At 71.0% G+C, this 115,343-nt stretch carries 97 protein-coding genes, 1 tRNA gene and 3 pseudogenes (2 of these 101 running past the window's edge); 48 read left to right on the forward strand and 53 right to left on the reverse strand.

The window, feature by feature from the left end; genetic code table 11:
- The 5 genes from KK483_RS24310 to KK483_RS24330 all read left to right on the forward strand — a co-directional run.
- Positions 1-520: the 3' end of a family 2 encapsulin nanocompartment cargo protein polyprenyl transferase gene (locus tag KK483_RS24310; RefSeq protein WP_262009672.1), read on the forward strand. It extends 521 nt beyond the left edge of the window; the window shows 520 of its 1,041 coding nt (coding positions 522-1,041); its start codon lies off the left edge, out of view; it ends in the stop codon at positions 518-520.
- Between the two features lie 93 nt (positions 521-613).
- Positions 614-1,222 carry an N-acetyltransferase gene (locus KK483_RS24315; protein WP_262007355.1) on the forward strand — a complete coding sequence of 203 codons (609 nt, stop codon included), beginning with the start codon at positions 614-616 and terminating at the stop codon, positions 1,220-1,222.
- Between the two features lie 109 nt (positions 1,223-1,331).
- Entirely contained in the window at positions 1,332-1,916 is a 585-nt protein-coding gene (locus KK483_RS24320; protein WP_262007356.1) for a dihydrofolate reductase family protein, read from the forward strand.
- A gap of 88 nt (positions 1,917-2,004) precedes the next feature.
- The gene (locus tag KK483_RS24325) at positions 2,005-2,268 is read left to right on the forward strand and encodes a hypothetical protein (RefSeq protein WP_262007357.1); all 264 of its coding nucleotides are present in this window, start codon (positions 2,005-2,007) and stop codon (positions 2,266-2,268) included.
- 95 nt (positions 2,269-2,363) lie between these two features.
- Positions 2,364-2,816 (forward strand): DUF6304 family protein, encoded by a 453-nt coding sequence (locus KK483_RS24330; RefSeq protein WP_262007358.1) that lies wholly within the window; start codon positions 2,364-2,366, stop codon positions 2,814-2,816.
- Positions 2,817-2,944: 128 nt separating this feature from the next.
- Here KK483_RS24330 and snpA read toward each other — a convergent pair whose 3' ends face one another.
- Positions 2,945-3,616: a snapalysin gene (gene snpA / locus KK483_RS24335; RefSeq protein WP_262007359.1), complete on the reverse strand. Its 672-nt coding sequence runs from the start codon at positions 3,614-3,616 to the stop codon at positions 2,945-2,947.
- Between the two features lie 198 nt (positions 3,617-3,814).
- Here snpA and KK483_RS24340 point away from each other — a divergent pair, with 198 nt between their 5' ends.
- Positions 3,815-4,780, forward strand: a complete 966-nt coding sequence (locus tag KK483_RS24340) for a LysR family transcriptional regulator (protein ID WP_262007360.1) — start codon at positions 3,815-3,817, stop codon at positions 4,778-4,780.
- A gap of 406 nt (positions 4,781-5,186) precedes the next feature.
- Positions 5,187-10,289 (forward strand): hypothetical protein, encoded by a 5,103-nt coding sequence (locus KK483_RS24345; RefSeq protein ID WP_262007361.1) that lies wholly within the window; start codon positions 5,187-5,189, stop codon positions 10,287-10,289.
- Positions 10,290-10,974: 685 nt separating this feature from the next.
- Here the strand turns inward: KK483_RS24345 and KK483_RS24350 are convergent.
- From KK483_RS24350 to KK483_RS24365, 4 genes are read right to left on the reverse strand one after another with little or no spacing between them, the layout of a single operon-like run.
- The gene (locus KK483_RS24350) at positions 10,975-12,576 is read right to left on the reverse strand and encodes a hypothetical protein (protein WP_262007362.1); all 1,602 of its coding nucleotides are present in this window, start codon (positions 12,574-12,576) and stop codon (positions 10,975-10,977) included.
- A 40-nt stretch (positions 12,577-12,616) separates the two neighbouring features.
- Positions 12,617-13,012: an ASCH domain-containing protein gene (locus KK483_RS24355; RefSeq protein ID WP_262007363.1), complete on the reverse strand. Its 396-nt coding sequence runs from the start codon at positions 13,010-13,012 to the stop codon at positions 12,617-12,619.
- Positions 13,009-14,124 carry a hypothetical protein gene (locus KK483_RS24360; protein WP_262007364.1) on the reverse strand — a complete coding sequence of 372 codons (1,116 nt, stop codon included), beginning with the start codon at positions 14,122-14,124 and terminating at the stop codon, positions 13,009-13,011. Before KK483_RS24360 ends, KK483_RS24355 begins: the two co-directional genes overlap by 4 nt.
- Positions 14,121-14,621, reverse strand: coding sequence for an ATP-binding protein (locus KK483_RS24365; protein WP_262007365.1), 501 nt, complete (start codon positions 14,619-14,621; stop codon positions 14,121-14,123). The genes KK483_RS24360 and KK483_RS24365 overlap by 4 nt, the downstream gene beginning before the upstream one ends.
- Before the next feature lie 104 nt (positions 14,622-14,725).
- Here KK483_RS24365 and KK483_RS24370 point away from each other — a divergent pair, with 104 nt between their 5' ends.
- Both KK483_RS24370 and KK483_RS24375 read left to right on the forward strand, forming a co-directional pair.
- Positions 14,726-16,063 carry a helix-turn-helix domain-containing protein gene (locus KK483_RS24370; RefSeq protein WP_262007366.1) on the forward strand — a complete coding sequence of 446 codons (1,338 nt, stop codon included), beginning with the start codon at positions 14,726-14,728 and terminating at the stop codon, positions 16,061-16,063.
- Positions 16,060-16,878, forward strand: coding sequence for a class I SAM-dependent methyltransferase (locus KK483_RS24375; RefSeq protein ID WP_262007367.1), 819 nt, complete (start codon positions 16,060-16,062; stop codon positions 16,876-16,878). Before KK483_RS24370 ends, KK483_RS24375 begins: the two co-directional genes overlap by 4 nt.
- A gap of 237 nt (positions 16,879-17,115) precedes the next feature.
- Here the strand turns inward: KK483_RS24375 and KK483_RS24380 are convergent, their stop codons facing one another.
- Positions 17,116-17,634, reverse strand: coding sequence for a DUF2716 domain-containing protein (locus tag KK483_RS24380; RefSeq protein WP_262007368.1), 519 nt, complete (start codon positions 17,632-17,634; stop codon positions 17,116-17,118).
- Between the two features lie 209 nt (positions 17,635-17,843).
- Entirely contained in the window at positions 17,844-18,383 is a 540-nt protein-coding gene (locus KK483_RS24385; protein WP_262007369.1) for a hypothetical protein, read from the reverse strand.
- A 291-nt stretch (positions 18,384-18,674) separates the two neighbouring features.
- On the opposite strand from KK483_RS24385, the gene KK483_RS24390 reads away from it, so the two are divergent.
- Both KK483_RS24390 and KK483_RS24395 read left to right on the forward strand, forming a co-directional pair.
- The gene (locus KK483_RS24390; protein ID WP_262007370.1) at positions 18,675-19,340 is read left to right on the forward strand and encodes a hypothetical protein; all 666 of its coding nucleotides are present in this window, start codon (positions 18,675-18,677) and stop codon (positions 19,338-19,340) included.
- Between the two features lie 86 nt (positions 19,341-19,426).
- Positions 19,427-19,960, forward strand: coding sequence for an SMI1/KNR4 family protein (locus tag KK483_RS24395; RefSeq protein ID WP_262007371.1), 534 nt, complete (start codon positions 19,427-19,429; stop codon positions 19,958-19,960).
- A gap of 50 nt (positions 19,961-20,010) precedes the next feature.
- Here the strand turns inward: KK483_RS24395 and KK483_RS24400 are convergent.
- Positions 20,011-20,661: pseudogene (locus KK483_RS24400) on the reverse strand (mobilization protein); the annotation flags it as partial.
- Here KK483_RS24400 and KK483_RS35355 point away from each other — a divergent pair.
- A pseudogene (locus KK483_RS35355) lies at positions 20,654-21,411 on the forward strand (tyrosine-type recombinase/integrase); the annotation flags it as partial. The pseudogenes KK483_RS24400 and KK483_RS35355 sit on opposite strands and share 8 nt — an antisense overlap.
- Before the next feature lie 7 nt (positions 21,412-21,418).
- Here KK483_RS35355 and sodN read toward each other — a convergent pair.
- Complete coding sequence (gene sodN, locus KK483_RS24415) at positions 21,419-21,814, reverse strand: superoxide dismutase, Ni (RefSeq protein ID WP_242329810.1); 396 nt, start codon at positions 21,812-21,814, stop codon at positions 21,419-21,421.
- Positions 21,815-21,982: 168 nt separating this feature from the next.
- Here sodN and sodX point away from each other — a divergent pair, with 168 nt between their 5' ends.
- Positions 21,983-22,408, forward strand: a complete 426-nt coding sequence (gene sodX / locus KK483_RS24420; RefSeq protein ID WP_262007372.1) for a nickel-type superoxide dismutase maturation protease — start codon at positions 21,983-21,985, stop codon at positions 22,406-22,408.
- On the opposite strand, the gene KK483_RS24425 is transcribed toward sodX, so the two are convergent.
- On the reverse strand, positions 22,312-22,941 hold the full coding sequence (locus KK483_RS24425) for an ABATE domain-containing protein (RefSeq protein ID WP_262007373.1): 630 nt from the start codon (positions 22,939-22,941) through the stop codon (positions 22,312-22,314). The two genes, sodX and KK483_RS24425, sit on opposite strands and share 97 nt — an antisense overlap.
- Before the next feature lie 92 nt (positions 22,942-23,033).
- Here KK483_RS24425 and KK483_RS24430 point away from each other — a divergent pair, with 92 nt between their 5' ends.
- Positions 23,034-23,810, forward strand: a complete 777-nt coding sequence (locus tag KK483_RS24430; RefSeq protein WP_262007374.1) for a class I SAM-dependent methyltransferase — start codon at positions 23,034-23,036, stop codon at positions 23,808-23,810.
- 90 nt (positions 23,811-23,900) lie between these two features.
- Here the strand turns inward: KK483_RS24430 and KK483_RS24435 are convergent, their stop codons facing one another.
- From KK483_RS24435 to KK483_RS24445, 3 genes are read right to left on the reverse strand one after another with little or no spacing between them, the layout of a single operon-like run.
- Positions 23,901-24,668 carry an amino acid ABC transporter ATP-binding protein gene (locus KK483_RS24435; RefSeq protein ID WP_313877800.1) on the reverse strand — a complete coding sequence of 256 codons (768 nt, stop codon included), beginning with the start codon at positions 24,666-24,668 and terminating at the stop codon, positions 23,901-23,903.
- Positions 24,665-25,609 (reverse strand): amino acid ABC transporter permease, encoded by a 945-nt coding sequence (locus KK483_RS24440; RefSeq protein ID WP_262007375.1) that lies wholly within the window; start codon positions 25,607-25,609, stop codon positions 24,665-24,667. The genes KK483_RS24435 and KK483_RS24440 overlap by 4 nt, the downstream gene beginning before the upstream one ends.
- Positions 25,610-25,652: 43 nt before the next feature.
- Positions 25,653-26,642 (reverse strand): ABC transporter substrate-binding protein, encoded by a 990-nt coding sequence (locus KK483_RS24445; RefSeq protein ID WP_262007376.1) that lies wholly within the window; start codon positions 26,640-26,642, stop codon positions 25,653-25,655.
- 611 nt (positions 26,643-27,253) lie between these two features.
- On the opposite strand from KK483_RS24445, the gene KK483_RS24450 reads away from it, so the two are divergent.
- From KK483_RS24450 to KK483_RS24480, 7 genes and pseudogenes are all read left to right on the forward strand, one after another.
- Positions 27,254-28,480: an NADP-dependent malic enzyme gene (locus KK483_RS24450; protein WP_262007377.1), complete on the forward strand. Its 1,227-nt coding sequence runs from the start codon at positions 27,254-27,256 to the stop codon at positions 28,478-28,480.
- 290 nt (positions 28,481-28,770) lie between these two features.
- Positions 28,771-29,349: a phosphoesterase gene (locus tag KK483_RS24455; RefSeq protein ID WP_313879479.1), complete on the forward strand. Its 579-nt coding sequence runs from the start codon at positions 28,771-28,773 to the stop codon at positions 29,347-29,349.
- Complete coding sequence (locus tag KK483_RS24460) at positions 29,346-30,923, forward strand: alkaline phosphatase (protein ID WP_262007379.1); 1,578 nt, start codon at positions 29,346-29,348, stop codon at positions 30,921-30,923. Before KK483_RS24455 ends, KK483_RS24460 begins: the two co-directional genes overlap by 4 nt.
- Positions 30,924-30,993: 70 nt before the next feature.
- Complete coding sequence (locus KK483_RS24465; protein WP_262007380.1) at positions 30,994-31,959, forward strand: zinc-binding dehydrogenase; 966 nt, start codon at positions 30,994-30,996, stop codon at positions 31,957-31,959.
- 62 nt (positions 31,960-32,021) lie between these two features.
- Entirely contained in the window at positions 32,022-32,231 is a 210-nt protein-coding gene (locus KK483_RS24470) for a helix-turn-helix domain-containing protein (protein ID WP_018571396.1), read from the forward strand.
- Positions 32,231-32,797, forward strand: coding sequence for a Clp protease N-terminal domain-containing protein (locus KK483_RS24475; RefSeq protein ID WP_262007381.1), 567 nt, complete (start codon positions 32,231-32,233; stop codon positions 32,795-32,797). The genes KK483_RS24470 and KK483_RS24475 overlap by 1 nt, the downstream gene beginning before the upstream one ends.
- A gap of 36 nt (positions 32,798-32,833) precedes the next feature.
- A pseudogene (locus KK483_RS24480) lies at positions 32,834-33,001 on the forward strand (PadR family transcriptional regulator); the annotation flags it as partial.
- A 754-nt stretch (positions 33,002-33,755) separates the two neighbouring features.
- On the opposite strand, the gene KK483_RS24485 reads toward KK483_RS24480, so the two are convergent.
- On the reverse strand, positions 33,756-34,712 hold the full coding sequence (locus KK483_RS24485; protein WP_262007382.1) for a PadR family transcriptional regulator: 957 nt from the start codon (positions 34,710-34,712) through the stop codon (positions 33,756-33,758).
- 1 nt (position 34,713) lies between these two features.
- Positions 34,714-35,607: a DUF4097 family beta strand repeat-containing protein gene (locus KK483_RS24490; protein WP_262007383.1), complete on the reverse strand. Its 894-nt coding sequence runs from the start codon at positions 35,605-35,607 to the stop codon at positions 34,714-34,716.
- 141 nt (positions 35,608-35,748) lie between these two features.
- On the opposite strand from KK483_RS24490, the gene KK483_RS24495 reads away from it, so the two are divergent.
- The gene (locus KK483_RS24495; protein ID WP_262007384.1) at positions 35,749-36,630 is read left to right on the forward strand and encodes a hypothetical protein; all 882 of its coding nucleotides are present in this window, start codon (positions 35,749-35,751) and stop codon (positions 36,628-36,630) included.
- A 39-nt stretch (positions 36,631-36,669) separates the two neighbouring features.
- Here KK483_RS24495 and KK483_RS24500 read toward each other — a convergent pair whose 3' ends face one another.
- Positions 36,670-36,855 carry a DUF6104 family protein gene (locus KK483_RS24500; RefSeq protein WP_262009675.1) on the reverse strand — a complete coding sequence of 62 codons (186 nt, stop codon included), beginning with the start codon at positions 36,853-36,855 and terminating at the stop codon, positions 36,670-36,672.
- A gap of 118 nt (positions 36,856-36,973) precedes the next feature.
- Here KK483_RS24500 and KK483_RS24505 point away from each other — a divergent pair, with 118 nt between their 5' ends.
- The 8 genes from KK483_RS24505 (at position 36,974) to fxsT (ending at position 50,457) form a co-directional block, all read left to right on the forward strand.
- The gene (locus KK483_RS24505; protein ID WP_262007385.1) at positions 36,974-37,549 is read left to right on the forward strand and encodes a CU044_2847 family protein; all 576 of its coding nucleotides are present in this window, start codon (positions 36,974-36,976) and stop codon (positions 37,547-37,549) included.
- 44 nt (positions 37,550-37,593) lie between these two features.
- Entirely contained in the window at positions 37,594-39,597 is a 2,004-nt protein-coding gene (locus KK483_RS24510; RefSeq protein WP_262007386.1) for a serine protease, read from the forward strand.
- 169 nt (positions 39,598-39,766) lie between these two features.
- Complete coding sequence (locus KK483_RS24515) at positions 39,767-40,819, forward strand: MoxR family ATPase (protein WP_262007387.1); 1,053 nt, start codon at positions 39,767-39,769, stop codon at positions 40,817-40,819.
- Positions 40,820-40,824: 5 nt separating this feature from the next.
- Complete coding sequence (locus KK483_RS24520) at positions 40,825-44,214, forward strand: SAV_2336 N-terminal domain-related protein (RefSeq protein WP_262007388.1); 3,390 nt, start codon at positions 40,825-40,827, stop codon at positions 44,212-44,214.
- 116 nt (positions 44,215-44,330) lie between these two features.
- A complete protein-coding gene (fxsA, locus tag KK483_RS24525; protein WP_399014768.1) occupies positions 44,331-44,546 on the forward strand; it encodes an FxSxx-COOH cyclophane-containing RiPP peptide in 216 nt (71 codons plus the stop codon).
- Between the two features lie 212 nt (positions 44,547-44,758).
- Positions 44,759-45,949 carry an FxsB family cyclophane-forming radical SAM/SPASM peptide maturase gene (locus KK483_RS24530; RefSeq protein ID WP_262007389.1) on the forward strand — a complete coding sequence of 397 codons (1,191 nt, stop codon included), beginning with the start codon at positions 44,759-44,761 and terminating at the stop codon, positions 45,947-45,949.
- Complete coding sequence (locus KK483_RS24535) at positions 45,946-47,355, forward strand: aKG-HExxH-type peptide beta-hydroxylase (protein ID WP_262007390.1); 1,410 nt, start codon at positions 45,946-45,948, stop codon at positions 47,353-47,355. Before KK483_RS24530 ends, KK483_RS24535 begins: the two co-directional genes overlap by 4 nt.
- 66 nt (positions 47,356-47,421) lie before the next feature.
- Positions 47,422-50,457, forward strand: a complete 3,036-nt coding sequence (gene fxsT / locus KK483_RS24540) for an FxSxx-COOH system tetratricopeptide repeat protein (protein WP_399014773.1) — start codon at positions 47,422-47,424, stop codon at positions 50,455-50,457.
- 87 nt (positions 50,458-50,544) lie between these two features.
- Here the strand turns inward: fxsT and KK483_RS24545 are convergent, their stop codons facing one another.
- The 5 genes from KK483_RS24545 to KK483_RS24565 form a co-directional block, all read right to left on the reverse strand.
- Complete coding sequence (locus KK483_RS24545; RefSeq protein WP_262007392.1) at positions 50,545-54,405, reverse strand: multifunctional oxoglutarate decarboxylase/oxoglutarate dehydrogenase thiamine pyrophosphate-binding subunit/dihydrolipoyllysine-residue succinyltransferase subunit; 3,861 nt, start codon at positions 54,403-54,405, stop codon at positions 50,545-50,547.
- Between the two features lie 259 nt (positions 54,406-54,664).
- On the reverse strand, positions 54,665-55,756 hold the full coding sequence (locus tag KK483_RS24550; RefSeq protein ID WP_262007393.1) for a HAMP domain-containing sensor histidine kinase: 1,092 nt from the start codon (positions 55,754-55,756) through the stop codon (positions 54,665-54,667).
- Positions 55,753-56,496, reverse strand: coding sequence for a response regulator transcription factor (locus KK483_RS24555; RefSeq protein WP_242329833.1), 744 nt, complete (start codon positions 56,494-56,496; stop codon positions 55,753-55,755). Before KK483_RS24555 ends, KK483_RS24550 begins: the two co-directional genes overlap by 4 nt.
- A 103-nt stretch (positions 56,497-56,599) precedes the next feature.
- Positions 56,600-57,310, reverse strand: a complete 711-nt coding sequence (locus KK483_RS24560) for a spermidine synthase (RefSeq protein WP_262007394.1) — start codon at positions 57,308-57,310, stop codon at positions 56,600-56,602.
- A 42-nt stretch (positions 57,311-57,352) separates the two neighbouring features.
- Complete coding sequence (locus KK483_RS24565; RefSeq protein WP_262007395.1) at positions 57,353-58,024, reverse strand: GNAT family N-acetyltransferase; 672 nt, start codon at positions 58,022-58,024, stop codon at positions 57,353-57,355.
- 140 nt (positions 58,025-58,164) lie between these two features.
- Here KK483_RS24565 and lon point away from each other — a divergent pair, with 140 nt between their 5' ends.
- Positions 58,165-60,579: an endopeptidase La gene (gene lon, locus KK483_RS24570; protein ID WP_262007396.1), complete on the forward strand. Its 2,415-nt coding sequence runs from the start codon at positions 58,165-58,167 to the stop codon at positions 60,577-60,579.
- A gap of 317 nt (positions 60,580-60,896) precedes the next feature.
- Here lon and KK483_RS24575 read toward each other — a convergent pair whose 3' ends face one another.
- Positions 60,897-61,736 carry a lysozyme gene (locus KK483_RS24575; protein WP_262007397.1) on the reverse strand — a complete coding sequence of 280 codons (840 nt, stop codon included), beginning with the start codon at positions 61,734-61,736 and terminating at the stop codon, positions 60,897-60,899.
- Between the two features lie 284 nt (positions 61,737-62,020).
- Between KK483_RS24575 and KK483_RS24580 the strand changes: the two genes are divergently transcribed.
- A complete protein-coding gene (locus tag KK483_RS24580; protein WP_262007398.1) occupies positions 62,021-62,518 on the forward strand; it encodes a MarR family winged helix-turn-helix transcriptional regulator in 498 nt (165 codons plus the stop codon).
- A gap of 91 nt (positions 62,519-62,609) precedes the next feature.
- Here the strand turns inward: KK483_RS24580 and KK483_RS24585 are convergent, their stop codons facing one another.
- Positions 62,610-63,392 (reverse strand): protein phosphatase 2C domain-containing protein, encoded by a 783-nt coding sequence (locus KK483_RS24585; protein ID WP_262007399.1) that lies wholly within the window; start codon positions 63,390-63,392, stop codon positions 62,610-62,612.
- 365 nt (positions 63,393-63,757) lie between these two features.
- Between KK483_RS24585 and KK483_RS24590 the strand changes: the two genes are divergently transcribed.
- From KK483_RS24590 to KK483_RS24610, 5 genes are read left to right on the forward strand one after another with little or no spacing between them, the layout of a single operon-like run.
- Entirely contained in the window at positions 63,758-66,697 is a 2,940-nt protein-coding gene (locus KK483_RS24590) for a nitrate- and nitrite sensing domain-containing protein (RefSeq protein WP_262007400.1), read from the forward strand.
- Positions 66,694-67,185: a roadblock/LC7 domain-containing protein gene (locus KK483_RS24595; protein ID WP_262007401.1), complete on the forward strand. Its 492-nt coding sequence runs from the start codon at positions 66,694-66,696 to the stop codon at positions 67,183-67,185. The genes KK483_RS24590 and KK483_RS24595 overlap by 4 nt, the downstream gene beginning before the upstream one ends.
- A complete protein-coding gene (locus KK483_RS24600) occupies positions 67,185-67,595 on the forward strand; it encodes a DUF742 domain-containing protein (RefSeq protein WP_262007402.1) in 411 nt (136 codons plus the stop codon). The genes KK483_RS24595 and KK483_RS24600 overlap by 1 nt, the downstream gene beginning before the upstream one ends.
- Positions 67,576-68,199: an ATP/GTP-binding protein gene (locus KK483_RS24605; protein ID WP_262007403.1), complete on the forward strand. Its 624-nt coding sequence runs from the start codon at positions 67,576-67,578 to the stop codon at positions 68,197-68,199. The genes KK483_RS24600 and KK483_RS24605 overlap by 20 nt, the downstream gene beginning before the upstream one ends.
- A 22-nt stretch (positions 68,200-68,221) precedes the next feature.
- Positions 68,222-69,481, forward strand: a complete 1,260-nt coding sequence (locus KK483_RS24610; protein WP_262007404.1) for a styrene monooxygenase/indole monooxygenase family protein — start codon at positions 68,222-68,224, stop codon at positions 69,479-69,481.
- On the opposite strand, the gene KK483_RS24615 is transcribed toward KK483_RS24610, so the two are convergent.
- The 5 genes from KK483_RS24615 to KK483_RS24635 form a co-directional block, all read right to left on the reverse strand.
- The gene (locus KK483_RS24615) at positions 69,478-70,353 is read right to left on the reverse strand and encodes a hypothetical protein (protein WP_262007405.1); all 876 of its coding nucleotides are present in this window, start codon (positions 70,351-70,353) and stop codon (positions 69,478-69,480) included. The genes KK483_RS24610 and KK483_RS24615 overlap by 4 nt on opposite strands.
- Before the next feature lie 156 nt (positions 70,354-70,509).
- Positions 70,510-73,005, reverse strand: a complete 2,496-nt coding sequence (locus KK483_RS24620; protein ID WP_262007406.1) for a PQQ-binding-like beta-propeller repeat protein — start codon at positions 73,003-73,005, stop codon at positions 70,510-70,512.
- Between the two features lie 33 nt (positions 73,006-73,038).
- A complete protein-coding gene (locus tag KK483_RS24625) occupies positions 73,039-73,314 on the reverse strand; it encodes a hypothetical protein (RefSeq protein WP_262007407.1) in 276 nt (91 codons plus the stop codon).
- Between the two features lie 92 nt (positions 73,315-73,406).
- The gene (locus KK483_RS24630; RefSeq protein ID WP_262007408.1) at positions 73,407-74,162 is read right to left on the reverse strand and encodes a TetR/AcrR family transcriptional regulator; all 756 of its coding nucleotides are present in this window, start codon (positions 74,160-74,162) and stop codon (positions 73,407-73,409) included.
- Positions 74,163-74,293: 131 nt separating this feature from the next.
- Positions 74,294-75,229 (reverse strand): diiron oxygenase, encoded by a 936-nt coding sequence (locus tag KK483_RS24635; RefSeq protein ID WP_262007409.1) that lies wholly within the window; start codon positions 75,227-75,229, stop codon positions 74,294-74,296.
- 128 nt (positions 75,230-75,357) lie between these two features.
- On the opposite strand from KK483_RS24635, the gene KK483_RS24640 reads away from it, so the two are divergent.
- On the forward strand, positions 75,358-76,461 hold the full coding sequence (locus tag KK483_RS24640; protein WP_262007410.1) for a ferritin-like domain-containing protein: 1,104 nt from the start codon (positions 75,358-75,360) through the stop codon (positions 76,459-76,461).
- A gap of 1 nt (position 76,462) precedes the next feature.
- On the opposite strand, the gene KK483_RS24645 is transcribed toward KK483_RS24640, so the two are convergent.
- The 5 genes from KK483_RS24645 to KK483_RS24665 form a co-directional block, all read right to left on the reverse strand.
- Positions 76,463-77,926 carry a penicillin-binding transpeptidase domain-containing protein gene (locus tag KK483_RS24645; RefSeq protein ID WP_262007411.1) on the reverse strand — a complete coding sequence of 488 codons (1,464 nt, stop codon included), beginning with the start codon at positions 77,924-77,926 and terminating at the stop codon, positions 76,463-76,465.
- Positions 77,923-79,323, reverse strand: a complete 1,401-nt coding sequence (locus KK483_RS24650) for an FtsW/RodA/SpoVE family cell cycle protein (RefSeq protein ID WP_262007412.1) — start codon at positions 79,321-79,323, stop codon at positions 77,923-77,925. The genes KK483_RS24645 and KK483_RS24650 overlap by 4 nt, the downstream gene beginning before the upstream one ends.
- 26 nt (positions 79,324-79,349) lie before the next feature.
- Entirely contained in the window at positions 79,350-80,756 is a 1,407-nt protein-coding gene (locus tag KK483_RS24655; protein ID WP_262007413.1) for a HAMP domain-containing sensor histidine kinase, read from the reverse strand.
- On the reverse strand, positions 80,753-81,550 hold the full coding sequence (locus KK483_RS24660) for a hypothetical protein (RefSeq protein WP_399014786.1): 798 nt from the start codon (positions 81,548-81,550) through the stop codon (positions 80,753-80,755). The genes KK483_RS24655 and KK483_RS24660 overlap by 4 nt, the downstream gene beginning before the upstream one ends.
- Positions 81,551-81,787: 237 nt before the next feature.
- On the reverse strand, positions 81,788-83,749 hold the full coding sequence (locus KK483_RS24665; RefSeq protein WP_262007414.1) for a HEAT repeat domain-containing protein: 1,962 nt from the start codon (positions 83,747-83,749) through the stop codon (positions 81,788-81,790).
- A gap of 175 nt (positions 83,750-83,924) precedes the next feature.
- Here KK483_RS24665 and KK483_RS24670 point away from each other — a divergent pair, with 175 nt between their 5' ends.
- Complete coding sequence (locus KK483_RS24670; protein WP_262007415.1) at positions 83,925-84,731, forward strand: nuclease-related domain-containing protein; 807 nt, start codon at positions 83,925-83,927, stop codon at positions 84,729-84,731.
- A 14-nt stretch (positions 84,732-84,745) separates the two neighbouring features.
- Here KK483_RS24670 and KK483_RS24675 read toward each other — a convergent pair whose 3' ends face one another.
- The 3 genes from KK483_RS24675 to ligD all read right to left on the reverse strand — a co-directional run bounded on the left by KK483_RS24675 (position 84,746) and on the right by ligD (position 87,072).
- Positions 84,746-85,183, reverse strand: a complete 438-nt coding sequence (locus KK483_RS24675) for a nuclear transport factor 2 family protein (protein WP_262007416.1) — start codon at positions 85,181-85,183, stop codon at positions 84,746-84,748.
- Between the two features lie 61 nt (positions 85,184-85,244).
- Complete coding sequence (locus KK483_RS24680; protein WP_262009678.1) at positions 85,245-86,135, reverse strand: ATP-dependent DNA ligase; 891 nt, start codon at positions 86,133-86,135, stop codon at positions 85,245-85,247.
- Positions 86,136-86,187: 52 nt separating this feature from the next.
- On the reverse strand, positions 86,188-87,072 hold the full coding sequence (gene ligD / locus KK483_RS24685; protein ID WP_262007417.1) for a non-homologous end-joining DNA ligase: 885 nt from the start codon (positions 87,070-87,072) through the stop codon (positions 86,188-86,190).
- 50 nt (positions 87,073-87,122) lie between these two features.
- On the opposite strand from ligD, the gene KK483_RS24690 reads away from it, so the two are divergent.
- The gene (locus KK483_RS24690; RefSeq protein ID WP_262007418.1) at positions 87,123-88,172 is read left to right on the forward strand and encodes a Ku protein; all 1,050 of its coding nucleotides are present in this window, start codon (positions 87,123-87,125) and stop codon (positions 88,170-88,172) included.
- Between the two features lie 191 nt (positions 88,173-88,363).
- Here the strand turns inward: KK483_RS24690 and KK483_RS24695 are convergent, their stop codons facing one another.
- Positions 88,364-89,239 carry a hypothetical protein gene (locus KK483_RS24695; RefSeq protein ID WP_262007419.1) on the reverse strand — a complete coding sequence of 292 codons (876 nt, stop codon included), beginning with the start codon at positions 89,237-89,239 and terminating at the stop codon, positions 88,364-88,366.
- A 109-nt stretch (positions 89,240-89,348) separates the two neighbouring features.
- Between KK483_RS24695 and KK483_RS24700 the strand changes: the two genes are divergently transcribed.
- Positions 89,349-90,308 (forward strand): D-2-hydroxyacid dehydrogenase family protein, encoded by a 960-nt coding sequence (locus KK483_RS24700; protein WP_262007420.1) that lies wholly within the window; start codon positions 89,349-89,351, stop codon positions 90,306-90,308.
- A 47-nt stretch (positions 90,309-90,355) separates the two neighbouring features.
- Here KK483_RS24700 and sbnA read toward each other — a convergent pair whose 3' ends face one another.
- The 10 genes from sbnA to KK483_RS24750 all read right to left on the reverse strand — a co-directional run bounded on the left by sbnA (position 90,356) and on the right by KK483_RS24750 (position 106,893).
- Positions 90,356-91,531, reverse strand: a complete 1,176-nt coding sequence (gene sbnA, locus KK483_RS24705) for a 2,3-diaminopropionate biosynthesis protein SbnA (protein ID WP_262007421.1) — start codon at positions 91,529-91,531, stop codon at positions 90,356-90,358.
- A 108-nt stretch (positions 91,532-91,639) separates the two neighbouring features.
- On the reverse strand, positions 91,640-92,704 hold the full coding sequence (sbnB, locus tag KK483_RS24710; RefSeq protein WP_262007422.1) for a 2,3-diaminopropionate biosynthesis protein SbnB: 1,065 nt from the start codon (positions 92,702-92,704) through the stop codon (positions 91,640-91,642).
- Entirely contained in the window at positions 92,701-93,705 is a 1,005-nt protein-coding gene (locus KK483_RS24715) for a TauD/TfdA family dioxygenase (protein WP_262007423.1), read from the reverse strand. The genes sbnB and KK483_RS24715 overlap by 4 nt, the downstream gene beginning before the upstream one ends.
- A 38-nt stretch (positions 93,706-93,743) precedes the next feature.
- A complete protein-coding gene (locus tag KK483_RS24720) occupies positions 93,744-97,157 on the reverse strand; it encodes an amino acid adenylation domain-containing protein (RefSeq protein WP_262007424.1) in 3,414 nt (1,137 codons plus the stop codon).
- An 18-nt stretch (positions 97,158-97,175) separates the two neighbouring features.
- The gene (locus tag KK483_RS24725; protein WP_262007425.1) at positions 97,176-99,704 is read right to left on the reverse strand and encodes a Pls/PosA family non-ribosomal peptide synthetase; all 2,529 of its coding nucleotides are present in this window, start codon (positions 99,702-99,704) and stop codon (positions 97,176-97,178) included.
- 642 nt (positions 99,705-100,346) lie between these two features.
- Positions 100,347-102,890 carry a Pls/PosA family non-ribosomal peptide synthetase gene (locus tag KK483_RS24730; RefSeq protein ID WP_262007426.1) on the reverse strand — a complete coding sequence of 848 codons (2,544 nt, stop codon included), beginning with the start codon at positions 102,888-102,890 and terminating at the stop codon, positions 100,347-100,349.
- Between the two features lie 221 nt (positions 102,891-103,111).
- Complete coding sequence (locus tag KK483_RS24735; protein ID WP_262007427.1) at positions 103,112-104,944, reverse strand: bifunctional serine/threonine-protein kinase/ABC transporter substrate-binding protein; 1,833 nt, start codon at positions 104,942-104,944, stop codon at positions 103,112-103,114.
- A 15-nt stretch (positions 104,945-104,959) separates the two neighbouring features.
- Positions 104,960-105,226, reverse strand: coding sequence for a hypothetical protein (locus KK483_RS24740; protein WP_262007428.1), 267 nt, complete (start codon positions 105,224-105,226; stop codon positions 104,960-104,962).
- 153 nt (positions 105,227-105,379) lie between these two features.
- Positions 105,380-106,168: a hypothetical protein gene (locus KK483_RS24745; RefSeq protein ID WP_262007429.1), complete on the reverse strand. Its 789-nt coding sequence runs from the start codon at positions 106,166-106,168 to the stop codon at positions 105,380-105,382.
- A 233-nt stretch (positions 106,169-106,401) separates the two neighbouring features.
- Positions 106,402-106,893, reverse strand: a complete 492-nt coding sequence (locus KK483_RS24750) for a hypothetical protein (protein WP_262007430.1) — start codon at positions 106,891-106,893, stop codon at positions 106,402-106,404.
- A gap of 216 nt (positions 106,894-107,109) precedes the next feature.
- Between KK483_RS24750 and KK483_RS24755 the strand changes: the two genes are divergently transcribed.
- Entirely contained in the window at positions 107,110-108,180 is a 1,071-nt protein-coding gene (locus tag KK483_RS24755; protein ID WP_262007431.1) for a zinc-dependent alcohol dehydrogenase family protein, read from the forward strand.
- 129 nt (positions 108,181-108,309) lie between these two features.
- Here KK483_RS24755 and KK483_RS24760 read toward each other — a convergent pair whose 3' ends face one another.
- A complete protein-coding gene (locus KK483_RS24760; protein ID WP_262007432.1) occupies positions 108,310-108,501 on the reverse strand; it encodes a hypothetical protein in 192 nt (63 codons plus the stop codon).
- Between the two features lie 228 nt (positions 108,502-108,729).
- Between KK483_RS24760 and KK483_RS24765 the strand changes: the two genes are divergently transcribed.
- The 3 genes from KK483_RS24765 (at position 108,730) to KK483_RS24775 (ending at position 111,854) form a co-directional block, all read left to right on the forward strand.
- The gene (locus tag KK483_RS24765) at positions 108,730-110,769 is read left to right on the forward strand and encodes a TerD family protein (RefSeq protein WP_262009679.1); all 2,040 of its coding nucleotides are present in this window, start codon (positions 108,730-108,732) and stop codon (positions 110,767-110,769) included.
- A 301-nt stretch (positions 110,770-111,070) separates the two neighbouring features.
- Positions 111,071-111,352 carry a hypothetical protein gene (locus tag KK483_RS24770; RefSeq protein WP_262007433.1) on the forward strand — a complete coding sequence of 94 codons (282 nt, stop codon included), beginning with the start codon at positions 111,071-111,073 and terminating at the stop codon, positions 111,350-111,352.
- Between the two features lie 136 nt (positions 111,353-111,488).
- Positions 111,489-111,854, forward strand: coding sequence for a hypothetical protein (locus KK483_RS24775; RefSeq protein ID WP_262007434.1), 366 nt, complete (start codon positions 111,489-111,491; stop codon positions 111,852-111,854).
- A 107-nt stretch (positions 111,855-111,961) separates the two neighbouring features.
- On the opposite strand, the gene KK483_RS24780 is transcribed toward KK483_RS24775, so the two are convergent.
- Complete coding sequence (locus KK483_RS24780) at positions 111,962-112,162, reverse strand: dehydrogenase (protein ID WP_262007435.1); 201 nt, start codon at positions 112,160-112,162, stop codon at positions 111,962-111,964.
- Between the two features lie 167 nt (positions 112,163-112,329).
- Positions 112,330-112,509, reverse strand: a complete 180-nt coding sequence (locus KK483_RS24785; protein WP_262007436.1) for a hypothetical protein — start codon at positions 112,507-112,509, stop codon at positions 112,330-112,332.
- 16 nt (positions 112,510-112,525) lie between these two features.
- On the opposite strand from KK483_RS24785, the gene KK483_RS35360 reads away from it, so the two are divergent.
- Both KK483_RS35360 and KK483_RS35365 read left to right on the forward strand, forming a co-directional pair.
- A complete protein-coding gene (locus tag KK483_RS35360; protein WP_313879480.1) occupies positions 112,526-112,888 on the forward strand; it encodes a hypothetical protein in 363 nt (120 codons plus the stop codon).
- A gap of 214 nt (positions 112,889-113,102) precedes the next feature.
- The gene (locus tag KK483_RS35365; RefSeq protein WP_313879481.1) at positions 113,103-113,411 is read left to right on the forward strand and encodes a hypothetical protein; all 309 of its coding nucleotides are present in this window, start codon (positions 113,103-113,105) and stop codon (positions 113,409-113,411) included.
- Between the two features lie 79 nt (positions 113,412-113,490).
- Here KK483_RS35365 and KK483_RS24795 read toward each other — a convergent pair whose 3' ends face one another.
- The 3 genes from KK483_RS24795 to KK483_RS24805 form a co-directional block, all read right to left on the reverse strand.
- Positions 113,491-113,829, reverse strand: coding sequence for a type II toxin-antitoxin system PemK/MazF family toxin (locus KK483_RS24795; RefSeq protein ID WP_262007437.1), 339 nt, complete (start codon positions 113,827-113,829; stop codon positions 113,491-113,493).
- On the reverse strand, positions 113,823-114,254 hold the full coding sequence (locus KK483_RS24800) for a hypothetical protein (RefSeq protein WP_262007438.1): 432 nt from the start codon (positions 114,252-114,254) through the stop codon (positions 113,823-113,825). The genes KK483_RS24795 and KK483_RS24800 overlap by 7 nt, the downstream gene beginning before the upstream one ends.
- Before the next feature lie 262 nt (positions 114,255-114,516).
- A tRNA-Arg gene (locus KK483_RS24805) sits at positions 114,517-114,588 on the reverse strand.
- A gap of 221 nt (positions 114,589-114,809) precedes the next feature.
- Here KK483_RS24805 and KK483_RS24810 point away from each other — a divergent pair.
- Positions 114,810-115,343, forward strand: partial view of a response regulator gene (locus KK483_RS24810; protein ID WP_262007439.1) — the 5' portion only. Its footprint extends 6 nt past the window's final position; the window shows 534 of its 540 coding nt (coding positions 1-534); the start codon lies at positions 114,810-114,812; its stop codon lies off the right edge, out of view.

Below are 115,343 nucleotides of genomic sequence, written 5' to 3' on the forward strand. Positions count from 1 at the left end.
GCAGCGCGGACCGCACGAGGTCACGCTCGACGAGTGCCTCGCCATGGCCACCGCGAAGACCGGGGCGCTGCTGGGCTGCGCCTGCGCCCTCGGCGCGCTGTACGCGGGAGCGGGCGAGGAGACGGCCGCCGCGATGGACGCCTTCGGACGGGAGGCGGGGCTGGCCTTCCAGCTCATCGACGACCTGATCGGCATCTGGGGCGATCCGGAGCGCACGGGCAAACCGGCCGGCTCCGATCTGGCCGCGTACAAGAAGTCCCTTCCGGTGGTCGCGGCGCTGCGCTCGGGCACCGCGGCGGGCGCGGAGCTGGCCGAGCTGTACCGGCGGCCCATGGACCCGCAGGCGGTCCGGCGCGCCGCCGACGCCGTGGACCGAGCGGGCGGCCGGGACTGGGCGCAGCTCCAGGCCGCGGACCGGATGTCCCGGGCGGTCCAGCAGCTGTCCCGGGCCGTGCCGGACCTGGCGGCCGCCGGGGACCTGCTGTCCCTTGCGGAGTTCGTCACACGCCGCACCCGCTGACGCTGAGCAGGCCGCCTGCCCGCGCCCGGCCCGCCAACTCTAGGATCACTGCGACCTGTTGCTGATCACAGAGATCCGAGAGAGGGGCCGGGCATGGGCGTACGCATACGGCAGGCGGGGCAGGCGGACCGGGAGACGGTGACGCGGCTGCTCGACGAGGTGTTCCGGCACGACCCGGTGAGCAGCTGGGTCTTCCCCGACGAGGACCACCGGCGCCGGGTGCACGGCGTCTTCATGGGCGTCTTCGCCGACATCGCGCTCGCCGAGGGCCGGATCGACATGACCGAGGACGGGACGGCCGTGGCGCTCTGGCTCGACGTGCCCGCCGGGCTGCCGGACGAGGAGGACGACACCCCCGCCCGGATGCGGGAGATCGCCGACCCGGACAACGAACGGGCCGAGCTCGTCGGGCGGCTGACCGGCGCGGTCCATCCGCACGACCGCGCGCATGCCTATCTGCTGCTCATCGCCGTCTCCCCGGAGCACCAGGGCCAGGGCCTCGGCTCCGCGCTCATCGCCCCGGTGCTGGAGCGCTGCGACCGCGAGGGCGTGCCGGCCTATCTGGAGGCCAGCAACGTCCGCAGCCGCGGGCTGTACGAGCGGCTCGGTTTCGCCTTCACGGGCCGTACGGTCGACCTTCCCGACGGTCCGCACATGTGGCCGATGTGGCGCGAGCCCGCGGGCCCGGGGGACGGCTCCTGACTCCCGGGCCTCCCCGAATCCCCGGTCTCCGAGCGCCCTGGACCAGCACGCTCCACCGCCGGCCGGCATCACCGGAGAACACCGGCATCAGCAGAAACAGAGGACCGCAGTGCGTCAGCTCACCTACTTCATCGCCTGCTCGATCGACGGCTTCATCGGCGACCCGAACGGCGACGCGTCGTCCATGTTCGGCTTCGCCGCCGCGGAGTACCTGGAGTTCCTGAAGGCCGAGTACCCCGAGACCCTCCCCGTCCAGGCGCGCGGTGCGCTGGGACTCCAGGACGCCGCGAACAAGCACTTCGACACGCTGATCCAGGGCCGGGCCAGCTACCAGCTGGCGCTGGACGCCGGCATCACCAGCCCGTACGGACAGCTGCGCGAGTACGTCGCCTCGCGCACCCTGGAGAAGTCGCCCGATCCGAACGTCGAGATCATCTCCGACGACTTGGTCGGCAGGGTCCGCGCGCTCAAGGCGGAGGACAGCGGCCTCGGCATCTACCTCTGCGGGGGCTCGCAGCTCGCCGGTGAGCTCATCGACGAGATCGACGAGCTGGTGATCAAGACCTACCCGCAGGTGTACGGCGCCGGCATGCCGATGTTCGGCACGGACTTCGCGGTCACGGACTTCACACTGGACTGGGTGCGCACGTTCGACAGCGGCGTGCTCGTGCGGAAGTACACCCGGAAGCGTTAGCCGTGCCGGGAGGCTGACGCGAGAGGGCTCCTCGTGCGCTGTTCCTCGTGCGCTGTTCGTCCTGAGCATGCCGCCCTATCCTTGAGCCATGGGCAGCGAAGGACGTCGGACCGTCCGCCGCCCGCAGGACGAGCAGGTGTGCCCGGCCTGTGGACAGCCTCTCGGTACCGTCATCAAACGACGCAAGGTGCTCGGGGCTTTCGTCCCCGAGTGGGTCCGCGACGCCTGTCACAACCCCGACTGCGGGCTCGGCACCGAGCCCACCGAGGGGCCGGACGCCGCAGACAGGGGCACGGGCGGGCGCGGGGACGGGGAGGCCACGACGGGCTCGGCCGCGGGGCCGTCCACCTAGGCCGGCGGCGCCGGTGAGGGCCGTTCGGGCGTTCGACGCGTCGAAGGGGTGACCGGCTGTACAGCGGAGCCAGTCATACCGCTACAGTCCGCGCCATGTCATCGGAGTCGACGGAAGTCTGGACCGGCTGGTACCGGGACCGCCGGGGTGCGGAATCGATCGCCATCACGGTCTCGGTCACCACGCAGGGGCGGGAAGTGCGCACCCGCATCAGGGGAAACGAGTACGAGGGGCCGGGATTCGCCGCACTGTGCGCGGTGGACTCGGGCGAGGCCCTCTCCGGCTGCGTACTGGAATGGGATCTGCCGCTGCCCGTCGCCCTCGACGGGGTGGAGCACCGGGCGACGCTCAGCTGCCTGTTGTCCGTCGGCGAGCACGGCACGGGGGACCGCCGCGACCGCGTCGATCTGAGCCTGACCCTGCACTTCGGCGGGGCGGCGTACGAGTCCGGGATCGCCGGCGGTGACTTCGACGAGGCCCTCGGCCGTATCCGGCGCCAGCTGCCGGAGGGCGCGGAATTCGGACGGAGGCTGCTGGCGAGCGCCTGACCCCCCGCCCGGTGCTGCCGCGGACCACACGGAAACGCCCCGCGCCCAGGTGAGGACACCTGGGCGCGGGGCGCCATGGGGGTGGGGGGTGGCTGCCGAGGGCCGGGCCCGCAGGCCCGGCCGACGGGTCAGGAGACCTTCGCGAGGGCGGCGGCGAGGCCGTTCGCCCACAGCTGGTCGACGCGGGCCCGCTCGGCCGCGTCCGGGTAGGCGTTCTGGCAGGACGTTCCGGGCCCGCCGCCCGACATCAGCTCGCTGCACGGACCCGAGTAGTGGTCGGGCAGCCCGAGCACGTGGCCGGTCTCGTGGGCGGTGACGCGGGTGGAGTTGTACTGCTGGTTCTGCCGGTAGTCGAGGAAGATGTAACCGCGGCCGTGTCCGTCGGTGCTGGCGTACGAGCCGCGCGGGTCGTTGCCCTCGTAGTACTGGAAGTCCGGGCTGCTGCCCTCCGTCAGGCGGACGTTGGCGACCGAGCCGTTCCATATCTGGGTGCTGGCCGCTATCTGGGAACGGAAGCTGGGCGCGTTGCTCGTGCTGTAGACGACGGTGACGGCCTGGGCACCGGGGTTCTTGGCGCGCTTCTCGGCGACCGACTTCACGACCGCGTCGAAGAAGGCCCTCGTCGCCTGCGCGTCCTCCGCCGAGCCGGCGTAGGCCACGGCCGAAGCAGGCGCCGATGACGAGGGACTGGCGTTGGGGATCGCGGCCGCGGGGACGGCTGCGGCGGGTACGGTGGCGGTCAGGGCCGCGGCGAGGCCGAGACCGAGGGCGGCGGAAACTAACGCCTTGGGATGTTGCATGGGGGGTTCTCCTGCTCATCCGAGTGGGGGTTCGGTAGAGCAGAGTTTCGGGGAGCACTGGCCGTCCGCGGATGATGCCAACAGGCGATAGCACCACCGCATCACGCCAACGAGCAGCCCCAACCACCTTGCAGACGCGGCAAATTACTGCGACTCCGGTGTCTGGTGTGACGGAACACACCGTCCTACGCTCGACGCATGGAGCTGGAGGTGAGGCACCTGCGCGCGCTGTGCGCGATCGCCGACACGGGCAGCCTGCACAAGGCCGCCCGGCAGCTGGGAATGAGCCAGCCCTCCCTGACGACCCAGCTGCGCCGCATCGAGAACGCCCTCGGCGCCGAGCTGTTCCAGCGCGGGCGCACGGGCTGCCGGCCGACCCCGCTGGGCCACGCGGTGCTGAGCCGCGCCCGTCCGCTCGTCGCCGAGATGTCCGCGCTGGTACGGGAGGCCAGGGCCACCGTCGCCCGGGCCGACGACCGCCGTCTGCGCATCGGCTCCACCGCGAGCCGCGCCCTGGTCGGCTGGCTCCGCCGCCTCCGGCAGCGGCTGCCCGACGGCACGGAGCTCTCCCTCCACATGAACGTCTCGGCCAACGCCCTGCTCCGCATGGTCGCCGCGGGCCATCTCGACGTCGCCTTCGTCCACGAGGTGGAGGGCTGCCCGCTGCGGATGCCGGACGGGCTGGAGCAGCGCGTACTCGTCGAGCGCGAGCCCCAGTTCATCTCCATGGCCCGTGACCACCCGGCCGCCGCGGCCCCCGTCGTCGACCTGACCGACCTCGCGGAGGACCACTGGATGGTCGACCCCACGGTCGACGGCGAATGGGACGGGCTGCGCCGCGTCCTCGCCGCGGCCGGAATCGACCCCCCGGTCCTGCACGCGGACTACCACACGGCCGCGTCCCTCATCGTGGTCGGCGAGGCCGTCGCCCCCTGCCAGCCCACCTCGGGCCCGCGCGACGACATGGCCATCCGCCCCTTACGGAACGACCCGCTCGCCGTCCGTCTGCTGCTCTGCCGCCACCCGGGCGGCAGCGAGGAGACGTACGCCCTCGTCTACGCCGAACTCGCCGCGGCCTACCGCGAGGCAGCGCTGCGCGCCTCCACGTACCGCCAGTGGCTCCTCCGCAACAAGAGCCCGCTGCTGCACGCCCCTGCGGCATGAGCAGCACCCGCCGCCCCCGACCGGCCGGGGCTCGGGACGGGCCCGCTCATCGGGTCCGGGCATACCGATGGCCGCCTCGGCCAGTCCGGGTGAACGCGACCGCACCCGGCCCGTCATGGCCGCCCTGTCGGGCGGTCTGCGGACCGGGTGCGGAAGAGGGGAGAGCAGGAAGGCCGGATCAGGCCTTCTTCGTCTCCCAGTAATGGGCTGGGTCGGTGACCTGCAGCGACGAGTGCCGCAGGTCGCTGACCTGGCCTTTTGGTGATGGCTGGCGATGGGGTGCGACGGTCTCGATCGGGTGTCCTGCGGACTGTGTGCGGACTGGCGCCATATCACTTCACGGCTCTCGGCGCACCGCTACGGTGAGCAGTGCGGCCACTGACAGCACGATGCCACTGAGGAACGCATGAACGAGTCTGTTGCACCGGATGCTGCTGCTCGGTCCGAGGGCGAGACGACATCCAGATCCGCCACTGTTCCCCAGGATGCGAACGGCGTGGGCGTCACCGCCGCGACCGGCAAGACTGAGCGAGGATCGAGCACCTACGCCACCGGAGGTGGAGGCGTTTCGTTCGCGCACCGCGTCGCGGCCGTCTATCTCGCCGGCATGTTGACCAGCGCACGACGGGGGGAGACATCTGAGCTGCCGGTTCGGAGGGTCTCATTCCAAACTGGTCCGGCGCATCCGGTGGATGACCTTCTTGTGGAGTGTGGCGATGAGTCGGGCGAGGTCACCCTCGCCGTGGCATGCCGCGCGACGCCGGATTTTGTCCCAAGCCATGACGAGACGGTGAAGCTCGTCGGGTCGCTGCTTTCCGAAGTCGAAAGGTTTGACACAGACATTCACCAGGTCGCTGTCGCAACCGCCGGCCGGTCCAATCAGTGGGACCATCTCGCAACGCTCTGCGATATCGCGCGGGCTCATGCCGACCAGGAGTCGTTCCAAGCGTCCATGGCCGTCGACGGCCGATGGTCGAAGCCGGTGCGTGAGCGGCAGAGGCATTTTCTGAAGATGGTCGAGAAGGTCGTCGAAAACGGCACAGTACCGAAAGAGATCCTGCGGCTGGCATGGCGGCTGCTCGGCCGGCTGCACATCCTCGGTTTTGCTGTCCAAAGCCCGGACGAAGGTGACCGCGCGGCAGTCGCAACGTCGCTGGACGGCGTGGCCTCAGCTGCCACCGACGGAGTGGGGGTCCGGAACCGGCTCGAGGTCGAGGCAACCCGCTACGACGCGGCGGGCGCCGTGGTGGACCTCAAGGTGCTTCGCCGTGACATTCACGTGCTCCTGGACTCGGCCGCGACGCGAAGCCGGCACGCGTGGTCGGTGCTCGCCGAACAACGCAAGCTGGCTGTTGCCCGTGTGCGGACCACGATCGGTGATGAGGCATCTGGAGGACCGGTCGAGATCTCGTTCGACGACCGCCGCGAGCAACTCACCGGGGCCCTACGCGAGGCAGGTGCTCGTGTTTCGGTTCTGCTGGTGTCTGGCGAGTCGGGCATTGGCAAGAGCGCACTGACGCTGTCGGCCGTCGAAGGGTTGGAAGCCGCAGACCCCGTTGGGTTCCAGGGGGTGGTGGTGAACTTCCGCGGCTTGCCGCAGTCGAGCTTGGAGTTGCGGGATGCGCTCGGGATGTCGCTGGAGGATGTGCTCGCGGAGACATCGGCACCCTCTCGGGTCCTGGTCATCGATGCGGCTGATGCTGCCCTGGAGCGATCTTCCGGCCTGTTGAGTGACCTGGTGTCGGCAGCGGCTGCGGCGGGTGTGGGCATCGTCGCGGTGACCTCTGACGTGGCAATGGGTTTCGTACGAGAACAGGTGGAGTCGGGGTTCGCGAAGTCCATTTCATCCTTCGAGATGCGGCCGTTGGACGATGAGGGCATCTCTGTCGTCTCGGACCACTTCCCGCTCTTGCGTAAGGTCCTGCGGGACCTGCCTGTGAACTCGTTGCTGAGAAGGCCCGTTGTGCTCGACCTTCTGGCTCGGACCGGGGCGGAGCCAGAAAGTTCACTGGGTGAGTGGGAATGTCTTGATCTGGTGTGGAGCCGGATTGTTCGCGGCGATGGGCGGCCCGGCGTCGGCTCGGCGGAGGCACGTGAACAGACGTTGCTCGCAGTAGCCGCAGAGACCATGAAGCTGCCCGAGGACCGTCGACCTCGCGCAAGCATCGATGCTGCAGCGGTCGACGCGCTGCGTCGGGATCATTTGCTCGCACCACCGAGCCGGTATCGGAATCAGCCGGAATTTGCACATGACGAAGTCCGGCGGTACGCAACCGCCATCCTTCTCGTCCGTGGTCCAAGCCCCACCGATTTGCTGCAGGCGGCAGGAGCGCCTCGGTGGGCGCTGTCGGCCGCCATTCTTGCGTGCGAGGGGCTACTGCAAGCACCGGACGCTCGGCCTGTCCGAAAGTTCATCGAACTGAGCTCGCAATTCCAGATATTCGCGGCAGCACGCGGTCCCCGGTGGGCCGACGTTCCGGTAGAGGCGGTACTAGAGACATCATTCGGGTATAAATGCCTCAAGTCGGCGTGCGCGGACCAGTCGGTCGGTTTGGTGCTCGGCGAGGTAGTTCGAGTCGCTCAGCAGCGGCATAAGGTCAATGGGCTGGTCGACCGTCTGGTCGCGAAGCCCGTTGTGCAGCTCCTCCTCGATCACAAAGAGCCGTGGAACGTGTCGAAGGAGTCGTTTGAACTGCTCGCGGACTGGCTTCAATCCCTGTCCCTGGCGGACGTTCCGGCCGGCAACGAACTAAGAATCAGGCTTCGGGACCGTCTCCTTGCCTACTGGAACTCGTTCCCTCCCCGTAAAATCGACGGAGAGGCATTGCTCGGTGGGATGCCACAGCGTCGACGTCGCCGACGCGAGCTGGATTACCACCTGACGAAGAAAGAGTTCGTCGAAACGTTGGCCCTGCTCGGTCCGGACATCGATGACGCCGCCGAAGAGTGCCTTCGGGCTATCGCGGACGACGCGCCAGCGTCCCTGGCTCCGGCCGCGGACTCGCCGCTGAGCGCCCGAGCCTTGGCGCAGAAGACCCCAGAGCTACTAGCGACGTTGATGTCGGCCTACTACATCGACGACGAGCCGAGCTGGCACCGAGATGAGGGTGTCCGGGGGCATCAGGGCCGGTGGACAGGCTTCGGACCACCGTTCTTCCAGTACTACTTCGGTGGATTCTGGCAGCTGTTTCAGGCAGCTCCGTTGCCGACATCGGTGCGGGTACTGAACGACATCCTGAACAGCGGTGCGCGGGCGCGCGTAGCGACGCTGTCGCGGCTTAGTTCACCTGACGCATTTGCTGGGCCCGTCCGCGCCCGGAACGAAAGCGTAGATGTCGATCCAGAAAGCAGAGAAGGAGAAGACCGCGGTGCGGTCCTAAACCTTGACGGCACCGCCCGCCTGTATGTCGGCGACAGTCATGTGTGGAGCTGGTATCGGGGGACGTCAGTTGGCCCATACTCGGCTATGAGCGCACTCCAGGCGATGGAGCGTCTTGCCGACACGTGGTTGAGTCAGGGTGTGTCACCGAGGTTGGTTGTCGAGAAACTCTTGAAGGGCTGTGAGAACCTGGCTATTCCGGGGATGCTATTCGGTCTGCTGGTGCGTCACATTGAGAAAGTCGATACCGAGCTCGACCTTTTCCTCGCCGAACCTATTGTATGGGAGTTGGAGTTTGGCCGCAGGACGAGTGAATACGTAGGGCTGCGTGCGGCAACCGAAGGGCTCGCAAACCTTGAACGCCGCCAGTGGACACCGCGTGAGGTAGCCGTGTGGCTGATGGTGAACGGCGGACAGAAGCGGGCCCAGGCTTTGAAGCAGGTCGCCGACAAGCTTGTCGAGAACGGCGACCGACTGAGCATTAGCCAGGAGCGCACGAAGAACTGGGCCGCAAGCCTGGACCCGGAGCAGTATCGAGTTAAGCGGCATGGGGATGAGGTCTACATCGAGGTTGAACCACCGCTTGAGCTGCAAGCAGCGCAGGAAGCGCACGAGGCTCACCAGGAAGTCGTGCAGACTAGCCTGCGCCTTCAGAATCGGTACTGGGGCTCGGCCAAGCACGACGCGGAGTACGGTCCGCCCTCGTCGGAAGAGATCGCCGCGGACCTGGCGGCAGGACGTGCCTTGATCGAAGTCGATGAAGACCTGATGCCGAACCGGCCTGCGGACGCAGTTGCCCACGTCGTCCGAGCAGCGGTCGAACGAGCCGCCGCCGGCGATCTGGAGGCGCTGGGCTGCGAAGCGCAGTTCGCGGCCGAGTTCGTCCTCGGCATCGCGTCATTGTTCCAAGACGCCGAGAACCAGGTCCATGAGGACCAGTACTTCGACCTCAGTGCCGACCGAGCTGTGGCTCGAGCCCTGCCGGCGTTCCTTACACCCGCACTGGCTGCACCGCTGGAAGCGGCCGGCAGCTCGGCCGAAGATGTTGCCCAGGCCGGCCTTGCGATGGCAGACAAGGCGTCCTTGGAGACTCGGCTGTACCTGGCGCGTGGATGCGATGTCGTCTGGGACTCTCCTTGCCACGTCGACCCCTGCATCCACCGGACCGCCTTGCACTGGATGCTCGAGACCGCTCGTGGCGCAGAAATCGGTCCCTGGGACCAGGACGGCCAGAGTCGGTCGAAGGCCCGGATCACCGGCGACGTTGTTCAGCGCCTCCAGGAACTGCCCGGCGACTCGGTGGACATCGCGGTTCTCGACGCGGCCGTTCGCGGGCTCGGCGCAGCCTCGTCGGCAGAGCACTGTTGCACCGACGACGCGATGACGCTCCTCGCCGCGTTTCTCGACGTCGAGCGACGGGCCATGGTCACGCAGGAGAAAGAGGGCTGGTCCGCGGACGACCGCGGCATGCACACCCTTGTCGCCGCACGGGCTCTGCTCGAAGGATTCGCGAAGAACCGCGACGCAGGGCCGCTGCTCGACCACCTCGATGTTCTTCGCGCAGATGCACAGCTGATGTCGCATTTCCTTCACGGCCTCGCTGCGGCAGGTGCAGAGAACGAACGCTTGGCCGAAGCTGCCCGAGGCGTCTGGCCGTCGCTGCTGCGCCACGCCCTCGGCTACCTGAGTGACACCCCGAGCTCCTACCGCGACCACCACTGGGGGGACTGGGCCGCCGCCGCTCTGCTGCCGAGCCCGCTTTCGTGGACACAAGGCATGTACAACGAGGTCGCCGGTGAGCCCATCGACTGGGTGCGCGCTGAGGACTTCGTCGAGTTGATTGACGACTGGCTGCCAGCCGCTCGCGGAGAGGCCATGCCCCTCGACGCGCTCATCCGCATCCTTCGGAAGCTGCCGAAGGAAACGCAAGCGACTCGTGGCGTGTACTGGGTGTCCGACCTATGCATCCAAGAGGGGCGTGTCACGGTCAAGTGGTCCCGACTTTCGGACGACTGGCTCAAGGAGATCCGGAGAACGGCTGAGGAAATCGACGAGCTGGACAGCTGGCAGATGCTCGTCGATTCCTTGGTGGTCGCCGGAAATAAGCGCCTGGCGCCGTACAGCAGGTGACGCCGCAGGGGCCCTGTCCGGCAGTGACAGTGACAAGACCGAACTCGATGACTTCTGGCAGCGGCTCGCCGGTGACGTCTTTGGCATCGGGCGCGGCGCGGCGCGGGTCTCGCCCAGCGCTCGTTTCTCCGTGGAGAAGGCCCTGCCTTCCTTGGCGAGGGGTCGGCCGGGAGATCGTCGAACTGCCGGGAACCGTGGCTATCCGCGATCCCGGGCTCGTCATCGCCCACATGGCTTCGTACCGGGCTGGGCGGATCAGCACCATGTGCCCTTCGACGCGACCGCCGACCGTGAGCGCGTCCTCGTCGCCGGTCGCATCGCCCGTCACGGCGCGTACGAGATCACTTGCCTCGGTGGCGTCCTCCTCCGCAGCAGGTGAGGGGATCCGGCATCTTCCTCTTCCTCTCCCGTGGGCCCCGGGACGGCGGCGGCCCGCGCCGGGGGGCGGGCTGCTCCATTCGATCTCTGGCCTGCGACGGGCCAGGAGGGCGGGAGTAGCCTGGGTCTGGCCTTCCTGGTCTCCGTAACGGGACGGTTCGGTGACCTTCGGTGATGATGGCCGAAGATAGCCGAACTGCCCTTGCTGCTAACTGGCGATGGGCGCGACGGTCTTGATCGGTGTCTTGCGGACTGTGTGCGACTGGCAGGCAGCGCCCCGGCCCGGCGATTGCCCATCAGGGCGGCCTTACTCTTGCGGGGGCTTGGGTTCGCTCGCCCATTCGCTCAGACCGGTCAGCATGGACAGAGCTGATGTGAAGAAAGTCTTGACGGCTGCCGGTCCCCGCAAGTCGCCGAAGACCCTGGTGAGTGTCTTCTCGTAATCGCTGCTCTTACGGTGAGCCGTCGCCTTCGAACGGATCTCCTGGAGGTTTCGCAAGAACTGGGTGTCCCGTTCGGCATGCGGGTAACCCTGCTGTTCCATCCAGCGCTTGAACTTTGAGATACCCTTCTCGTTATCAATGCGGTCCGGCAGGCGCTTCTGGATCTCCCGTTCATTGAGGGCGTCAACGAAAAGCTGGGTCATAATTCGAATGCTGGACTCGAATTCTGCCTGTGAATCATTCAAGGGTAGGCGTAGGCGCTGTAGAAGCCCTGCATCGGCTTCCTCAGGCTTCCGGAAGAGCTCCCACCCGTAGACGTCCTCCCATGTGCGTCTGAAGGTCAGGTAATTGGAGCGAACTAGTAGGTCCTCGGCGGTGGGCTCGGCGGGCTGCCCCAGGAATGCTCGACGAATCAGAGTCTCGCTAGGTGGGCCGTCTTCTGTGACGTTGAAGCTGCGCCAATAGTCCCGCTCCTGCCTGGGTAGATCACGACCAAGGTCTCCAAGGAAGACGACGACGTAATCCTGGGCGCTGTTATCGAGTCGCAGGCCCCATAGTGATGCGCAACTGAGATATCCGTCCGATACGGTGTAGAGTTCAGGCTTCTCGTAGTACTTCTGCAGCACTTCCCGGAGAAAATATACGGGCGTGAGATAGTGTGGAGCATCGGGGTTCGCTCCGAAGTAGTTACTGAGAGAATCGAGATTGCAGCTGTATCGAATCTCATCGCCATCGGAGTCCGTCGCAATAATGAACTCCGGAAAGTGGGAGTCTTCCTCCTCGAACGGCCAGATCCCTCTCTTCTCGAACGATGGCGGTGGAACTACGCGGGTGCCGAGGAGGCGGGTAAACTTTCCGGTTCCGACTCGGTCTCCGGGGTGAAGGGAGATTCGTGCGGTGTCCGTGGTCAGATCAAAGGCTTCGGGAAGTGCGTCCTCTTTCTCGCCCATGCAGACGGAATCCAGATAGAGGATCAGGTCGTACCCTTGGGCGGCCTGGAACTGGCGCAGCAGTTTTGTGCGGACTGCGATCTTGTTGGCGGTCAGCTTGACGGCGGCCAATGAGGTGCCGTCATCCAGGGGCTGCGTGAATTGTGCGCTGAGCTCATCCCAGTAGAGATTGTGGTATAGCCGAAAGTGTTCGGCTAGCTCTCGGGTTGACGGTACTGCGCCATGGTATTCCCGGCACAGGACCAGCGGCTCGATGCCGTCTTCGGTGCTGCTGCGGAAGTACCTGGTTACGATCTCGCCGTTCTCTCGGTGCTGCGAGAAGCCGGGGCGAAAATCGCTCATGCTCACATCCCAGGACGGAGATTTGAGGATTCTCGTGCGCATCGCAGTCGGAGCGAAAGCGCAATAGATTCCGCCATTTCCGTTCTGCTCATGCCAATCTTCGTACACGGTTGTCCACGAGCCCTGCTCCATCGAGGTGAAGCGCCCAAGCATCTCTTCTTGCCGCAGATCCATTGGCGCATATTAGGTGTGCCCGCCGATTGCGGCAATAGGTTTACCTGGTGTTCGTTCTTGCGCTCCAGGGTCGAGAGTTTGGTGTCGAGATCCGTCGGACCTGAATGGCGAGTGCGCCGAGGGCTTCCTTCTCGGGCCCGTAGATGGTGCGGATGTTGGCCAGCTGCTGGTCGCGGGTGGCGGTCGGGTTGACGTTGGACGGGCCTTCGCCGTCGAGGAGGGCTTCGAAGCCGGGGTACTCGGCGACACGGAGGACGTTCACGTCGCAGGTCTCGTCGGTGTCCTTGATGCGGAAGCGGATGGTGTCGCCGGCGGCGAGGTCGGCGAGGTGCGGGTACTTGACCCGCACCTCGATGGTCTTGGTGCCCGCGGCGACGAGCTCGAAGTACTGGCGGTAGAGGTTGAGCTCGCGGACGCGGGCGGTGCGGTCGGTCATCGGGAGGGAACGCTCCTGGGGGACGGTGCGGTGATCAGGCGGCCGATCTCGGCAGCCGAATACGAGCGGAAGAAGTGGCGGGGGTTGGACAGCAGGGTCTCGGCCATGGCGAGCAGCTGGTCGGCGTACTCGGTGACGGTGCCGGGCCACTGCCGGGTGTCGAGCATCCAGGGGGCGGCTCCCTCGGGCAAGGGGGCACGGCCTTCTCGTATGAGGGATTTCGAGAGCTTGGCGCCGGTGTCGGTGACGACCTGGGGGCAGAACAGGCGGGCCGGGAGCTGGGCGCGCGCGAGGCCCACGGCCTGGAGGGCCTCGTCGATGAGGTGGGAGCCGAAGACCCAGTCGCCGCCCTTGACCATGACGTGCAGGGTGCCCTGGGGGCTGGTCAGGGCGAGTTCCTTGACCAGGTTGCGGTAGAGGGTGGCCAGGTCAAGGTAGCCGCCGGCGGTGGGCGTGATGGTGGCCTCGTACGGGCCGTGGTGGAGGCAGATGGCGGAGACTTTCGCCGATTCGGGGTCGGTGAGGTGGACCCGTGTGCGTTCGGCGTGCTTCTCGGCCCAGCCGCAGTCGGGGTGCGGGCAGGGGACGCGGAGGTGTGGGGTCCCGGTGGAAGGGGCCAGCCACCAGCGGGCTGCGTCGATGCGCGGGAGGAGCCGGAGCCAAGTGCGGCGGTAGTGCTCGCCGGCCTGCTGCTGGCTGTACGTCTCGATGCGGTGAGGGATGCCCAGGCGCCTGGACAGGGCGGTGAAGAGCGGTTGGTGGAGGGCGGTGACGAGGTCGAGCAGGGCCTGCTCGCCGAGGGCCTGGGAGTAGGCGCGCTGGTAGTGGTGGCCGTTGGCCGGGTCGGTCGCCAGCTCGTACGGGGCGTTGTCGAGGGCGCTGAAGAGCACCTCGGTGGGGAGACCGAAGCGGTCGCGCAGCCGGGCGGCCATGGCGAAGGCCAGGGACTGTACGAGCGAGGTGCCGATGTGCGGGGCGCCGTTGATCTGGGTGCCGACGACCAGAACGATCCGCTCGGGCGGGCTGGCGAGGATGCGTGGGGTCAGGACGTCCTCGGCGTGGTGGAGGGCGTTGGCGAGAACGGTGTTCGGTGAGACGGGATGGGTGGTCACGAGGTGTCTCCCTGGGGGCCGGTGGTGTGGGGCGGCAGGGGCGCGGCCCCGTTCTTGGCACGGTCGAATGCGGCCCAGACGCACTTTCCGGGGCCCGTCCGGTCCTTTACGCCCCAGCTGTCGGCGGTCGCGGCGACGATCAGCAAACCGCGGCCGTCGACGGCGGACTCCTCGGGAACGCGCTGCGTCGGCCTGTTCTCGCCGCTGTCGTGGACCTCGATCCGCAGCCCCTCATCGAGGGACTCGACGCGTACGAGGACCAGCCGGCCCACGGGCACCCCGTGAAGCACGGCGTTGGTGACAAGCTCCGAGGTGCACAGCCGCATGTCGTCGAGACGGGCGGTCTCGCCCCATTCGGTCAGGGTGGCGGCGACGAAGTCGCGAGCGGTACGCGGCGTGGTCCGGCGGCGGGGGAACAGCGTGGTGCGGTGCCGACCTGTGCCCGGAAGGAGATCTGGGGCGGCGTCGGTCGCCTCGTTGGTGAGTCTGCTTGCCATGGTCAACAGCAAAGCGACTTAACTCATTTGGGTCGGGAGCCAGCACGGGGGCCAAGACGGGGGCGACTATGGGGGCCAGAGGTCACGTGTTCCTGGGGGACGGCATGGGCGACACCGGGATCGGAGCCTTGCTCGTCCGGCTGCGCACCGCGCGCGGCTGGAGCCAGCAGAGGGTTGCCGACGAGTACAACGCCCTGGAGGGGCGCTCCGCCAAGACCGGCAAGGAGATCGGGCGGTACGAGCGCGAAGCGCGAGTTCCCGTTCCCTACGCCCGGAAGTACCTGGCGCAGCTCTTCGGTGTCGATGTTGCCGTGCTCGACCATGCTGTTGCCGTCAGCAAGGGGCAGCGGGACGGCTCCGATGCCGCCGAGGTGGAGATCGTGCCGCCGGTGCTGCCGCCCGAGAACACCCATGTCCGTGGAGACCCACTCTCCGAGGACGCGGTGCGGTCGGCGGACTTCGCCCGCTTCATCGCGCAGCGGAACGCCGACGAGTTCGTCGTGGAGCAGCTGGAGGCAGACGTCGGCCGGCTCGCCCGTACGTACGTCAGCCACCCGTTGATGGAGCAGTACGTCGAGATCAGGCGGTTACGGGATGGGGCCTTCGAGCTGCTGCGCGGGCGCCAGCACCCCCGGCAGACCACTGACCTCTACCTCTCCGCTGCTCGCCTCTGCGGCCTGTCCGCGCACGTCTGCCTTGACCTTGGCGCCTACGACTCCGCCGCCACCCACGCCCGCACCGCACGGGCCTGTGCCGAGGCGGCGGGGCACGAGGGGATGCTGGCCTGGGTACGGGCCGTGGAGTCGTTAATCGCGTACTGGACAGGGCGGTACGAGCAGGCGGCCCGGCTGGCGCAGGCCGGTCGGCGGCACAGGGCGAACGGCAGCATCGGTGCACGGCTGGCGAGTCTGGAGGCGCGGGCATTGGCGATAGTCGGCGACTCGGCAGGTGCGCTCGCTGCCCTGTCGGATGCCGAAAGATCGCGCGAGGCGATCTCGGGTCGGGACGAGGTACTGGGAGTCTTCGACTTCCCTGCGGCCAAGCAGTTTGCGTACGCCGGAACGACCCTTCTGGCCGTGGGCGGGCAGGAACACGTCCAGCGGGCCATCGTCAGCGCGGAGACAGCGATCCGCCTCTATCGCAGCGCGGACGGAGACGACCAGTCGGTTGGTGACCTGTTCGCCGCGCACCTCGATCTCGCCCGCGGGCACATGCTCCTGGGCGACCTGGATGGCACGGAGGAGATGCTCGGCTTCGTGCTCCAGTCCTCGCCGGAGCGCATGTCGGCCAGCATCGTGCGCCGGCTCACCGTTCTCGGGCGGGAGTTGGAAGGGGCGCAGTACGGTGGAGCCGCGCAGGCAGTGCACCTGCGCGAACGACTCCAGCACACGGCCGTCCGTGCGTCCCTGCCCGCCGCCCACCCTCCGGAGTTGCCGCCGTGACCGATCTGTCCGCTGCCCACGATGCCGCCGTCACCGACCGGACCCGCCTGGCGGGTAGCGCTTACAACGGAGACCAGGACCTGGCCGCTCGGCAGTCGCTCTACCAGTGGCAGACACCCCGGTACGACCTTCCCGGCCTCATCGCCGCGCGGCTGGGCGACGTGCGCGGGCGCATCGTCGATATCGGCTGCGGCAACGGCAAGTTCATCCAGCGGCTCCGCCAGGACCGCCCGGACCTGTCCCTGCTCGGCCTCGACGTCGCTCCCGGCATCCTTGCCGGCGTCTCCGGCCCGGTCGCCGTGGCGGATGCCACGAGGCTTCCGCTGGCGGCGGGGAGCGTCGACGCGGCTCTCGCGCTCCACATGCTGTACCACGTGCCCGACATTCCCCAGGCGGTCAGGGAGCTGGCTCGGGTCGTGGCGAGCGACGGGCTGGTGGTCGCCTCCACCAACAGCGACCGCGACAAGGCCGAACTAGACGACCTCTGGCAGCGGGCCGCCGGCGACGTCCTCGGCATCGAGCGCGGTCCGGCCAGGATTTCGCTCAGTGCCCGCTTCTCCCTGGAGAAGGCTCCGGCTTTCCTCGGTGAGGAGTTCAGCCAGGTGGAGGACGTCGAACTGCCGGGGACCATCACGGTCCACGACCCCGAGCCTGTCATCGCCCACATGGCTTCGTACCGCGCCTGGGCGGATCAGCACGACGTGCCCTTCGACGCGACCATCGATCGCGCCCGCACACTCGTTGCCGACCACATCGTCCGCTACGGCGCGTACGAGATCACCTGCCTTGGAGGGATCCTCGTCTGCCGCCGCTGAGATCAGTCCAGCGGCGGCCAAGGCCCGTCCAGCAGGCCGCCCGCCTCCTCGACGATCTGTTCCGCCAGGTGTTCCCGGTCTCCCTGTCGGATCGCCGTCCAGTCGTTGTAGGCGTCGGCTTTTTCGACCAGTGGCTTGAGCAGTCATCCTCTGCGATCTCGGCACCGGAACGCGTAGGACCCATGACCTCGCCGAAATGCAGCAGGCCGTCGGTTCCATCCTGAGCCCGGTCCAAGCTCAGGCCGGGCCTACCGCCTTGCCTGACCTGCGGATCGGCGGGCCAAGAACGTTGTCGACCTCCGTGGCCGCGACGTCGAGAAGTTCCTCGCCGAACAGGCAGAGAGACCCTTCCCAGGGATGTCCGAAGCTGCCCAAGCGGAAGTCCTCCGCAAGGATGATGAAGTAGTCCCCGTCGGGATACGGGCTCAGCGGCCAGGCCGGTTGCCCAGGACCGCCCACATCTTGCGGTGCGAAGCGGTACGACGGGTGCTGCCAGTCGAGGGCGAACAGAGTGCCTGACGGGCCAGCGCAGGAGGACAGTCCTTGCTCGACGACGGCGACCAGGCGGTCCAGACGCTCGTCATCCGGATCGTTGTCAAGCGCAGCGAGGCTCCAGGTCACCGACGCGACGGGCTCCTCGATGGCCGGCCACTTGAGCGGACTCACACTTGGCTGGAAGTTGAAATCCTCGTAGAAACGGTCCCATACGCGTCGGTGCTCAGCCTCTGGCAGTGTGACCACGGGATCTCCCATCATGCCGCGATCCTATCGATCCGCCTGACGGCCTCTGAGAGATCGTTCACGGAACTGCGGACAGAACCACTTTCAGGGAGCGTCGTCAGCGGCAGTCCACTGCTTCATGGGGCATCAGCTGCGGCGGACCGCGACGACCTCGGCGCCGTTCGGACTCCCTGCAGCGTCCGCCCAGAGGGGAGCGATTGGCGGGTCCGCCGGCGTGGTGGCGCCTACCCGAGGGCGGCGGCAGCGGCCTTGTAGTCGGCGGCTTGGGTCGGGGTGAGGTAGTGGCTGACGCGGATGAGTACGGTGCCGCTGACAAAGTCGTACTCGGCGAGCATGGGCATGCCCTTGGTGACTTTCTGGATGTAGTCGGCGCGGGCTTGGGAGTCGGCTGCGGTCGCGAAGACCTCGATCGCTCCGCCGAGTCCGACGCTGCCGGGCTCAGCGCCGACGACGTCGTCGACCTTGATGCGGGAGTCCGTGAACGTGACCTTGCTGGTGTACTGGTTGGGGCGGCCGAGGAGACGGTTCGGGTCGTCGTCCTCGGTGACGACGCCCGAGAGCTTGGCGGACGCGACCTTGCCGGAAAGGACCTTGAAGGCGTCGCTGGCGGTGAGCTCCTTCGCTGCCGGCTTGGTCGGGACGCCAGCGGTTGCAGTGGGGGTGTGTTTCGGTTGGTCGTTCTTCTGATCACTCCCTGACCCGCACGCCGTCACGGCTGTGAAGGCGATGACGACTGCGGCAGCGGACAAGGCGGGCTTACGCATGATGGCTCCGAAGTGTGGCGGGTTTGGGTGTGTTGATCAGGTCGCAGAACTATTGCACTGCGATGTTGCAATGCGTGCGGATACCGGAAGACCGGCTGGTGTCAGTGCCCGGCCGGGCAGGTGGCGGTGGGTCGACCGCAGAGGAGCACGGGGGCATGTCCGCTGGCGTCTATCGGCAGTCTCGGATGTTCAGACGGGCGGGATAGGGCGTGGACCGGGGGAGAGCCGCTTCTGGGTACGGAGGCTGGCCCGGGCATGGTCTCCCCACGGCTACTGGGTAGCGTCCCTCGGGTGAATCTTCACCTCATCAACGATGTGCCCGACGGCCTGACCCGACGAGCGCGATCCTTTGTCGGCACGCATGGCGTCAAGGTCGACGTTCGCCCCGTCGAGGGGCACAGGCAGTGGTGGCTTGAGCGGGACATCCCGGCAGCGGTGATTGATCGCATGGCGGCCTACCAAGAGCGATGGGGCGGTTTGCTCTTGCCACCCGCACCGCAGTACGACGGAGGCCCCAAGTACCTCGATCCGGACTCGCCCGAAGCAGACTCCGCAGGGTGGTGGTTCGAAGCCGGGATGCAGCGGACCGCAGTCCCCTACTCATTCATGATCAGTCCGTCTGGCGAGTTCGGTATCCAGGCAGATGGATGGGCACCTCTTCATGCAACCATCGAGGGCTGGGTGGAATCGCTCGCCTTGGCTCACCACGCATCTATGTGGGCAAAACAGGTCACCAAGCTCGTCGGTGATGACGTCGATGGCATCGACCTGAACGGTTATGCGCCGGTGCGCGAGGTGATGGGTCTGGCCGACTCTTGGTGGAGAGGGCCCGACTCCCTGGTAGCCCTCTATAACGGCGAGGCCACGTCGCTCGACTTCCCCAGGGGCCGCATCGCAGTGATCTACTCCGGGCTTGATGAGTGGGGACTGCGAGGAGGCGTGGACGACGATGGCTGATCTTGACGTTTAACCTCGTCTCAGCTGGGGGTGGATACGGAGCAGGCGGTGCTGCCAAGCCCAAAACCGATCGCTACTGTCTTCGCATGACCGCGAACGGAGATCGTCAGTTCCCCGCCGCGCTTGCCGCTGCCATGACAGTCCGGCTTGAGTGCATTGGCGAGGATGGTGTCGACTTCGAACCCTACGAGTCCTTCCTGACTGCCGATGAGACCACCGAGTGGTTCCGTGCATGGACAGGCAACAGCGAGTTGAACGGCGACGACTTCTGCGTATTCGGCCAGGACGGCACCGGCGGGAACGCAGCGTTCTGGCTGGTTCGTCCAGGTCGGGAACTGGTAGAGCAGCCCGTTGTCTTTCTGGGCTCCGAAGGGGAGACAGGCGTCGTCGCTCGCGACCTGGGTGCCTTCCTGTGGCTGCTGGCTGACGGCTTCGGCCCGTGGGAAGCAGCCACCTCGTATGAGCCCGAGCCTGATTGGGCTCCCCAGGCCAATCGGGACCTGGCGGCTATCGCGGAGCAATTCGCTCCGGACCGCCGCGCGTCGGCAGCCGCGATCATCGCGCAGGCCACACAGGAGTTTCCTGACTTCGACGACACCATCATGAAGCTCTGCCGTTGAGCCGGGGCCCGATGCCCCGCCACGAGGCGTGGCGGGGCATCGGGCCGGGGTCAGCGGTGCCGACTGTGTTCTTCGGGCCTCATGGCCACTGGTGTGGCCGGAGGGTGCGGCGTGGCGGACATAACCGAGGTGCCGCTGACGGTGCTTCGGCTGCGAGCCGCTTGCGTCCGCCGGTTCGGCTGAGCGGTGATGCGCCAGTTGAGGACCTCGGCGGGGTGCTCGGCGCTGTCGAGTTCCCGCTGGGCGCCCATCTCCGCCATGAGGCGTCGGGGGTTGTGGCCGGCGGTTTCGGCTTGGGCGAGGGTTGTGGTCAGGGCGGTCCAAGTAGGGTCGGCGAGGATTCGGTCGGCGTGGTCGGGGAGGGTCGCGCGAACGTCCTGCTCGTAGCGGCGGGCGGTTGCGGCTCGTGGTGCGCGGTGGGTCAAGTCCGCCAGGACGGGTGCGACGGCCTGCTGGTAGGCCGCCTGGAGGTGGCGGAGGGCTTCTTCGGCCGCAGCGGCCTGCTGTTCGTGGCCGCGCTGTTCGTGCCACTTGGCGGCGGCGCGGGTCAGGTGCACGGTGGCGAAGAGCAGGGCGATGGCGAGTCCGCCGGGCTCGTTGGAGGCGTAGGCGAGTTCCTTCGCGGCCTTGCGCAGGGCGGTGGCGGCCTGGTGGTCGGCGCGGGTGGCGGAGCGGCGGGCGCGGTTGAACGCCACCGCTGCCGTGGAGGACAAGGTCATTGTGTCCAGCCCGTGTCGCCGGATCACCCTCCCGCCCACGTCGGACGAGGAGGTCACCCCGCCCACGGTCGCCCAGGTCGAGGCCATGGCCCGGGTGATGCTGCCGTACATCCGCGCGGCGATCGTCACGCTGACCGAATCAGGATTGCGAATAGGCGAGTTGCTCGGCCTCAAGGTGTCGGACGTCGACTTCAAGGCGGGCGCTATCCGCGTCGACCGTCAGCGCGCCTCCAGTCGGGGAAGATCGGCCCGCCGAAGACCGCTAAGTCCCGGCGCACCGTCCCGGTCGGCGAGGTCGTCACGGACACTCTCCTCACGCACCTCGCGGCACGCCCCTCCAAGGAGTGGCTGTTCACGATGGAGGAGGGAGAGCCCCTCAACTACCGCCGCTGGAAGACGGAGTGGAACTGCGCTCGCAGGACGCTCCAGGCGGCGGAGAGCGAGGCGGCCGAGCGCGAGGGCCGCAAGCCCGTCGAGCTGCCGCACATGGTCACCCATGACCTGCGGCACTTCTACGCCTCCGCCCTCATCGCCGGCGGAGCGAGCGTCAAGCAGGTCCAGTTGGTCCCCGGCCACGTGTCCGCCGTCATCACGCTGCGGATCTATGCGCACTTGTGGCCAGGGAAAGAGGACCGCACCCGGGCCGTCATGGTCGCCGTGCTCGGCGGCCTGCGGACCGGGTGCGGACTCGGAGACGCTGCAACCAAGGAAATCGCAGGTCAAAAGGCATGATCGAAGATCAGGCCTTCTTCGTCTCCCAGAAGATCTTGTCGATCTGCGCGATGTAGTCCAGCGCCTTCTGGCCCGTCGCTGGGTCCTTCGACGCCTTCGCGGCCGAGAGGGCCTTCAGCGCGTCGTTGACCAGCTGGTGCAGCTCCGGGTACTTCTCGAAGTGCGGGGGCTTGAAGTAGTCGCTCCACAGCACCGACACGTGGTGCTTGGCGAGCTCCGCGCGCTGCTCCTTGATGACCGTGGCGCGGGCCTGGAAGTGCGGGTCGTCGTTGGCGGCCATCTTCTCCTGGACGGCCTTGACCGACTCGGCCTCGATGCGGGCCTGAGCCGGGTCGTAGACGCCGCAGGGCAGGTCGCAGTGGGCGCTGACCTTCACCTTGGGGGCAAACAGGCGGGAGAGCATTGAGCTGTCCTTCCTCGTGATCGTCTTCTCAGGTGGGACATTACTCCGTGAGTGGCTTCTTTTCGCGAGTGCCCCCAGGGGCTTAGGCCAAAAGTCCAGGGCGGCCGTGGGCCCGCCGTCGGAACGTACCGTGGGACCGGGACCGGAGCGAGGAAGGGGAGGCGGACGATGACGGAGCCGGGGCGGGAGCCGGGGTCGCCCTTCGGGATCGCGGAGGTGACGGGGCCCTCCATGCACCCCACGCTGGCGCACGGGGACCGGCTGCTCGTGCACTACGGCGCCGCGGTCAGGGCCGGGGACGTCGCCGTGCTGCGCCATCCGCTGCAGCAGGACCTGCTCATCGTGAAGCGGCTCGTCGAGCGGCGCGACGGCGGCTGGTGGGTGCTGGGGGACAACCCGTACGCGGAGGGGGACAGCCGGGTGTTCGGCACCGTCCCGGACGAGCTGCTGCTGGGGCGCGTACGGGGCAGGTACCGGCCGCGCCCGCGCGGCGCGCGTCAGCCGTCGGTGCGTTCCGCCGTGGCCTGGGCGGTCTCGGCGCTGCGGCCGGTGCTCTCCGACCGCTCGGTCTCCAGGCGCTTGCGGGCCCGGTAGGCCGCGACGTTCGCGCGTGTGGCGCAGCGGTCGGAGCAGTAGCGGCGCGAGCGGTTGGTCGAGGTGTCGAGATAGGCGTTGCGGCAGGGCGCGGCCTGGCAGAGGCCGAGCCGGTCGACGCCGAACTCCGTGAGGTGGAAGGCGAGCCCCATCGCGGCGATCGCCGCGTAGCCGGCGGTCGCGTTGGACGGATGGTCGGCGAGGTGCATGTGCCAGCGCGGCCGGCCCTCGTCGTCGAGGTAGTCGTGGCCGGAGATCTGGGGGCTGACGGGGAACTCAAGGAGCAGCGAGTTGAGCAGGTCGACGGCGTGGGTCTGGTCGCCGGAGTCGGCGGCGTCGAAGACCGCGCGGAGCCTGGCCCGTACCGAACGGAAACGGGTCACGTCCGCGTCCGTGGCGCGGCGGGCGGCCTGGGAGGACGGGCCGAAGAGCTCGCGGACCGCCTCGACCGAGGTGAGACCGTCCTTGTTGCGAGCAGGCTCCTCGGTGTTGACGAGGCGCACGGCGTAGTCCGAGTAATAGGCCAGTTCCACTTGTAGTCCTTACGGATGAGGTCTAGTGTCAGGCGATGGACGAGGTAAGTGATGCTCTGACTTCGAGGGTATTACGGAGTGGAGGGAAACCCATGACGGAGACCGCCGCCCGGGCGAACGTGGCCGGAACCGACTGGCGCGCCTGGCAGGAGAGCTGGGACCGCCAGCAGGAGTGGTACATGCCCGACCGCGAGGAGCGCTTCCGCGTGATGCTCGACATGGTCGAGGCCGTCGTCGGCCCCGAACCGAGGGTCCTGGACCTCGCGTGCGGTACGGGAAGTATCACGGACCGGCTCCTCAAGCGGTTCCCCAAGGCCGTCAGCGTCGGCGTGGATCTCGACCCCGCCCTGCTCGCCATCGCCGAGGGGTACTTCGCCGGGGACGAGCGCGTCACCTTCGTCACCGCCGACCTCGCCGACCCCGAGTGGCCCGCGGCCCTCCCGCACGGCTCGTACGACGCCGTCCTCACCGCCACCGCCCTGCACTGGCTGCGCACCGGGCCGCTCGCCACCCTCTACGGGCAGATCGCCGGACTCGTCGCGGACGGCGGCGTCTTCATGAACGCCGACCACATGAAGGACGACACCACCCCCCGCATCAACGCCGCCGAGCGCGCCCACCGCCACACCGGAATGGACCGCGCCAAGGCCGCCGGGGCGCTCGACTGGGCCGACTGGTGGGCCCTGGCCGCCAAGGACCCGGTCCTCGCGGCGCCCACCGCCCGCCGCTTCGAGATCTACGGGGAGCACGCCGAGGGCGACACCCCGTCTCTCGACTGGCACGCCTCGACCCTGCGCGCCGCGGGCTTCGCCGAGGCCCGCGCCGTGTGGGCGTCGCCGTCCGACTCGCTCGTACTCGCCGTGAAGTAGCCGAAGCAGCCTGAAACGGGTGGGCGGGGTGCGGGCGCTGTGTGCGCTCGTACCCCGCCCTTTGGCGTGTGTGTGGTTCTGCGGGTGTGGTCAGAGGACCTTGGAGAGGAAGGCTTTGGTGCGGTCGTGTTGGGGGTTGGTGAGGACGTCGCGGGGGTTGCCGGATTCGACGACGACGCCGCCGTCCATGAAGACGAGGGAGTCTCCGACTTCGCGGGCGAAGCCCATTTCGTGGGTGACGACGATCATGGTCATGCCGTCTTCGGCGAGGCCGCGCATGACGTCGAGGACGTCGCCGACGAGTTCGGGGTCGAGGGCGGAGGTGGGCTCGTCGAAGAGCATGAGTTTGGGTTCCATCGCCAGGGCGCGGGCGATGGCGACGCGTTGTTGCTGGCCGCCGGAGAGTTGGGAGGGGTAGTTGCCGGCTTTGTCGGCGAGGCCGACGCGGTCCAGGAGGCGGGCGGCGCGTTCTCTGGCGACGGATTTGGTTTCGCCCTTGACCTGGACGGGGGCTTCCATGACGTTCTCGATGGCGGTCATGTGGGGGAAGAGGTTGAAGCGCTGGAAGACCATGCCGATGTCGCGGCGTTTGAGGGCGACTTCGCTGTCCTTGAGTTCGTGGAGCTTGTCGCCTTTTTGCCGGTAGCCGACGAGTTCGCCGTCGACGTAGAGGCGGCCTGCGTTGACTTTTTCGAGGTGGTTGATGCAGCGCAGGAAGGTGGATTTGCCGGAGCCGGAGGGGCCGATGAGGCAGAAGACTTCGCGGGGGGCGACTTCGAGGTCGATGCCTTTGAGGACTTCGATGTGTCCGAAGGACTTGTGGACGCCTTCGGCTTTGACCATGGGTGTGGTGGTCATGCGGCGGCTCCCTTCGGGCGGCGCATGGTGAAGACGCTGGTCTTGATCTTCTGCCAGGGGGTGGGGGGGAGGGTGCGGCTGGAGCCGCGGGCGTAGTGGCGTTCGAGGTAGTACTGGCCGACGCTGAGGATGGAGGTGAGGACGAGGTACCAGGCGGCGGCGAGGAAGTACATCTCGACGGGGGCGCCGGAGGTCTGGCCGATGTCCTGGGCCTGGCGGAAGAGTTCGGAGAATTGGACCACGGAGACGAGGGAGGTGGTCTTGAGCATGTTGATGACTTCGTTGCCGGTGGGCGGCACGATGACGCGCATGGCTTGGGGGATGACGATGCGGCGCAGGGTTTTGCTGTGGCTCATGCCCAGGGCGTGGGAGGCCTCGGTTTGTCCTTCGTCGACGGAGAGGAGGCCGGCTCGGCAGATTTCGGCCATGTAGGCGGCTTCGTTGAGGCCCAGGCCGAGGAGTGCGGTGAGCAGGGGGGTCATGAAGTCGGACCACTCGTCGCGGTAGACGGGGCCGAGGTTGATGTATTCGAAGACGAGGCCGAGGTTGAACCAGACGACGAGTTGGACCAGGACGGGGGTGCCGCGGAAGAACCAGATGTAGAACCAGGCGATGGAGGAGGTCACCGGGTTTTTCGACAGGCGCATGACGGCGAGGAGGATGCCGCCGAGGATGCCGATCGCCATGGAGGCGACGGTGAGCAGGAGTGTTTTGAGGACGCCTTCGATGATGCGGTTGTCGAAGAAGTACTCGGGGATCGCGTTCCAGTTGATCTTGCCTTGGGAGAAGGCGTAGATGATCAGCCCGAACAGGGCGATCGCCACGACGGCGGCGACGTAGCGGCCGTAATGCCGGACCGGAACGGCCTTGATGGCCTCCGGCCCCGCGGCGGGCGGCGGCGGTGCGTCCTCCGGACCCGTCTTTTCGATGTCGACAGTCACAATGAGCCTTTCTGTGCCCGAGTCGCGATCCGGACCGTGCAGGTCAGGAGCCGCTGTTGATCTTGGCCTCGGTCACAGCACCGGATTCGGCCTTCCACTTGGCCAGGATCTTCTGGTACTCACCGGTCTTGACGATCGCGTCGAGCGCGGCCTGGATCGCGTCGCGCAGCTGGGCGTTCTGCTTGGCGATGGCGATGCCGTACGGGGCCGCCTCGACCTGCTCGCCGACGATCTGGAAGTCCTTGCCGCCGCCCGACGTCAGCTGCGCGTGCAGCGCGACCGGGAAGTCGGCGGAACCGGCGTCGGCACCGCCGGCGCGCAGCCGGGTCTGGGCCTGCTGGTCGTTGTCGAAGGCCTCGATCGTGATCTTGCCCTTCTTGGCCTTCACGCACTTGGCGGTCTCGGCCTTGGCGAGGTCCTCGGAGACCGTGCCGCGCTGCACGACGAGCTTCTTGCCGCACAGGTCGGCCCAGGTCTTGATGCCCTTGTCGTCGCCCTTCTTGGTGTAGATCGAGACACCGGCGGTGAAGTAGTCGACGAAGTCGACGCCCTCGCCGACCTTCTTGCCGGTCTCGGAGTCGATACCGTTCTGGCGGTCCTTGGTGTCGGTCATGGCCGACATCGCGATGTCGTAGCGCTTCGAGCGCAGACCCGTGAGCAGCGAGTCGAAGGTGCCGTTCTCGAACTCGAACCTCACGCCGAGCTGCTTGCCGAGCGCCTCCGCGATGTCCGGGTCGATGCCGACGACCTTGCCGGAGGCGTCCTTGAACTCGACCGGCGGGTAGGCGATGTCCGAACCGACCTTGATGACGCCCTTGTCGCGGATCGTCTGGGGCAGCTTGTCGGCGAGCGGCGCGGCGGGGGCGGCGGGGGCGGAAGGGGCGTCGCCCTTCTCCTTCTGCTTCGCCCCCTCGGTCTGGTCGCCGCAGCCGGTGAGCATCAGTGCGCCGGCGACCGCGATCGCGCCGACCGCGGTAAGCCGGGAGGTCCGGGTCCTCGCGGTGAACGGGCGGCGGGTGGTGCTTGCGGTCATTTTCGGGTTCCTCCGGCGGGTGTGGGAGCTGCCAGCAGGGTCGGAGCACGCACCATCGGGTGTCGCGACCTTGTGTGGTTTACGGCATCTTGCCATTCGGACTGGCCCATTCAGGGGGCCTGCCATGTCAAAATCACATAACGGGTCACCCCCGAACACCGTCGGGCCGGTACATCAGGACCGGACCTTCTGCGGAGTAGCCTTCACCGGGCCGGAAAATCTCCGGCGGATCTCGATATGTGGACCAGTTTCATTTCGCAAACAGGCGGGGAACGCAGTCCTGCGGACTTGTCCCCATATTCGGTCATGAGTCACTTCACTGCGCGGATCACCGCGCGTCACGGCCTGGCCACGGTCTATTCACCGTGCGTCGATGGCGTGGTAGTGAGCCGCATATCGACTCGTCGGCGGTGCCTTCCGTCGGGTAAGAAGGATCCTTACACCCCTCATCCGGGGCTCAGGGCGCGTTGTGCGGCGCGCCCGCGCGTACGTACCACCCCTGACCGGCGGGCCAACCGGCCGGCTCAGGGCACGGACGCGGTGCCCGCCCACCCCTCCTCAACCAGGAGTGGACACCCTCAACTGATGAAGACTTAAGGGGTCAAATCACCATGGCAGCAGAGATCGTCAACCCCCACAGCGGGAGCGGCACGGAGGTGGAGAGCGTCGCCGGTGACTCCGGCGAACCCTTCGATCCGGCCTTCGCCCTGCACCGCGGCGGCAAGATGGCCGTTCAGGCCACGGTGCCGGTGCGAAACAAGGACGACCTGTCCCTCGCGTACACGCCCGGCGTCGCCAAGGTGTGCACCGCGATCGCCGAGCAGCCCGAGCTCGTTCATGACTACACCTGGAAATCGCAGGTCGTGGCCGTCGTCACGGACGGTACGGCCGTCCTCGGCCTCGGCGACATCGGCCCGGAGGCCTCGCTCCCCGTGATGGAGGGCAAGGCGATCCTGTTCAAGCAGTTCGGCGGCGTCGACGCGGTGCCGATCGCGCTCGCCACCACGGACGCCGACGAGATCGTCGAGACCGTCGTCCGGCTCGCTCCCTCGTTCGGCGGAGTGAACCTGGAGGACATCTCGGCGCCGCGGTGCTTCGAGATCGAGCGCAAGCTGCAGGAGCGGCTCGACATCCCCGTCTTCCACGACGACCAGCACGGCACGGCGGTCGTGACGCTGGCGGCGCTGCGGAACGCGGCGAAGCTGACCGGGCGCGGTCTGGGCGATCTGCGCGCCGTCATCTCGGGCGCGGGAGCGGCGGGCGTCGCCATCGCGAAGTTCCTGCTGGAGGCCGGCATCGGCGATGTCGCGGTCGCCGACCGCAAGGGCATCGTGAGCCGCGACCGCGAGGACCTCACCCCGGTCAAGCGTGAGCTCGCCGAGATCACCAACCGGGCCGGCCTCTCCGGTTCCCTGGAGACCGCGCTGGCCGGCGCGGACGTCTTCATCGGCGTCTCCGGCGGTACGGTGCCGGAGCCGGCGGTCGCCTCGATGGCGGAGGGCTCCTTCGTCTTCGCCATGGCCAACCCGAACCCCGAGGTCCACCCGGACGTGGCGCACAAGTACGCCGCGGTCGTGGCGACGGGGCGCAGCGACTACCCGAACCAGATCAACAACGTGCTCGCCTTCCCGGGCATCTTCGCGGGCGCCCTGCAGGTGCGGGCGTCCCGGATCACCGAGGGCATGAAGATCGCGGCGGCGAACGCGCTGGCGGACGTGGTGGGCGAGGGGCTCGCCGCGGACTACGTGATCCCCTCGCCGTTCGACGAGCGGGTGGCTCCCGCGGTCACCGCGGCCGTCGCCGCAGCCGCGCGGGCCGAGGGCGTGGCGCGCCGCTGATCCCGTGTCCGGGGGCTGTCGCTCCCGGACCCCACGCCTGCCCCGGGACGGGGGCGACCCCTGCCGGGTCGGCTGCCGTCCGGGTGCCACTTCCGGGGGCGTGTTCTGGACGGACGGTCCGGAACACGCCCCCTGTGCTTTGCCCTCGCGCGGTGTCCAGGGCGGCGGCCCTCGACGGTTACTCCGGAGTTGTCTATACAGGTTTTGGCATACCGTAACCTCCGGCACCTTCCCCGCTTCAGGCTCCAACTGCTGGTATGCGCACGCCGATTTCGAATCCGGAGGCGTGAGTGAACCTCGTAGTGAACGGTGACGCCGAGAGCGGGCCCGGAGGGTCCGCGGAGCCCGTCACATCAGTGACCGGGTGGGAAATGCGAGAGGGCGCGCCCGCGCTCATCGCGTACAGCTACGGCGGCGGGTATCCGACCGCCGCCGATCCCGGGCCCGCCGCCCGGGGCAGCCGGTTCTTCTCCGGCGGGAACAGCCCCCTCACCGCGCTCGTGCAGGACATCGCCCTGCCCGCACAGGGCACCACCGGGCATGCGGCCATCGACACCGGGCGGGTGCGCTACACGCTCGCCGGGTGGCTCGGCGGATACGCCACGCAGGAGGACGGCGTCCGGCTGTCCGTCGAGTTCAGGGACGCCAAGGGCACGCCCGTCGCCCTCTCCGTGCTCGGCCCGGTGACCGCCGCCGAGCGCCAGTCCCGTACCGCGCTCGTCGCGCGCACCGCTTCCGCCGCCGTACCGCCCGGCGCCCGTACCGCCCGGGTGCTGCTCGTCTTCACCCGCACCGGTGGCGGAACCTCCAACGACGGCTACGCCGACGCCCTTTCGCTGACTCTGACCGCCACGGGGGGACTCACGTGACCACTGCGACCAGGCTCAACCGACGCGACCTGCTCAAGGCCGCCGGCGCCGCCGGCGCACTCAACCTCGTCTGGCCGCTCAGTGCCGGGCTCTCGCCCGCCCAGGCCCGCGAGGCCGCCGAGGCGCTCGGCGCGGAGTACGACCCCGCGCCGTTCACGCTCGGTGTCGCCTCCGGTGACCCGGGGCCCACCAGCGTCCTGCTGTGGACCCGCCTCGCCCCGGAGCCGCTCGCCGCCGAGCAGCAACTGCCCGAGGTCGTCGAGGTCGAATGGGTCGTCGCCACCGACGCCCAGCTGGGCAACGTCATCGCCCGCGGCACCGCCCCCGCCTCGGCGACGCTCGGCCACAGCGTCCACGTCCCGGTCTCCGGGCTCGCCGCCAACACCCGCTACTGGTACGCCTTCAAGGCCCTCGGCAAGACCAGCAGGACCGGCAGGACCAAGACCGCACCGGTCGGCGCCGTCTCCTCCGTGCGCTTCGCGGCCGCCAACTGCCAGGCGTTCGCCGACGGCTTCTACGCCGCCCACCTCGGCATCGCCCGCGAGAACGTCGACTTCGTCGTCCACCTCGGCGACTACATCTACGAGCACGGCCAGGTCGGCGGCGTCCCCGCCGACCACGTCCGCGACCACGAGGGCCCGGCCGTCTTCACCGTCGCCGACTACCGCCGCCGCCACGCCCTCTACAAGGGCGACCCCTCCCTGCGCGAGGCCCACGCGGCCCATCCGTGGTTCCTCACCTGGGACGACCACGAGGTCGCCAACGACTACTCCGGCACCGGCGGCGGCGCGCCGTTCATGCAGCGCCGCGCGGCGGCGTACCAGGCGTGGTACGAGAACATGCCCCACCGCGACGCCGGAACCTCCGCACTGCCCGACCCCGAGATCCACCGGGTCCGCCGCTGGGGCGACCTGCTCGAGCTCACCGTCCTCGACCTGCGCTCGTACCGCTCCGCGCAGAACCTCGCGAACGGCACCATCCTGGGCGCCCGTCAGAAGACGTGGCTGAAGCAGGGGATATCGGCGGCGCCGGACACCTGGCACGTCTGGGCCAACTCGATCATGCTCAGCCAGCTGCGCGGCAAGCCCGGTGGCTCGTACATGTTCACCGACCAGTGGGACGGCTTCCTCGCCGAGCGCAAGGAGATCCTGAACCACGTCCACAGCAGCGGCATGGAGGACCTCGTCGTCATCACCGGCGACTGGCACTCCGCGTTCGTCGACGACATCCGGCCCGACTTCGACAACACCTCGTCGCCGGTCATCGGTACGGAGTTCACGGCGCACTCGGTCACCTCGGGCGCCTACTCCGCGAGCTGGAACGCCGCCAACGGCCCGGTGATGGGCGCGGCCAACCCGCATCTGAAGTACTTCGAGGGCAACCGCTACGGCTACGACGTCTACGAGGTCACGCCGCAGCGCTTCAGCGCCCATATGCGGGTGATCGCCGACCGCCGTGACCCGGCCTCGCCCGTGACGACGCTGACCACGTTCCACGTGGACCGCGGGAAGGCCGGTTCGTACGAGGACCCGGCGACGAAGAACTCGCCCGCCCAGTGGCGGAGGGACCGGTAGGCAAAACGGGGTGCGTGTCACACCGGTGCGCGGTTCCGCCGCGCACCGGTGCCGCCCTATCGTCGGGGCCATGTTCGCTGCCTACGCCGCCCGTATCGACCGTGACCAGCCGCTGAACGGCCTTGAACTGGGCGAACGCCCGGCTCCCGACGCCCCGCCCGGCTGGACGGTCGTCAATGTCAAGGCCGCCTCCCTCAACCACCACGACCTGTGGTCGCTGCGCGGCGTGGGCCTGTCCGAGGACAAGCTCCCGATGATCCTCGGCTGCGACGCCGCGGGCACCGACCCGGACGGCAACGAGGTGGTGATCCACTCGGTCATCGGCCAGACGGGACACGGCGTGGGGCCGAAGGAACCGCGCTCCATCCTCACCGAGCGGTACCAGGGCACCTTCGCCGAGCAGGTCGCCGTCCCCGCGTGGAACGTCCTGCCCAAGCCGAAGGAGCTGACCTTCGAGCAGGCCGCGTGCCTGCCGACCGCCTGGCTCACGGCGTACCGGATGCTCTTCACCAACGCCGGGGTGCGCCCCGGGGATTCGGTGCTCGTGCAGGGTGCGGGCGGTGGGGTCGCGACCGCCGCGATCGTGCTCGGCAAGGCGGCAGGGCTGCGGATGTACGCCACGAGCCGTGACGAGGCCAAGCGCAAGCGCGCGGTCGAACTGGGCGCGGTCGACGCCTTCGAGCCGGGGGCCCGGCTGCCGCAGCGCGTGGACGCCGTGATCGAGACGGTCGGCGCGGCCACCTGGTCCCACTCCGTCAAGTCGCTGCGGCCCGGCGGCACATTGGTCATCTCCGGCGCGACGAGCGGCGACCGGCCCTCGCACGCGGAGCTGACCAGGATCTTCTTCCTGGAACTGAAGATCGTCGGCTCGACGATGGGGTCGAAGGACGAGCTGGAGGACCTGCTCGCCTTCTGCGCGGCGACCGGCGTACGACCCGTCATCGACGAGGTGCTGCCGCTGGACCGGGCGCGGGAGGGGTTCGAGCGGATGGCGTCCGGCGAGCTGTTCGGGAAGGTCGTCCTGACGAACTCCTGAAGAGCGGGCTCGGTTGTCAACTGGGGTTGACGGGTCGAAGGGTGTCAATGTACGTTGACACCATGACCGAAGCAACCGATCTCGCCGAGCGTGCGGGCGACCGCGACCCCCGGGTCGGACTGCGGGCCGTCGCCGCGCTGCGGCGGCTGCTGGAGCAGCTCGAAGCCGTACAGGTCCGCAGCGCCCGCAACCAGGGCTGGTCGTGGCAGGAGATCGCGGCCGAGCTGGGCGTCAGCAGGCAGGCCGTACACAAGAAGTACGGGAGGCAGTGATGTTCGAACGGTTCACGAAGGATGCCCGTGCCGTGGTGACCGGTGCGGTCGCACAGGCCGAACGGGCCGACGCGGACTCGGTGACCGACGAGCACCTCCTGCTTTCCCTCCTCGACCTGGACGGCGGGCGCGTGGCGTTCGCCTTCGGTGCACTGGGGGTGACGGACCGTCGGGCATCGCTGGAGGCCGCCCTGGCCGACGCGCGGCGCCGCGGCGGAATGACGAAGGCGGAGACGGAGGCGCTGGCCGGGCTGGGGATCGACGTCGCGGAGGTCGTCGCCAGGGTGGAGGAGGCGCACGGAGCGGGTGCGCTGGCGGGTGCCGGCCGCTCCGGCCGTTCCGGCCGGGTCCGGTTGGCCCTCTCCGGGCACCGCCCGTTCACCCCCGGGGCGAAGAAGGTCATCGAGCAGTCCCTGCGCGTCGCACTGGGCCGCAAGGACCGCTCCATCGGCGCGGAACACCTGCTGCTGGCGCTGGCGGCGCGACCGGGTATCGCGGCGGAGGTGCTGGCGGAGCACGGGGCGACGTACGGGGCGCTGGAGCGGGTGATGTTCCCGCGGTCGTAGCGCGGTGCGGGGGCGGAGGCTGAGGCCGGCTCGGTCCCGGCCTCGGAGGACCCGGTGCGTGACCTGGAGCGCCTCCTGGACCGCTTCCGCGACGACATCCGCGACGCCGCCCGGGACCACGGCGTGACCCCGTCCCAACTGGCCGAAGCCCGCCGCCACCTGTCGACGACCTCGACACGCCTGGTGACACTTCTGCGCGGCTGACGCGGGCCGGGGTTTTTGGTCCTCAAGCGCCGGACGGGCTGGGGGTGGTGTGCGGTGTTGCCCGGTGTGGGGTGGGCATCCGGGGTTTTTTGTCCTCAAGCGCCGGACGGGCTGGGGGTGTGTCCGGTGGGTGGTGCGGTTCGGGGCCCCTCCGGGCTCGACTCCTCGGAGGCGGCGGCGTACAGGTTCCACCAGGTTGCGCACCCGGTGCCTGCCGCCGTCTCCTGCGGGGCCGACCCTGCACGGCCCCGCCCCGGCGCCGCCCCCGGGCGCGGGTGGGTGGGTGGTTGTCGCACCCGCGGTTCGTTGCTTGTCTGCGGGCCGGTGGGTGGTTTGTGCCCACCCGTTCCTCCCCCTAGGACTTCGTCCTGGGGGGACCCCCAGCGGAACGCCTGCCCACAAACCAGGTGGCCATCTCACGGTTTGTGAGTGGTCGTCCCGCTGGGGCGGGTCGGTGGGCACAAACCTGACCACCGGGGTCGGCCACGGCCGGTGACCTGGTCCGGGGGGTGCGGAGGGGTCGGGTTCGGGACACTCAAGCGTGATTTGTGGCACGCGCCGGAATCCCGGACGAGTACACGCTTCCGAGTGGGCGCGCGACGTACGGGGGTCCGGGGGTTTCCCCCGGAAAAGCACAGCATGCCGTCCCGGACACGAGCCCCGCAGCGCCACCCGGAGGGCAACCACCCGCCACCGGGTGACCCCAACCCCCCCAGCCCGTCCGGCGCTTGAGGACCAAAAACCCCGGCCCGCGTCAGCCGCGCAGAAGTGTCACCAGGCGTGTCGAGGTCGTCGACAGGTGGCGGCGGGCTTCGGCCAGTTGGGACGGGGTCACGCCGTGGTCCCGGGCGGCGTCGCGGATGTCGTCGCGGAAGCGGTCCAGGAGGCGCTCCAGGTCACGCACCGGGTCCTCCGAGGCCGGGACCGAGCCGGCCTCAGCCTCCGCCTCCGCCTCACGCTCCGGCGCGGCCGGCTCCGCAGCCGGCTCCGCAGCCGGCTCGGACTTGGCGTACGGCGGCCATGCCGTACCCCGCGTCATGTTCCCCAGCTGGGACGCGAGTTCCGAGAGTCCGTCCCGTACGCCCGTCGGCCAGTCGCCCCGCGCGAAGTGGCCCTGGACCTGGTCCTGGACCTGCCGGGCGATGCGCTGGACCTCCTCGCGCGCCCGCTCCTGCGCCTCCTTGGCCTGGAGGCGCGCGGCCTTCGCGTCCTCGCGGGCCCGCCGTGACTCGTCCTTCGCCCGGCGCGCCTGCTCCTTCCATTCCTGTTTGGCGCGGCGCAGTTCGTCCTTCGCCGTCTTCCAGGACTCGTCGGTGCCGCCGCTGCGGGTCTCCGACGCGGCCGCCCGCATGTCGCTGCGCAGCTTGCCCGCCGCGCCGCGCACGTCGTCGCGGATCTCCGCCGCAAGTTCGGACACGGACTCGCGGATCTCCAGCTCCAGATCGGCCAGTTCCCCGCTGCGGCCCGCGAGTTCCTCGCGCCCGGCGTCGGTGATCGAGTACACCTTGCGGCCGCCCTCGGTGGCGTGGGTGACGAGCCCCTCGGCCTCCAGCTTGGCCAGCCGCGGGTACACGGTGCCGGCGGACGGCGCGTACAGCCCCTGGAAGCGCTCCTCCAGCAGCCGGATCACCTCGTAGCCGTGGCGCGGCGCCTCGTCGAGGAGCTTCAGCAGGTAGAGGCGGAGGCGGCCGTGGGCGAAGACGGGCGGCATGTCAGAGCACCTTCCCGGTCGGCGCGTCGCCCGTGGAGGCGGGCGGTGCGGCGGGTGTGTCGGGTGTGTCGTCGTATCGTTCGTCCTCCGCGGGCGGGCGCCGCAGCAGGGCGATGGAGCCGGAGACGGTCGTGGCCCGCAGGGTGCCGTTGCCCGCGCCCAGCGTGCCGGTGATCTTCTTCGCGCCCCACTGGCCGCCGACCCGCAGGTCCTCGAAGGCGTTCGAGACGGCCCCGCTCGCCGTGTTGGCCTCGACCTTCGCGTCCGCCGGGTGCGGCAGCCGGATCGCGACCTCGCCGGAGACGCTGGTGACCCGGATGTCGGTCGGCGTGCCGTCGAGGTCGATCACCATGTCGCCGCTGACCGTGTCCGCCCGTACGGACGAACCGGCGCCGTCGATCACGGTCAGATCGCCGGAGACGGAGCTGAAGCGGAGGTCGCCGGTGACGGCCTGCGCCTCCAGGTTGCCCGATACGGTCTCTGCGCTGACCCTGCCGGAGAGGCCGACGAGCGTGGTGTCGCCGCTGACGCCGCGGACGTCCGTGCGTCCGCGGATCCCGGAGACGACGGCTCCGGCGCTGACGGCGCCGACCTCCACGGTCGCGCCGGACGGCACGGCGAGGGAGACGACGGCGCTGCGGTGCCAGCCCTTGCGGTCGAGGAGCTTGAGGAAGCCCTTCCACGGGACGTCCTCGTAGGCGACGGTGAGGGTGGCGCCGGACTGTGTCACGACGAGGGGCGGGCCCTCGATCTCGGTGATCTCCAGACGGGCGGAACTCTCGTCGGTGCCGACGACGTTCACCGTTCCATTGACGACGCGCACCTGGAGCGATGTCACGGCGTCGTCGAACGTGAGCTTCCGGGGCTCTGCGACTGTCCACGTCGAGTCGGGCATGGTGCTGACCTCCCTGGCCGGCCTTGACGCAACATATCGCGTCTTCTGTTCAATACGATATATCGCGAGCTCCGGAAGTCAAGGGGCGATCGCCGCCGCATTACTCATCAACTGGGGGCAAATTGCCCTAGCGTATGGGCCATGGACGCGACATCCGTGGGGGCTCTGCTCCTCTGCCGGGCCGAGCCCGCCGCCGTGCGGCCCCCGGCGGCGCTGCTGCGCGAGCCGCTCGTCCTCGCCCCCGCGGGCGACGGCTGGAGCGTGCTCGTCCCGGCGGGCACCCCCTGGCAGACCGGGGCCGAACCCGTCGACCGTGTCCTCACCGGCTGGGCCACGGCCCTCGCCGTCGGCGCCAACTGGCCCGCGCTGGCCCTGTGGTGGGACGCCGACCGCGCCGGCTACACCCTCGCCGCGGGCTTCCGCCGCACCGTCGGCTACGTCTGGCTCGCGGACGGCACCCCGGTGGGCATGGACGAGGCGATGAGCACGTTCGCGACCCGGCTGGGCCTGGACCCGGTGCTGGACGTCCAGGACCTGGAGCCCCTCACCCGCCCCGACGCCGACGCGGACGCCCGCGCCCGGCTGCGCGGTCTCGTCGCGGTCCTCTCCCGTACGGGCCTCGCGCTCCCCGCGGACCTCGCGCCCGGCGCGTCCGCCGAGCGACTCCGCGCGGCCGCGGAGAGCGCGCCGGGCGCCGAGCCCGTCGAGGGGCACGCCGTGCGGCACGCCGCGGTCGGCGTCGAGTGGGCCGGGGTCGCCCCCGGCCCGAGCGACGAGCCGGCCCCATACCACGAGCCGGCCCCGCAGCACGGCCTCGCCGCCCACCACGACCCGGCCGCATTCCGCACCCCGGCCGCCCGGCTGCTGTCCGTCGTCCAGCTCGCCGTCGGCGTCCCCCTCGTGGTCCGGGGCATCCGCCGCCGCAGCGCCGGCTGGACCGCGGCGGGCGCGATCCTGCTGGCCCACGGCATCGCGGGCCTCGCCTGCGACCGCCTTCGCGCGCTCCGGCCCGGCGGGCGGTGAGCGTCGCCGTGCCGGCGGGCGGTCAGGGCCGGGTGAGTCCTACTCGGCCTCGTCGTCCTCGTCGTCGAGCCGCGCCAGCCAGGTGGCCAGCCGCTCGACGGGGACCTCGAAGTCCGGGTTGAGGTCGACGAACGTACGCAGCTGCTCGGCGAGCCACTCGAAGGTGATCTCCTGCTCGCCGCGCCGCTTCTCCAGCTCCTCGATGCCTCGGTCGGTGAAGTACACGCTGCTCTCCAACGGGGGAAGGGACATACCCGGCCAGGATAGGCAGCGTTCCGCAACCGCCTCACATCGGTGCCGCCCGGGGACTAGCCTGCGATAAAACCGGGGAGCGGGGGGCGTCATGACCGAGGGCGACAACCGGGTCGAGAACCGGGTCGAGCGGATACTGCTGCCGGACGGCACACCGGTGTGGGCCAGGATCTCCGGAACCGAGGAGCTTCCGGTACCCGCCTCCGGCCCCGTGGCACCGCCCGGGGGCGGCGTCAGCTTCACCGACACCGGCTTCGCGGACCGGGTCACGGCACAGATGGAGTCGCTCCACGACCTGGTCGGCGGCGTCGCCAGGTCCATCGGCGGGGCGCTGGGATCCGTGAGCCCCGACGAGGTCAGCGTGGAGTTCGGGATCGAGCTGACCGCCAAGGCAGGCAGGGTCGTCGGACTGCTCGCCGACGGCGAGGCCAAGGGCGCCATCAAGGTCGTCCTCACCTGGCAGGGCGGCCCGCCGCCCGGTCCGGCCCCCGCCGACCCCAGAGCCGCCGCCGGCGGTGCCGGTGTCCCCGCCGCCGACGGCAACTCCGCCGCCGCGGCCGCACCCGTCGTACCCCGCCCCACGAGCACCCACGCGGACACGGACGCACGCTCCGGATCCGCGACGTGGACTCCTCCCGGCGGCGAAGGCGCCGTGCGCCCCTCGTGACGATCCCGGGGCAGGGGGGAGCGCACCCCGGCGACGGTGCCCCCATGGAGACCCTGGCCGCCCTCGTGTCCGCCGCGACGGTACGCATCCACGCGCCCACGGACGGGTATGCCACCTCGGAGCCCGGTCCGGCCGGTCCGGCCGGACCGAAGCCGTGGGGCAGCGGCTTCTTCATCGCGCCGAGCTGGGTGCTCACCTGCGCCCATGTGGCGCTGCGGGGCGGAGGGGGCGACGTGGGGCTGACGTACGAGGGAGGCACGGTCCGCGGCCGTGTCCAGTGGGCCGAGCCGGGGACCGCCGGGCCCGGCGGCTGGCCCGCGCCCGACCTCGCGCTCGTACGGCTCCTCGAACCCGCCGACCACCAGTGCGTGATGCTCACCGAACGGGTGCCGGAGCTGTTCACCCGCACGTCGGTGCTGTACTTCGGCTGGACCGAAGAAGCGGGCGAGCCCGTCGAGTTCAGCGGCCGGTGCTCCATCCGCGGAAGGCTCGGCAAGGACGGCAGGATCCGCCTCGGCAACGAGGACGAGATGCCCCAGGGCATCTCCGGCGGGCCCGTCGTGGACCCGACGCGCGGTGAGGTCATCGGCGTACTGAAGGCGCGCAGGACCGGCCAGGACGGCGGAGTGGCGGTCTCCGTCGACCAGTTGCGGCGGGTCGCGCTGCCGGACGGGCCGCCGCGCGGGGAGAGCCACGACCTCTACCACCGGGTCCTGCACGCCCACGACCGCCACCATGCCGCGGCCCATCTGGACGCGCTCGGCCACCGGCCCACCTGGACCGACGTCCAGCTCGGACTCGGCGCAGGACACGGGCGGGCGCTCTCGCCGGACCGCCGCACCGAGCTGCTCGGCCTGCTCGCCGAGCTGCCCCCGCCCGCCAGCACGACCGACCTCGTCCACGACATCGAGCAGATACTCGGCGGCCGCGTCGAGGGCCAGACCCTCGCGCCGCGCGGCCGCCGCGACGGTCTCGGCATGCTGTACGAGGGGCGCCTGGGCGACGCCGAGCTCCAGGGCATCCTGCGCTACGCCGTGCGGGCCGCGACCGCCGACCACCCGTATGTCGAGCCGGGCACCGAAGCCGCGGAGACCGCCCTGTGGGACTGGACCCGTACGACCGCGACGGGGCTGAGCAGGACGTTCCGCAACAGCCTCGCCAACGAACGGCTGGCCCGGCTCAGGGCGCGCGGCCGCGGCGCTGCCGAGGAACGGCCCGTGCCCGCCCCCGAGACCGAGCCCAGGGCCTCCGTCCTGCTCGATGTGAGCCCCCAGTTCTGGACCCCGCACCGCTACAACTGGCGCGTCGGCGTGGTCCATCCGAACGGCGACGTGCAGCCCGTCGACGAGGACGAGACCGGCGTACCGGCGCAGGCGCTGCCGGCCGCCGTCGCCGCCGCGCTGACCGAGGCGTTCCGCCGCACCGACGGGCGGGACGCGAGGGCGGCGCTCCATGTCGCCCTGCGGCGCGAGCTGTTCGACCTGCCGGTCGACACCTGGCGTGTTCCGGCGGACGCCCCGCCGCTGGGGGCGGTGCGCCCCGTCGTGCTCCGCCGCGCCGCCGGGCCGGACGCCGACGAGGAGCACGAGGACCACGAGGTCCGCACGGCGCGCTGGCAGACCCTGCGCACACAGGCCATGAGCCCCGTCGTCCTCGACTGCGAGGACAACCGGCATGTCCCCGTTCCGCCCGAGGACAAGCTGCGCCGGCTCCCGCACCCCAGCCTCCCGGTGCTCTGCCACTACGCGGACGGCACGGCCCCCGACGGGCCGGGGCTCGGCCGGGTCCTGGACAGCGGCTACGACGTGGCGCTGTGGCGGCGTCAGCGCCTCGGCGACGGACGGGTGTGCACCGAGTACCACCGCGGGGTGCGGCACGCCGTCGCGAGCGCCGCGGCGGTCGACCGGCTGCCGGCCGAGATCCGCACCCTGCGCGCCGGGATCGCGGACGGGCAGCCCGAGATGTACTGGGCGGACGGGATCGTGATCCTCTTCGACGATCCGGCCTCTCCGCTCCCGGGCACCGGCCTCGTGCTGGAGGCACCGTGACCCGGGGACCGCATCGCCGCGAGCGCCCTCCGGACGCCGCCGGGCCCGCCCTTCGGGCGGACGACGCCACTTCGAAGACTCTCCCTACCGGGGGTCCGGCCGGTCTCGCTACGGTCGACCGTACGGCCGGCGCTCCCGCCGACGGCGAACGGACGACGAGGAGCACGCAGTGACCGAATCAGGGGAATGGCTCATCTACCGCGGCGCGGGCGAGCCGCACGACGGCATCGACCGGCTGCCGCCTCCCCCGCCCTGGCGGGACTTCGACGGCGGACCGCTGGTCGCAGCCGGCCCCGAGGCCGACAGCTCCACGCCCCGGCGGCTCGGTGCCTTCCAGCACATGGCGGAGCTGCACCGGCCCAGCGCCGAGGAGCTGGAGATCGTCAACGCCGCCCTGTACCTGCGCCGTCCGCTGCTGGTGACCGGCAGCCCCGGCACGGGCAAGAGCACCCTCGCCCACGCGGTCGCCCACGAGCTGCGCCTCGGGCGGGTGCTCCGCTGGCCCGTCGTCAGCCGTACCGCCCTCACGGACGGGCTCTACCGGTACGACGCCATCGCCCGCCTCCAGGACGTCCAGATCGCCGCCCACACCGCCCATACCGCCCACACTGCCCATGCCGCCGGAGCCGACGGCGCGCGGCGGCGCGGTGCGGCGGACGACATCGGCAGCTACATCCGGCTGGGTCCGCTGGGCACCGCGCTGCTGCCCACCGCCCGGCCCCGGGTGCTGCTCATCGACGAACTCGACAAGAGCGACATCGACCTGCCCAACGATCTCCTGAACGTGCTGGAGGAAGGGGAGTACGCCATCCCCGAGCTGGAGCGCCTCGCCGACCGCGCGGGGGAGGTGGAGGTGCTCACGGACGACGGCGCCAAGGTCACGGTCAGGGACGGCCGGGTCCGCTGCCGCGCCTTCCCCTTCGTGGTCCTCACCAGCAACGGCGAACGGGACTTCCCCGCGGCGCTGTTGCGCCGGTGCATCCATCTGGAGCTGGGCCAGCCCGACCACCAGCGGCTCGCCACCGTCGTACGGGCCCATCTCGGCGACGAGGCGGCCCGGGCGGGGGACGATCTGATCGCCCGCTTCCTGGACCGTTCGCGCAGCGAGACACTCGCGGCCGACCAGTTGCTCAACGCCATCTACCTCACCCACCAGGCCGCGCCGCCCACCCGCGACCGGCTCGCCGACCTGCTCATCCAGCGCCTCGACCGCCCGAGGTGATCCCGATGCCCGACGCCGCCGACGCCCGGACGGACACCGGCGCGCCACCGGCACCCCGGCAGGACCCTTCCGATCCGATGACCGGACTCGTCGCCGTGCTGAGGGAGGCGGGGCTCGAACCGGACCCCGGCGAGCTGGCCGACGCGCTCTGGCTGGCCCGCTGGTCCCGGCCGACGGGCGACCCCGGGACCGATGACGGCGGGGGCGCCGACGGGCACGGTCGGCCGCGGGCCACGGGCGGACCGGCGGACCGCCGTACGGACACCGCCGGGGACTCGTCCGGCGAGAGCGGCGAAGGACGGCAGGCCCCTTCCGGCCGGTTCGCGCTCTACCCGCTCCCGCCGGGGACCGGCGACGGCCCGTCCGCCCCCGGGGAGACGGCTGCGGGGGAGGCCGCGGCAGAGGGCCCGGAACAGGGCGGCGCGGTGGCAGCGAGGCCGCCGCTGCCGTACGGCGGAGCGGTCGCGGGCCCGGTCGGCGTCCCCGCGGCCACGGCGCTCCCCGGTCACCTCGAACTCCAGCGCGCGCTCAGGGCCCTTCAGCGCTACCGCCCGGCCGCACCTCCCGTACGGTACGAACTCGACGAGGAGGCCACGGCGGAGCGCAGCGCCCGGGCCGGAGGGGCGATCATCCCCGTGTTACGGCCCGTCGTACGGTCCGAGGCCGTGCTCCAGCTCGTCATGGACGCGTCCTCGTCGATGCAGGTCTGGGACCGGCTCTTCGCGGAGATCCACGAGATCTTCGGCCGCCTGGGCGCCTTCCGCGACATCCGCACGTACTACCTGCACGCACGGCAGGACGGCACCGCCGCCATCGGACGCCACCCGGACCGGGACACCGGACCGCTGCGCCCGACCGGCATCCTCAGCGACCCGACGGGCCGTCATGTCACCCTCCTCATCAGCGACTGCGCCGGCGGCCTGTGGCGCAGCGGCCGCGCCCACAGCCTGCTCCACCGGCTGGCGGCCCAGGCGCCCGTGGCGGTGCTCCAGCCGCTGCCGCAGCGGCTGTGGCAGCGCACCCGGCTGCCCGCCTCCTACGGGAAGCTGACCCGGGGCGAGGGCTCCGCCGCGGCGGTCGCGCTCCGCTTCTCCGGCGACGTGCCGGCCAGGGCGGCGGACTGCCTGCCGGTGCCCGTCCTGCCGCCGGAGCCCGCCGCTCTCGGCGCGTGGGCCCGGCTGCTGTCGGGGCTCGGCGCCGGTCCGGTGCCCGCGGCCGTCGGCTGGGTCCCCGCCGAGCAGCGCCCGTCGGCACCCGCGCCGGCGCGTGCCCCGCTCACCGCCCAGCAGTTGGTGAGCCGCTTCCGGTCCACCGCGTCGAGCGCCGCAGGCCGGCTCGCCGGCTATCTGGCCGCGGCACCGCTGTGCCTGCCCGTGATGCAGCTGGTCCAGCGGACCATGCTGCCCGACGCGGGCCCCGCCGAGCTCTCCGAGGTGCTGCTCGGCGGACTGCTGACCCGCGTCGACGAACGGCCCGGCACCGCCGGGCAGTGGTACGAGTTCGCCGACGGCGTCCGGGACGTGCTGCTGCGCCCGCTCAGCCGGGACGAGGCGCTGCTCGTGCTCAAGCACTGCTCCGAGTACGTGGAGCAGCACTTCGGCAAGGGCGGCCCCAACTTCCCCGCGCTCGCCATCGCCCAGCTGACCGGAGGGCTCGACGCCGACACCGAGGAGCAGTTGCGGGAGCTGACGCTCGGCGCGTCGCCCGACGTCCCCGGAGGCGCCGACGAGAGCCGGTTCCGGGCGCCGCAGCCCTTCGCCGAGGTCGCCGCGCAGGTCATGGAGCGCTTCCTGCCCGTGCGGGGACCGGCCCACCCGGACGGACGCCAGGACCCGGGGCGTGGACCGGCGCCGTCCGCCGCGGTGCGGCGCGCCCGCGTACTCGTCGAGCGCTTCGAGGCCGACGGCATGGTGCAGAGCCTGCTCGACGCCGTGCAGCTGCTGCGCCGGGCCGCCGCCCGGGAGCAGCCGCGCGGCGCCGACCCCGGCCTGTGGGGCGCGCTGGCGGAGAACCTGCTGCGGCTGTGGCGGCTCCAGGGCGGCGGCGCGCTGCTGCGCGAGGCGCGGGAGGCCGCCCAGCTCGCGGCCAGCCACCCGCGGGCCGTGCGCGAACGTGCCGTACTGGCCCGGGTGCTGCACGCCGAGGCGCGGGACCGGCTGGCCGACGGTGACCGCCGGGGCGCGCTGGAGCTGCTGCGCCGCGCGGACCGCGAGTACACGGCGGTCGGCGCGACCTCCGGTCTGGAGCCGCCCGAGGCGCTCCGGGTGACGCTGGAGCGGGCCAGGGTGCTGGAGGAGCAGTGGTGGATCGGCGGGGACGCCTCGCTGCTCCAGGAGACCGTGGGCATGCTGGAGGCGTTCGCCGACGCCTGGCCGGACCGGGAGAACCGACCCAGTGGGCTCGCGCTGGAGCGCGGCCGGGCGCTGCTGCGTCTCGCGGGCGCCGCGCCCTCGCCCGAGCAGGCCGTCGTCTGGGCCGGGCAGGCCGCGCAGTCCCTGGAGAACGGCAGGCTCGCCCTGGAGCGCGAAGGGGCGTCCGACGAGAGCCTGGCGCGCGCCGCACTCGACCAGATCGACGCCCTGCTGCTCACCGGCGGCCGGCTGGACCGCGCGGAGGAGCTCATCGAGCGGACGCGGGCGGCGGCCGGCGACCGGCGGCAGCAGTCCGCCGTCCTGACGCGGTCGGGCCGGCTGCGGGTCCGCCGCTACGAGGAGTCCGCGCGGCCGGACGAACTGGAGCAGGCCGCCGCCGCGTTCGCCGCCGCGGGCAGGCTCATGCCGCGGGACGGCAGCGACTATGCCGCGCTGCTCGCCGAGTGGGGGGACGCCCTGCTGCGCAGGGCCGCGCTGCCCGGCGGCGAGGAGTCCGTGGGGCGGGCCGTGCGGGTGCTGCGGGACTGCCGCATGGAGACCCCCGCCGGTCATGAGCGGCTAGGCGCCCGGCTGCTGGCGCTGGGCCGGGCGCTGATGCTCCGTCACCGGGCCACCGGCGACCGGGTGGACCTGCGCGAGGCGGAGCACGTCTTCGGGCTTGCGGCGCAGGCCGCGACCGAGCCGCTGGTACGGGCGGAGTGCTGGCTGGAGCTCGGGGACTCCCACCGTCAGGGCCACGCGGTGCTGCACCGGCCGGAACGGCTGGACGAGGCCGCCGACGCCTACCGCAGGGCGGCGGAGACGGCGCGGTCCGCCGCCGGGGACGCCGCGACCGCAGGGACGGCGCTGCGGCTGGCCGCCCGGGCGAACCACCTGCGCGGCGTGGTCTACGAGGCGGCCGACCGGCCCCGCGCCGCCCGGGACGCCTACCGCGCCGCGCAGGAGGACTGGCGCCGCCTCCCGGACGGCGGCGGGCCCGCGGCGCAGGCAACGGCACGACGGCTGGCGGGACTTGACAGGTGACCGCGGGGCGGGCGGCGGCGCGTACGGCGGGGTGCGCAGGGCCCTGGCGGACGCGTGCGGCCGTACGGGGCTGGGCACATACAGGAAGCGAGGCGGTGTCCGAGGGAGGACGGGGAATGCAGGACGTGAACGGGGCGGAAGAGCCGAGCATGTCGGAGGAGGGCGCCGAGGCGGACACGACGCCGCTGCCGGACCTCCCCGACCTGCTGTCGCTGGATCTGGCGGAGCTGCGGACCCTGCGGCATCCGGTGCTGTCCGAGCTGGTCGCCGAGCTCCGTGACCGTGCGGAGCAGCCGACCGAGATGCTCTGGGGTTTCACCAGCGCCCTGTGACCACGGCGCGCATGATTTCGGTCCGAACCCGTCGCCTATCGGTCAGTTGGCCGGGAGCCGGGTTTGCCGGGGCGCGCGCGCTGGGATGGGACCGCCACGACCGGCAACGGAGGCGGGATCACGGGAGCCGAGCGGCGACGGGCAGCGACGGGGGTGCCGCAGTGGGTGCCGGAGCGGGACACGGGCCGACGCCTGAGGAGCCGGACGCGCCCATGCGGGCGAGGCCGTTCGGCCAGTTCATCGTCAAGATGCACAGCCGCTGCAACCTGGCCTGCCGGTACTGCTACCTCTACGCGGGCCCCGACCACGGCTGGCGCGACCGCCCCGCCGTCCCCGCCAGGGCCACCCTGGACCGTACGGCCGAGCGCATCGCCGAACACGCCGCGCGCCACCGTCTGAGCCGGCTGTCCCTCGTCCTGCACGGCGGCGAACCCCTCCTCGCCGGCACCGCGCTCCTCGGACACCTCACGGAGCGCACCCGCGCGCTGGTTCCGGGTGCCTGCACCGTCCACCCCGTCGTCCAGACCAACGCCACCCTGCTCACCGAGGCCAGGCTGCGCGGTCTCGCCCGGCACGGCATCCGCGTAGGCGTCAGCCTCGACGGCGGCCTCGCCGCCCACAACGGCGCACGCGTCGACCACGCGGGCCGGCCCTCCTGGCCCGCCGCCGTCCGCGGGCTGCGGCTCCTCATGGAGCGCCGTCCGGCGCTGTACGCGGGCATCCTCAGCGTCGTCGACCTGCGCACCGACCCCGCCGAGGCGTACGAGTCGCTGCTCGCGCTGCGCCCGCCCGCCCTCGATCTGCTGCTGCCGCACGGCAACTGGACGGCGCCGCCCCCCGGACTGCCGTCGGACCGCGCCCCGTACGGGGACTGGCTGTGCACGGTCTTCGACCTGTGGTGGACCGGCGACGTGCGGGCCACCCGCATCCGGCTCTTCGAGGAGTGCATCGCGCTGCTGCTCGGCGCCCCGGCGGCGACGGAGTCGCTCGGCACCCAGCCCTTCACCTCCGTCGTCGTGGAGACCGACGGCAGCATCGAGCAGACCGACTCCCTCAAGTCCGCCTACGAAGGCGCCGCAGCCACCGGCCTCGACGTCTTCCGGCACAGCTTCGACGAGGCCCTGCACCACCCGGGCATCGCCGCCCGTCGCTCCGGCACCGCCGGACTCTCCGAGGTCTGCCGCGGCTGCTCCCTCGTGTCGGTCTGCGGCGGCGGCCAGTACCCGCACCGGTACCGGCGCGGCCATGGCTTCCGCAACCCCTCCGTCTACTGCGCCGATCTGCAACGCCTCATCCGCCACGCCGCGTCCCGGGTGGGCGCCGCGGCCACGACGGCCGGCTCCGGTACGGGCGGATCCGGTACGGCCGGATCCGGCACGGCCGTCGCCGGTGGCAGCCGATGAGCCGCGGGAGCCGGTCCCTCACCGAGGCGCAGATGCGCGAGCTCGGACGCACCGGTGGCAGCCCGGCCGTACTCGAACGGCTTGCCGCCGACCAGGACGCCCGGCGGCTCCTTCTGCTGCGGGCCATCCTCGACAGCGCCGAGTCCGCGCCGCGCGACACGCTGCCTCCCGCCGCGCTCGCCCGGCTGCGGCTGCACTGGACGGTTCTGGAGGAGGCGGACCGCGCGGACCGGGCCGCGACCCGGACCGTGCTCCACTACCCGCTGCTCGGCCCTTGGGCCCAGCGGTGTCTGCGTCTCCTCGCCGCGCCCCGGGCACCCACCGGGAGCACACGGGAGACCGACCACCTCGGTGCCGTCGCCGCCGCGGCGGCCGTCCGCGCCGGACTGCACCGCACCTTCCGGCTGATGGCCCGCGGCGGACGGCTCGCCCTGCCCACCCTCGGCGTCCTCGACCTGCGCGGCGCGCCCGGCGCACCCCCGTCCCCGCTGGTCGAACTCGTCACCGACGACGGCACCCTGACCGTCCTCCCGCCCGCCGCACCACCCGTGGTCGTCCGGCCCGGCGCCGCAGGCGTCCGGCCGTCCGCCGACCCGCGCTGGACCCCCGTACACCTGCTGCGCTCGCCTGCCGGGACCGTGCTCCTCGACCACCTCGACCCGTACCGGACGGCGGACAGCGGGCTGGAGCGCCACGGGCTCGCCCCCGCCGAAGCCCTCGGCAAGGAGGCGCGCGACCGCTGGGAGGAGGCATGGGCCTCGGTCGCCCCGCTCCTGGCCGTGGGCGGCAGGCAGCGGCTCGACGACCTGGCCCTGCTGCGCTGTCTCGTCCCGCTGGCGCCCCCGCCCGGCGCCGCCACGGCCGGCGGCGGCCCCCTGCACTGCAGCGGGACCCGGCGCGAGGCGTTCGGGGCGGTGCTGAGCAGCACCCCGCAGAGCCCCGCCTTCCTCGCCGCGACGCTCGTCCACGAGCTCCACCACATCAAGCTGTCGGCGCTCGCCGAACTCGCGCCGCTCCACACCGCGGACGGCCGCCCCCGCCACTGGGCCCCGTGGCGGCCCGACCCCAGGCCCTTCGACGGCCTGCTCCAGGGCACCTACTCGCACGCCGCACTCGCCGACTACTGGCAGAGGTTCGCCCTGCACACCACCGACGCGGCCCTACGGGACCTGGCCTGGGCCGAGCACGCACGCTGCCGCGAGCAGGTGGCAGCCGTTCTGCCGGTGATCGCGGGCTCCCGCAGTCTCACGCCCGCCGGACGCATCCTCACCGACGAGCTCCTGGCCCACCACACCGCGCTCGGCGCACGGCCCGCGCCCGCCGGGCACCAGGCGCGCGCCGCCGCGTACGTGGCCACCGCACGCGCCGCCTGGCAGCGCCGCCACCCGGCCGGACCGGGTGGCTGAAGGGAGTGTGTTCGTAGTCACGGGCCGTAGTCGCGGTGTAGGTTCGGGCCCGCAGACCACGATCTGATGGCCCGTCTGAAATGTTGTTGGATACGCAAGTCGAGGGAGTGGGCCTTGTCCGCAGCGCGCACGTCGGCCGCCACGGGCGACGGACAGTCCGTCACCATCAGTTTCGCCGGCTTCAACCGTGCCTGGGCCGCCTGGATCGGTGACCGGCTGGAACAGCGCGGACACCGCGTGACCTATCTGCGCTGGGACCCGCCGCCGCACACCGCGCTCGCCGACGCGCTCGGGGATCTCCTGCTGGCCCCCGGGAAGATCCTCGTCATCCTCAGCGAGTGGTACTTCCAGCTCGGCCCGCGTACCCACACGGAGTGGAACGAGGCGCTGCGCGACGTCGTCGTCCCCGCACAGGACAGGTTCGCCGCCGTCAACATCACCTCGGCCGTACTGCCCACCGCGACCGCCGTGTTCGCCGCCCCCGAGCTGTGGCCGGTCGCCGCGGCGGAGGCCGAGCGCCGGGCGCTCGCCGCGCTCGGACTGCCCGCGGACCGCGCCGGCGACCCGGCCCGCTCCGCCGGCCCCCGCTTCCCGCGCGAGGACCCCGAGGTGTGGGGCGGAGTGCCCCGCCGCAACGTCCGCTTCACCGGCCGCGAGCAGCTCCTCGGCGACGTCTACCACCAGCTCCAGCAGGCCGAGCGCGGCGCCGCCGTGTGCACCCTGTACGGCATGCCGGGGGTCGGCAAGACCCAGCTGGCGGCCGAGTACGTCTACCGCTTCGGCTCCGAGTACGACGTCGTGTGGTGGGTGCCCGCCGACAAACGGGCCACCTTCCGCGAGCAGCTCGCCAAGCTCGCACCGGCCCTCGGGCTGAACACCGGCCACGAGTACGGCGAGCGGCTCAGGGCCCTGCGGGAGGCGCTGCGCCGCGGCACCCCGTACTCCCGCTGGCTGCTGGTGCTGGACGGGGCCGACGAGCCGGAGTGGCTGACGGAGCTGCTGCCCACGGGCCCCGGCCACGTCCTGATCACCTCGCGCAACCGCGACTGGCGCGAGTACAACTCCACGATGCTCGAAATCCCCGTCTACCAGCGGGAGGAGAGCATCGCCTTCATCCGCCGCCGGGCACCGCGGCTCGGCCGGCCCGACGCCGACCAGCTCGCCGACGCGCTGGAGGACGTGCCGCTGCTGCTCGACCAGACCGCCGGCTGGCTCGGCGACTCCGACATGTCCATCGGGCAGTACCTGGACCTCCTCGGCTCGGGCGCCGAGCACGTGGTGAAGGTGTCGAAGGACTTTCCCACCGCTTTCCCCAACGCCTGGTCGATACTGCTCAACCAGCTGAAGGAGACCGTCCCTGAGTCGATCGACCTGCTGCGCCTCTGCTCGTTCTTCTCCTCCGGCACGATCCCCGTGCGCCTGCTGCGCGAGCTGGCCGACCGGGATCTGCCGCCGCAGTTCACCCGGCTGCTCGGCGACCCGCTGCTGTGGAACCGGGCGCTCAACCAGCTCTTCAAGTACTCGGTCGTCCGCAGGGAGGTGCACGAGCCGCAGGCCGACGAGGCGAGCGGCGGCGACACCCTCTACATGCACCGCATGGTGCACAAGATGGTTCAGGACGACATTCCGCCCGAGGACCGGGAGATGTTCGCCGACGTCGTACGGCAGGCGCTCGCGGCCGCGGACCCTGGACGCCCCACCGACACCAGGCAGTGGCCGCGCTACGCCGAGATCGCGCCCCATCTGAAGACGGCGAGCGTGCTGGAGAGCGACCGCCGCGAGGTCCAGACGCTGGTGCTGAACACGATGCGCTACATGTACCTGGCGGGCGAGTACAGCGCGGGCCTCACGCTCGCGACGGCCACGCTGGAGAGCTGGCGCGAGCGGCTCGGCGAGACCCACTCCAGGATCTGGGACGTCTCCTACCACTACGCCAACCTGCTGCGCGCGACCGGGAACTACGCCGGGACCGAGGTCGTCGACCGCGCCGTCATGGACCATCTCGTCGCCGAGCGCGGCTTCGGCGACCTCGACACCCTGCGCGCCGCCGCCGGGCTCGCCGCGGACCTGCGCGGACTCGCCCGCTACGACGAGGCGCACGACCTCTCCCGGCGCATCCTCGACGGCTACACCGAGCTCGTCGGCGAACAGGACTCCCGCACCGTCAACGCCCAGAACAACCTGGCCGTCTCGCTGCGGCTGCTGGGCCGGTACGAGGACGCGCTCAGGCTCGACCTGAGCACGCTGGAGGCCCGGCGCGCCCTGCTCCGCCCGCGGCACGCCTGGACGCTCTACTCCGAGATCCACTACGCCACCGACCTGCGTCTCCTCGGCCGCTATCCGGAGGCGATCTCGGTCCAGGACCTGAGCGCCCGTGTGCACCAGCAGGTGATGGGCCCCCACAACCCGCAGACCCTGCGCGCCGAGCACAACCTGGCCCTGTGCCAGTACCGGCAGGGCGACCGCCCCAGGGCCGGCGAACTGCTGGCGAGCGTCGTCAGGCGCGCGGAGACGGCCCTCGGCGAGAGCGACCCCGTGACGCAGACGGCCGCGCTCGCCCATTCGGCGTACGGCCGGGAGCACGGCGTCCTCGACGAGGCACGCGCCCAGTGCGAGGCCGTCGGAGGGCGCTATCTGGCCGTCCTCGGCCCCCGCCACCCGTACACCATCGGTACGAACGCGAACCTCGCCCTGATCCTGCGCGCCGCCGGTGAGCGCGAGCAGTCGCAGCTCCTCATGGACGAGGCGCTGGACGGCATGGAACGGGCCGTCGGCGCGGACCACCCGTGGACCCTGGGCTGCGCGCTGAACGCGACCGCCGCCCGCAACCTCGCCGGCGACCCCGAGGGCGCCGAGGCGCTGAGCCGGGACACGGTGCGCCGGGCCAGGGAGGTGCTGGGGGAGAGGCATCCGCTCACGCTCTCCGCCCTGGTGGCCCTCGCCGCCGATCTGCGGGCCCTGCGCAAGCGGGCCGAGGCGGACAAGGTCGAGGAGGAGGCGCTGGCCGGGCTCGCGGCATCACTCGGTGCCCAGCACGTGCACACGGTCTCCGCCCGCTCCCGTACCCGGCCCTACTGGGACTTCGAGCCGCTGATCACCTGAGCCGCCCGTGCGGGAAACCCGTGCGGGAAAAGGGACCGGCCCCCACCGGGTCGCTCGGTGGGGGCCGGTCGCTGCGTCAGCGGTGGCTCAGGCCTCGAAGACCTCGTTGACCAGCTGCTGCTGCTCCGCCTGGTGGCGCTTGGCCGAACCCACGGCCGGGGACGACCCGTGCGGGCGCGAGATGCGGCGCAGCCGCTCGTCGTGCGGCACGTCCGCGCCGACGGCGAGGTCCAGGTGGTCGATCAGGTTGAGCGCGATGAACGGCCAGGCGCCCTGGTTGGCCGGCTCCTCCTGGGCCCACAGGTACTTCTCGGCGTTCGGGAACTTGGCGATCTCCTCCTGGAGCTCGGCACCCGGCAGCGGGTACAGGCGCTCGAGACGGATGATCGCGGTGTCCTTGATGCCGCGCTTCTGCCGCTCGGCGTCGAGGTCGTAGTAGACCTTGCCCGAGGTGAAGACGACCTTGCGGACGTCGGCCGGGTCGACCGAGGCGTCGCCGATCACCGGGCGGAAGCCGCCGGTGAGGAACTCCTCCGCCTTGGACGCCGCGGCCTTCAGACGCAGCATCGACTTCGGCGTGAAGACGATGAGCGGCTTGTGGTGCGGGTTGTGGACCTGCCAGCGCAGCAGGTGGAAGTAGTTCGACGGCAGGGTCGGCATGGCGACCGTCATGTTGTTCTGCGCGCACAGCTGGAGGAAGCGCTCCGGGCGGGCGGACGAGTGGTCCGGGCCCTGGCCCTCGTAGCCGTGCGGCAGGAGCAGCGTGACGCCGGAGGTCTGGCCCCACTTCTGCTCGGCCGAGGAGATGAACTCGTCGACGACGGTCTGGGCGCCGTTGACGAAGTCGCCGAACTGGGCTTCCCACATGACCAGCGCGTCCGGGCGGGCCAGCGAGTAGCCGTACTCGAAGCCCATCGCCGCGTACTCGCTCAGGAGCGAGTCGTAGACGTTGTAGCGGGCCTGCTCGTCGGTCAGGTAGAGCAGCGGGGTGTAGTCCTCGCCGGTCTCCTGGTCGACGAGGACCGCGTGGCGCTGGCCGAAGGTGCCGCGGCGGGTGTCCTGGCCGGCGAGGCGCACCGGGGTGCCCTCCATCAGCAGCGAGCCGATGGCCAGGGTCTCGCCCATGCCCCAGTCGATCGTGCCGTCCTCGACGGAGGCGGCGCGGCGCTGGAGCTGCGGCAGCAGCCGGGGGTGGACCGTGACGTGGTCCGGGACGTTGACCTGCGACTCGGCGATCCGCTTGACGACCTCCTGCGAGACCGCGGTGGTCACCGAGACCGGGAACTCGGCCTGGGCGTCCGGGACATGGGCAGGCGCCGGGGTGGAGGTGGCCTCGCGGACCTCGGCGAACACCTTCTCCAGCTGGCCCTGGAAGTCCTGCAGCGCCTGCTCGGCCTCTTCCAGGGTGATGTCGCCGCGACCGATGAGCGACTCGGTGTAGAGCTTGCGCACCGAGCGCTTCTTGTCGATCAGGTTGTACATCTGCGGGTTGGTGAACTGCGGGTTGTCGCCCTCGTTGTGACCGCGGCGGCGGTAGCAGATCAGGTCGATCACGACGTCCTTGTTGAACGTCTGGCGGAACTCGAAGGCGAGCCGCGCCACGCGGACCACGGCCTCCGGGTCGTCGCCGTTCACATGGAAGATCGGCGCCTCGATCATGCGGGCCACGTCGGTCGCGTACATCGACGAACGCGAGGACTCCGGGGCGGCGGTGAAGCCGACCTGGTTGTTGATGACGATGTGGACCGTGCCGCCCGTGCGGTAGCCGCGCAGCTGCGACATGTTGAGCGTCTCGGCCACGACGCCCTGGCCGGCGAAGGCCGCGTCGCCGTGCAGGGCGACGGGCAGGACGGTGAAGTCCGTGCCGCCCTTGTTGATGATGTCCTGCTTGGCGCGGACGACGCCTTCGAGGACCGGGTCCACGGCCTCCAGGTGCGACGGGTTGGCGACCAGGCTGACCTTGATCTGCTCGCCGTCGAGACCGGTGAAGGTGCCGTTGGCGCCCAGGTGGTACTTGACGTCGCCGGAGCCGTGCATCGACTTCGGGTCGAGGTTGCCCTCGAACTCGCGGAAGATCTGCGCGTACGACTTGCCGACGATGTTCGCCAGGACGTTGAGGCGGCCGCGGTGGGCCATGCCGATGACGACCTCGTCCAGGCGGGACTCGGCCGCGGAGTCGATGACCGCGTCGAGCAGCGGGATGACGGACTCGCCGCCCTCCAGCGAGAACCGCTTCTGGCCGACGTACTTCGTCTGCAGGAAGGTCTCGAACGCCTCGGCCGCGTTGAGCCGGCGAAGGATCCGCAGCTGCTCCTCACGCTCCGGCTTGGCGTGCGGGCGCTCGACGCGGTCCTGGATCCACTTGCGCTGCTTCGGGTCCTGGATGTGCATGAACTCGATGCCGGTGGTGCGGCAGTACGAGTCGCGCAGCACGCCGAGGATGTCGCGGAGCTTCATCATCGACTTGCCGCCGAAGCCGCCGACCGCGAACTCGCGCTCCAGGTCCCACAGGGTGAGCCCGTGCTCGGTGATGTCCAGGTCGGGGTGCTTGCGCTGGCGGTACTCCAGCGGGTCGGTGTCGGCCATGACGTGGCCGCGGACCCGGTAGGAGTGGATCAGCTCGAAGACGCGGGCGGCCTTGGTGACGTCGTCGTCGTGGGAGGCGTCGATGTCCTTGAGCCAGCGGACCGGCTCGTAGGGGATGCGCAGCGACTCGAAGACGTCGTCGTAGAAACCGTCGTCGCCGAGCAGCAGGTTGGCGACGACCCGCAGGAACTCGCCGGAGGCGGCGCCCTGGATGACCCGGTGGTCGTAGGTCGACGTCAGCGTCATGACCTTGGAGATGCCCAGCTTGTTCAGGGTGTCCTGGGAGGTGCCCTGGAACTCGGCCGGGTAGTCCATCGAGCCGACGCCCATGATGACCGACTGACCGGGCATCAGCCGCGGCACGGAGTGGACGGTGCCGAGGCCGCCGGGGTTGGTCAGGGAGACGGTGACGCCCGTGAAGTCGTCCATCGTCAGCTTGTTGTTCCGGGCGCGGCGGACGATGTCCTCGTACGCCTGCCAGAACTCGAAGAAGTTCAGCGTCTCGGCCTTCTTGATGGCCGCGACGACGAGCTGGCGCTCCCCGTTCGGCTTCACCAGGTCGATGGCGAGGCCGAGGTTGATGTGCGGGGGCTTGACCAGGACCGGCTTGCCGTCCTTCTCCGCGAAGGAGTTGTTCATCGACGGCATGGCCTTGATCGCCTGCACCATCGCGTAGCCGATGAGGTGGGTGAAGGAGATCTTCCCGCCCCGGGCGCGCTTCAGGTGGTTGTTGATGACGATCCGGTTGTCGAAGAGAAGCTTCACCGGGACGGCGCGGACGGAGGTGGCTGTCGGCAGCTCCAGCGAGGCGTTCATGTTCTTCGCGACGGCGGCGGAGGGGCCGCGCAGCGGGACGAGCTCGGGGCCCGCCGGGGCCTCCGCGGCGGGCGCGGCGGCCTTGGGGGCGGCAGCGGGCTTCGCCGGGGCGGCGGGCGCGGCCGCGGCGGGCTTCGCCGGAGCCGCGGGAGCCGCCGGAACCGGGGCCGGAGCGGCGGGAGCCGGGGCCTGGGCCGCAGGGGCGGCGGGCTGCGCCGGGGCGGGTGCCGGGGCGGGTGCCGGGGCCGGAGCCGCCGGGGCCGCGGGCGTCGCCGGAGCCTGTGCGGTGCTCGGCGCCTGCGCGGCGGCGGGTGCGGTGGGCACCGCAGCCCCCGCGGCAGCGGAGCCGGCGGTGGCCGCACCGCCCGGCTTGTAGTCGGCGAAGAAGTCCCACCAGGCGCGGTCGACCGAATTCGGGTCCTGGAGGTACTGCTGGTAGATCTCGTCGACGAGCCACTCATTGGGACCGAACGCGGCAGCGGGGTTCTTCCCCTGCCCGTCTGGGTCGGTCGAAGTGCTCGAGTTACTGGGGGACTGAGACGACACGGCGGCAACCGCCCTCTTCCGCTTCACAAGGTGATGGACAGCGGAAATAAAGGCTACGCCTCCACGGCCGGGAGGTGCAGGCCGGGCGTGGTCATCGTCGCCTAAGTCACACCGGACGGTCGGTTTCGGCGTAGGGAATGGCGGGAAACAACCCTGGTTTCCCCTGGCGAAGGGTGCGCGCGACCGCGGCTGCGGGCCCCTGGCCCGCACCCCCTGACGGCACGCACGGAGAATGTGTGCCTCCGGTTCGAACCCTACGTCAACCGCGTCGCTGCGCGACTCCCGGAAGGGTGACCTGGATCCGGCAGCCGCGCTCCGATTCGGCCACTCCGATCCGCCCGCCGTGCAGCTCCACGGCCCAGCGCGCGATGGCCAGGCCAAGACCCGTACCGCCGTCGCTGCCGGGGCCGTGCGGGGCCGGGACGCTGCCCCGGTTGAAGCGTTCGAAGACCTTGTGCCACTCCGACTCCGGGATGCCGGGGCCCTCGTCCCGGACCTCCAGGTCGAGCGACTCCGTCTGCGGACCGCGCCGGGCCCGCACGGTGACCCGGCCGTGCGGCGGGGAGTGCTTCACCGCGTTGTCGATCAGATTGGCGACGACCTGGTGCAGCCGCTCGGCGTCCGCGTGCGCCGTCAGCTCCGGTGGGGACACGTCGAGGTGCAGATGCACGTCCTTGCGGGTGTGACTGCCGGACCCGGAGGAGAGCCCGCGCTGCACGGCGGCCAGATTGGCCTCCTTCAGCACCCCCGACAGATACGGCCACACCTCGAAGCGCCGTGCCCTGAGCGGTACCACACCGTTGTCGAGCCGTGACAGGTCCAGCAGCGTCTCGACGAGCCTGCCGAGCCGCTCCGTCTGCTTCAGCGCCGTCCGCATCGTCTCGGGGTCTGCGGCGGACACCCCGTCCACGACGTTCTCCAGGACCGCGCGCAGCGCCGCGATCGGGGTGCGCAGCTCGTGCGAGACGTTCGCGACGAGCTCCTTGCGGTGCCGGTCCACGGCCTCCAGGTCGTCGGCCATGCGGTTGATCGTGGAGGCGAGGTCGCCGAGCTCGTCACGGCGGCCCGCGCCGCGCACCCGGCGGGTGTAGTCGCCGTGGGATATCGATTTGGCGACCGTGTTCATCTCGTCCAGCGGCGCGGTCAGGCCGTGGGCGACGAACTGCGTGATCAGCAGCGTGGTGATCATCGCGAAGACGGTGACGTAGCGCAGCTCGGCCCCGGTCCTGAAGGCGACCAGCGCGAGGCCGGTCGTGATCAGCACCGACATGACGACCAGTGCGCCGAGCTTGGTCTTGATCGAGATCTCGACCGTGCCCACCTCGGACCGGAGCCGGCTCAGCCGGTTCATGGGGCCGGGGTCTCCAGGGCGTATCCCACGCCGTGGACGGTCCGGATCCGCTCAGCGCCGATCTTGCGGCGCAGCGCCTTGATGTGGCTGTCGACCGTGCGCGTGCCGGAGGCGTCCGCCCAGTCCCAGACCTCGGCGAGGAGCTGCTCGCGCGAGAGCACCGCGCGCGGCGTGTTCGCCAGGCAGACCAGCAGGTCGAACTCGGTGGGGGTGAGGTGCACGTCCTCGCTCCGGACCCGGACCCGGCGCTGCGCGTGGTCGATCTCCAGCTCACCGAGGCGCAGGATGCCGCTGCGCGGCGTCACGGCCGCCAGCGCGGCGCGCTCCACGCGGCGCAGCAGGACGTGCACCCGCGCCGCCAGTTCCCGCATCGAGAACGGCTTGGTCATGTAGTCGTCGGCGCCGACGCCCAGCCCGACCAGCATGTCGGTCTCGTCGTCGCGCGCCGTCAGCATCAGCACCGGCACCGGCCGCTGCGCCTGGACGCGGCGGCAGACCTCCAGGCCGTCGAAGCCGGGCAGCATCACGTCGAGGACCATCAGATCCGGCTGCCATGCCTCGGCCGCGTCGACGGCGGCCGGGCCGTCCGTCGCCGTCTGGACCAGGAAGCCCTCGGCGCGCAGCCGGGCGCCGATGGCCTCGACGATGGTGGTGTCGTCCTCGACCACCAGCACCCGGCGCTGGGCACTGGCCGTCGAGTACGACGCTGCGCCGTTGCTGCTGGTGTGTGTCTGCTCCATCGCCCCGCCCCTGTCGCGCACTGCGAGCTGCGTGTAGTTCGGTGTGTCAGGTCTAGATCGGTGTGTCAGGTCAGTCAGCGTAAAGGCATCGATCGTCTCGCGGCTACGCAGGGCGAACAGCGAGATGGACCACGTCGGGTACGCCTCGGGCAACGTGGACCTCTTCGGTTCTTACCCCGCTGAATCCGGCATTCCGCAATGACTCTTCGAAATCGCCGGAGGGTCTGGCCGACCACACGGCGAGCACCCCGCGGGGGTTCAACCTGCTTGCGCAGGCCGCGAGTCCGGCCGGTGAGTAGAGGCTTCCGTTGTCCTCCGTGACAGTCCAGTCGGGGCCGTTGTCGATGTCGAGGCAGAGCGCGTCGTATGTGTCCGAAGAGTTATGGACGTACGTGACGAGGTCCGTGTGGAGAATCACGGTCCTCGGGTCGGCGAGCGCGCCGGCGGAGATCGCCGCCAAGGGGCCTGACACGTGCCAGTCGATGATCGCCCGCTCGCGCTCGGCGACGGCGATCCGCCCCCAGGAGCGGTCGGCCGCGGCGTGAGCCAGCGAGAAGCCGGCGCCGAGGCCGCCGATGAGCACGGAGGGTGCGCGGGGCGGATCGGGGAGGTCGGCCAGGACGCGACGCGCGGCGTCGATCAGCAGCCGCTCCGACCGGCCGTCCGAAGTGTCCATCAGGAAGCACCCGTTGGCGATGATCTCGTGGACGCTCCGGCCGTCCGGGCCGCCGCGCTCCCGCAGGACGACCTCGCCGTACGGTCCCTCGCGCCGGTCGAGTGTGCGGGGCGCTGAGTCACTGCTGGGCCGCACCATGGACGGCAGGTTACGAGAAGCCCTACGGCGGGCGGCGGGTCTTCATGGCGCCTTCGGGGCGTAGGAGACGCTGACCAGCGGCGCGATCACCCGCCACCCGAGCGACTCGTACAGCCCCCGCCCGTCCGGTGTGCCGCCGAGGACGGCGGCGCCGGCGCCCCGGGCGGCCGCGGCGTCCTGGAGCGTGCGCATCACGAGGCTGCCGAGGCCCTTGCGGCGATGCTCGACGGCTGTCTCGATCTGGTCGATGACCGCGGTCCCGGATCCGCCGGGCAGGGCGATCTGGCCACGGGTCGCGAAGGTGCCGTCATCGGTGGTGACGAGGGCGCGGGTGACACCGCCGCGGGTCCAGCTGCGCAGCCGGTAGCCGGCCGGCACCGGGAGGCGGCCCGCCTCGCGGTGCAGCGACGCCGTCATGAGGAACCCGGGCTCGTCGGGCGTCCAGTCCGGCCCCAGCCAGGGCAGGACCCTCTCCGGTTCCTCGAAGATTTTCAGCCACCGGCCCGGCGTCCGCGCGGCCGCGGCGACCTCGCGGACCGCGGACTCCCCGCCGGCGGTGAGCACATGGCGGGTGGTGTGCCGGGGCAGCCCGACGTCGACGGTGAAACCCCAGGGCTCGGCCAGGGGGTCCGCGGCGCCCCGCGAGACGACCCAGCCGTCCACCCAGTCCCGTACCGCGTCCGGCAGTGATGTAACAGCCGATGTAATAGCCACTGATGTCACCAGGACATTACATCGAGTGGTCGCGGATTCCGGTATCCCCGATCGCTCATAGCGAACATGCCCCGGGGAACAACCGGCACCCCTCCTGCATTGAGTCCATGTAGCTCAACTTGACTGCCGAAGGGGAGATCATGGCTGCTGAGTCCTCGGCCTACAACGACGCCCTCACCCTGCCTGTGCTGCCGCTCGACGACGAGGTCGTGCTGCCCGGGATGGTGGTGCCGCTCGACCTGTCCGACGCCGACGTACGGGCCGCGGTGGAGGCCGCCCAGGCTGCCGCCCGCACCCAGCCGGGCAAGCCCAGGGTGCTGCTCGTCCCGCGCATGGACGGGACCTACGCCGCGACCGGCGTGCTCGGCACCGTCGAGCAGGTCGGCCGGCTCTCCGACGGCGACCCCGGCGCCCTCATCCGAGGCCGCAGCCGGGTGCGCATCGGCGCCGGCACGACCGGACCCGGCGCCGCCCTCTGGGTGGAGGGCCTCGGTGTCGACGAGACCGTGCCGGACCCCCTGCCGGGCTCCGTCACCGAACTCGTCACGGAGTACAAGGCGCTCGCCACCAGCTGGCTGAAGAAGCGCGGCGCCTGGCAGGTCGTCGACCGCGTCCAGCAGATCGACGACGTCTCCGCCCTCGCCGACAACTCCGGGTACTCGCCCTTCCTCACCACCACCCAGAAGGTGGAACTGCTGGAGAGCGCCGACCCGGTCGCCCGGCTGAAGCTCGCCACCGAGCAGCTCCGTGAGCACCTCGCCGAGCAGGATGTGGCCGAGTCCATCGCCAAGGACGTCCAGGAGGGCGTCGACAAGCAGCAGCGCGAGTTCCTGCTGCGCCGCCAGCTCGAAGCCGTGCGCAAGGAGCTGCGCGAGCTGGGCGGCGAGGCCGAGGGCGACGAGTCCGACGACTACCGGGCCCGGGTCGAGGCCGCCGACCTGCCCGAGAAGGTCCGCGAGGCGGCCCTCAAGGAGGTCGACAAGCTGGAGCGGTCCTCCGACCAGAGCCCCGAGGGCGGCTGGATCCGCACCTGGCTCGACACGGTCCTGGAGATGCCCTGGAGCGAGCGTACGCAGGACGCGTACGACATCCAGGGCGCCAAGGCCGTCCTGGACGCCGAGCACGCGGGCCTGGACGACGTGAAGGAGCGGATCACCGAATACCTGGCGGTGCGCAAGCGGCGCACCGACCGGGGGCTCGGCGTGGTCGGCGGGCGGCGCGGGGGAGCGGTTCTCGCGCTCGTCGGCCCGCCGGGCGTGGGCAAGACCTCGCTCGGCGAGTCCGTCGCGCACGCGATGGGACGCAAGTTCGTCCGCGTCGCGCTCGGCGGCGTACGGGACGAGGCGGAGATCCGCGGCCACCGGCGCACCTACGTCGGCGCGCTGCCCGGCCGTATCGTCCGTGCCGTCAAGGAGGCCGGGTCCATGAACCCGGTGGTCCTGCTCGACGAGATCGACAAGGTCGGCTCCGACTTCCGCGGGGACCCGGCGGCGGCGCTGCTGGAGGTCCTGGACCCGGCGCAGAACCACACCTTCCGGGACCACTACCTGGAGGTCGAACTCGACCTGAGCGACGTCGTCTTCCTCGCCACGGCCAACGTCCTGGAGGCCATCCCCGAGGCCCTGCTCGACCGGATGGAGCTGGTCAGGCTCGACGGCTACACCGAGGACGAGAAGGTCGTCATCGCCCGCGACCACCTGCTCACGCGCCAGCTGGAGCGGGCCGGTCTGGCCGGCGGCGAGGTCACCATCGACGAGTCCGCGCTGCGCAGGCTGGCGGGGGAGTACACCCGCGAGGCGGGCGTGCGGACCCTGGAGCGCGCGATCGCCCGGCTGCTGCGGAAGGTGGCGGCCCAGCACGAACTCGGCGAGCGCGAGCTGCCGTTCACCGTCACCGACGCCGATCTGCGAGGGCTGATCGGCCGGCCGCACCACGTCCCCGAGTCCGCCCAGGACCCGGCCGAGCGCCGCACGGCGGTCCCGGGCGTGGCCACCGGCCTGGCCGTCACCGGCGCGGGCGGCGACGTCCTGTACGTCGAGGCGTCACTGGCCGACCCGGAGACGGGCGGAGCGGGGCTGACCCTCACCGGTCAGCTCGGCGATGTCATGAAGGAGTCCGCGCAGATCGCCCTGAGCTTCCTCCGCTCGCACGGTGCGGAGCTGGAGCTGCCCGTGGCCGACCTCAAGGACCGGGGCGTGCACATCCACTTCCCGGCGGGCGCGGTCCCGAAGGACGGCCCGAGCGCCGGCATCACCATGACGACGGCGCTCGCCTCGCTCCTCTCCGGCCGGCTCGTGCGGACGGACGTGGCGATGACCGGCGAGGTCTCCCTGACCGGCCGGGTCCTCCCGATCGGCGGCCTCAAGCAGAAGCTCCTGGCCGCGCACCGGGCGGGGACGACGACCGTGGTCATCCCCAAGCGCAACGAGGCCGACCTCGACGACGTCCCCGCCGAGGTCCTGGAGAAGCTGGACGTCCACCCCGTGACCGACGTCCGCCAGGTCCTGGAACTGGCCCTGGCCCCGGCGGAGGTCCTGGCGGGGGCGGCCGCGTAGTCCCTGACGGGGGCTCGGCCCCCCGGCCTGCCGCTGGGGCTCCGCCCCGGACCCCGGACCCCGGCCCCACTGGGGCTCAGCCCCGGACCCGGGACGGCCTTCGGCCGTGTCCTCAAGCGCCGGAGGGGCTGGACATGCCGGCCCCTCCGGCGCTTGAAGGGGTCCGGGGCGGAGCCCTGAAACCCAGCCCCTCCGGCGTTTGAGGAGCGGGGTCCGGGGCAGCGCCCCGGCGGGGGTTCGGGGCAGCGCCCCCGCAATGAGGTCCGGGGCTCCGCCCCAGTTCGGGAAGGGGCGGGGTGGGGAAAGGTCGCAGGGGCTCAGCCGTTGGCCAGGGCCACCACCCGGTCCAGCGCGCCGTTGAAGCGGTTGTGGTCGCCGACGATCGGGCCCGTCGACGTGTACTGCCACATCGTGTAGTAGGACCAGCCCGCCGGCAGCGTGCCCACCGTCGTGTTGTAGCGCGCCACCCACAGCGGATTGGCCGTGGCGAAGCCGCTGTAGTTGCCGGTGCACTGCGTCCACCAGCTCGTCGCCGTGTAGATCACCGCGTCCCGCCCCGTCCGCGCCTTGTAGCGGTTGAGGAAGTCACGGATCCAGGTCACGATCGCGGACTGCGTCTTCCCGTAGCACGCGTCCCCGTACGGGTTCCACTCGATGTCCAGCACGCCCGGCAGCGTCCTGCCGTCCCGCGACCAGCCACCGCCGTTGTTCACGAAGAAGTCGGCCTGGGCGGTGCCGGTCGTCGTGTCGGGAGTGGCGAAGTGGTACGCGCCGCGGATCATGCCGATGTTGTACGAACCGTTGTACTGCTGTGCGAAGTAGGGATTCTCGTAGTAGGTGCCCTCGGTGGCCTTGACGTAGGCCCATTTCACGCCGCTGCTCCACAGCGACGCCCAGTTGACGTTCCCCTGGTGGCTGGAGACGTCGACGCCTTCGGTCTGGACGGCGCGGCCGTCGCGTGGAAGGCCGCCCTGGCCGTCGTGGGCGACGACGCCCATGCCCAGGTGGGCCGAGCCGCGTGCGGGCGTGTCCCCGGACGCGGCGGCGGCCGAGCCGGGGAGGGCGAAGACGGTGAGGAGGGTGAGGAGGAGGGCCAGGACCACGAAGAGGGCGGCGGTCACGGCGAATCGGGTCGTTCCGGACCTGTGCACGAGCATGACGTGCCTCCGAAAGGCCTCGGTGGGCGTTCAGGGGGATCGGGCGATCTGGGGGATCGCGGGCCGTGGGGGGTGGAGGCCCTGACGGTCTGTCGACATGCCGCCACAGCGGCGGTGATGTGGTGTGGACATGTCATCAATGACGCTAGGTGCGTGGCTGCCCGGGCGGAAGGGGGGCCGGTCCCCGCCGTTGGTCTACGCCTGCGAAATACTGACGGAGCTGCGGCAACGGCCGCCGCCGAAAGAAACTTTCATCATCGGGAAAGCGCGCGAGGGGTGCTGACGTGCACGTAAGCGGTACGGGGAGTGAACCCGGGCCCACTGGCGAAAGTGGTGTGGACCACGACTTCCAGGAGTTCCTCGCGCTGGAACGCGAATTGGCCGTCTTTCTGCGCCGCGCCCGCGCCAACTCGGGGGAGATGGCCCGCGAGGTCCACCCGGAACTGGAGCCCGCCGCCTACGGACTGCTCGTACGCCTGGAGGAGTGCGGGGCGCAGCGCGCCACCGACCTCGCCGTGTACTTCGGCGTCGGCAAGGCGACCATGAGCCGCCAGCTGCGCGCCCTGGAGGAGCTCGGCCTCGTCGACCGCGAGCCCGACCCCGCCGACGGGCGGGCCTCGCTCATCCGGCTCACCGACGAGGGGACCAGCAGGTTCCGGGCCGTACGCAAGGCCAGGCGCGACCGGTACGTACAGAAGCTGGCCGACTGGGACCGCGCCGAGGTCGCCGAACTGGCCCGGCTGCTCCACCAGCTGAACACGAGGGCCGAGGAGAACCCGTAGAGCCGTGGCCAGGCGTGGCCAGGCGGGGGAGCCGGGGGAGCCAGAGGAGCCAGGGGGCCGGGGAGCCGAGGGAGCTGTGGCGGCCGTGGGGCTACAGCTCCGCGTACACCGCCGTCGCGTCGTCGTGGGTCTTCCAGCGCCGGAGCCCGCCCCGCTCCGCGTCCGCGCGCTCCAGCGCCCGCACCCTTTCGACCAGGCCGTGCGGCCCCTCCTTGTGCAGCAGCCCGAGCAGTTCCGTCCAGTCGCCCTCGTCGAAGAGGTCCGTCCAGCGGGACGCCCCGTCGGTGAGCGCCGCGACCGCCCGCACCTGCCCGCGCGGCGTCCGGCCCGTCACCGCGCGCTCCGCCACCGAGGGGTCGGCGGCCGCCGTGAAGAAACCGCCCTCCTGGTTGCGCAGGGCATCGGTCGCGCTCAGCGAGCGGAGGACCTCCCGGGGGATCCGGTCCAGCCGGTCGTCCAGCACCGCCCGTACCCCGCCGTCCGGCGCGGCGAGGAGCAGCGCCGAGTCGGAGAGCACGAGATGCTCCACCCACTCCTCGTCCCAGCGTGCGACGACGACCGTCGCCTGGGGCGTGCGCACGTGAGAAAGGTCACAGGTCTCGCGGTGGGCGTCTGCGGTGCGCCTGATGGACAGCGCGAGGGCCTCGGTCAGGGGCATATCCCGCCGTGAACCGGACAGTTCGATCAGAGCCCCGCCCAGCCGGGCGGTGAACCACGGCACTCCGTGCACACATCCGTCGTCCCCCGCGGGTGGAGTGACCCCGTCCAGGACCACCAGGGTTCCGCCCCGGCCTCCGGCAGGGAGGGCGACGGAAGCCCAGTCCTCGTTGGGGCGTTCGGGATCGCCGGGGGCGGACGTGAGTTCGCAGCGCATGATCCCCAGTCTGCCCGAGCCCTCACGAGACCTTCACGAACCCCGCTGAGCGGTGCAACAGGCCCGGAATATCGGCGAGACCGTGGGCTTTGGGTCGGAATGATCGACTCCGGCGCGCTGCGGGCGGGCATCCTGCCAAAGCCCGCTCCGAAGGTCCACCCGGCGCTCCGGACGGGGCCCGGTCGCGTCCACCGAAGAGTTGTTGAGCAACTCCCGAGTGATGTTCACTCGTTCGGGTGGCGGAGCGGCCGATGCGTATCCCCCTCCCAAAAGCGCTGGAATGGTCGTAAGCCGTACCAGGGGTGGGGAGCGTTCTCGTGGAGTGACCGGCCGTCACCTCTGCTTCATGGGCGGACGAGTCGAGAATGCGAGCACCGGTGCAGAAGAAGCGGCCTCGGGGCAAGGGCGGAACGCCCGGTACGGCGTCTTCGGGGCGGGAGACCACCAGCCCCTCGACCCCGGCGGGGACTTCCGGGGTCTCGCCCGCAGGCGCCCCGGCGCCCGCGGACACCTTCCCCGCGGACACCTTCCGGGCCGGACCCGCCCGGCCCGCCCCGGCCGATCCCGGGCTGCTCCCCGGCGGGCGCCCCGTCCGGGTCCGCCGCAGGCTCGTCGCAGGCGTCGCGGCCGTCTCCCTCACCGTGATCGCGGCGGGTGCGCCGGCGATCCTGCTGGCCTCCCGGGACCTCACCGAGTCCCAGGGCCTCGTCACGCTCGCCGCGCTCAACCGGCAGGCCGTCACCCTCGCCCACTCGCTCGCCGACGAGCGCGACGAGGTCACGGCCTACATCGCGGCGGGCCGCGAGGAGCAGAGCGGCGAGAAGAAGGACCGCCGCGAGATCTCCGACAGCCGCAGCGCCCGCGTCGACCGCCAGATCGACGAGATCCGCGGCAACGTCCCGGACGACCACGCCGAGCTGAGCCGCGACCTCGCCGCCGTGCCGACCGTGCGGCGCACCGCGCTCACCGGCAAGGGCAGCGCCCTGGAGGCGTACAAGGCGTACACGGACGTCATCGGCGCGCTCCACTCGCTCGCCGACGAGCTCGCCGAGAAGACCCCGGCCCGCGCCGACGGCGCCGACCGGGGCCCGGCCGCCCTCGGCCTCGCCGTCGAGCAGGCGTCGGCCACCCGCGGTCTGCTGCTCGCCGCGCTCTCCGTGCCCGCCCCGGAGAGCGACGGCCCCACCTACGACCCCGTCACCGGCCTGCTCGTCGAGGACGAGGGCGACGAGAAGACCGAGGCCGCCCGTGGCGTCCTGAGCGCCGCCGCCCAGCAGGCACGGGTGCGCGAACTCGCCGCGCTCGCCGACTTCGACCAGGCCGCGGCCGCCGACGCCAGGGGCCGGCTCTCGGCCACCGTCACCGGCCCCGACGTCAAGACCGCCGAGGGCTATCTCACCCGCCTCACGGACCAGCCCGAACTCTCCGAGAAGGACCTCGACTCGAACCGCGAGAAGGTCGAGTCCTCGCTCTCCGCCCGCATCGAGCAGATGCGGAGCGTCGAATCCGCGCTCGCCTCCGCCCAGGCCCAGGGGCTGGAGCGGCTGCGCGACGACGACGTCACCGCCCTGGAGCTGCGCATCGGGCTGCTCGGCGGCTGCCTGCTCGTCGCCATCGGCATCTCCGCGGCCGTGGCCCGCAGCCTCACCCGCCCGCTCGCGGTGCTGCGGATCGGCGCCGCCCGGCTCGCCGGGGCGCCCGAATCCGAGGCGCCCATCCGCTTCACCGGCAGGAACGACGAGTTCGCGCAGGTCGTACGGTCCCTCAACACCGTCCACGGCAAGCTGCTCGACCTCGCCGCCCGGGCCGATGCGCTGGACACCTCGCGGGACGATCTGGGCTCCGCCCGTGAGGAACTGGCCACCCAGCGCGCCGAACTCCAGGCCCGCACCGCCGAGGTGACCGCGGAGCTGGAGAAGCTCCGCGAGACCGTCAGCCACACCTTCGTCAACCTCGCCCTGCGCAGCCTCGGGCTCGTCGAGCGGCAGCTCGGCGTCATCGAGAAGCTGGAGGAGCGGGAGCAGGACCCGGAGCGGCTCGCCACCCTCTTCAAGCTCGACCACATGGCCACCGTCATGCGCCGCCACAGCGAGAACCTGCTGGTGCTCGCGGGCGCCGAGCACGGGCACGCGCACCAGGGGCCCGTCCCGCTGGTCGACGTCATGCGGGCCGCGGTCAGCGAGATCGAGCGGTACGAGCGCATCACCATCCAGTCACTGCCGCCCCACGCGCAGGTCGCCGGCTTCGCCGCGGACGACCTGAGCCATCTGGTGGCCGAACTGCTGGAGAACGCCACGTCGTTCTCCCCGCCCGACGCGCAGGTCGAGCTCTCCGGCTGGCTGCTGGAGAGCGGGGAGGTCATGCTCTCCGTCCAGGACGAGGGCATCGGCATGACCCCGGACCGGCTCGCCGAGCTCAACGCGCGGCTCGCCGCCGCCGAGCCCGCCGACGCCGACGCCGGTGGTGAGGGTCTCGGACTGCGGGTGGCCGCGCTGCTCGCCCGCCGGCACGGAGTACGCGTCCAGCTGCGCGAGCAGAAGCAGGGCGGGGTCGCCGCGGTCGTCGTCCTGCCGAAGGCGCTGCTGCCGACCGAGCCGCCCACCGCGCCCCCGCAGTCGGCGCTCGTGCCGGGTGGCGCCCCTGTGCTGAACCTCCCGGGCTCGGTCGCCGAGGCCAACTCCAACGCACTTCCGGGCCGGTCGGCTGCCCGCGACCCGCTGGTGGCGGCGGCCGAGCAGTCCGTCCGCGAGGCGGAGCGGGCGTCGCGGGACCAGGACCAGGCGGAGGTGGAGGCGCAGGCGGAGTCCGAGGTCACCGCCGCACCCGAGCCGGCTGCCGTACCCGAGCGGGCTGCCGTACCCGAGCCGATCGCCGTGCCCGAGCCCGCTCATGAGCCGGTGCCCCAGCCCGCTCATGAGCCGGTCGCCGCGCCCGAGCCGGAAACCGAGCCCGAGCTCACCCTCCAGGTCCGCCTCCCGCGCCCGCCGGCCGAGCCCGACGCCCACGAGCGGGTCGCCGACGGGGCGGACGGGACCGACGAGGACGATCCGCTCACCGACAAGGGCCTGCCCAAGCGCACCCCCAAGACCGTCGCCGCCCCCGTCGCGCCCAGGGCGCGCACCGGGTCCGTCGACGCCGACGAGCTGCGCCGCCGCCTCGGCGGCTTCCACCAGGGCGCCAAGGAGGGCCGCCGCGAAGTCGAGGCGGAGCTCTCCGAATCCACTCAGAACATCCCGTTGGTACACGACCAGGACCAGGAACACAGCGAGGAATCGGGGGACACCGTCGAGGAGGCACGTAGTTGACCGCGACCGGCACATTCGGGCTGAGCAGTGAAGCCCGCAATCTCCACTGGCTGTTGGGAAACCTCGTCGAAGAGGTACCGGGAGTCCGCTCCGTCGCGGTCGTGTCATCCGACGGACTCCTCCTGCTGTCGTCCGACCCGGCGCACAACACCGCCTCCGCCCCGGCGCCCACCACCCCGCGCCGGGACGGCCCCCGCGGCTCCAGCGCCGACCTCGCCACCATCGTCTCCGGCGTCGCCAGCCTCACCATCGGCGCGGCCAAGCTGATGGACGGCGGCGGGGTCAAGCAGACCATGGTCGCGATGGACGAGGGCAGCGTCTTCGTGATGTCCATCAGCGACGGCTCACTGCTCGGCGTGCACGCCACACCCGACTGCGACATGAGCGTCGTCGCCTACCACATGGCGCTCTTCGTCGGCCGCGCCGGACACGTCCTCACCCCCGAACTCCGCAGCGAGCTGCGCAAATCGTTGGAGAGCGCCCAGTGATGTCCGCCGCCGTACCCGCCCCCCGGCTCCCCGTGCGCGGCGAGAGCAAACGCCCCGCCCGCGTCCGTCCGTACTCGCTCACCGGTGGCCGCACCCGCTTCGGCCACGTCCTGCTCGTCGAGACCTTCGTCGCCGCCCTCGAAGCGGGGGACGAGCGCAAGGAACTGACGAACGGAAACCTCACCTCCCGCGTCATGCCGGAGATGCGGGCCATCGTCGAGCTCTGCCGCCGGATGCGTACCGTCGCCGAGATCTCGGCGCTGCTGAAGATGCCGCTGGGCGTCGTACGCGTGCTGCTCAGCGACCTCGCGGACCAAGGAAAGATACGTGTGTACGGCACCGGGTACGGCGAGGGCCGTCCCGACCGCGCGCTGCTCGAAAGGGTGCTGAGTGGACTCCGTCGTCTCTGACCTCCCCGCCGCCGTGGAGGACGAGAACGTACAGCCCTGGCAGAACGACCGCACCCGCGCCCCGATCGCCACCAAGATCGTGGTCGCGGGCGGCTTCGGGGTGGGCAAGACGACCTTCGTCGGCGCGGTCTCCGAGATCACACCGCTCCAGACCGAGGCGCTGATGACCCGGGCGAGCGAGGACACCGACGACCTCACCGCGACGCCCGGCAAGCTCACCACGACCGTCGCCATGGACTTCGGGCGGATCACGCTCGACAACGACCTCGTGCTGTACCTCTTCGGCACCCCGGGCCAGCAGCGCTTCTGGTTCATGTGGGACGACCTGGTACGCGGTGCGATCGGCGCGGTCGTGATGGCAGACACCCGCCGGCTGAAGGACTGCTTCCCCGCGCTCGACTACTTCGAGAGCTGCGGACTGCCGTACGTCGTCGCCGTCAACCACTTCGAGGGGACGCCGGCCTACGAGGCCGACGACGTCCGGGAAGCCCTGACGATACCCCCGCACGTCCCGGTCGTGATCATGGACGCGCGCAAGCGGATCACGGTGGTCGAGGCGCTGCTGGCGCTGGTGGCGCACGCCCTCGACGCCACCCCCGAGTAGCCCGAGTAGAAAGAGCCCCGCCATGCGGAAGATCCTCATAGTCGGCGCCGGTCAGTCCGGACTCCAGCTCGCCCTCGGCCTGCAGGCGCAGGGATACGAGGTCACCCTCATGTCCAACCGCACGGCGGACGAGATCCGGTCCGGCCGGGTCATGTCCACCCAGTGCATGTTCGACACGGCGCTCCAGCACGAGCGGGATCTCCAGATCAACTTCTGGGAGTCCCAGGCCCCGGAGATCGAGGGCCTCGGCGTCTCCGTCGCCGGACCGCTCGCGGTCGAAACGAACACAGCCCCGAGGGTCATCGACTGGGTGGGCAAGCTCGACGGCTACGCCCAGTCCGTCGACCAGCGCGTGAAGATGGCCGGCTGGATGGAGACCTTCGCCCAGCGCGGCGGCCAGCTCGTCATCCACGGTGCCGCCGTCTCCGACCTGGACTACTTCTCCCGCACGTACGACCTGGTGCTGGTCTCCGCCGGCAAGGGCGAGCTCGTGTCGATGTTCGGCCGTGACGCCTCCCGCTCCCCGTACGCCGAGCCGCAGCGCGCCCTGGCCGTCGCCTACGTCCACGGGCTCGGCCCGCGCCCCGAGCACCCCGACTACGACGCGGTCCGCTGCAACCTCGTGCCCGGCGTCGGCGAGCTCTTCGTGATGCCGACCCTCACCACCTCCGGCCGCGCCGACATCCTCTTCTGGGAGGGCATCCCCGGCGGCCCGCTCGACGTCTTCCAGGGGGTGAAGGACCCCGCCGAGCACCTTTCCCTCACCCTGGAGCTGATGGAGCGGTTCACGCCGTGGGAGTACGCCCGCGCGACCAAGGTGGAGCTGACGGACGCCAACGGCACGCTCGCGGGCCGGTACGCCCCGACCGTGCGCAACCCCATCGGCCGACTGCCCGGCGGCGGCCTCGCCCTCGGTGTCGCCGACGTCGTCGTCGCCAACGACCCGATCACCGGCCAGGGTTCCAACTCGGCCTCGAAGTGCGCCGCGGCGTATCTCGCCTCGATCGTCGAGCACGGCGACAAGCCGTTCGACGAGGAGTGGATGCAGTCCGCCTTCGACCGCTACTGGGACACCGCCCAGCACGTCACCAAGTGGACCAACGCGATGCTCGGCGTCCCGCCGGAGCACGTCCTCAACCTCATCGGCGCGGCCGGCGGACTCCAGCCGGTGGCCGACCGCTTCGCGAACGGGTTCGACGACCCGGCCGACTTCGAGAACTTCTTCTATGAGCCCGAGAAGACGGCCGCGTACCTGGCCGAGGTGACCTCCGCCTCCGCTTAGGCGATGCCCGGCGGAGTACGCCGCGTTGGCGGAGGCATCCCCGTACGTCCCGTACGAGGCTGAACGTCCGCCGTGCGGCCGTTCGCACGGAGCTGTCCGCCGGACACGGCCGAGGTGCTGTCGGGCGTCGCCGGTTGTGTGGGGCCGGAGCCGTCGGACGGCTTCGGCCGCCCGGCGTCCGGGGCGTAAGAGCTGCCGCCGAGCAGTTGTTGGGTCCCGCCTGTGCGCGCGCCCTCCAGTTGCGCGAGCTGGGCGAGCTCGGCCGGGGAGAGCGATGCCAGGAGCTCCTCCACCTGCCGCAGCCGCGTCCGGACGGCGTCACGCTGCTCGCGGTGCCGCTCGGCGAGAGTCTGCTGGGCGTCGAGCGCCTTGCGCGACCGGGTCGCCAGCGCGTCGGCGTACAGTTCGCCGCGCTCCAGACGGGCGATCGTGGCGAGCCGGTGCCGGGCCATGCGCTCCATCAGGTACTCCCGGTCCAGGGCCTGCCGGGGGTTCTCGGCGAGCAGCAGCTCCAGGTACCGGGAGAGGTCGGAGCTGCCCCGGTACTGCTGGCGGGCGAGCTCACCGGCGTCGGCGCGGCTGCGCGCGAGCGCGTTGCGTGCCTCGGCGAGCTCGGTGCCGAGGCGCCGTGTCTCGGCGGCCTGCGCCGCCAGCAGCTCCCCGGTCGCCTTGAACGTCTTGCTCGCCTCCTCCGCCCGCCGGTACAGCCCCCGCAGATCGGTGAGCAGTCCGGCGACGCCCGTCGCCCGTGGAGCGGGCGCAGGAACGGGCGCCGGGGCCGGTGCCCCGGTGGCCGGCGCGGCCGCGACCGCCGTGGCGAGTGCGGCGGTACAGGCGGTGCAGACCGCCTTCAGCAGCAGGGGGCATGACATGTCATCACCTCCGGGTTCGCGCGGGACGGGGCGGCGGCCCATGGCGACGATGCTGAGTCGGCGGGAGGCGGAGCGCCTCACGGGTGGCCGGATCGGCCCAAGCGGATCACCCGGTGGGGGAGGGTCCGGTGGTGCGCCCGCGCGCCTGTTGGACCGTCAGCCGAGGGGCAGCGCGTAGAAGGCGCGGTCGCGCCACACGACGGCGGTGCTTCCGGCGACCAGCGCGCGGTAGCCGGGGACCGCTGTCCGGCCGCCCGCCTCCTGGAACTTCCACAGCCGGCTGCCGTCCGCCGTGCTGAACGCCGTGACCTGCGTGGACTCCAGGACCAGTGCGGTCCGGCCGCCCGCGGACAGCAGCACCCGCGAGCGCTCCCCGGCGGCCGGGGCGGGGTCGCTGCCGGCCTCCGTCGACTGCGCCCAGCGGGTGGCGCCGGTCGCGGCGTCGAGCGCGAACAGCTGATGGCCGGCGGTCGGCACATAGACCGTGCCGTCCCGGACCACACCCTCGCCGGAGGCGCCGCCGGCCCGCCACAGCCGGGTGCCGCTGCGGGTGTCGTACGCGTACAGGCCGTCGGCCGCCGCCGCGTACAGCGTGGCCGACGGGTCGCCGGAGACGGCGGCGTCCTGGAGGACCGTGCCGAAGTACTTGCTCCACAGGAGCTTTCCGCCCGCCCGGTCGTACAGGGAGAACAGCGCGCGGCCCCTGTTCGCCTTCACCTGCTGCGGTGTCAGCGAGGCGCCGTCCTGCCGTACGAGAATCCCGTCGGGGCGGACGGCGACGCCCTGGTAGCGCGGGACGACGCCGGGGGCGCGGCCGCCCGGGACCTGGGTGCGCCACAGCTCCTTGCGGGCGGCGGTGTCGTACGCGAAGAGGTACGTCCCCGAGCCCGCGGTGCCGGAGAACCAGACGACCGGGCCCTCGGCGGCGGCCACGGCGCTCACGTGCGCGGGCGCGGCGACGCGGTGCCGGACGGAGCCGTCCTTCGGTGAAAGCCACACGAAATGCGTCGCGCCGAGGACGAACACGGCGTCGCCCGCGACGACGGGCCCGTGCGCGGACCCCGCGGCGGCGGTCTGCGCCCACAGCCGCCGGCCGGTGCGCAGATCGACGCCGGTGCACTGCGTGGCGTCGCCCACGACGACGACACGGTCGCGCCACGCGGCCGCCCGCAGCACGCCTTGCACGGGGTGCCGGTACGCCCACCGCGGCACGGGCGGCACGCCCGGCAGCGGTTTCGCGGCGGGCCGGGCCTCGGCCGGAACGGCCTTCTCGCCCCCTCCGCTCAGCGCAACGCCGAGGCCGCCCCCGACCACCAGCCCGACGGCGCCGGCCACACCCGCAGCGACCACCACACGCCGTTCCGCGCCGGCCCTCGCGGCCAGCACGGACGCGGTGAGCGGCGACTTGCCCCCGTCCCCGCCGCCGGCGGACGGTGCCATCGCCTCCCCCGCGGGCCGGCTCCGCGGGACGCCCAGTGCCGCGGTGACCTTGTCGCCGCCGCGCCCGCCGCGCCCGCCGTATCCGCCTTGCTCGCCGCCGGTCCCGAACTCCGGGGAGCCTGCGGGTGCCGCCGGGGCACGAGGTGGTGCGGACGGGGGCCCAGGGACGGAACCGGCGTCGGTGCGGAGCGCCAGGGTGGTGCGGCCGTGCACGGCGGGGCCGGCGGCGGTTGTGGCGGCGGGCGCCGTGGCGGGCACGGCCGTGGGCGCGGGTGCGGGGAGCTCCGGAAGGGCGTCGGCCTGCGGCCGGACGAGGCGCGCGACCGCGTCCGCACGGGCGGACAGGGCGGCGAGCAGCGGGTCCGGGAGCCAGCCGTCCTTGGCCAGGGCCGCCGCGCCCTCCAACGCCAGAGTGGCCGCCGCCGTGCCAGCGGTCGGGCGGTCGGCGGGGGACTTGGCCAGGCAGGAGGCCAGCAGCTCGCGCAAGCCCTCGGGGACGCCGTCCAGTTCGGGTTCCGCGTCGGCGATGGCCGGGCCGTCGGGGAACGGGTCCGTGCCCGTCGACGCGTACGCCAGCAGCAGGCCGAGGACGAAGACGTCGGACGCCGTGCCGGGCTTGTCGCCGGTGAGCTGCTCCGGAGTGAGGTAGCCGAGGCGCACCGACAGACCGCCGCCCGGGACCGCCTCGGCGCGGGCCGCCGCGCCCAGGGCGCCGAAGGCCGCGAGCCGGGGACCGTCTGCGGCCAGCAGGACGGTCTCCGGGGCGAGGCCGTGCAGCACGGTGCCGGTGGCGTGGACCCGGGAGAGGGTCTCGGCGAGGCCCGCGCCGAGTATCCGTACCGCGCGCTCCTTGAGCGGGCCCGCGAGCGCGATCGCCTCGCCGAGCGTGACGGCGGGGACGTATGCGTGCGCGGTCCACGGCCCGGGGTCGTCCGTGCCCGTGCGGACGGGGGCGAGGACCCAGCCCCCGGCGAGCCGCTCCGCCGTGCGGGCCTCCGCCTCGAAGCGGCGCCGGAACGCGGGGAGCGCGGCGAGCTCCGCACGGGCGAGGGAGACGACGACGGCGGCAGTGCCGTCCGCGTCCTCGCCCCGGGCGACGTAATGGACCGTGCTCGCCGTCTCCCGGGAGCGTGCCAGCGCCGTGTACGGGCCGATGCGGCGCGGGTCCCCGTCCCGCAGCGGCTCGGGCAGCGGCAGCGGCAGTGGCTCCATCGGCGAGTCCCCCCTCGTACGGTCGCCTTGATCCTATTCGGCCCGCTTCGGCTTCGACCAGGGCCAGTTGAGCCTCCGGCGCTCGCGCCCCTGGGGCGCGTACTCGTACTTCCAGCCGCGCGGCAGCCCGAGCCGTTTGGTGTGGCCCGAGGGGACGCGGCGGTACGCGTGCACGGTGGGCGGGCCGCCGGCGTCGTCCGGCACCGGAACCTCGTACCAGAGCGGAGGGTTGCCGGTGGGGCCGACGAGAACGGGCAGGACCCGCCCGTCCAGGGGGCCGCCGACGAAGGGGGTGTTCTCGCTTCTCACGCGCCCAGTCTCGCGCAGGCGGGCGATGCCGTCCCTTCGGCCCGGGGTGCGGGGGTGCGGGGGTCCGGGGAGCAGCGGCGCGGCCGTTCCCGTCACCGCTCCCGGGAATCGGAGGGGTGCAGGAGGTGGCCGCCTTCGCCCACGACGGGGAGCGCGCGCCGCAGCAGCGCCGCGACCGGGCCCGTCGCGGTCTCCAGCGCGAGCAGCTTCCTCACGACCCCCGCGGTCTCCTCGTCGGATGCCGCCGTCGCGACCAGCAGCCCGATGAGGTGGTCGACGAGCCACTCCCGCAGCTCCGGGGCCGGGGGCAGCTTCTCCTCGTCCAGCCAGATCAGCGAGGCCGCCTCGACGGCGGCGATCCATGTGCGCACCATCATCCGCAGCCGTGCGCCCGCCTCCGTGACCCCGAGGTGGACCAGGATCTGCTCGGCGGCGGCGCGCCGCACCTCGTCGACGATCGCGGTGGTGCGGGACGTCTCGGCGACGCTCCCGCCGCGCAGCAGTGCGCTGAACCCGGCGTCGTGCTCGTCGACGAAGACGAGGTAGCGGTCCAGCACCCGGCCGAGGCGTTCGGTGGGCGGCCCGGTGGTCGGCTCCGCGAAGCACAGCACGATCGCGTCGGCGGAGCTGCGCAGGGCCGCCTCGTACAACTGCTGCTTCCCGCCCGGGAAGTAGCGGTAGACCAGCGGCCGGGAGACCCCGGCGGCCTCGGCGACGTCGTCGAGCGACACGTCCTCGGGCGCGCGGTGGGCGAACAGCGTGAGGGCGGCGCGGAGCAGCTGGCTGCGCCGCTCCTCGACGCTGAGGCGCCGGTACGCGCGGTTCGCCGCGGGAGCAGTCGGGGTCATACGGGCAGCGTAACCGTCGCGGTCGCGCCGCGGCCTCGGGAAGCGGCGGAGGCGGCCGGCACCGAGGGGCCCGCAGCGGGGCCCGCAGCGGCGGGGCCCACGGCGGCCGCGGACTCGGGCGCCCCCGGCCGTCAGGCCAGCAGGCCCGAGCTCTTCCACAGCCTGCGCCCCGCGCCCCGCAGCACGCCGATGTCGTCCAGGAAGTCGGTGAGCCGCTTGGCGCCCGTCTGCATCACCTCGCGGCGGTGGCCGCTCGCCTTCACCTGGGCGACCGCCTCCCGCCGGTCGAGGCCGACGCTCTCGTACACCTTCGGGCTGACGAAGCAGACGGAGAAGACCCGCGCCGCCTCGCCGCAGCTGAGCCGCGTGAACTCCTGCTCCCACCGCGGTGCGGTGACCATCTGGCGGCGCAGCTCCTCGCGGGCGTACCGCACATGCCGGGCCTCCTCCACCACATGGATCCGCGTCACGCCCCGCACCAGGGTCTGGACCCGCTCGTCCGGGAAGGTCAGGCGCTGCATCCAGTCGAGGATCTCCTCACCGAGCAGCGTCGCCGCGAACGAGCCCGGAGTCGTCGAGACCGTCTTCAGGACGCGTGCCAGGTTGTGGTAGAAGCGCGGCACCGGGTAGGCCGGGGCGCCGCCCTTCTGGATCAGCTTCGCGAACATCATCGAGTGCCGGCACTCGTCGGCGATCTCGGTCAGCGCGTACCGGACATGACTGCTCGTCACGGACTTGTCGTAGATGTGCCGCACCAGCAGCTGCATCAGGATGATCTCGAACCAGATGCCGAGCGAGGCCAGCGACGCCGCCTCGTGGCGCGCCAGGTCCATCCGCTGCTCCTCGGACATCCGCTTCCACAGCGGAGTGTCGTACAGGGTGACCAGCTCGGGCGGCCAGAACCACTTGCCCTCCTCGAACGGGGCGTCCCAGTCGAGCTCCTCGTCGGGGTCGAAGGAGTGCTTCGCCGAGGATTCGAGCAGGCGCTGGGCGACCTGTTCGCGGTCCCGGAGCGGGCCGAGGGCATCGCGGAGGAGAGTGAGATCGCGTTCGGTCCCAGTCGTCATGTACTTATGAGACTGCCCGTCAGTAAGGCCGTCAATCCCTTGCGCGGTACTTGTTGACTACTCGTCTACCAACGTGTGAGCCTGCCAACAGACCGTCAGTTCGTCCGTACGAGGCGAGGGAGCCGCTCGTGTCGACGTTTGACCGCTACACCAGCCCGCCCAAGGAACGTGTCTGGTCCGTCCCGGCCTCCGGCGCGGCCCGCTTCAACTGGGAGTACGACCACGGGCGCGACCGCCTTCTCGCCCTCTACCAGAAGGGCAAGGACAAGCAGTGGGACGGCGCCAAGCGGATCGACTGGGAGCTTGAGGTCGACCCGTACGACCCGCTCGGCACCCCGGACGAGGCGATCGTGCTGCACGGCACCCGCCACTGGCCGAAGCTCACCGAGAAGGACAAGGGCGAGCTGCGGCGGACCTACACCGCCTGGCAGTTCAGCCAGTTCCTGCACGGCGAGCAGGGGGCGATGGTGTGCGCGGCGCGGATCGTCGAGTCCGTGCCCGACCTCGACGCGAAGTTCTACTCCGCGACCCAGACCATGGACGAGGCCCGGCACGCGGAGATCTACGGACGCTTCCTGCACGAGAAGATCGGCCTGCTCTACCCGATCGACGACAACCTCCAGGGCCTCCTCGGCGACACCCTGCGCGACTCCCGCTGGGACATGCCCTACCTCGGCATGCAGGTGCTCATCGAGGGCCTCGCGCTCGCCGCCTTCGGAATGATCCGGGACACCACCGAGAAGCCGCTGCCCAAACAGATCCTGGCGTACGTCATGCAGGACGAGGCCCGGCACGTCGCCTTCGGGCGGATGGCGCTGCGCGACTACTACCAGCAGCTGACGGACGCGGAGCTGCGCGAGCGCGAGGAGTTCGTCATCGAGGGCTGCTACCTGATGCGCGACCGGATCCGCGGGATCGAGGTGCTGGAGGACTTCGGCATCCCCCGCAAGGAGGCGGAGGAGTACACCGAGCAGTCCGAGTTCCTGCACCTCTTCAGGAAGCTGCTCTTCAGCCGGATCGTGCCGTGCGTCAAGGACATCGGCCTGTGGGGCGAGCGGCTCCAGAGGGCCTACGTCGACATGGGCGTCTTCGACCTCGGCGACTCCAACCTCGACCTGCTGATGACCCAGGACGAGGAAGTCGCGGACCATCTGGACCGCGAACGCTTCGCGGCGGAGGAGGCCGAGCGGGTGGCCGAGGTCCGGCGGACGATCGCGGAGGGCGAGGGCTGACTCACCGCGCACCCCGCAGCGCCGTCTGCATCATCGCGCGGGCGATGGGTGCCGCGTCGCCGCCGCCGCTGATCTCGGCGCGGTCGGCCTCCGCGTCCTCGACGACCACCGCGACCGCCACCGCGGGGCGGCCGGCCTTGGGGTGCTGGGCCCAGGCGATGAACCAGGCGTAGGGCGTGCCCGTGTTGCCGAGGCCGTGCTGGGCCGTGCCCGTCTTGCCGCCGACCACCGCGCCCTTGATCGCCGCGCTCGACCCGGTGCCCTTCTCGACCGCCTCGACCATCAGCCGCCGCAGCTCCAGCGCCGTCGCCGGGTTCATCGCGCGCTGGTAGGTGCGGCGGGGCGTCGTGCGCACCGTGTCGCCGTCCCGGGTCGTGGTCCGGTCGACCAGGTACGGGTAGGCCAGCTCCCCGCCGTTGGCGACGGCCGCCGCGACCATCGCCATCTGGAGCGGCGTCGCCGTGGTGTCGAACTGGCCGATCGACGACAGTGCCAGCTGGTCCACGCTCATGCGCCGGTCGAAGTTGGAGACGGCCACCCGGGAGGGGATCCTCAGCCCGCGGTCGTTGAAGCCGAACCTGCCCACCGCGTCGAGCATCCGCTCCAGCCCCACCTTCACGCCGAGGTTGGCCATCACCGTGTTGCAGGACCACTGGATCGCGTAGGCCAGCGACGCCTTCCTGCAGCCCTTCACCGGGTTGGGCAGCTTCGTCCGCGTGGTGGGCAGGACGTACGGGTCGGGCGTGTCGGTGCGGGCGTCGGGGTCGGTGACGACCCGCGCGTCCAGCGCCGCCGCCGCCGTCACGATCTTGAAGGTGGAGCCGGGCGGATACGTCTGCCGGATCGCCCGGTTGAGCATCGGCTGGTGCACGGCCCCGTTGAGCCGCTGCCACTCCGAGGTCACCGCCGCGCTGTTCCCGGAGAGCGCCCCCGGGTCGTACGACGGGCTGCTGACCAGCGCCAGGATCCGGCCGCTCGACGGGTCGAGCGCGACGACGGCGCCCCGCCGCCCGGCGAGACCGTCGTACGCGATCCGCTGGAGCGTGGGCTCGACGGTGGTGACAACGGTGCCGCCGGGCCTGCGCGAGCGGGTGAAGTCGTTCCAGAGGGGGAGCGGGGCGAGCAGCGGGTCCGTGCCGGTCAGCACCCCGTCCTCGGCGTACTCCAGCAGCGTGTCGCCGTAGAGCTGGGAGGAGTAGCCGGTGACGGGCGCGTAGAGCGGGCCGTTGCGGTACGTACGCTCGTAGCGGAGCTGCTGCCGGGTGTCCTTGGAGCCGGTGACCGTCCGGCCGCCGACGACGATGTCGCCGCGCGGGGCCGCGTAACGGGCGATGAGGGGGCGCCGGTTGGCCTGGTTCGCGTTGAGCTCGCCGGCGTCGATGACCTGCACGCGCACGGCGTTGACCAGCAGCGCGGCCAGCAGGAGCAGACAGATGGCGGCGGCGCGCCGCATGTAGCGGGTCATCGTCCGTCCCCGTCCGCCGGTGCCGCGGCCAGGGCGGGCGGTGCCGGCAGCTCCGCCGGCGGCGGCTCGGGGTCCGGTGTCCGGGCCGAGTCGCTGAGGCGGATGAGCAGCGCCACGATGATCCAGTTGGTGACGACCGACGAACCGCCCTGTGCGAGGAACGGCATCGCCATGCCGGTGAGCGGGATCAGCCCGGTCACCCCGCCCGCGATGACGAAGACCTGGACGGCGACGATGGCGGCGAGACCGACGGCCAGGAGCCGGCCGAAGGTGTCGCGGAGGGCGAGGCCCGCCTGGTAGCCGCGGGCCACCAGCAGCCCGTAGAGCAGGAAGAGCGCGGTCAGTCCGGCGAGTCCCAGCTCCTCGCCCGCGGTGGCCAGGATGAAGTCGGACTTGGCGGCGAAGCCGATCAGGATGGAGTGCCCGGCTCCGAGGCCGGTGCCCTGGATCCCGCCGGCGGCGAAGGAGAACAGCGCCTGGGCGAGCTGTCCGGGCCCCTGGCCCGCCTCGATGGAGGCGAACGGCTCGCGCCAGACCTCGACCCGGCCGTGCACATGCGGTTCGAGGGTGCCGACGGCGAGCGCGCCGACGGCGGCGAGCAGCAGTCCGACGGCGATCCAGCCCGTCCGCCCCGTCGCCACGTACAGCATGATCACGAAGAGGCCGAAGAAGAGCAGCGAGGTGCCGAGGTCCCGTTCGAGGACCAGGACCGCGACGCTGAGCAGCCAGATCGCGACGATGGGGCCGAGGACCCGCCCCGTGGGGAACTGGAACTTCCAGATCCGTCGGCCGGTATAGGCGAGCGCGCCCTGGTTGGCGGCGAGATACGCGGCGAAGAACACCGCGAGCAGGATCTTGGCGAACTCGCCGGGCTGGAAGGAGAACCCGCCGATCCGGATCCAGATGCGGGCTCCGTTCACGGCGGGGAAGAAGATCGGCACGATCATCAGGACGAGAGCGGCGGCGACCGAGACATAGGCGTACCGCTGGAGCAGCCGGTGGTCACGGAGCAGGACCACGGCCGCGATGAAGAGCGCGACACCGAGGGTGGACCACACGAGCTGGGCGGGGGCGGCCCGGTCGCCGGGCGTCTCCAGGTCGAGCCGGTAGATCAGCACCAGGCCGAGGCCGTTGAGCAGGACCGCGATCGGGAGCAGCAGGGGATCGGCGTACGGGGCGCGCAGCCGTACGGCGAGATGCGCGAGCAGGGCGAGCAGGCCCAGGCCCGCGCCGTAGGCGACCGCGTCGGGCGGAAGGGCGCCGTCGTGGTTGAGGCCGACGGCGGCGTAGCCGTAGACGGAGATGAGGACGGCGCAGACGAGGAGCGAGAGCTCGACCCCCCGCCGTGCCTGCGGGCGAAGTGCGGGCGGGGGAGCGTCCGCTGCCGTTGCGGTCATGCCCCGCAACGTAGCAAGCAGGGTCGTTATGCCCGCTTATCCAGCACATCAGGCGTGCCGTCCGGCATCGGCGGAGCGTCGGCGAGATGGACGTACTCGGGCAGCCTCAGGCGCGCGACGGCGCCGCCGTCCGGTGCGTCGGCGAACGTCAGCTCGGCGCCGATCACCGCCGCCTGCCCCACCGCGATCGTCAGCCCGAGACCGTGGCCCTTGCCGCCGGACTCCGTACGGAACCGCTGCGGACCGCGCTCCAGCAGATACGCGGGATATCCGCGGCCGTGGTCGCGCACCGACACCTCCGCCCCGTCCACGGTCACCACGACCGGAGGGGCCCCGTGGGTGTGGGCGTTGGTGATCAGGTTGTTCAGCACCCGCTCCAGCCGGCGCTTGTCCGTCTCGACACGGGCCCGCCGTGCGATCCGCAGCTCCGTCTCCGAGCCCGCGGCCCGGACCGGGCGGACCACCCGCTCGGCGAGCGGCGCGAGCTCGTGGATGTCGAGATCGACGGTCTCGCCACCCGCGTCGAGCCGGGAGATCTCCAGCAGGTCCTCGGTCAGCGCGCGCAGGGTGCGCACCCGGTCCTGCACGAGCTCGGAGGGGCGGCCCGGCGGCAGCAGCTCCGCGGCGGCCGAGAGCCCGGTGAGCGGGGTGCGCAGCTCGTGCGCGACGTCGGCGGTGAAGCGCTGCTCGTTGAGCAGCTTCTCCTGGAGGGCCGAGGCCATGGTGTCCAGGGCCGCGGAGACCGTGGCGACCTCGTCCTCGGGGCGCGAAGGGTCCTTGGTGCGGGGGTCGTTGACGCGGGCGTCCAGATCGCCCGCCCCGATGCGGCGGGCCACCTGCGCGGTCAGATGCAGCCGGCTCGTCACCCGGGACACCGAGAACGCGCCCACCAGCAGCGTCGCACCGATCGCCAGCACCGATGAGCCGAGGATCGCCCGGTCCAGATTGGTGATCGTCTGCGCGCTGAGCGCGTAGTCGACGCGGACGGCTATCGCCCGGCCGTCGGCGGGGCCCGCGGCCCACATCGTCGGATCGCCCTCGTACTCGGTGACGACCGTTCCGCGCTGCCCGCCGAGCGCGAGCGCGCGCAGCTGCTCCGGCAGCCCCGGCGGGTCGAGCTGGCCCCACGGGCCGAGCGGCTCGCCCGTCTCGTACCGCGTCGTGACGTCATCCAGCCGGGACAGGGCCTTCTCACGGGCCTGGTCCACGGTCTGGCGGGTCACCGAGACATGGACGAGGGCGCCGAGCAGGGCGGCGAGTGCGCAGCACATCACCGTGATGAAGACCGCGGCCTTCCAGGTCAGCGTCGCGGTCCAGGCGGGGAGGCGGGGACGGCGCCGGCGGTTCCGTGGGCGCCTGCGGTGCGGGCGGGGGCGCTGAGGGCCGGGCCGGAACGCATCACCCGGGCCCGGGCCGGTGTGCCGCAGGCTCATCGGGTGGCCCCCGGCGACGGCGGCGCATCCGGTGACGGGCCGGTGGCGGTCGGCGCGGGAGTGGCGGTGTCCGGCGTGGGGACGTCCGGGGTGGGGACGTCCGACGAAGGGGCGGCCGGGGGCGGCGCCGACGGCTTGACCCGGATGATCTCGTCGCGGGCGGGCAGCATCGCGTGCTGCTGGTCGTCCCAGGACCAGGCCGTCCGGTACTCGTACCCGGGGATGCCCGCCGAAACGGCCCGGATGATCAGGTCACGGCCGGCCAGCTCCACACGGACCACGGCGTCGGTGTCGGCCATGATCCGGGTGAGGCCGCCGTGCTCCGGCATGTAGACGCGGATCGCGGTCTGCTGTTCCGTCACGGTGACGCCGACGATCAGCTCGTCCTTCCCGTCGCCGGTCAGATCGCGGTAGTACGGCTTCATCACCGGGCAGTCCGCCGGCTTCGAGGTGCAGTCGCGCAACTGCCGGACCGTCTCCGGATGGAGCCCGTTCGGGCCGCCGACCTGGTCGGGGTGGGCGGTGATGTCGGCCTGGACGACGGCCACCGGGTCGAGCCTGTGGACATCGCCGTCGCCCAGGGCGATGCCGGGCACGCGCTGGGTGTCGCTCTCGCCGTAGTCGAAGGGCGGCGCGGAGATCGGCGGCAGCTCGGGCCACAGCCGCACCGGGCCGACGGCCGTCGGTGTCGCCCCCGCGGGCTCCAGGCTGCCCGCGTCCTGGCATCCGGTCAGCAACAGGGCGCCGGCAGTCGCCATGAGCGCTGCGCCGATCGCGGTGCGGTACGGATTCACGGGTGGTGCTCCCTGCTGATGCTGGCGGCTACGCCGTCTCGCGCGTCAGACGGGGCTCGGGCCGTTCGGGCTTTCCCTCCACCATATGCGGCGGGATGGGCGTGATGAGAGGGTCGAAAGTATCTGTCCGTTATTGCTGGCCTTCGTCGGCTGGGTAACAGTTCCCCATCGCAGTCTCCCCATCGCGTTCCTCCGCCGCCATGATCCCCCATGTGCCGGCCGCCCGGCTGCGGCCGCTCAGCCCTGGTCCGCCAGGGCCTGTCTGCACAGGGTCAGCAGCCGCTCGTCCCGTTCGATGTCGTGCGTGCCGGAACCGCCGTCCAGGACGTTGTGCCGGCGCGGGCGGGAGAGCTCCGCGCGCAGCAGCGGGGCGGCGGGAGAGGCCGCCGGGCCCATCCTGGCGAGGCACTCGGCGACCTCCACCCGCCCGTACCGGTTCTCCTCCCAGGCCGTGAGCAGCACCGGCAGGGCGTCCCCCGTCTCACCCGTGACCCGCCACAGCGCTATCGCCGCGTCCATCCGCAGCCAGCGCTCACGGGCGGCCAGCAGCCCGCGCAGGGCCGGCACCGCCGGCTTCGCGGGGGCGCCGAGGAAGCCGAGGGCGGTGGCCGCCGACCGGCGCTCGTCCGGCCCGTCCGCCGCGAGGAACCGCCGCAGCACCGGCAGGACGGCATCGGCGTCGCCCGCGACCGACCACAGCGCCCTGGCCGCCGCCGTCGCCACCGACGAGGACGGACTGCGCAGCAGTGCGCACAGCTCCGGGGCGGCCGGCAGCGCCGCAGGACCGAAGGCCGCGAGCGCCCGCAGCGCCGACTCGGTCACCCACTCACCGCCCCGCTGCGGAGCGCCCCGCAGCACCCGCAGCACCTCGGGCAGGGCCTCGGCGGCGCGCAGCGCGCCCAGCGCCCGCAGCAGCGGCCCCGCCCGGTCGAAGAGCTGGTCGTCGAGGCCGACCTCGCCGAGGCGGCGCCGCAGGACCGGCGCGAGGGGCGCCGCCGACTGTCCCAGATACGGCACCGCGAACGCCGCCCCCCGCGGCGGCTCCGGCTCGGCCAGCGCCACCGCAAGCGCCGGCACCGCGCGCGGGTCGCCGAGCCTGGCCAGCGCGATCAGGGCACGGTCGTCCCGCGGTCCCGCGCCCGCACCGCTCGTGTCGATGCGCGCGGCGAGGGCGTCCGCCGCGGGCCGCGCCAGCCCGAAGAGGCTCTCCAGCAGACTCGCCGCAGCCGCCCGCAGCCGCGGCTCGGGATCGCCGAGCTGCGCCCCGACGGACCGCACCAGCTCCTCGTAGGGCCCGCGCCAGGTCCGTATCAGTCCGTGGCACATCCACACGGCGTCCGTGCGCTGCGCCGGGTCGCCGTCGCTCAGCCGCGCCACGAGCAGCGCGACCCGCTCGTCGACCCGGTCGCCGAGCGCCGAGTGGAGGGTGCGCAGCAGATCGTCCGTCCCGCGGCCGTGGCCCGGGCCTCCCGGCCCGTCCGCCTCGCGGAGCAGCGCGGGCACCGTCGCCGCGATGCCCTTCGGCAGCGCGTCCGGCGCGCAGCGGGCGAGCTGGGCGAGCGCGGCCAGCCGCAGTCCCGCCGGGTGGTCCGGGGCCAGCAGGCCGCTGAGCCACTGCGCCGCCTCCGCCCGCAGCGCGGCATGGCGCAGGGCGATCCGGCCGACCGCCTCGACGAGCGCGAGCCGCACCTCCGCGTCCTGCTCGGCCGCCAGCCGGCCCCGCAGCAGCGCCAGCACCCGAGCCGGCTCCCCGTGCAGCACCGCCAGCGCGCACGGCACGGCCAGCCGTACCCCCGGGTCGTCGTCCGAGAGGAGCCCGGTGAACACATCGGCGCCGGCGGCGACGGCGGACGCCGCCATCGCGTAGTTGGCCGCTTCCTCGAACTCCTCCTCGTCCGGGCCGGGTTCGTCGTCCCCGTCCAGCTCGATGCCTCCGATGCTGGTCAGCAACTCCACGACGGCGCCCCGGTCCTGGACCTCCGGGGAGGCGACGAGCTCCAGCAGGAAAGGTATGCAGGCGAGCGTCGAGTCGTACACGTCGCCCTGGTGGTGCACCGCGGCGTACATACCGTCGAGCGCGGCCTCGCGCTCCACCGGATCGGGCGACGCCAGCCCGCGCAGCAGCCCCGGGACATCGTCCGCGGGGCCGTACGCATGGCCCAGCGACGCCCAGTCGACCTCGTCGATCCCCGTGAACACGCCGTTCCCTCCCACCCGCAAGGCACCACCTGAGAGTGTGCACCAGGACTACGACAACGACGCCCGCGAAATCCGGCATGTGTCACCGGTGTTCGGGTCCCCCGTCCGGGATATTGCCCCGCCCGCCCGCCGACTGGTCCCATGGAGTGCGGGCCGGAGCGCGGGGGTGACGGACATGAGCGGACTGCGTGTCACACCGGTGGCGAGACACGGGCGTTCGCGCCTGTACGTGAGCCTCCCGAGCGGGCTGAACGCCGCCTGGTACGACCGCGAGACCAACCGGGTCAGCCTCGTGCTCACCGAGCTCCGCGAGGAGGTGCTCGCCGCCCTCGCCCCCTATCTGACCGGTGACATCACGGTCGGCCCGCCGCCCGTGCCGACCGCCGAGGAGCTCGCGAGGCTCTCCCTCCACCCCGACGACGATCTGGCGCCCAACCGCCCCGGGGAGGCCCTCCACCTCGCCCTGGACGGGGCGGCGTCGCCCGGGCGGCGGCCGCTGCGGACGGATCCCCGGCTGACCGAACTCGCCGCGCAGCAGCGGGTCGGCGCCGAGCTCGACCGGCTGGAGAACGCCGGCTGGCGGGTCCTCCACTCCGTGCCGCTGCCCGGCGCCGACCGCATCGACCATCTGGCGATCGGCCCGGCCGGCGTGCTCGCGGTCCGCACCCTCGCCGCCCGCGGCCGCCGCGTCCGGGTCGAGGGGGTGCTGGTCCGCACCGGCCGGGCCGAGCCGCGGCCCGAGCTGCGCCGGACCCGCGGTGCGGCCCAGCGGGCCTCGCTCGCGCTGGCCGCCGCCGTCCGCCCGGTGCTCGCCGTGGCAGGGGCGGCACGGCTCGATGTGCCGCCCCTGCCACGGGATGTGCGGATCGTCGCGGACACCGAGGTGGCGGGGCTCGCCCGGCTCGCCGGTGTCCTGAAGCCGGCGGACGTCGAGTCGCTGTACGGGCGCGCCCGCGACCGCAGGACCTGGCTGCGCGCCTGAGCCGCGAGAGGCCCTCAGCCCAGGTTGTCGCCCCAGCCGCCCTGGAGCATCGTCTGGAACGCCCACACCCCGTCCCGCTTGATCAGGATGTCGGCGTACCGCAGCCGCTGCGTGGTGTCGCCCATGGTCATGAGCGAGTCCGTGAAGACCACGGCCATCGCCGGGCCGAGGAAGACGGGGGTGCGGGTCGACTCGAACGCGATGGCGTCGGAGCCGTCGCCCATCACCTGGGTCATGGTGGCGACGAACCGCGCGCGGTCCCACTGGGCCGAGGCCCCGTTGCCCGCGGAGTCGTCGCTCACCAGGTTGAGCGGGAAGACCGCCATGTCGGCCATCCGCTCGATGTCGCGGCGGGCGCCGGCCGCGTCGTACTCCGCGAACCACGCCTGGATGCTCGCGAGCTCGCCGGGGGTCGGGGTGTAGCCGGTGTCGGGCAGTCGGGGAACGGGCACACTCTCTCCTGATCAAACTTGACTACTGGGCTGTGGAGAGGAGTGCCCGCACTCCAGCTAGTCAAACTTGATTAATCAGGTCGTCGCGCAGTCGCAGGACCGTCACCACCGAGTGCCGCGTCGTCCCCCGCTCCACCTCCGCGACCAGCCCCGGGGCCACCCCGCGGTACGGCACCTCGCCCACCCCGATCGCCATCGCCACGCCATCGGCCGCCCCGGTCCCGCGGCCGGCCAGGGTGGTCGCCGCGTGGCTGCGCAGCGCGGGCGGCAGCGGGCTCGACACCACCGGTGTGTCGTCGTCGGGCAGTACCAGCACCAGCGCGGCGGGCCGGTCGGCGGGTCCGGTGAAGCCGACCACCGCCGCGTCCCGGACGTGTGTGTGCCGCAGCTTGCGCCAGTCCCGCGCACCCGGCCGGTACGGCCCGCCGAGCCGCTTGATCACCAGCCCTTCGACACCGGTGGCGGTGAGCGTCTCGTACCAGGTGGCCGCGAGCTCGGCGTCCGTGGTCATCGGGACCGGCTGGAGCGGCGGCCCGAGCGGGCCGACCAGTGCCACAAGCCGTTCCCTGCGGCGCTCGTACGGCGCGGAGCGCAGGTCCCGGCCGCCCTCCGCGAGCAGGTCGAAGGCGGCGTACGAGGCGGGCAGTCGGCTTGCGAGGAGCGCGGCCCGCGACACCGTGGCCGCCGCCCGGCGCTGGACCGCCGCGAAGTCGATCCGACCGCCGGTCCACACGACCACCTCCCCGTCGAGCACCGTGCCGTCCGGCAGTGCGAGCGCCGCGGCCGCCAGATCGGGGAAGGCGGCGGTGACGATCCGCCCCGAGCGGGCCTGGAGCACGGCCGTGCCGTCCAGCGTGAAGACCAGGAGCCGATGGCCGTCGAACTTCGGTTCGTACGCGAGCCCCGCCCCGCGCGGCAGCGCCGCCACCGGTTCGGCGAGCGCCACCTTCAGCGGCGGCCGCAGCACGCTCCCGGCCCGGGCGGTCAAGGCGGCCCACCCGCGCTCACGGCAGGCTCCCCGCGTGCGCGGGGTCGAGGAGCGGCGCCAGCAGGTCCCCGTACCGCTCCAGCCGCCCGGCGATGGCGTCGTGGCGGAAGACCAGCGCGGCGGGGGAGTCGCATCCCCCGACCTCCTCCCAGGTCACGGGCGCGGAGACGGTCGGCTCGGTCCTGGCGCGCAGGGTGTAGGGGGTTGCGGTGGTCTTGGCCGCGGCGTTCTGGCTGTGGTCGACGAAGACCTTCCCCGGGCGCAGCGCCCGGGTCATCCGGTGGACGACCAGCCCCCCGAGCTCCGCCTCGGCCTCGACGGCGAGCCCCTTCGCGTACGCCGACACCTCGGGCGAGGGCCTCGGCTCCAGCGGCACCAGCAGATGCAGCCCCTTGGAGCCGGAGGTCTTCGCGTACGCCTCCAGCCCGTCGGCGGCGAGCCGCTCGCGCAGCCACAGCGCCACCTCGCAGCACTCGACGACGGTGGCGGGCGCGCCGGGGTCGAGGTCGAGGACCAGCCGGTCGGCCACGGCCGGTGCGTCCACCCGCCACTGCGGGGTGTGGAACTCCACGACCAGGTTCGCCGCCCACATCAGGGACGGCAGGTCCTGCACGACGACCTGTTCCCCGGTCTCCCGGGAGGAGCGCGGCACCTCGGAGACCTGCACCCAGTCGGGCGTGCCCGGCGGAGGGTTCTTGGTGAAGAACAGCTGGCCGTCGGGGCCGTCCGGATAGCGGAGGAAGGAGAGCGGGCGGTCGCGGAGCTGGGCCAGGAGGGGCTCCGCGGTGAGGGCGTAGTAGTGCAGCACTTCGCCTTTGGTGGTGCCGGTCGCGGGGTAGAGGACCTTTTCCAGGTTGCTGAGCGACAGGCGCCGCCCCTCCACCTCTGTGATGGGCGTCATACGATGAGAATCCCATGAATCGTCTCTTAGTCGGATGAAAGGGATGAAACGTGCGATCCATCTGGAACGGCGCGATCTCCTTCGGCTTGGTCAGCATCCCGATCAAGCTCGTGAACGCCACCGAGAGCCGCTCGGTCTCCTTCCGGCAGATCCATGCCGCGGACGGCGGCCGCATCCGCTACCGCAAGGTCTGCGAGCTGGACGACCAGGAGGTCGCCGCGGCGGAGATCGGCAAGGCGTACGAGGACGCGGACGGCACGCTGATCCCGATCACCGACGAGGACCTCGCTTCGCTGCCGCTGCCCACGGCGAAGACGATCGAGATCGTCGCGTTCGTCCCGGCCGCGGAGATCGATCCGCTCCAGATGGACGCGGCGTACTACCTCTCCGCGAACGGCGTGCCCGCCGCCAAGCCGTACACGCTGCTGCGCGAGGCGCTCAAACGGAGCAAGAAGGTGGCAGTGGCGAAATACGCGCTGAGGGGGCGGGAGCGGCTCGGAATGCTGCGCGTCGTCGACGACGTCATCGCCATGCACGGGCTCCTCTGGCCCGACGAGATCCGCCGGCCCGAGGGCGTCGCCCCGGAGACCGACGTCACCATCCGCGACGCCGAACTCGACCTGGCGGACGCCCTCATGGACACCCTCGGCCGCGTCGACCTCGACACACTCCACGACGACTACCGCGCCGCCGTCGAAGAGCTCATCGCCGCCAAGGCCGAAGGCGTCGAACCCTCCCCGGAGCGCGCCCCCGCGGCGGCCGGCGGCAAGGTCATCGACCTGATGGCCGCGCTGGAGAGCAGCGTCAAGGCGGCGAAGGAGGCCCGCGGCGCCGAGGGCGAGGAGGTGGCCCGCGCCGCGGAGACGGCGGAGGCGGCGGAGACCGCGGAGGTCACGGAGCTCAAGCCGCGCAAACGCGCGGCGAAGAAGACGACGGCGAAGGCGGTGCCGAAGGAAACGGGCACCAAGAAGTCGACAGCGGCGACGACAGCGGCGACGAAGAAGACGGCCGCGAAGAAGACGGCCGCAACGGCGAAGTCGACCACGAAGAAGGCGGCGCCGGCCAAGAAGACCACGCCCCGCAAACGGGCCTCCGCTTAGGGGGTGTCCGGTGGGTCATGCTGGGCTCGCGACGCCCTGCGGCTCCGTCTCCCGCGTTGTTGTCGATCGCCGACTCCCCCGTAGCCCTCCGGGCACGGGTGGGATCCCCCACCGCGTTTCTCTCTCCTCCGCCTTGGATCCGAAGCCGCTGGACGCCGCTCGCTGATCCAGCCTGATGCACCGGACACCCCCTAGCCCAAAGCCGATCGCATCGAGTCCGCGAACGCCCCTGAGAACCTCTCCCGGGTCTCCTCGTCGACGAGATCGAGGGAGAGGTAGGGGTTCAGGTCCTCCAGCTCGACCAGCAGCAGCCGCCCGTCCTCGTCGCGGCACGCGTCGACCCGCTGGATCCCGTAGGCGAGCCCGTTCCAGTCCACGAAGGACCGGGCGAACTCCAGATCACCCGGACCGGGCTCGTAGCGCTCCAGCTCCCAGCGCCGCTCGGGCCGGGGTGCGTACAGCGCGTACTGGAAGTCGCGGTCGACGAAGTAGAACGAGACCTCGTACCGGAACCGCACGCGCGGCTGCACGAGCACCCCGCCCGCACCCGCTCCGCCCCACTCCGCCCCGCCCGCACCCGCTCCGCCGAACTCCACCCCGGCCAGCGCCTCCGCGCCGACGAATTCGAGCCCGAGGGAGTCGGCGCCGAGCAGCGGCTTCACGACGTACTCGGCCGACGCGGGCAGCCGCCCGAGGTCGGCCGCGCGGTCGACGGTCGGGATCACCGGGTACCCGGCGGCGTACAGCTCCGGCAGATAGCCCTTGCCGGCCATGTCGCCCTTGCCGGTCAGCGGGTTGTAGACCCGCACCCCCTCGGCCCGGGCCCGGGCACGGAACGCGTCGTACGCCTCCTGGTAGTGCAGGACGGGACCGCTGTTGCGCACCACGACCAGGTCGTACGCGCCCATCAGCGCCTCGGCGTCCCGCGGATGGCACAGCGCCAGCGGGAACTCCTCGCGCAGCCGGGCGGTCAGCCGGATGTCCTCGTCGCAGTACCGCCGCTCGCGCGCCGGATACGCCAGATCCGTCACGTACAGGATCCGCTCGGACCCCTGCCCCTTGGCCACGCCCGCTCCCACCCTCCGCACCGAACCGCTGCTCGTATCCGCCATCATCCCCCGGGCCACAATGAGCCCGACAGCACCACCCTGCCCACCCACCGCGAGGATGGCCGACATGACACTGCGCTGCGCCGTACTCGACGACTTCCAGTCCGTCGCCACCACCGTCGCCGACTGGTCCCCCGTCGCCGGCGCCGTCGAGGTGGTCACCTTCTCCACGCACTTCGCCACCGAGGACGAACTCACCGCCGCACTCGCCGATTTCGACATCGTCGTCACCCTGCGCGAACGCAACGCGTTCTCCGCGGACCTGTTCGCCCGGCTGCCGCGGCTGAAGCTGCTCGTCGCCTCCGGAATGCGCAACTCCGTCATCGACTTCGCCGCCGCCGAACGCCACGGCGTCACCGTGTGCGGCACCGCCAGCTCGTCCACCCCGCCCGTCGAGCTGACCTGGGCGCTGCTGCTCGGCCTCGCGCGCGGGATCGTGCCCGAGGCCACCGCCCTGCGGAGCGGCGCGCCCTGGCAGTCGACGCTCGGCGCCGATCTGCACGGACGGCGGCTCGGCCTGCTCGGCCTCGGGAAGATCGGCAGCCGCGTCGCGCGGGTCGGCCTCGCCTTCGGCATGGACGTCGTCGCCTGGAGCCAGAACCTCACCAGGGAACGCACCGACGAGGTCGGCACCGGACTGGCCGCCTCCAAGGAGGAGCTGCTGGAGACCAGCGACTTCGTCTCCGTGCACCTGGCGCTCGGCGACCGTACGCGCGGCCTGCTCGGGGCCGCCGAACTGGCCCTGATGCGGCCCACCGCCTATCTGGTCAACACCTCCCGGGCGGCTATCGTCGACCAGGACGCCCTGCTCGCCGCGTTGCACGCGGGCACGATCGCGGGCGCCGGCATCGACGTCTTCGACACCGAACCGCTCCCGGCCGGCCATCCGATGCGCAGCGCGCCGCGGCTGCTGGCCACTCCGCACCTCGGCTATGTGTCACGCGCCAACTACGCGACGTACTACGGCGAGGCCGTCGAGGACATCCGGGCGTTCCTCGCGGGCACGCCCGTCCGCCGCCTCGGCTGACACCGGGCGGCGGACGGAGGGGCTGCGCAGCTGCTGCGTACGCTGCTCTAGGTCTTGCGGTTCCGGTCCCGCCGGCCTCCTCGGTCGCCACCGCGGTCGCCACCGCGCAGGGGCGGGCGGCGGACCGGCGCGGGAGCCGGTTCGGGTTCGGCCGCCCGTTCGCGTCCGGGGCCCGGTCCCGGTCCCGGTCCGGGTCCTGGTTCGGGTGCGGTGGCCGACGCGGGGCGGCTCGGTGCCCACGGCACGTCGGAGAGCTCGTCCTTGAGCACGTCGTCCAGGACGTCCTCGCCGTAGAGCCCGTGCAGCCAGTTGGTCTGGTACACGGTGTCCAGGTACCGCTCGCCGAGGTCGGGGGCGATGGCCACGGCGGTGAGGCCGGGCTCGCGGTGGCGGGACAGCCAGCCCATCGCACCGCTGACCACCGTGCCGGTGGAGCCGCCGAACAGGAACCCGTGCCGGGCCAGACGGTGGCAGGCACGGATGGTGTCGGCCTCCTCGACGCGTATCACCTCGTCCACGTACGAGTCGTCGAGCAGCGGAGGCTTCATGCTCATGCCCAGGCCGGGAATCATCCGCCGGCCCGCCGGGCCGCCGAAGATCACCGAACCGACACTGTCCAGGGCGACGATCCGCACCGGACGGTGCCACTCCCGGAACCAGCGCGCGCAGCCCATCAGGGTTCCGGTGGTGCCGGCCCCGATGAACAGCACGTCCAGCTCCGGGAACTGCCGGGCGATCTCCGGCGCGGTACGCCGGTAGTGCGCCTTCCAGTTGCTCGGATTGGTGTACTGGCTGAGCCAGACGTATCTCTCGTCGGAGGCGCACAGCGCACGGACGTAGTCGATCCGCGCGCCGAGGAAGCCGCCGTTGGCCTCCTGTCCTGCGATGATGTGGACCTGGCTGCCGAGCGCCTCCATCATCAGCCGACTCGCCAGGTTGCACCGGGAGTCGGTCACACAGAGAAACCGGTAGCCCTTGCTCGCCGCGATCATGCTCAGTGCCACGCCCAGATTTCCGGACGAGGACTCGACCAGGATCGAATCCGGCTTCAGGACTCCGTCCCGCTCGGCGGTTTCCACCATCTCGGCCGCCGCCTTGAGCTTGATCGAGCCGGCGAAGTTGAAGCCCTCGCACTTCAGGAAGAGGGAATGCCCGAAGATCGACCGGAGGTCGACGTAGAGCTCCTCTTCGTTGAAGGCGTAGGGAACGGATATGACTGGCACGATGGCCTCCTCATCCGCGGTGTGGTCCCGCTACCTGCGGTGACGTGACCGGTGATCTTCCTTGGACCAGTCCTCCATGCGGCTCCTTCGGTGTCTGCCGGGGGCGGCTCATCCGTACCGGCGCAGTTCGTGGAAGAAGTTGTCGATGATGTGGAGTTCGCCGGTGCGGGCGATCTCGTCGTACACGTATTTGCCGACGGCGAGGTCGAGGACGCCGAGGCCGAAGGGGGAGAAGACGACCGGCCGGTCGGCGGGCAGGGTGGTGCGGCCGGTGATGACGTCGTCGAGCGTGCCGGTGAGGAAGGTGCGGTTGCCGGTGAGCTGTTCGGCGAGGTGGGGGGAGGTGTTCGCCTTCATGCAGTGTTCGACGTCGTCGACGATGTTGGCCGAGGCCATGATGATCTCGGGTGCCAGGTCGCGCAGTGAGATGTGCAGGACCAGGGGGTTGTGGTCGAACCAGGCGGTCTCGGTGACGTGGGGTTCGGCGGCGATGGTGGCGAAGACCACCATGTCGCTGGTGCGGATGAGTTCCTGGGCGTTGTCGTGGACGGCGATCCGGCCGGGTGTGCCGGACTGTTCCAGGTAGGTGCGAAAGCCCGCGGCGCTGTCGATGGACAGGTCGTGGATGCCGATCTCGTCGAAGGACCAGCCGGTGGCGGCGAGGAAGGTGTGGATGTAGCGGGCGATCAGTCCGGTGCCGAAGAAGCCCACCCGTACCGGGCGTGCCGCGTCCGGCCGGTGGCGGGTGAGCCGGTCGGCGGCCAGCGCGGCCGAGGCGGCGGTGCGGGTCGCGCTGATGATGGAGGATTCCAGGCAGGCGAACGGGTAGCCGGTGTCGTGGTCGTTGAGGATCAGCACCGCCGACGCCCGCGGGATGCCCGCGTTGACGTTGCCGGGGAAGCTGGAGATCCACTTGAGCCCGTCCACGTGTACGCTGCCGCCGATCGAGGCGGGCAGGGCGATGATCCGCGAGGTGGGCCGGTCGGTGAACCGCAGGAAGTACGAGGGCGGGTTGACCGAGTCACCGGCGCCGTGCAGCCGGTAGACGCTCTCCACCAGCTCCACGACCTGCTTCTCCCGCCCGGCCAGCGCCTGCTGCACCTGGCCACCGGGAACCACCGCGAACGGCGGTGCGCTGATCCGCTGCCGAGCCTGCTGAGCCGGGGCGGTCATCGGCCACCCACCCCCTCCGTCGCGTCCGGGCTCCCGAGGTTCTGCGGGTCGGCCATCGCGACCAGGACCTCGCGTTCGCCCTCGTACGGTTCACGGCTGTGGGCGCAGCGGATGTTGTCGACGAGCATGAGGTCGCCCGGCTGCCAGGGCTCGCGCAGGGTGTGGTCCTCGTAGACCTTGTTGAGGAGCTGGATCACGTCGTCGCCGATCGGCTCGCCGCTCCCGTAGCGGGTGTTGAAGGGCAGTCCGTCCTCGCCGTACATGTCGATCAGGTACTCGCGCACCTCGGGTGCGAGCGTGAACTCGTTGAGGAACGCGACCTGGTTGAACCAGCAACGCCGTCCGCTCGCCGGATGGGTGACCACCGCGCGGCGGCGCTGACGGGTGCGCAGACCTCCGTCGTCCTGCCAGGTGAAGTCGATCCCGTTGGCCCGGCAGTACGCCTCCACGGCGCCCCGGTCGTCGGTGCCGAACGCCTCGGCCACCGACGCCCCGATCTCCTCGTTGAAGGAACGGGTCAGCAGCCAGCCCTCCCGCTCGAACCGCTCCACCAGCTGCGCGGGCAGCGCCTGGAGCACCAGCGAGGCGTCCGATACCCCCGTCACCCCGCCCGCGGTCGGCGCGGTCAGGCAGGCGAACAGCATCAGACCGGGCACTTCAAGGGCGTAACTCAGCTCGTGGTGCATGCACATCGGCTGGTTCGGCGGCCATGTCGCCGACGAGTACACACCCTCGGCGTAGATCTGCCGGGGCGCGAAAGCCTCCCGCTCCACCATCAGCGTGGGCGCCAGCCGGTGGAAGACGTCACCGACCTCGGCCGTATCCCGCAGCCCCAGGCCACGGACCAGGACCGAACCGTGCTCGGCAACCAGGGCGCGCAGCGACTCACGCTGCTCGGCCGCCCAACTCGTCGCGGAGCCGGGGACCTCGACCCGCAGCAGCGGAGGTTTGCCCGGTTGCGACTCCACATCGAGAAGTGATGTCGGGGATGAGGACGACATCTCGTGTTTCCTTTCGATCGCGGCTCAGGAGGAGAGACTCAGGTCGAGACCCGCCCATCGGCGCCTGACTCGGACTCGGACTCGGTTCGGGACCCGGTTTGGGACCCGGTTCGGGACTTGGACTCGGATTCGGATTCGGCGTCCGGCCATGAGGCGGCGGCGGCGCGCAGTACGGCCTTGGCCGCCTCGGTCGGACGGGTACGGAGGAAGTAGTGGCCGCCGTCGGCGAGTTCGTGCAGGTCGACGCGGTCGGCGAGGAGCTGCCAGTCGCGGTGGCGATGGCGGAACTCCGCGGTGTACGGATCGTCGGCGGCCACCACGACGGTGACCGGCGCGGACAGCCGGCGCGCCGGCGGGTCGTCCAGCACGTCGGCGAAGTAGCGGTGGGCGGCGACGCAGTCGTGCCGGTAGGCGGCGCCGATGTGCTCGGCGCGCTCGGCGTCCAGCTCACCGAGCTCGGTGTAGCCGCGGTCCGCACTCAGCTCCGCGGCGATCTCGGCGTCGCTCCGCCCGGCCGCCGGCCCGTCGGGCCCGGTCGCCGGCTCGGTCAGCTCGGCGATGGCGGCGCGGCGTCCCGCGGCGTCGCCGAGCAGCTGGGCGCCGATGAACACCCGCTGCACGGCCACGCCGCGCTCCTCCAGCCGCCTGGCCGTCTCCACGGCCGGAGCGGCGCCCGAGGAGTGGCCCCACAGCAGGACCCTCGTCAGGCCGAGCTGTTCGATCTCGGCGACGACCTGCTCGACCACCTGCGCCGTCGGCGCGAAGGGCTCGCGCTCGGCGGCCACGTCGTGACCGGGCAGCTCGACGGCGTGGACGGCGGGCCCGCCGCCCGCCAGGGCCCTGGCCATCGGCTCGAAGTTGACGGCGTTGCCGCCGGCGTACGGGAAGCACACCAGGGCGGTGGTCCGCGCACCGGCCGGTCCGCCCGGCTCGGACAGCGACTGGAGCAGCCCGGAGCGCCGCTGCGTCCTGCCGTCGACGAGCGCGGCGAGATCGGCCAGGCGGGGGTGGCGGGTGATGTCCCTGAGGGTGACCCGGCGGTCCAGTGCGACCGCCAGCTTCACCGCCGAGAGCGAGGTGCCGCCGCGGTCGAAGAAGTGGTCGCCACGCCCCACCTGGTCCTGGGGCATGCCGAGGACGGTCGCCCAGGCGGCCGCGAGGCGCTGCTCGGTCGCCGTGCCCGGGGGCTCGTGGCGCTCCTCTGCACCGGTGGCGCCGAGTTCGGCGGCCAGCGCGGTGAGTGCCTTCTTGTCGATCTTGCCGTTGGCGGTCAGCGGCAGGCTGTCCTTCCAGTGGAAGGCCGCGGGCACCATGTAGGCGGGCAGGGAGGCGGCCAGCCGTGCCGCCAGAGCCTCGGCCGCAAGCGGTGCGGGGGCGGTGTAGAAGGCCACGAGCTGCTTGCTGTCACCGCCGGTGACCACCACCGCTCCGTCGCGCACCCCCTCGGCGCGGAGCAGGGCGTTCTCGATCTCGCCGATCTCGATGCGGAACCCGCGGATCTTCACCTGGCTGTCCCTGCGGCCCAGGAACTCCAGCTTCCCGTCCGCATGCCAGCGCCCGTGGTCACCGCTGCGGTACAGGCGCGCGCCCGGGCGGTGCGGGTCGGGCATGAAGGCCGCCGCTGTGCGCTGCGGATCGTTCACGTAACCGCGTCCCACACATACCCCGGAGAAGACGATCTCGCCGGGCGCGCCGAGCGGCACCGGATCGAGGTGCTCGTCGACGACGTACACGGACACGTTGGCGACCGGCCGGCCCAGCAGCACCCGCTCGGGCGCCTTGTGCATGACCTCGTGGTTGGTGTCGTCGCAGGTCTCGGTGAGCCCGTAGGCGTTCACCAGCCGCGCCCGCGGCCGGACCGCGAACCAGCGCTCGGCCAGCTCGCGCTTGAGTGCCTCGCCGGTGACCGAGACGCAGCGCAGGTCCGGCAGGTCTCGCGGCTGCTGCTCCAGGGCGGAGACGACCACGTCGAGATAGGAGGGCACGACCTGGAGCACGCCGACCCGGGTGTCGGCGATGCGGTCCAGGAAGCGGGGGACGTCCAGGACCACCTCCTGCTCCACCAGCACCGTGCGTCCGCCGACCAGCAGCGCGGAGACCAGCTGCCACAGCGAGATGTCGAAGCACTGCGGCGCGACCTGCGCGACCGCCGTGCCCTCGTCGATCCCCAGGTCGTCGATCTTGGCGAAGAGGTGGTTGAGCATCCCCGCGTGCTCGCACATGGCCCCCTTCGGCTCACCCGTCGAACCGGAGGTGAAGTAGATGTAGGCCAGCTGCTCCGGGGCGACCTCGACACCGAGGTCACCGTCCGCGTGGTCCTCGTCGTACGCCGCCCCGACGAGCAGGCGCCGGATGCCGGGCAGCGAGCCGAGGGCCTCGTCGAGGGTGGCGGTGCTGCCCGATTCGGTCAGCGCCAGCGAGCAGCCGGCCCGGGCCAGCGTGGTGGCGATACGGTCGGCGGGGAAGTGCGGCTCGACGGGCAGGTAGACCCCGCCCGCCTTGAACACCGCAAGGACCGACGCCAGCCAGTCCAGGTTCCGCTCCATCACCACCGCGACGACGCCCTCACGGCCCAGCCCCCGCGCCTGCAAGGCCCGCGCCAGTCGGTTCGCCCGGCCGTTCAGCTCCCCGTACGACCACTCCCGCCCGCCGCACACAGCGGCCACGGCGTCCGGGTGCGCCGCCGCCCGCTCCTCGAAGAGCTCGTGCGCCCGCCGTGCGGGCAGCTCCCGCCGCCGCCCCGCCAGCCCTTCCAGCTGGAAGCGCAGCTCCTCGGGCGAGAGCAGGCACGCTCCTGTGTGCTCGGTGTCCGCTCCGCCGGCCATCAGCTCCAGCGCCCGCGTGTGGTACCCGGCCATCCGCGCCGCGCTCTGCGCGTCCAGGACGCCGGTGCGGTGGAGCAGCCGCAGCACGAGCCCGCCGCTGTCGTCCCGGGCGAACGCGACCGTCAGCACCGTGTCCGCGGCCGGCTCTCCACCGGTGCCGACGAGGTCGAGGACGGTCTCGAACAGCGGTCCGGTCGGCTTCAGCTCCCGCCTGAGGTCGTCGACCGGGAAGTCCTGGTGCGCGATCAGCGCGGTTCGGGCCCGGTGGGCCTCGGCCAGAAGAGTGCGCCACGTGCCGGGAACGACATCCACCCGGCACGGCAGCACCCGCTCACCGTCCGGCGCCGTGACATGCCCCGTCACGACCTCCCGCTCACCGGACAGCGCCGCGAGCACCTTCGCGTGGGCCGCCAGCAGCACCGCCTCGAACGACACCCCGCACTCGCCCGCCACATGCTCCAGCCCGGCGGTCGTCCCGCCCGGAACCAGCGTGACGTGCTCGGCAAGGCCCGGCACCGGCCCCGTGGCCGGCACCGGATCCACCGTCCACCGGGGGACGGCGGTGAAGCCGCCCGCGCCCAGTTCACGGCGCCAGTAGTCCCGCTCGGCGTCCACATCGATGTCCATCGGTCTCTCCGCCTCCACTCACCGCTCTGTTACGGCCGGTTGACGGAGGGCGTCCGACAGCTCCGTGGCCGGGTTGCCGCCCCACCGTGCGTACGCGGGGACTTCCTCGCCCTTCATCAGGAACGAGTCGGGGGCGAGCACCGCGCCGTCGCCCATCGTCACGCCGTAGTGGACGTGTGCCTGGACGCCGAGCGTGCAGCCGGCGCCGATGGAGCTGTACGCGGACTTGAAGGTGCCGTCCTCCTGCGAATGGCACTGGATCTTGCTTTCCTGATTCAGCGTGCAGTCGTCGCCCAGGGCGGTCAGCGTCCGCTCCGTGATGGAGCAGCCGTCGTCGAAGACCCGCTTGCCGAGCCGCACTCCGAGAAGCCGCCATACGAGGTTCTTGAACGGGGTGCCGTTGAGGACGGCGAGGTATTCCTCGGGCACCTTCCACAACCGCTCGTGCCACCAGAAATACGGATCGTAAATGGAGCACAACTGCGGCCGCAGCCGCCCGAACCGCAGCATGAGGCGCTCCGTGAGACTGAAGTAGAGCGCGGTGAACGCGAGCGCGGCCGCCAGGGACAGCGAGATCATCAGCTGTCCGTACACCCCGTACGTGTCGACGGCCGCCAGGCCGAGCAGGGTGAGTCCGAAGAAGTGCAGCCAGCGCACGAGCAGCCAGAAGACCATCGTGCGGAGGTTGTAGCGGTTCTTCGCGGTGAGACTGCGGCGCAGTTCCTCGCCGTTCCTGAAATGGTCGAACCGGGCGTCGCGCTCCACCGTCCGGGGAATCTCGAAGCTCGGCGACCCGAGCAGGCCGACGCCCTCGCGCACCTCGCCGTCGAGCGGGATCATCACCTTCGTCGCGAGCAGGCAGTTGTCGCCCGTCCTGCCGCCCGAGGGATAGGCGATGTTGTTCCCGAGGAAGTTGTGCGGTCCGATCGCTGCGCGGGTCACGCGGAAGGACGTGCTCGAATAGTCGGCGTTGATGATGGAGAGCCCGTCGGCCACCATCGTGCCGCTGCCGACCGTGCTCAGGAAAGGCGTCTCGTGCGCCACCCTCGACCCGAAGTTCGAGCCGGTCTGCTCGACCCGGGACAGGTCGTACCCGACGGACTGCAGATAGTGCACGACGTACGAACTGTCGCCGAACAGCCAGGTGTAGAACTTGACATTGGTCATCCGGGATATCGCGCGGTGCAGTGAATAGCGCAGACCGTACAGCGGATAGACCTTGCCCGGCTCGATCAGCAGATTCATCAGCCGCGGCACGATCAGCAGGACGGCGAAGCCCAGTACGAGCGCGCCGAAGAAGAGGCCGACGGAGAGGATCAGGGCGTCGAGGTAGAGCCCGAGCGCCGTGAATTCCGCGAGTCCCGGACCGAGGACATGGCTCAGGGCCGGAACCTCGGACAGCAGCATGTAGGAGCCGCCGATGGTCAGTGGTATGTACAGGAATATCGCCTGCGCCGCGGTGACCAGGCCGAAGCCGAAGCGGCGCAGCGTGCCGCACTCCGCGCGCCCCACCCGTACGTAGTCGATGTCGGTGGGCTGTGCCGGGGAACCGTGCCAGTGCTCGCCGTCAGGGACCGACTGGCCGCTGTAGAGAGCGGACGTATGGCCGAGCTGGGTTCCGTCGCCCATCGAGGAGTTGATGTCGAGGACGGTCTTCTCCCCGATGAACGCATCGCGGCCGATGGTGACGGATCCGGTCTGGATGCGCCCCGCGTACGCCCGGTAGCAGTGAAGGTGCGCCTCTTTCCGGATCACCGTGTCCGGACCGACCGTGAGCAGGTCCGTGCAGACGGGTATGGCGCGGGAGAGGATCGTGACGTTCTTGCCGAGGTGCGCGCCCAGGGCGCGCAGATACAGCACGTACAGCGGATTTCCCACGAGGAAGATCATCGGGTTGGCGTGGACCAGGATCTTGACGGTCCAGAAGCGCAGATAGGCCAGGCTCCATACGGGGAACTCGACCGGCTTCCACCGGCCGACGAGTATCCATTTCGCCACGATCGGAAAAGTGCATAGGCCAATGAATCCGAGGCCGCCGAAGACGAGCGACCGCACATAGACGTCGGCGGGCCCGGAGCCGTCGGCGACCCATTCGTATCCGCGGCCGGTGACGAGCCCGGCGACGAAGCAATAGCCGAGGAAGACAAGGAGTTGAGCCGCACCGCACAGGACGAACGCCGCCGTGCTCCGGGGCGCCACCGGCGGCTCCGGTATCTGTTCCAGGGCCCCGGCGGAGCCCGGTGAGGCTTCTGCGAGGGCGGTGGCCAGACTGCGGATCGTCGGGTACTTGTATATGTCCTTCATTGATACCGACGGCAGGTCGGGATGCTTCCTGACCCGGGCGCAGAACTGTGCCATTACCAGAGAGTTGGCCCCGAGGTCATCGAAGAAATGGCTGTCGACCGACACCTGCTCGACGCTCACGACATCAGCCAGAACCTCGGCGAAGTCCCTTTCGGTACCGTTCGTCCAGCCCCGGTAGCTACGATGTGTGATTGCAGATTCATCTGGCTCAGGCGTCAAGACCTCGACAGATTTTTCCACCATGCGGGCCCCTTGAGAAAGTCGAACACCCGCCGGTCACTGCGACCGCCATTCGGTGTTCGCGCGCTCCGTACTCGCACTCCGGCTCATGGCCGGGTCGAGCAGTCCGGAGCCACTGTCGTGAGCTCTGGTCTGATCACCAAGTCACGATCTATAGTCTCCGCCGTCCATCGCCGGGCTGCCACTCGAACTCGACCGTTCTGGTACGGCAGTAGCTGTTGCGCTGGTCGGCGTTGGCGTCGGCGCCGTCATGGGTATGGGTACATATGCAGGTGCACTGACCCCGCGAGTGGCGTGTACCGGGCTTTGGACGGGCGGACCGGCCGCACGCAACAGTCGCCATTGGAGTTTTCTCGTCGGAAGCGACAACGCGGAGTCTTCTGCCCCTTATTCCGCTTCCTTCAAAAAAATTCCGTCCGACCGGCCGGGATTCCCCCGGTGCCGGGAATTTATGACCATTGTGTGACGGCGGCCATGCGGCGGCGACAGCCGCGGCGACAAAGGCGGCGACAAAGGGAAACGGATCCCGCCGGCCGGCGCCGGACCGCATCCTGCCCGCCACACTCCGTACGCACCCGCACGACGAGCACGGGCGGCCCCTCGTGAGGGACCGCCCGTGCTCGCCCTGCCGGCTGCTCGTCGCGCTCAGGTCACAGGCTGAGGCAGGGCGGGTACCTCGCGCGCTTCCGTGGCAGGGTTGCCGCCCCACCGCGCGTACGCGGGGACTTCCTCGCCCTTCATCAGGAACGAGTCGGGGGCCAGCACCGCCCCCTCGCCCATCGTCACGCCGTAGTGGACGTGGGCGCCGACACCGAGGGTGCAGCCGGCGCCGACCGTGCTGCGGTCGGACTTGAAGGTCCCGTCCTCCTGCGAGTGGCACTGGATCTTGCTTCCCGCATTCAGCGTGCAGTCGTCCCCGATGGTGGTGAGCGTCCTCTCCGTCAGATAGCAGCCGTCGTCGAACACCCGGCTGCCGATCCGAACGCCCAGCATGCGCCAGATCACGTTCTTGAAGGGGGTGCCGTTGAAGATGTTGAGGTACTCGTCCGGCACCTTCCACAGGCGCTCGTGCCACCAGAAATACGGGTCGTAAATGGAGCACAGGCGCGGTTGCAGCGCACGGAACGCCGCGATGGAGCGTTCCACCAGCACCCAGTAGAGCGTGGTGAAGGCGAGCGAGCCCGCCAGATACAGGGCGATCATGAACTGACCGAACACCCCGTACATGTCGACGGTGGCGAGGCCCAGCAGCGTGAGCGCGAAGACGAGCAGCCAGCGCGCGAGGAGGAAGAAGGCCATCGTGCGGAGGTTGTAGCGGTTCTTCGCGGCGAGATTGCGGTGCAGCTCGTCCCCGGTCCTGAGATGGTCGAAGCGGCCGTCGCGCTCCACCGACCGGGGGATCTCGAAGCAGGGCGAGCCGAGCAGGCCCACCCCCTCCCGGACCTCGCCGTCCAGCGGCACCATCACCTTCGTCGCCAGGAGGCAGTTGTCGCCCGTTCTGGCCCCCGCGGGATAAGCGATGTTGTTCCCGAGGAAGTTGTGCGCCCCGATCGTGGTGCGGGAGACACGGAAGGACGTGCTGGAAAAGTCGGCATTCATGATCGAGAGTCCGTCGGCCACCATGGTCCCGCTGCCGACGGAGCTCAAGTACGGGCTTTCGTGCTGCACTTCGGTGCCGAAGTTCGAGCCCGTCTGCTCCACCCGGGCCAGGTCGTACCCGAGACCGCGCAGATAGTGGACGATATAGGAGCTGTCACCGAACAGCCATTTGAAGAACTTCACGTTGGTCATGCGCGCGATCGCCCGGTGCGTCGAGTAGTGCAGCCCGTACAGCGGATAGACCTTGTCGGGCTTGACCACCAGGTTCAGCAGGCGCGGCACGGTGAAGTGCACGGCGAGGCCCAGGACGATCGAGCCGAGGAACACGACGAGGGAGAGGACCAGCGCGTCGAGGTAGAGCACCGACGAGGTCAACTTCACCGTGCCGGGCGCCAGCACCCTGTCCAGCGCCGGGACCTCGGTCAGCACGATGTACGCGCCCCCCACGGCCAGCGGCACGTACAGGAGGAACAGCTGGAGCACGCTGGCCAGGCCGTAGCCGGCCCGCCGCAGCGCGCTGTGCGGCAGTGGCTCGACCCGCACGTAGTCGACGTCCGCGGGCTGCGCCGGGGAACCGTGCCACCGCTGGCCGGCCGGGACGACCTGGCCGCAGTAGAGCGTGGACGTGTGGCCGAGCTGCGCTCCGTCGCCCATCGACGTATCGATGTCGAGCACGGTCTTCTCGCCGATGAACGCGTTCCGTCCGATGGTGATCCGGCCGGTCTGGATGCGCCCGCCGTCGGCCCGGTAGCCGAGGAGGAACGCGTCCTTGCGGATCACCGTACCGGCGCCGATCGTCAGCAGGTCGGTGCAGACCGGAACGGTGGGGGAGAGGATCGTGACGCCCTTGCCGATCCGCGCGCCGAGCGCCCGCAGATACAGCACGTACAGCGGATTGCCGGCGAAGAGGACCATCGGGTTGGCATGGACCAGTGTCTTGACGGTCCAGAAACGCAGATAGGCCAGACCCCAGACCGGGAACTCGCCGGCTTTCCATCGCCCGATGAGGATCCATTTGGCCACGATCGGGAAGACGCAGATACCGACGAAACCGGCACCGCCGAAGAGGACCGACCGCAGATAGATCTCGGTCAGTCCCGATCCCGTGGACACCCACTCGTAGCCCCGTGCGGTGACAAGTCCCGCGAGGCAGCAGTATCCGAAGAAGAGCAGGAACTGAAAGATCCCGCACAGGACATACCGCAGGCGTCCCGCCGGTGCCGCCGTCTCGGGCGGCCCCGCGAGCGAAGGCTCCACGGCCGCGGGCTGGGAAGGCTGGGCGGCCTGGGCCTCCACGAGCGCCGTCGCCAGGCTCCGGACCGTCGGGTACCGGTAGATGTCCTTCATCGACACCGACGGCAGGTCCGCGCGCTTCCTGACCCGTGCGCAGAACTGCGCCATCACCAGAGAGTTCGCACCGAGGTCGTCGAAGAAATGGCTGTCGACGGACACCCGTTCGAGGCACGCGACGTCGGCCAGCATCTCGGCGAAGTCCCTCTCGGTACCCGTCGCCGATTCGGAGTAACTGCGGTTGACAATCGCAGGTTCATCCGGTTCCGGCGTCAATACCTCGACAGGATTCTCGTCCATGCAAGCTCCTTGAGGAAGTTGCGGCCACCAGTGTTCCTGAACTCTTGTCCGGCTCAGGGAATCACGCCCCAGTCTCCGCCGACCTCCGCCGGGCTGCCATTCGAGGGCGATCACACCGGCACGGCCATCGGTGGGCCCACCGCCGTGCACACGTATTTCGCGTTGGGCCGTGCGGGTGACGCACCCCCTGACCGGGAGCGCCGCGAACACCGTGCCCTGGATCAGGTCTTCGCGCCGATGTGATCGGAGCGCGCCACGAAGCGGGCGGCTCCCGCGCTCACGCGGAAAAGGAAACCGCCGCTGTCGTCGCCGCCCTGGAAGTACTGCAAGGTGGGTTCGAAGCTCACGCGGCGGGTGATGCCCTGCCAGGGGCGCCGCAGGAGCTCCGAGCGCAGCGTGGACCGGCCGCCGTCGCCGACGGCGCCGAGGCCGTGGGCGGCGAACCGTACGGCGTCGTACGCCTCGGCCGCCCAAGGCCCGGGCGCGCCCGCGTGGCGCGCGCGGAACGCGGCGGCGAACTCCTTCGTACGGGAGTCGGCGCCGGCGTCGGTGTATCCCGTACCGATCCGCCAGCCCTCGCCGACGCCGAGGAAGGCAGCGCCGAGCACATGCTCGCCCGCGACCCGGGCGCCCCGGTGGCCCGCGTCCCGCAGCGCGCGGGCGCACGCGGCGGCGCGAGCCGGGCTCACCCCCGCGAAGAGCACGGCGTCGCGGGGGCGTGCGGCGATACGGAGCGCGGCCGCGGCGAAATCCTCGTCCGCGGCGACCTCTTCCACCGCCGTCTCGCTGTCGAGCTTGCCGTGGACGGTGGTGATGCGGACCGTGGGCAGACCGTCCGCCTCGGTGGCCAGGTCGTGCACGATCACCGTACGGGCGGGTGCGGCGCTCCGGTTCAGATAGCGCAGCGCCGCGTGCGGGCCGAGGGTCCGCGTGGAGCGCAGCACGAGCGCGGTGGTGGTGTTGACCGCATTGAGCTCCTCGGTGTCGGCCTGGGTGACCAGCACGGCCAGCCGGGCCTTCGTGCACGGGGGCAGGGCCGCGGGCACGGTCACGTTCGTGCCCGCGGCGATCACCACGGACACGTCCGGATCGGCGGCCAGCCGCGCGGCCGCCCCGGCGCTGCCCGCCGCGCTGCCGCCGTCGTCGGCGGTGCGCAGCACGAGGTCGACGGTGCGCCGGGCGTCCTGGTTGTGCCGGTCGACGGCGAGGCGGGCGCCGCGCTCATGGGCGGGGAAGAAGGGGTCGCCCGGGCTGCCGAGCAGGGCGACCACGTGCCGGGGCCGCCGGACGGAGGCCGTGCGCGCGGACGCCCCGGGGCGGCCCCACTGCCACCATGCGCCCGCCCCGGCCGCCGCGGTGACACCGGCCACGGCCCCCGCGACGAGCAGGCGCCGGCGAGTGGGCGAGGGCCGCGGAGCGTCCACGGGAGAGGGCCCGGTCACCACCGTGGGGTCGGGCACGGGCAGATCGAGGACGCGTGCGCCACGGGCGGCGACCAGGGCGGGCAGCCCCTCGGGCAGCCACCCGGCCACACCGAACTCTCCGAAGACCTCACCGAGTTCGCCCGCGCTCGGCCGCCGCTCCGGTTCCTTCGCCAGGCACCTCCGTACGGTCCGGTCGAGCCCCTCCGGCACGCCGTCCAGGTCCGGTTCCTCGTGCACCGTCCGGTACAGCACGGCCGCCGCGCCACCGGTGCCGAACGCGGGCCGCCCGGTGGCCGCGTGGGCGAGTACGCAGCCGAGCGAGAAGACGTCGCTCGGCGGACCCACGGAGCGCCCACGGGCCTGCTCGGGCGAGAGGTAGCCGGGGGAGCCCACGACGGAACCGTCTGTGGTGAGCGCGGTCGCGCCGACGGCCCGCGCGATCCCGAAGTCGATCAGGCGCGGCCCGTCCGCGGCCAGCAGCACGTTGGCCGGCTTGACGTCCCGGTGGACCAGCCCGGCCGCGTGCACCCCGCCCAACGCCTCGGCCAGCGCGGCACCGAGGCTGCGCAGCTGCGCCCCCGGCCAGGGTCCGTACAGCGCGACCGCCTCGGCGAGGGAAGGACCCGGCACATAGGCGGTGGCCAGTCACGGGGCGCGGGCGTCGGCGTCGGCCGCGACGACCGGCACGGTCCACCGGCCAGTGAGACGCGCGGCGAGCTCGGCCTCGCGGCGGAAGCGGGCGCGGAAGCCCGGGTCGTCGGCGTACTCGGCGCGGATCACCTTCAGCGCGCACCAGGCGCTGTGCGGCGAACGCGCCAGATAGACGACGCCCATGCCGCCCGCGCCGAGCCGGCGCAGCAGCCGGAACCCCGCGATGCGGGACGGATCCGACGACCGCAGTGGTTCGCTCACTGCTCCTCCCCCTTCTCCGCCCCGGCCGGCCCGTCGCCGGCACCCGCTCGCCGGCCTTGCCCGCGTCGCCTGCGTCGCCCGCCTGGCCTGCGTCGCCCGTGTCGCCTGCGTCGCCCGCCTTGCCCCGGCGGTGGATGTCGGCGGCGACGAAGCTCACTCCCTTGGCCGTGTCGCTGGTGACCGCGGAGTCCTCCTCCTCGCTCCGGCCCGCGCCGTGCCGGCCACGGTGACCGGCCCGACCCGGAACTTGAACCAGTCGAAGGGATGCCCCTTGCCCTCACCGTCGACGATCCACTCCCCGGACTCCGTCAGATCGTCCTCGGCGACCGCGGACCGCGCGTCGCCGTACGCGTCGACCCGGGAGTACAGCCCCCGCACGCGCTGCGTGGCGTTCAGCCGCTGCTCGGGACAGCGCAGCGCCGACTCCAGCGACCCGGCCATGTCACGCCGCGCCGCCACGGCGTCCTGATGCACGGTGACGGTCAACGACACGTACACCGGCCTCTTGCCGCCCTTCCCCGGCAGCTCGAACCCCCGGGTGAGGCTGGCCAGTACGCTGCCCGGCAGCGCCTCGCGCCGCCACAGGCAGTCCCCGCCGAGCACGGCCCACTCGGCCGGATCGCTCTCGAACGGCTCGCGCGCGCGGAACCCCGTACCGAAGTAGTCGGGCCGCACCCCGACCTCACGCACGAACGCGGCCGCCTCGGCCCGCGTCCTCGGCGCCCGGTCCTCCGCGAGCGTGTACGGCTCACTCGTGGGCGACGCGGACGCGGAGGGCGAGGCCGACGCGGAAGGCGATACCGAGGACGACGCGCCGGGACTCTCCTCGGCCCCCCTCGGCTTCCCCTCCGCCCCGGGCCCACTGCCCGCCCCGCCGGTACACCCCACCACCAGCAGCCCTCCGGCCGCCACCGCGGCCAGGGCCGGTCTCCACCCGACCATGCATCACTCCCGCCCTGCGCCCGCACCCTTGTACGAAGTGTGGCGCATGTGAACGCGGTTGGGATGTCAACTGCCGTACAGAGACGCGTAGTTAAGTCCCACGACGCCGGCACACGGCACGCCGGCCACACCTGGTTCACCGGGGGCGGGACCGGGCCGGGCACCGGAGTCGGCCCACCGGATACGTTCCGGAGCCGGCCGGGTGCGCCCCGCCGCCACGGCGGGGCGCACCCTCAAGCCTCCGCCCAGGCCCTCAGCAGGTCCTCCCGCACGCGCGCCTTCGGCGTACCCCCCGAGCCGTGATCACGACCCCATGCCGCCAGGACCTGCGGGTTCACGGTCCCCGTCACGAACCGAGCGAGCAGCTCCTGGGAGAGGACCTCCTCCTCGACGCTGTGCCCTCCGGCCGCCGCCGAGTACACCGGAACCTCCTCCGACCCGTACTCGGTCTCCAGCCGCAGCGTCATCTCCGCTGGTCCCTCGCCGCCGCTCAACGACGAGAGCAGAGACTCCAGGATCCCCGCCAGCCGGCCCGACGGGCCCTGCCGAGGCACGTCCGTCACGACCGCGGACCGCAGCCCCTCCCACGCCCACGTCCGCGAACCGTCGGGAGCCACGGCTTCAAGACCGTCTCCGGTCAGCCGGACACAGCTCCCGTCGTCGGCGGGCGGGGAACCCAGGTACACCGCGCCCGGAGTGATCCAGAACAGCCCGACCATCGGCACAACCGACTCCCACTCTCGTCTCTCCGGCCGCCGGGAATCTTTCCGGGGCCGGGCGTAGCGTGAAATGAGAGATTCATGATCTGCACTCACCGTAGTGCGGTAGTGCGGTAGTGCGCTGCGTCAAAGAGAACTGGCGCTTTACATGATCGTACCGAGCGAGCCGGTAAAGGTATAGCCCGCCGATTTCGTCGGGCGCTGAGAGGTGAAAGGCCACTCATGTCTCAATCCATGCGCGCGCTCGTAGCCGGAAAGGTCGGCGAGCCTGCCGATGTCCTGCGGCTGGAATCCCGGCCTCTTCCCACGCCAAAAGCCGGTCAGGCGTTGATCCGTGTGAGGGCGACTCCGATTCACGCCAGTGATCTGCACGTACTGCGTGGCCGCTACGGCTTCTCCCCCGAGTTCCCCACTGTTGGGGGGCACATGGAATGCGTGGGCCGTATCGAGACCCTGGGCCCGGACACCGAGGGGCTGACGATCGGCGAACGCGTGGTGGACGCGGCAGTCCCGGCGGTACCCGGGCCCCAAGTGTCCGGAACTTGGCAGGAATACCTTGTGGCCGACAAAAGAAGGCTCCTGCCGGTTCCCGACCAGCTCAGCGACTCCAGCGCCTGCCAACTCGCCGTCAACCCGCTGACCGCGCTGCTCCTCGTCACTCACGAACTCGACGTACAGCCAGGCGAATGGCTGTTGCAGACGGCCGCGGGCTCCACCGTCGGCCGGCTCGTCATTCAGCTGTCCAGGCATCTGGGTATTCGCACGATCAATGTCGTGCGGCGACGCGAAGCCGTTGAGGAGATCAAAGCGCTTGGTGGTGACGAGGTCATTTGCACCGAGGACGAGGACCTGCTGCAGCGTGTGGCCGAAACAGCAGGACCGGCCGGCGTGCGCAAGGCCATCGACTGCGTCGCGGGCCCCGTGGGTGCCCAGGTGTCCCAGGCATTGGCTCCGGGAGGAGAGGTCGTGGTCTACGGCGCGCTCTCCACCCACCGCCAGACCGATCCGGCAGCGCTGACGATCCCGCTGCAGGCACGCTCGGTCATCTACGAGACCAAAGCAGTCAGTGGCTTCTGGCTGAACCGCTGGTTCGGCACCGCCCCACCTGAGGATGCGCTGCGCGCCCTGTCCCAGGTGCGCAGTCTCGTCATCGATGAAGTGCTGAGCATCCCCCAAGGCCAGCCGTTCCCGCTCGAACGCTTCACCGAAGCCATCTCCCTCGCCGAAGCACCCGCACATGGCACCAAGCCACTCTTCGTCTTCGAAGAGGGCGGGGCCAAAGACGACAGGTGATACTCCAGCCGTAGATCGTTACGATCGTTGCGTCGGCACAGGCAGAGTCACACTGCCGGGCCGTCCTGTCCGTATGTCGCGGCCCTTCCCAGCCACGGCTTCAGGCCCCTCTGCGCGACCCGCAGCACCTCATCCGAGGCCGAACGGCACCAGCACGTCCGCGATAGCCACGTCATCACCGCTCGCCACAACCGCATCGACGAACTGCGCAGTCGCCGCGATCAGTGTCCCCAGCCAGACCGTGCCTGTCGCATCGAATTCCTCAGCCACCGCAGCGAACTGCGGTCGGGTCAAGATCTCTTCCGCGCAGAAGTGGTCCACTCGCAGTTCCGTATCGGCCAGCCATTCGGGCAGCCCGGCACGCAGCGTCGACCTGCCCTCTCCTGTGTTGACCTTTGGTTCTCGCCGCTTGTTGTTTCAGGACGCTCCCACGGTCTCGTCGTCGGGTACTAAAGTCTGTCGTTGTGTCGTACGTCACATCTGGCGACGTGGGGTGGGTGGTCTGCGTGGGGCAGCAAAGTGCCCGAGTTGCAAGATCTGGGGGGCTTCATGCATGAGATGGTCAAGGGCTCGAACGTGGCGCTGGCGGCGCTCAGTGAGAACGCCGGTTCGCTGATCGTCAGTTTGAGCTGGGTCAGTCCGACCGGTGAAGGCGATGCGGACGTGTCCGTCCTGCTCCTGGATGCGAACGGCAAGGTGCGCAGTGACAGTGACTTCTACTTCTACAACAACCCGGTTGCCGCTGACGGGAGTGTGCAACTGCTGGGGAAGACGCCGACGGAGAGCGGCGACGAGGACCGGATCAGCTTTGACCTGACCGCGGTCCCGTCTGGCATCGCCCGGATCGTCGTGGCGGCGAGCCGCTACGAGAGAGCTGGCTTCGGGGAGCTGGAAGATCTGAAGGTGACATTGGCTGACGGGGGCGGCGAGAGCATCCTCAGGTTCGCCATCGACGACGCTGGCACGGTGAGCGCCATCATTTTCGGTGAGTTGTACCGACGTGGGGAAGAGTGGAAGTTCCGTGCTGTCGGACAGGGATACGACACCGGTCTGGCCGGTCTGGCTTCGGACTTCGGCGTCGACATCGAGGATGACGCGGGCGTAGAGGAAGCGCTGAACGGCGCAGAGAGTAGCGAGCAGGCTGATACGGCGGCTCCGGCTGTAGCCGTCGAGCAGGAACCGCAGGTGGTGCCAGGGTTGGTTCCGGCTCCCCGCCCATCTGTCGACGAGGTGGGGCCGAAGAAGGCGGCACGGCCTCGCACCGCGAAGAAGAAGGTCACGGTGCCCAAGGTGGCCAGGAAGTCTCTGGCGGACAATGAGTCCTGGAAGCAGGCCCGGCTCTTTCCGGTCTCGGTGTTGAAGAGCGACCGGGACCGGGAGATGCGCGCTACGTCGGTACTGCTCTCGGTGATGGCGCAGGTGCCGGAGTTCGGCCGGAGACTCACAGCGGCATTCGGTGCACCGTCGGGCCGTATGGAAACGTTCACCGAGGTCTCCCTGCCGCACGGCGATACCCCGCGACGCCCCGACGGAGTGGTCCGTGTCGAGCGGGCCGGCAAACTGTGGACCGCGCTGGTGGAGACCAAGACCAACGGCAACGACCTCAAGTCCGAGCAGGTGCAGGCATACGTGGACATCGCCGCACGCCGTGGCTACGAGGCCGTGATCACACTGTCGAACGACGTGGCGCTTGAAGGCAGTCCGCTCGTCGACGTCAAGATCGACGGTCGGCGCAAGCACAAGGTGGCTCTCTGGCACCTGTCCTGGGCCGAAGTCACGCACCAGGCACAGATGCTGATCCGGCACGAGGGCGTCGGAGATAAGGCACACGCCTGGCTGCTCCAGGAACTGCTGTACTACTTGCGGCACGAGAACTCCGGCTGCCACGGCTTCCAGAACATGGGATCGGCCTGGGTCCCCGTACGTAACGGAGTTGACGACGAAACCCTCTGCCAGGGAGACCCACGCGCCCTGGACGTGGTCGAGAGCTGGGAACGGCTCATCCGCCAGATCTGCCTCAGCCTCGGTGGCGAACTCGGACAGAAGGTACTGCCCGTCCAGCGCGCCAAGCGTGGGGCCGATCCGAAAGCCCGCCGCAGCCGCCTGGCTGATCAGCTCTGCCTCGACGGCAGACTTCAGGCAGAGCTCCGGATCGAGGGCGCACCAGGAATTCTGGCCATCAGTGCCGATCTGCGTACCGGCAAGCTCCGTACCTTCATCGAGATCCCCGCACCTGAGCAGGGGTACCCTCTGACCTGGGCCAAACGCCTCATCCGCCGTCTGGCCGAGGCGCCGGCAGACCTTCACATCGAAACCCTGGTTGAAGGAGAGACCGGGGGGCCACGAGGGACGCTGGAACGGCTCCGCCCGGAGCCCGCGGACATGCTCCCGAAGAACAACGACACCCACATCACAGGCCTCCGCCTGTCCCTGTTCAATAGCATGGGAAGCAGCCGCGGAAACGCCGAATCCGGCTTCATCCGCAGCGTCGACGACGCCGTGCACCGCTTCTACACCACCGTGGTACTCCACCTGGACCGCCCGACGCCGCGGCAAGTATCAGCGAAGGAACGTGCCGGAGCACAGTGACGCCCGGTCATGGACAGTTGCACGGGGCCGCGGTTCACGTGCAACTGTCCACAGAGCTCGTATCAAGAGGCCACGTCGCCGGAAACTGGATGAGCGCTCTGAGCTCGGGAATCACGAGGGGCAGGGTGCTGCGCGTACGGTGTGCCCTGCGGCGATGGGTGCTCAAGCCTGGATGTTCGGCCGGACTCCGGACCCGTCGTTGACCGTGGTTCACCGACCGATCTGGCACGGGTCGCACGACCGGCGGGTGCGCGCGGAACCCGTGAGGCGCTCATGAGGTTGCCCTGGCACATTGGGCACCATGAACGAGGCGATAGACCCCCGCAACCCGGCTGACATTCGCGTGGGAGACGTGTACGAGGACTGCTCCTTCCATCCCGTCCTGTGTACGGAGATCGACAATGACGGCGATGTGGTGCTGAGCGGCATCTCGCTCATCGACGGCACCTTTCCTCGCTCGTGCGACGCCCGCCACTGCGGGCCGATCCGCATTCAGTTCGAGGACGTCATGGCAATCAAGCGCGACTTGGACGGTTACATTCGCCAGCGGAAGGCTGAGTTGGACGCAGCCGACAGCATCTGATCCGTAGCTCTAGCGGGATCGGTCAGCGGGAGGTCATACCGGCCACTGGGTGGGTCCGGAGGGACGCTACCGTGCGGGGCGGTTACTAGGGTTGCGGTACCTGGCTGCTGTACCGCACGATCCAAACGGGGTGGCCATGGAACGGCATGTGCTGGAATCGCTGTTGGTCGGTGATGACGAAGCGTCCGTGGTAGCTCTGGCCGCCCTCCGCAGCGGCGTCCCCTACTCGGTGGAAGAGCGGGTACAACCCACTGGTGCGCATGCTGGAGTCTTCAGTCGCCGACTTCAGCGTATGCGCATGCGCGGATTCGAACCTCCTGGCCTGGAACGAGCAGTGCAGCTCGTCCGCGAATATGGCCGGCCTGTGCGCACAGCGCTGATCGATCCTGGCAATCGGATACGGTTCACCCTGCTCTTCCTCAACGAGGACGGCAGCGCCCTAGTGGCCTGCGTTAGCTGGCCGCTGCCGCTGCCGCTGGTTGCCAGGAAGCCACCGCTTTAGGAGTTCGATCCGGCTCCAGCGCAGCTGCGTGTCACCGCGCGCATCGGCGGCGGACTGGGCTGCCGGTTGTCACCGCTGTGCGTGGTCGTTGATGTCAACGTTGGATGTCAGCGGAACAGCTTCGGCACCGGGCAGATCTCCAGTGGCTCGTCGGGCCGGTCGGCCCAGCCCCACCCGACGTGCCGACCGGCGCACTTCCAAAGCGATCGGCAGGTCCGCCGGCCGTCATCATCCCGCTTGGAGAGCACGAGGCCGCCGGACCGCATGGGCTGGCTGCACTCGGGACAGGCTGGGGCGTCGTTGGTCATGAGACGCACCCTAGCGACGCGACCTCTTCGTCCCGAAGCAACTTGGGTGGTCCCTCGCCCTTGGGCTGATGTGCCTGTGACCTGCTGAGACCGTCCGTAGATGTCCACGCTAGTCCGCCCGCTGCACATCGGCGTTGTCACGCAGTTAGACACTCACCCTGCGGGTGTCATGGACCGGTGGCTGCACCGGAAATCTGGCGCGCCAACTCCTCGACCACCTGCGGCACGACGCGTTGGGCGCCCTCGTCTTGCAGCGCGTCGACAAGCGCCTGATGCACCGCGACGAACGGCTGTCCCGCGTGCGAAGCGCGAGTACGGTCCACCGAGGCCGCGTACGACTGGCTCACGACGGCGGATCGTCCAGTGGGCGATGTGGCAGACGCTGCGGTGTTCGAGGACTGGCTCTATCGCCTCGGCTACAAGCTGGACGGCACCCCGGCAGCGGGCGACACGTACAGGCGCCGCCGTCGAGCTCTGAACTCCGCCCTTGAACGCGCGGTGATCGCGGGCGACCTCTCGGGGATCCCGCTACAGCGCGCCCGCCGGAGGCACGTCGGCTCCAATGACGTGATGGACCGGCGAGTCCTCGTGAACGCCCTACAGACCCGTCAGCTGCTCGTGGCAGTGTCCTACGTCGGATCGTGGGATCGGTGCCGTGGAACGCGCCTGGTGGCCTTCTGCGCGGTCCTGTACTACGCGGGCCTGAGTCCGGTTGAGGCGGTCTGACTGCCATCTCCCGGACGCAGGTTGGGGCACGCTGACGCTCCGGGAGACGCGTCCCGTCTCTGGGAAGCAGTGGACCGATTCCGGGGAACGGCACGACCGCCGCGGGCTGAAGGCAAGGGAGGCCAAGAGCGATGGGCCGGTCCCTATCCCGCCCGTCCTGGTGGCGATCCTGCGGACCCACCTTGACGCCTTCGGCACGGCCAAGGAAGGGCGCGTGTTCGGCAACGAGCGCGGGGGAGTGGTCGGCTCTTCTACCTACTGGCGAGTGTGGGAGGAAGCGCGGGAGTACGCGCTCCCACCTGGGCGCGTCGACTCGCTGTTGACCGGGCGCCCATACGACCTGCGGCACGCGTGCATCACACGGTGGCTGAACGCGGGAGTTCCGATTGCTGAGGTAGCCCGGCGGGTCGGCAACTCCCCAGAGGTGATCCACCGCCGATATCACGGTTGCATTGACGGCCATGAAGAAGCAGCCAGTGCAAAGATCGCAAAGGTGCTGGAAGAGGAAGGCGACGCCGCGTAGCGACGCTTGAAATCCTGAAAGGGGGGTCCCGATACTTCGGACCACCCTTTCAGTGGTGAGGCTGCCGGGCCATCGGGTTCTAGGACAGCCCTAGGATCACGCGGACGCGGTCCTCTACTTGCCGCATCTCGGCCGGGTCCACCAACCCGAGACGCCTGTGAAGCCTGGACTTGGAGACGGTGTGCAGGTCGGTGCAGTTGACGTAAGACTCGTCGTACTTGGTGACACCGCAGTCTGGGCCGATGGGGACATGGGTAGCGCCAGGGCCGGAAGTCCCTGTGACCACGGCAACCGTGACCGCTGACAGTGGTGCGGCAATGCGATTGACCGTGAGGATGACTACCGGATGTGCGCCAATTGGCTTCGGTAGTACGCATCCCCAGACCTCACCGCGCAATGCAGAGCCGGGGTTCACCATTCGATTTCGTCCGCTGCTGCCAGCTCTTCCGCAGTGGCAGGCAGTACGCCTGCCGGAGTCGGAGCAGGCACACCCTGGTAGAAGGCCCGAATCTCCTCAGAGGCTGCTACCTCTGCTGCCTCGCGTGAGAGCAAACGGAGTCCTTCTCGAAGCGCATCGGAAACCGAGGGCAGATTGAGGGACTGCATCACCAGCCGCAAGTCCGCCATCTCGTCAGGCCTGAGCCGGACTTGAGCCACTTCAGTAGAGCTGGAGTAGCTGCCTGTGGGCAAGCGCGGTGAGCGGTACTGCCCAGACACGGCAGACTTCGTGGTCTTGCCGGTCACGGCAGACTTGGCGGCCTTGCGTGTGACGCTGGCTTCACCACTGCGCTTCGTACGTGTGGTAGCTGGTTTGGACTTCTTCGATCGGGTTTCTGGGGTCATCGTTCCTCCTTCCTAGGTCTGTAGTACAGATGTCATACGCCAAGTGTCAGGGGTGCGGCACGGCTGGTCAAGGCGGCAGGGTTTGGTCAGCCTTGGTGAAGGCGCAGCCGTCGGAGTGAGTCGGAGATGTGTCGCGTGTATCGCAGATGGTGCGCGGACAGTGAGAGGCAACGAAAGAGCGGGAGTCAGTGAGACTGACTCCCGCTCTCTCATGTAGGCATCCGCCCTGGTCAGTGCTTGATTTCTGCTGATCTTCGGCGAGTGCCCCCGGCAGGATTCGAACCTGCGCACACGGCTCCGGAGGCCGTTGCTCTATCCCCTGAGCTACGGGGGCGTCCGCCGCTCTCGGCGGCGACGGGTAGAACCCTACCAGCTTCGGTGGGGTGCCCGTGAACAGGTATTTCCGGGGTGTGACCGGCGGGTGGTGCATGCCGTGTCACGCGGCGTGCCCACGCAGGGCCGCGCGTCGGCCGCGCACCCGCCGACGCGCAGACCTCCCCGTCGGGTCCGGGCGTCCACCGGCCTCACCCCACAGGTCCCCCGCAGGGGTTGGAAGTGGGGAAAACCCGGACGCAGCCCCGTCGCGGGACCTACTCTCGAGTTGTGTCAGGCGCGTCCGGCCGGGTGCTCGTTGTCGATGACAACAGGGTTATTCGGCAGCTGATCAGGGTCAATCTCGAGCTGGAGGGCTTCGAGGTCGTGACCGCGGCCGATGGTGCCGAGTGCCTGGACGTCGTGCATCGGGTGAGGCCGGATGTGATCACGCTCGATGTGGTGATGCCGCGGCTCGACGGGCTGCGGACCGCCGCGCGGTTGCGGGCGGATCCGCGGACCAGGAAGGTGCCCGTCGCGATCATCAGCGCGTGTACGCAGTACGAGGTGGAGGCCGGGATCGCCGCCGGGGCGGACGCGTTTCTCGCGAAGCCCTTCGAGCCGGCCGAGCTGGTCAGGCTCGTGCGGAGGCTGATGCACCGGGAGCGCAACGGCGAGCGTGGTGAGCACTGCGACCGCGGTGAGCGCGGTGATCACGGGGAGGGGCCGCCGTCCGTGGACGGCAGGCAAGGTGCCGGGCGGGCGGGGAGCGCCCGG

It is taken from the genome of Streptomyces sp. FIT100, from assembly GCF_024584805.1.
Taxonomy (GTDB): domain Bacteria; phylum Actinomycetota; class Actinomycetes; order Streptomycetales; family Streptomycetaceae; genus Streptomyces.

Coding starts and splice junctions, on each gene's coding strand:
- KK483_RS24315 (WP_262007355.1), top strand. CDS start 614: ATGGGCGTACGCATACGGCAGGCGGGGCAGGCGGACCGGGAGACGGTG.
- KK483_RS24325 (WP_262007357.1), top strand. CDS start 2,005: ATGGGCAGCGAAGGACGTCGGACCGTCCGCCGCCCGCAGGACGAGCAG.
- KK483_RS24330 (WP_262007358.1), top strand. CDS start 2,364: ATGTCATCGGAGTCGACGGAAGTCTGGACCGGCTGGTACCGGGACCGC.
- snpA (WP_262007359.1), bottom strand. CDS start 3,616: ATGCAACATCCCAAGGCGTTAGTTTCCGCCGCCCTCGGTCTCGGCCTC.
- KK483_RS24340 (WP_262007360.1), top strand. CDS start 3,815: ATGGAGCTGGAGGTGAGGCACCTGCGCGCGCTGTGCGCGATCGCCGAC.
- KK483_RS24345 (WP_262007361.1), top strand. CDS start 5,187: ATGAACGAGTCTGTTGCACCGGATGCTGCTGCTCGGTCCGAGGGCGAG.
- KK483_RS24350 (WP_262007362.1), bottom strand. CDS start 12,576: ATGGATCTGCGGCAAGAAGAGATGCTTGGGCGCTTCACCTCGATGGAG.
- KK483_RS24355 (WP_262007363.1), bottom strand. CDS start 13,012: ATGACCGACCGCACCGCCCGCGTCCGCGAGCTCAACCTCTACCGCCAG.
- KK483_RS24365 (WP_262007365.1), bottom strand. CDS start 14,621: ATGGCAAGCAGACTCACCAACGAGGCGACCGACGCCGCCCCAGATCTC.
- KK483_RS24370 (WP_262007366.1), top strand. CDS start 14,726: ATGGGCGACACCGGGATCGGAGCCTTGCTCGTCCGGCTGCGCACCGCG.
- KK483_RS24380 (WP_262007368.1), bottom strand. CDS start 17,634: ATGATGGGAGATCCCGTGGTCACACTGCCAGAGGCTGAGCACCGACGC.
- KK483_RS24385 (WP_262007369.1), bottom strand. CDS start 18,383: ATGCGTAAGCCCGCCTTGTCCGCTGCCGCAGTCGTCATCGCCTTCACA.
- KK483_RS24395 (WP_262007371.1), top strand. CDS start 19,427: ATGACCGCGAACGGAGATCGTCAGTTCCCCGCCGCGCTTGCCGCTGCC.
- sodN (WP_242329810.1), bottom strand. CDS start 21,814: ATGCTCTCCCGCCTGTTTGCCCCCAAGGTGAAGGTCAGCGCCCACTGC.
- sodX (WP_262007372.1), top strand. CDS start 21,983: ATGACGGAGCCGGGGCGGGAGCCGGGGTCGCCCTTCGGGATCGCGGAG.
- KK483_RS24430 (WP_262007374.1), top strand. CDS start 23,034: ATGACGGAGACCGCCGCCCGGGCGAACGTGGCCGGAACCGACTGGCGC.
- KK483_RS24435 (WP_313877800.1), bottom strand. CDS start 24,668: ATGACCACCACACCCATGGTCAAAGCCGAAGGCGTCCACAAGTCCTTC.
- KK483_RS24445 (WP_262007376.1), bottom strand. CDS start 26,642: ATGACCGCAAGCACCACCCGCCGCCCGTTCACCGCGAGGACCCGGACC.
- KK483_RS24450 (WP_262007377.1), top strand. CDS start 27,254: ATGGCAGCAGAGATCGTCAACCCCCACAGCGGGAGCGGCACGGAGGTG.
- KK483_RS24465 (WP_262007380.1), top strand. CDS start 30,994: ATGTTCGCTGCCTACGCCGCCCGTATCGACCGTGACCAGCCGCTGAAC.
- KK483_RS24470 (WP_018571396.1), top strand. CDS start 32,022: ATGACCGAAGCAACCGATCTCGCCGAGCGTGCGGGCGACCGCGACCCC.
- KK483_RS24475 (WP_262007381.1), top strand. CDS start 32,231: ATGTTCGAACGGTTCACGAAGGATGCCCGTGCCGTGGTGACCGGTGCG.
- KK483_RS24485 (WP_262007382.1), bottom strand. CDS start 34,712: ATGCCGCCCGTCTTCGCCCACGGCCGCCTCCGCCTCTACCTGCTGAAG.
- KK483_RS24490 (WP_262007383.1), bottom strand. CDS start 35,607: ATGCCCGACTCGACGTGGACAGTCGCAGAGCCCCGGAAGCTCACGTTC.
- KK483_RS24495 (WP_262007384.1), top strand. CDS start 35,749: ATGGACGCGACATCCGTGGGGGCTCTGCTCCTCTGCCGGGCCGAGCCC.
- KK483_RS24505 (WP_262007385.1), top strand. CDS start 36,974: ATGACCGAGGGCGACAACCGGGTCGAGAACCGGGTCGAGCGGATACTG.
- KK483_RS24510 (WP_262007386.1), top strand. CDS start 37,594: ATGGAGACCCTGGCCGCCCTCGTGTCCGCCGCGACGGTACGCATCCAC.
- KK483_RS24520 (WP_262007388.1), top strand. CDS start 40,825: ATGCCCGACGCCGCCGACGCCCGGACGGACACCGGCGCGCCACCGGCA.
- fxsA (WP_399014768.1), top strand. CDS start 44,331: ATGCAGGACGTGAACGGGGCGGAAGAGCCGAGCATGTCGGAGGAGGGC.
- KK483_RS24530 (WP_262007389.1), top strand. CDS start 44,759: ATGCGGGCGAGGCCGTTCGGCCAGTTCATCGTCAAGATGCACAGCCGC.
- KK483_RS24535 (WP_262007390.1), top strand. CDS start 45,946: ATGAGCCGCGGGAGCCGGTCCCTCACCGAGGCGCAGATGCGCGAGCTC.
- fxsT (WP_399014773.1), top strand. CDS start 47,422: ATGGCCCGTCTGAAATGTTGTTGGATACGCAAGTCGAGGGAGTGGGCC.
- KK483_RS24550 (WP_262007393.1), bottom strand. CDS start 55,756: ATGAACCGGCTGAGCCGGCTCCGGTCCGAGGTGGGCACGGTCGAGATC.
- KK483_RS24555 (WP_242329833.1), bottom strand. CDS start 56,496: ATGGAGCAGACACACACCAGCAGCAACGGCGCAGCGTCGTACTCGACG.
- KK483_RS24560 (WP_262007394.1), bottom strand. CDS start 57,310: ATGGTGCGGCCCAGCAGTGACTCAGCGCCCCGCACACTCGACCGGCGC.
- lon (WP_262007396.1), top strand. CDS start 58,165: ATGGCTGCTGAGTCCTCGGCCTACAACGACGCCCTCACCCTGCCTGTG.
- KK483_RS24575 (WP_262007397.1), bottom strand. CDS start 61,736: ATGCTCGTGCACAGGTCCGGAACGACCCGATTCGCCGTGACCGCCGCC.
- KK483_RS24585 (WP_262007399.1), bottom strand. CDS start 63,392: ATGCGCTGCGAACTCACGTCCGCCCCCGGCGATCCCGAACGCCCCAAC.
- KK483_RS24590 (WP_262007400.1), top strand. CDS start 63,758: ATGCGAGCACCGGTGCAGAAGAAGCGGCCTCGGGGCAAGGGCGGAACG.
- KK483_RS24600 (WP_262007402.1), top strand. CDS start 67,185: ATGTCCGCCGCCGTACCCGCCCCCCGGCTCCCCGTGCGCGGCGAGAGC.
- KK483_RS24610 (WP_262007404.1), top strand. CDS start 68,222: ATGCGGAAGATCCTCATAGTCGGCGCCGGTCAGTCCGGACTCCAGCTC.
- KK483_RS24615 (WP_262007405.1), bottom strand. CDS start 70,353: ATGTCATGCCCCCTGCTGCTGAAGGCGGTCTGCACCGCCTGTACCGCC.
- KK483_RS24620 (WP_262007406.1), bottom strand. CDS start 73,005: ATGGAGCCACTGCCGCTGCCGCTGCCCGAGCCGCTGCGGGACGGGGAC.
- KK483_RS24630 (WP_262007408.1), bottom strand. CDS start 74,162: ATGACCCCGACTGCTCCCGCGGCGAACCGCGCGTACCGGCGCCTCAGC.
- KK483_RS24635 (WP_262007409.1), bottom strand. CDS start 75,229: ATGACGACTGGGACCGAACGCGATCTCACTCTCCTCCGCGATGCCCTC.
- KK483_RS24645 (WP_262007411.1), bottom strand. CDS start 77,926: ATGACCCGCTACATGCGGCGCGCCGCCGCCATCTGTCTGCTCCTGCTG.
- KK483_RS24650 (WP_262007412.1), bottom strand. CDS start 79,323: ATGACCGCAACGGCAGCGGACGCTCCCCCGCCCGCACTTCGCCCGCAG.
- KK483_RS24655 (WP_262007413.1), bottom strand. CDS start 80,756: ATGAGCCTGCGGCACACCGGCCCGGGCCCGGGTGATGCGTTCCGGCCC.
- KK483_RS24670 (WP_262007415.1), top strand. CDS start 83,925: ATGAGCGGACTGCGTGTCACACCGGTGGCGAGACACGGGCGTTCGCGC.
- ligD (WP_262007417.1), bottom strand. CDS start 87,072: ATGACGCCCATCACAGAGGTGGAGGGGCGGCGCCTGTCGCTCAGCAAC.
- KK483_RS24700 (WP_262007420.1), top strand. CDS start 89,349: ATGACACTGCGCTGCGCCGTACTCGACGACTTCCAGTCCGTCGCCACC.
- sbnB (WP_262007422.1), bottom strand. CDS start 92,704: ATGACCGCCCCGGCTCAGCAGGCTCGGCAGCGGATCAGCGCACCGCCG.
- KK483_RS24715 (WP_262007423.1), bottom strand. CDS start 93,705: ATGTCGTCCTCATCCCCGACATCACTTCTCGATGTGGAGTCGCAACCG.
- KK483_RS24720 (WP_262007424.1), bottom strand. CDS start 97,157: ATGGACATCGATGTGGACGCCGAGCGGGACTACTGGCGCCGTGAACTG.
- KK483_RS24725 (WP_262007425.1), bottom strand. CDS start 99,704: ATGGTGGAAAAATCTGTCGAGGTCTTGACGCCTGAGCCAGATGAATCT.
- KK483_RS24730 (WP_262007426.1), bottom strand. CDS start 102,890: ATGGACGAGAATCCTGTCGAGGTATTGACGCCGGAACCGGATGAACCT.
- KK483_RS24745 (WP_262007429.1), bottom strand. CDS start 106,168: ATGGTCGGGTGGAGACCGGCCCTGGCCGCGGTGGCGGCCGGAGGGCTG.
- KK483_RS24755 (WP_262007431.1), top strand. CDS start 107,110: ATGTCTCAATCCATGCGCGCGCTCGTAGCCGGAAAGGTCGGCGAGCCT.
- KK483_RS24765 (WP_262009679.1), top strand. CDS start 108,730: ATGCATGAGATGGTCAAGGGCTCGAACGTGGCGCTGGCGGCGCTCAGT.
- KK483_RS24770 (WP_262007433.1), top strand. CDS start 111,071: ATGAACGAGGCGATAGACCCCCGCAACCCGGCTGACATTCGCGTGGGA.
- KK483_RS24775 (WP_262007434.1), top strand. CDS start 111,489: ATGGAACGGCATGTGCTGGAATCGCTGTTGGTCGGTGATGACGAAGCG.
- KK483_RS24780 (WP_262007435.1), bottom strand. CDS start 112,162: ATGACCAACGACGCCCCAGCCTGTCCCGAGTGCAGCCAGCCCATGCGG.
- KK483_RS24795 (WP_262007437.1), bottom strand. CDS start 113,829: ATGGTGAACCCCGGCTCTGCATTGCGCGGTGAGGTCTGGGGATGCGTA.
- KK483_RS24800 (WP_262007438.1), bottom strand. CDS start 114,254: ATGACCCCAGAAACCCGATCGAAGAAGTCCAAACCAGCTACCACACGT.